Below are 97,123 nucleotides of genomic sequence, written 5' to 3'. Positions count from 1 at the left end.
CGCTGCCAGGCGCCCAGGGGGCAGCCCGCGCCGACAGCCGGTGCGGTGTCCGGCCCCCCAGCGGCCGGTTCCCCGGCGGCCGGCGCGGCACCCGGTCGACCCCGCGGGGTGGACGGGACGTCAGTAACCGCGCCACCACCGCAGGAGGCGCTGCCAGGCGCCCAGGGGGCAGCCCGCGCCGACAGCCGGTGCGGTGTCCGGCCCCCCAGCGGCCGGTTCCCCGGCGGCCGGCGCGGCACCCGGCTCCGCGGCGCCCGCCGGCTGCGACACTCCCGAGCGCGCGGGCGACGGCTCGGGTGACGGCGCCGGCCGCTGCCGCGCGGCCCCGATCTCCCAGGCCGGGCGGGACGGCGCGACCGGCTGCGGGGCGTGGCTCGGCTTGGACCGCTCGTCCTGCTGCGGCCGCGGTGTGAACCGCACCGGCAGCTCCAGCAGATGACGGGAGGCGATCGACTCCGTCCAGCGTAGTTCCGCCTCGTCGCAGTCGAGCCGGACGTCCGGCAGCCGGGTCAGCAGCATGTCGACGCCGACGTCGGCGATGGCGCGCCCGACGTCCTGCCCGGGGCACTCGTGCGGGCCGCCGCCGAAGGCGAGGTGGGAACGGTTGCCCTGCATGTCGGCCGTCGGCCCCGGCCGCACCCGGGGGTCGGCGTTGCCCGGCGCGATGCCCAGCAGCAGCCCGTCGCCCCGGCGGATGCGCCGGCCACCGAGTTCCGTCTCCTGCTTGGCGAAGTAGCCGAAGATGGTGCTGAACGGCGGCTCGTCCCACAGGGACTGCTCGACCGCCTCGGGCACCGTCATCTGACCGCCGTTGAGCTGAGCCCGGAATCCGGGCTCGGTCAGGACCCGGCGCACGGTGTTGGCCAGCAGGTTGGCGGTCGCCTCGTAGGTGCCGATGAGCACGACGCGCAGGTGCTGGCCGACCTCCTCGTCGGTCAGACCCGCCGGCTGGTCGATGAGGTGGCTGGTGAGGTCGTCCTCGGGCCGGGCCCGGCGGCGGACGGTGAGCCGCAGCAGGCAGTCCATGATGTATTCGTTGCTGGCGATCGCGGTCTCCGTGCCCTTGAGCATGTCGCGGGCGGCCTGCACGATCCGGTCGTTGTACTCCTCGGGCATGCCGAGGACCTGACACATCACCGCCATGGGCAGATGCTCGGTGAACTGGGCGACGAGGTCGGCGCGGCCCGTCTCGCAGAACCGGTTGACCAGACGCTGGGTGGCCCGGCCGATGTGGCGGCGCAGGGCACGGAAGTCGATGAACTCCAGGGCGCCCTGGACGGCGCCGCGCAGCCGCCTGAGTTCCTCGCCCTCGGCGTGCGCGCAGATCGGCTGCCAGGCGATGTGCGGCATGAGCGGGTGGTCGGGCTTGACCGTGCCGTCCCTGAGCGGCGTCCAGATGCGGCTGTCCTTGGTGAACTGCGAGGGAGTGCTCACCATGTGCAGGTTCTCGGCGTGGCCGAGGACCACCCACATCGGCACGTCGTCGTGGAGCAGTACGGGCGCCACCGGGCCGTACTGCTCCCGGAGTTGCTCGTAGAGCGCTCGCAGGTCCCGCGCCTCGTGGAGCCGGTGCAGTCCTCCGGGCCCGGTGCCGTGCGCGGGGCAGCCGGGAGGTGGGTCGAGGGCGAGGTCGTCCGGGCCGGTCGGGGAATGGGGTTCAGGCGTCACGGCGGTCGCTTTCGGAAAACGGAGGAGGTGTGGGTGCGGGGGCGGGCCGGCCGGCGCGGATCAGGTGAACGAGCCCGTCACGGCGAGGGAGTGCAGGAAGCGCGTCAGCGTCAGCAGCACGTCGCGGCTGGAGGAACGGTGCCGCGCGTCGCACTCGACGATCGGGATCTCCTCGGGCAGATCGAGCGCGGCACGCAGCTCCGGGATCGGGTGACGGGGTGCGCCCGGGAAGGAGTTGACGGCGACGACGAAGGGCACACCGCGCTCCTCCAGGCGGCCCATGACGTCGAAGCTGACCTCGAGACGGCGGGTGTCGGCCAGTACCACCGCGCCGAGCGCGCCCTCGAACAGCCCGTTCCACAGGAACCAGAAGCGCTGCTGTCCGGGGGTGCCGAAGAGGTAGAGCACCAGGTGGTCGCTGATGGTGATGCGGCCGAAGTCCATCGCCACGGTGGTGGCCGTCTTGGACTCGGAGCCGTAGTCGTCGTCGACGCCGATACCGGCCTGGGTCATCGTCTCCTCGGTGGTCAGCGGCCTGATCTCGCTGACCGAGCCCACCATGGTCGTCTTGCCGACCCCGAAACCGCCGACGATCACGATCTTCGCCGCGGTCCGGACCGTGTGCGGCAGATGGTCCTCGGTGCGCGGGCCGGGAATGGTGTCAGAGCCTTTGAAGTCCATGCATCACCGCTTCGAGGAGGTGTCGGTCGGGGACCGCCCGGCGGACGATCGGCGCGCGGGCCTGCACAAGACCGGCCGCGAGCAGCTCGGTGATGAGCGCCGTCGTCGCGCTGAACGGCAGGCCGAGGTAGGCCGACAGCTCGGCCACGGACAGCGGGGCGGCGCACATCCGCACCAGCGCCACCTGCTCCGGGGTGGCGGACGGCGGCGGCTCGGTGCGCGCCACGATCAGTGTCACCAGGTCGACGGCCGCGCGGGCGCCGTCCTCGCCGGCCCCGGCGACCACGTACAGCCGCTCGGGGTTCTTCTCCTCGCCCTGCCCGGCGGGTTCGGGGGGCGGCGGGGGCGGTTCGTGCCCGGGGGTACGCCTCTGGCGCCGCGGAGGGCTCATACGGTCTGCCCGCCCCGCCGCGGCGGACTGGTCAGATGGGCGCCGATGCGGACCACGAGGTCGCGCATGCGGGCGCTCATGAGGCCGGGTTCGGTGCGGATGTCGGCGAGCACCGCGAGATAGGCGTTGGCCCCGGCGGACATCAGGTAGAAGTAGCCGCCGTCGATCTCGATGACGACCAGCTTCATCCGGCCGTCGCTGCCCGGGATCTCCACGGCGACGGCGGACGCGAGGCTCTGGAGTCCGGCACAGGCCGCGGCGACCCGGTCGGCGGCGTCGCCGTCACCGCCGTAGCGGGCGATGCGCAGGCCGTCGGCCGAGAGCACCACGATCATCCCGATGCCCGGCACGCTGTCGTGGAGCTCCTTGAGCATCCAGTCGAAGTTGGCTCGCTGCTGGATCACTTGAGGTCCCCCTCGTCGTCGGCCCGGACGTCGGCCTCGGCACGGGCCGGCTCCTCGATCAGGTGGAGATACGCGGTCGGGTCCTGGGTGAACGCGGTCGGGTCCTGGCCCGGGTTGTCCTTCTTCAGCCCGTCCCAGAAGGCCTCGACCCACAGGCCCGGTTCGGGATCCCTGCTCGTGGGCGCGTTCCCGGGCCCGGACGCGGCCCGCACCGTCCCGCCCTCCCGCCCGGCGGCGGCCTGCTCGGCGACGCGCCGGCCCAGCGGGGCCCTGGCCCGGCTGCGGCGCTGCGGCAGGCCACCCGCCGTCCACTCGGTGACCTCGGGGACCTCGTCGTCCGCCGGGGGCACCGGGGCGGGGACGCGGGGGCTGGTGGGGCGGCGCCTCTTCGGGGCGCGCTCGGGGCCCGCCACCGCGTCCTCCCCCGGAGCCGGCACGGAGGTCGCGCCGATCCCGTGGGCGAGTCCCGGAGCGGGTTCGGTGGTCGTCATCCCGCCGGGCACCACGAGGACCGCGCGGACGCCGCCGTACGCGGAGGCGCGCAGGGAGACCTGCATCCCGTGCTTCGCGCACAGCCGTCCCACGACCGCGAGGCCCAGGCGGGGAGTGTCGCTGAGGTCCAGCGGGTCGACGCCGGCCCTGGCCGCGTCCAGCAGCCGCTCGATCCGGGCGCGTGTCTCCTCGTTCAGGCTGACGCCGCCGTCCTCGATCTCGATGGCGACGCCGGTCTGCACCTCCACGGCCGTGACGTGCACCTTCGTCTGCGGCGGCGAGTAGCGGGTGGCGTTGTCGAGGAGTTCGGCCGCGGCGTGGATGACGGGCTCGACGTCGACGCCCTTGATGTTGACCTTGGCGATGGAGTGCAGTTCGACCCGCCGGTACTCCAGGATCCGGGACATGGCGCCGCGCAGCACGCTGTAGAGCGTGACCGGGTTGGGCCACTGGCGGCCGGGGCGGCCGCCGCCGATGACGGAGACGGAGTCGGCCAGCCGGCCGATCAGCGCGGTGCCGTGGTCGATGCGCAGCAGGTCGTCGAAGACCTCGGGGCTGCGACCGTGGTCCTCCTCCATCTCCCTGAGTTCCCTGGCCTGTTGGTGCACGATCGCCTGGACGCGCCGGGCGATGCTGACGAAGGCGCGCTGGGTGGAGTCGCGGATGTTCTCCTCGTCGTCCACGATCTTGAGGATCATGCGCACCACCGCACGCTGCGACTCGGGAATCCCGCGCCACTCGGGGCGGCCGTCGACGATGTCGCGCATCACCTCGGCGGGTGTGTGGTTGCCGCGCAGGTGGTCGATGGCGGCGGGCAGGACGTCCGAGGCGAGACGGTGGATCTCCCGGTCGTGGGCGGCCAGGCGCCCCTCCAGGTCCGCGGTGCGCCGGGCGTGCTCCGCCCGCTGGTCCCGGACGGCGCGTCCGCGGCGCGCCGCCTCGGCGCCCGTGGCGAGCACCAGCAGGGTGGCGACCGCGCCGCAGCAGGCGACGGCGACGCGGGCCGGGTCCGGCACCAGGGCGACGGCGGCCCCGGTGGCCGCCGCCATCACCAGGGCGGGCAGCAACAGCACGCGCGCGTAGGGAAGTTCACGGCCACCGGGGGGCGATTGAACACTCACCATGTAAGCCCTCTGAGGAGAATCGGCTGGGTTCGGGCAGGTTCCAGTGGGGGTACGTCATGAAATCGACGTACATTCCGGCGCGTTCGAGGACGCTTGGGAGCAAGCTCGCGAACAACCTCAACTCGCTGCGCCGCGGGCGAGCATAATCCGGTCGGATCATCGCCATGTCATATTCAGCAAGGGCCTGAAACGGGGCGCACGGCAGGAGTACGCTCGGGACTTTTACACGCCCCGGCGTGATTCGAACACATACAGTGACGCAGTACGGACATGCGAAAACCGCATGGCCCCGGCGACACACTCACCGGGGCCATGCGATCGATGCGATCGTCCGACTCGGTCTACCCGACCGAGGAGTAGGCCACGACCCCCCGCAGCAGCCCGTCCACCGCCTTGCGCGCGTTCCTGGCCACCGAGGAGCCCTCCACCGGCGCCGCCGCCGAGATCTGGCCCAGCACGTCGATCACCTGCTTGCACCAGCGCACGAAGTCGCCCGCCGGCATCTCCGCCTCGCGCAGCACCTCGTCCAGACCCTTGCCGGAGGCCCACATGTACGCGGACCAGGCGAAGCCGAGGTCGGGCTCGCGCTGGCCGACCCCCTCGGTCTGGTTGATGCGGAAGTCCTCCTCCAGGGCGTCGAGCCGGCCCCAGATCCGCACCATCTCGCCGAGCGCCGCCTTCGCCTTCCCGGAGGGCAGCTTGGGCGCCATGGCGTCGTCACTGACCCGTGCCTCGTACACCAACGCCGAGACACAGGCGGCGAGTTCGGCCGGGCTCAGGCCATCCCAGACGCCCTCGCGCAGGCATTCGCTGGCCAGCAGGTCGAGTTCGCCGTACAGCCGGGCCAGCCGCTTGCCGTGCTCGGTGACCTCGTCGCCGCGCAGGTAGTCGAGCTCGGTCAGCAGCGCGACGATCCGGTCGAAGGTGCGCGCGATGGTGTTCGTACGGCCCTCGATGCGGTTCTCCAGGTGCCTGGTGTCACGCATCAGCCGGTGGTAGCGCTCGGCCCAACGGGCGTGGTCCTCGCGGTCGTCGCACCCGTGGCAGGGGTGGGCGCGGAGCGCGGCGCGCAGCCGGGCGATCTCCCGGTCGTCGGCCGCCTGGGAGCGCCGCTTGCGGTGCCGCTCCGCCGAAATGTGCCCGGCCTTGGTGCGCAGCGCGGAGGCGAGGTCCCGGCGGGACTGCGGGGAGCGCGGGTTGAACGACTTCGGGATCCGCATCCGCTCCAGCGGCTCCACGGGCACCGGGAAGTCGATGGCCGCCAGCCGCTTGACCTGACGCTCGGCGGTCAGCACCAGCGGGCGCGGGCCGTCGTGGTACTCGAGGCCCCGGTGGCCGTTGGAACGGCCCGCGGGCAGACCCGGGTCCAGCACCAGCGCCAGACCCGCGAACTTTCCGGTGGGGACGTGGATGACATCGCCCGGCTTGAGCTTCTCCAGGGCGACGGCGGCCTCGGCACGCCGCTGGGACGCGCCCTGCCGGGCCAGCTCGGTCTCACGGTCCTTCAGCTCCCGGCGCAGCCGCGCGTACTCCGTGAAGTCGCCGAGGTGGCAGGTCATCGAGGCCTTGTAGCCCTCGAGGCCCTCCTCGTTGCGCTGCACCTGCCGGGAGATCCCGACGACCGACCTGTCGGCCTGGAACTGCGCGAAGGAGGTCTCCAGCAGCTCCCGCGAGCGGTGCCGGCCGAACTGCTCGACCAGGTTGACCGCCATGTTGTACGACGGCCTGAAGCTGGAACGCAGCGGATAGGTGCGGGTGCCGGCCAGACCCGCCAGGTGCTCGGGGCTCATGCCGCGCTGCCACAGCACCACCGCGTGGCCCTCGACGTCGATGCCGCGGCGCCCGGCGCGGCCGGTGAGCTGGGTGTACTCGCCGGGGGTGATGTCGGCGTGCTGCTCGCCGTTCCACTTCACGAGCTTTTCGAGCACCACCGAGCGGGCCGGCATGTTGATGCCGAGGGCGAGGGTCTCGGTGGCGAAGACCGCCTTGACCAGGCCCTGCACGAACAGTTCCTCGACGACCTCCTTGAAGGTCGGCAGCATGCCCGCGTGGTGGGCGGCGATACCGCGCTCCAGGCCCTCCAGCCACTCGTAGTAGCCGAGGACGTGCAGGTCCTCGGCCGGGATGGCGGCGGTGCGCTCCTCGACGAGGGCGCGGACCCGGTCGCGCGCCGGCTCGTCGTTGAGTCTCAGGCCCGCGTACAGGCACTGCTGGACGGCGGCCTCGCAGGCGGCACGGCTGAAGATGAAGGTGATCGCGGGCAGCAGGCCCTCGGCGTCGAGGCGCTCGATGACCTCGGGACGGCTCGGGGTCCAGATCCGGGACCGCTGTCTGCGCTCCCGCTCACGGTCCGCCTCGCGCATCGCGCGGCCGCGCCGGCGGTCCTGGTAGGAGGGGCGGGCCGCCTCCATGCGGGCCATCCGCGTGAGGTCGGGGTTGACCGCCCTGCGGCTGCCCTCGCCCTCCTCGAACAGGTCGTACATCCGGCGCCCGGCCAGCACGTGCTGGAACAGCGGCACGGGCCGGTGCTCGGAGACGATCACCTCGGTGTCGCCGCGGACGGTGTCCAGCCAGTCGCCGAACTCCTCGGCGTTGGACACGGTCGCCGACAGGGACACCAGGGTCACCGACTCCGGCAGGTGGATGATCACTTCCTCCCACACGGCGCCGCGGAAGCGGTCGGAGAGGTAGTGCACCTCGTCCATGACCACGTAACCGAGGCCGAGCAGGGTCTGGGAGCCGGCGTACAGCATGTTCCGCAGCACCTCGGTGGTCATCACGACCACCGGGGCCTCGGAGTTGAGGCTGTTGTCGCCGGTCAGAAGGCCGACCTTGCCGCTGCCGTAGCGACGGCACAGGTCGGCGTACTTCTGGTTCGACAGCGCCTTGATCGGCGTCGTGTAGAAGCACTTCCGGCCCTGCTGGAGGGCGAGGTGGACGGCGAACTCGCCCACGATCGTCTTGCCGGAGCCCGTGGGCGCGGCGACCAGTACGCCCTTGCCCGCCTCGAGCGCCTGGCAGGCCTCGATCTGGAAGGGGTCGAGGCCGAAGTCGTACATCTCGCGGAAACCCGCGAGCGCGGTGGCCTGCTCGGCAGCTCGCCTGCGCGCTGCCGCGTACCGCTCGGCCGGTGAGAGGTCCTCTGTCATCGTGCTTTCGAGCGTACCGGGCCGCACCGACAACAGGACGATCATTATCCCGATCGTCCCTGACACGGAAAAGGCCGGCCGCTCGTGGTGCGAGCGGCCGGCCCGGGAATCCGCGGTGGTGATCAGGTCACGTCGTCGTACCCGTTGACCCGGTCCGTCTGCTCGGGCAGGGCGCGTCGGGTGGTGACGGGTTCGACCTCGCCGATGTCCTCGGGGGTGAGGTCGAGTTCGGAGGCCTCGTCGTCCGACGGTCCCAGGGCCGTGAGGCGGTCCTTCCGCCGGTCGTTGAACAGGGCGATGAACACCGCGATGAAGTACAGCGCCCAGATCGGCGCCGCCAGCGCCAGCATCGTCAGCGGGTCGGCGCTCGGCGTCGCCACCGCCGCGAACGCCGTGATGCCGACGACCATGCCGCGCCACCAGCCGAGCATGCGCTTGCCGGACAGGATGCCGGTCAGGTTGAGCATGACGAGCAGCAGCGGCATCTCGAAGGAGAGGCCGAAGACGACCACCATGCGCGAGACGAGGTCGAGCAGGTCGTCCAGCGGCAGCAGGTTGTCGACGTTCGAGGGGGTGAAGCCGATCAGCATCTTGGCCGTGGTGGGCAGCACGTTGTAGGCGAGGTAACCGCCCCCGAGGAACAGCGGAACACCCGCGCCGACGAAGACGTAGGCGTACTTCCGCTCGTGCTTGTGCAGGCCCGGGGCGACGAACGCCCACAACTGGTAGAGCCAGATCGGCGAGGCCAGCACCACACCGGCCATCAGCGACACCTTCAGCGCCAGGGTGAAGGGCGCCAGCAGACCGTTGATCGTCAGATGTGCGCAGGTGGTGCTGCTGCCCGACTTGGACAGTTCCTCGAAGGACTGCCCACACCCCACCGAGCTCAGCACCGGCCTGGTGATGAAGTTGACGATGTCCTTGTAGAAGAAGGCAGCGACGATCGTGACGACCAGGATCGCCAGGACACCCTTCCCGAGCCGGTTGCGCAGCTCACGGAGGTGCTCCGCGAGCGACATCCGCCCCTCGGGGTCCTTCTCCTTCTTGCGGGCAGACTTCAGCAACCCACATCCTCATCTCGTGCAGCGGACCGGAGGGCCTCCGGTCCTCACCTCAGCGCTGAGTCGTGTCCGTCGGCTCGTTGACCGGGCGGGAGCTGTTCACGTCGCCGGGCGCGGCCTGGATGGTGCGCTGCGCCGCGGACGGCTGCTCCTCACCGGCCGGAGCCGCCGAATTGGCCGCAGTGTTCGAGCTCGCCTCGTCCTTCATCGCCTTGGCCTCGCTCTTCAGGATGCGCGCGGACTTGCCGAGCGAGCGCGCCATGTCCGGAAGCTTCTTCGAGCCGAACACCAGGACGATCACCAGAACCAGGAGCACCAGATGCCACGGCTCGAGTGCGCCACGGAACATAATGTCTTCACCTTCTCACTGAGGCGGGGCGGCGGACAGGTCCGACCACTCGGACAGGTATCTGACCATCGTGCCGGCAGCGATCGTAACGCCCGGGGGTGAACACTGAGCAATCCCCTTGCGTACTCCTGCTGGGGCGGCCCGTGCCTCTTCGCGGGCCATGACCAGCAGCGTACCCGGCCACAGGGGCAGGATGGCAGGGCCTGTCGATCGAAAGCGCACGGCGCTCGGGACTTCCGGGACTTTCCCGGCAGGACTCACCGCGAATCCACCGACCGGGCGGCGCTCAGGCTCGCCCGCTCCAGGTCCTCGGCGGCCCGGTTGATGCGCTGCGCCGACTCCGTGACCTGACGGCCCAGGCGCTGCGCCTCGACGAAGACCCGGACGGCGAGCACGCCCAGGACGGCCATCCCCACGAACCCCACGGCCACCGCGGCCATCGCCCACACCATGACGCCGAGCCTAGAGGGCCGAGTGCAGGCGCAGGGTACTGACCCCGCCGCCGGTGAGCAGTTCCACGATCCGCTCGCCGGCCGGCTTGCGGACCGCGGTGCCGCAGTCGGGGCAGGTGAAGGAGTAGAAGGTGGTGCGGCTGCTGGCGCCGATGACCAGGCGCAACGCGCTCGCCGCGAGCTCGAACCTGCCCCGGCAGTCGGGACAGCCCGCCCGGAAGACCACCGGAGTCACGCTCCGCATTCCGGCGAAGGCCGCCGCCACCGACATCTCGTGCACCTCAGCCGTCGCCGACTCGCTCAAAGCCCCTGCTCCTGCCTGTCGTACCGACCGTCGTGAACCACGTCCGCACCCCGGGGCTCCCCGGCCGCCACGGCGTCCACGGGGGCCCCGGCCCCGCCGTACGGCGACTCGTAGGCCGCCAGGGCCTCACGGGCCGCCTGCCGGGCGCTGTCGGCCAGCTCCCGCGGGGCGACGATCCGGCCGTCGCGGCCCAGGCGCAGCGCCAGCCGTCGCAGCGACGCCGGATCCGGGGTGCGCAGAGTGATACGCAGCCCGCCGTCGGGAAGCTCATCGGCGCTGTCGTGCGGGTAGTACTCGGCGACCCAGCGGCCACCGGGACCGACCTCGACGACCACCTCCGGGTCCTCCGCGGCCGGCTGCACCAGGGCCTGCGACAGGTCGCGCAGCTCCATCTCGGGCGGCGCCGAGGGCTCGTCCAGGATCTTGATCTCGGCGACCCGGTCGAGCCGGAAGGTACGCCGCGCCTCGGAGCGGCGGCACCAGGCCTCCACATAGGTGTGCCCGACGCTGACCAGGCGGATGGGGTCGATCTCGCGCTCGGTGACCTCGTCCCGGGCGGGCGAGTAGTAGCGGATCCACAGCCGGCGGCGCTCGGAGATCGCCCGGTCCACGTCGGCGAAGACCCCGCCCTCGGACTCGAAGGTCACCGACAGCCGGGAGCTGGCCCCCGCGACCTCGCCGGCCGCGGTCTCCACCTTGGCCGTGGCGCGCAGCAGCGCCTGCCGGTCGCTCTCCCGCAGCCCGGGCAGGGTCGCCACCGCGCGGGCCGCCACCAGCAGCGCGGTCGCCTCGTCGGCGGCCAGCCGCAGCGGCTCGGCCGCTTCCGCGCCGAGCGCGGCCGGGTTGTGCCACCAGATGCGCTCGCCGTCGGTATCGATGTCGAGCAGGTCGCCGCCGCGGAAACTCGTACCGCACATGGGCAGTACGTCGAGGTCGGAGACCAGCTCGTCCTCGGTGATGCCGAAGGCGCGGGCGACGTCCTCGATCCGGGCGCCGGGGCGCTCCCTGAGGTACGTCACCAGGGAGAGCATCCGCCTGGTCTGGTCGATGGCGCTCGTGGGCCTGACCGGTTTGCCTGCCACAGTGTCGCTCCGCTCCCCCTCAGCCCCCGGCCACGGCACGCAGCCGGTCCAGCACGTCCGCCCGCAGCTCGGCCGGCTCCAGGACCACCACGTCCGGTCCGAACTCCACCAGCCAGGCGTCCAGCCCGTGTCCGTACGGGATGTCCAACTCGTCCCAGCCGTTTCCGAGTTCCCGCACGGCGGTGGCCTTCGCCCGAAGGGGGTAACCGGCGTCCGCGCGCAGCCGGATCCGCGCGGACCGGTCGGCGCTCTCGCCCGCCCAGCTCGCCACGGTCTCGCGGACCGTGACGACGTCCGGCACCGGCGCGGTGAAACCGCTGCCCCGGGAGCGGACCCGGCCGGTGATCCTGGAGAGCCGGAAGACCCGCTCGGCGCCGCGGTCGCGGTCGAAGCCGGCCAGGTACCAGTGGCCGCGCCAGCACTCCAGCGCCCACGGCTCGACGTGCCGGGTGCCGGGCTGGGCGGCGTTGGCCTTGCGGTAGTCGAAGACGACCGGCCTGCGGTCGCGGCAGGCCAGCATCAGCGGCTCGAAGGCGGCCTCGTGCACCGGGATACGGGGCTCCAGCGCGCCGTGCGCCTCGTAGGGGTCGACGTCCTCGGGCAGCCCGGCCGCGCGCAGCTTCTGCAGGGCGCCGCTGGCCGCCCCGGCCAGCCGGGCCTGCTGCCAGACCTTGGCGGCCAGACCGAGCGCGGCGGCCTCCTCGGCGTCCAGGGTGATGGGCGGCAGCCGGTTGCTGTCCCGACGGGCCAGGTAGCCGACCTCGCCGTCCAGGCCCTCGACGGTCTCGATGACCAGCCCAAGCTCCCGCAGGTCGTCCTTGTCCCGCTCGAACATGCGGTTGAAGGAGTCGTCGGACGCGGCGGCGCCCTTCTCCGCCCCGGAACCGGCCTCGACGTAGGCCTCGATGGACTCCCGCAGCTCGCGCTTGCTCAGCGGCCGCCGGGTCCCGAGCAGGCACAGCGCCAGGTTCATCAGCCGCTCGGCCTTGGCAATGGCCATCGACGCCCTTCACCTTCCCTATGGTCCTTACGACCGATGACCGTACCGCTCCGCGGCGTACGGACAAAAGCGGAGGCCCACGCCCGGACAGGCATGGGCCCCGGATGATCGGATCCCGCGCGGATCCGATGCGGGACGATCAGACCGCGACCAGGTCGCAAACGAAGATCAGCGTCTCGCCGGGCTTGATCCGGCCGCCCGCGCCGCGATCGCCGTAGGCCAGATGCGCCGGAATGGTCAGCTGGCGGCGCCCGCCGACCTTCATGCCCTGCACACCCTGGTCCCAGCCGGCGATGACCTGGCCGACACCCAGCTGGAAGCGGAGCGGCGTACCGCGGTTCCAGGAGGCGTCGAACTCCTCACCGGTGGAGAAGGCCACGCCGACGTAGTGGACGGAGACGGTGTCGCCCGCCTTGGCCACCGGTCCGTCGCCCTCCCAGATCTCCTTGATCTCGAGGTCCGCCGGGGGCTCGCCGCCCGGGAAGTCGATCTCGGGCTTCTCGATGCTCACGTGTCTCTCCTGCTCATCTACGACAAGGCAACCTGCACAGTTTTACATCCCCGCCAAAGGCGCGCCCGCGTCGGGAGACCACGGCGCGGCGCTACATCGCCGCCAGGATGTCCACCGTGAAGACCAGCACGGAGTCCTTCTTGATGCCGCTGTTCGGGGGCGGGTTGTCACCGTAGCCCAGGGCCGGCGGGACGACGATCAGGACCCGGCTGCCGACCTTCTTGCCGGCCAGTCCGTCGGCCCAGCCCTTGACGACCTGCTGGAGGGAGAACGAGGTCAGCGAGTCGCGCTTGTACGTCGAGTCGAACTCCTTGCCGTCCGCCCACAGCACGCCCTTGTACTGGACGAGCACGGTGTTCTCCGGCTTGACCACGGGGCCGTCGCCCTCGATCACGTAGTCGGCCACGAGCTTCGTGGGAGCGGCCTTCTTGGGCACGGTGATGGAGGGGGCGGCGCCGTCGGTGTTGGTGCCCACCTTGGGCAGGTCGGCGTTGTCCTGGGCGACCGTCTTCCCCTTGGCCGAGCTCTTGGAGTTGAAGGTGTCCTGGAGGTCGACGACGAACACCAGCGTGTCGGTGCCCTTGATCCCGGCCTGGGAGTTGCCCTGCGTGCCGTATCCCCAGGTGGGCGGCACGGAGAACAGGACGCGGCTGCCCACCTTCTTGCCGGCGAGGGCATAGCGCCAGCCGTCGATGATCGTGCCCTGGGCGAGCTGGATGACCAGGGGAGCCTTGCGGTCGTAGGAGTTGTCGAAGAGCTTGGCCGTGTCCCAGATCTGGCCCAGGTAGTGCGCCTGGACGTAGTCGTTCTCCGCGATGGTGCGGCCGCCGCCCGCGATCACCGTCTTGACGGCGATGTCCTTCGACGGGGCGCCGGTACCCTTGGCGACGGTCGGCTTCTCGCCGAATTTCGTGCCCGCGGTGATCTCCGGCAGCGGCCCGGAGACGATCTTCGGCGAGGGCGCGGCGGACGGCTGGGAGGGGGACGGCGTCGCGCTCTCGCTGGCCTTGCTCGAACCGGCCTTGTCGTTGCCGCAGGCGGCCAGGGTGACAAGTCCCGCGGGTACGGAAAGAAGAAGTGAGCGTCGGCGCACGATGGGGGCCTCGTAATCGGTCGATCGTCTGATGGCGTGCGCGCCACCTTACTGACGTTTCGGTGCCGATCGGGTCTCCGGCCCGCCCCGGTGTCGGCCGGGGGTCCGGGGGTTGTCCCCCGGAAGAGCACTGTCGTCGTGAGCGGGGCGCCGTACGGGGAACGTACGGCGCCCATGTGTCGTTCCGGGGCCCTCGACCCGGCATCCGCGTTTCGCCGGGCTCACATTCCGGCGATCAGCTTCTCCACCCGGTCGTCCACCGAACGGAACGGGTCCTTGCACAACACCGTCCGCTGTGCCTGGTCGTTGAGCTTCAGGTGCACCCAGTCGACGGTGAAGTCCCTGCGCTGCTCCTGCGCCCGCCGGATGAAGTCGCCGCGCAGCCGGGCCCGAGTGGTCTGCGGGGGCACCGACTTGCCCTCGAAGATCTTCAAGTCGTTGCAGATCCGGGTGGCTTGGCCCTTCTTCTCCAGCAGGTAGTACAGGCCACGACGGCGGTGGATGTCGTGGTAGGCGAGGTCTATCTGGGCGACCCGCGGATGCGACATGGTCATGTTGTGCTTGGCCCGGTACCGCTCGATGAGCTTGTACTTCATCACCCAGTCGATCTCGGTGCCGATGCGGTCGAGGTCCTCGCTCTCGATCGCGTCCAGCGTGCGGCCCCACAACTCCAGCACCTGCTCCACCGTGCCGGTGCGGATGCCGCGCCGCTCGCAGAAGTCCACGGCCTTCTCGTAGTACTCCCGCTGCACCTCGAGCGCCGAGGCCTCGCGGCCGCTGGCCAGGCGCACCTTGCGGCGGCCCGTGATGTCGTGGCTGACCTCGCGGATCGCCCGGATCGGGTTCTCCAGGGTCAGGTCGCGCATCACCGTGCCCGCCTCGATCATGCGCAGCACCAGGTCGGTCGCGCCCACCTTGAGCAGCATCGTCGTCTCGGACATGTTGGAGTCGCCGACGATGACGTGCAGTCGCCGGTAGCGCTCCGCGTCCGCGTGCGGCTCGTCGCGGGTGTTGATGATGGGACGCGAACGGGTGGTCGCCGAGGAGACGCCCTCCCAGATGTGCTCGGCCCGCTGGCTCACGCAGTACACCGCCCCGCGCGGGGTCTGCAGGACCTTGCCCGCCCCGCACAGGAGCTGCCTCGTGACCAGGAACGGGATGAGGATGTCCGCGAGGCGTGAGAACTCCCCGTGCCGTGCCACCAGATAGTTCTCGTGGCAGCCGTAGGAGTTGCCCGCCGAATCGGTGTTGTTCTTGAAGAGGTAGACGTCGCCCGCGATTCCCTCCTCGTGCAGGCGTCGTTCCGCGTCCACCAGGAGTCCTTCGAGAATGCGCTCGCCGGCCTTGTCGTGGGTGACCAGTTCGATCACATTGTCACACTCGGGTGTCGCGTATTCCGGGTGTGACCCCACGTCGAGATAGAGCCGGGCGCCGTTTCGCAGAAAGACATTGCTGCTGCGGCCCCATGACACGACACGGCGGAAGAGGTACCGCGCCACCTCGTCAGGCGACAGGCGGCGCTGTCCCCTGAACGTGCACGTGACGCCGTACTCGTTCTCCAGCCCGAAAATGCGGCGGTCCATGACTGAACATTACGCCCGATCCTCTGCGCTCAAACGAGGTTCGGCAGCACGATTCGGATCATTTTCCGATGAAGCGGCAACGACCGCCCGCCCAACGGGAGCTGTGAGGACCCGCCCGGTGAGCAGCAACACCAGCAACGACACGGCCCCGGCGGCCCCCGGCACCGCGAAACCCCACAGCGCGCCGCCCGCCTCGACCACCGGTCCTGCGACACCCGTTCCGACGGACGCGCCCACGGTGAACGTCGTCACCAGCCAGGAGAAGGCCTCCGTCACCGTGCCGGCCGGCGCGTGCCGGTCCACGATGATGAACGCGCAGGCGATGCACGGCGCCAGGAACACTCCCGACAGCACCGTCAGCGCCACCATGGGCACCGCTCCGGGCAACAGCATCAGCGGCAGGTAACACACCGCCAGCAGACCCACCAGCAGCCGCAGTCGCCGCTCCGGCGCGCCCGTCCACTGACGCGCGCCGTAGACGGCGCCACCGACCAGCGCGCCCAGGCCCAGAGCGGCCATCAGCCAGCCGTACACCGCGTCACCACCGTGGTCGTCGGCGTACGGCACCGCCGCCACCGTGATGGAACCCATGGCGACACCCACGAAGAGGAACGCGCCGAGCAGCGCCAGCAGACCGGGCGAGCGCAGCGCGCCCAGCCAGTGCGCCTCCCGCGGCGCCGAACGCCAGGCCCGCGAGGGCGGCGAGACGACCACGGACAGCGCGCCCAGCACCCCGATGCCGTTCAGCACCACCAGCGCCGCCTGCGCCGACCACAGCGAGACGCAGAGGGTCACGAGCAACGGGCCGACGGTGAACATCACTTCCTGCGCCACGGCGTCCATCGCGTACGCCGTGTGGACCTGCTCGTCCCTGCGCAGCACCGAGGGCCACAGCGCCCGCAGACCGCCCTCCAGCGGCGGGGTGAACAGCCCGGCCGCTGCCACGGAGGCGTACGCCAGGGCGGGCGGCTGCGTGCCGGTCAGGGCGAAGGCCGTCATCGCCAGCGCCGCGGCGAGCGCGGCGGGCAGCTGGACCCGGGGCTGTCCGTGCAGGTCCACCAGGCGTCCGAGCACGGGCTGGCCCACCGCGTTGGCCACGCCGTACACCGCCGCCAGCGCCCCCGCCAGGCTGTACGTGCCGCCCTCCGCGCGGACGAACAGCACGATGGCGATCGCCGCGGTGGCGTTGGGCAGCCGCCCCACGAGCGTGCCCGTCAGCAGCCGGGCGGCGTGCCTCGCCCTGAGGATCTCCAGGTATCCCCCGAATCCCACGGCCATCGCCCCGCCTTCCGCCGGTTCGCCCGAGGTGCTGGAGCAACCTCTGGTGTTACGTATAACTTCCTCGGTCATACGTACCATGTGCGCTGTTCACCAGTCCAGACGAAGGAGCGTCCCCGCGGTGGCCCGAAGCAGCACGCGCCCCACCAGCCGTGACGTCGCGCAGGCCGCCGGGGTGTCCCAGGCCGCCGTATCCCTGGTCCTCGGCGACAAATGGCGCGGGCGGGTGTCGCAGCCGACCGCCGAACGGGTGCGAAGGGCCGCCGAAGAACTCGGCTACCGGCCCAACCTCGCCGCCCGCAACCTGCGCCTGGGCCGCACCCGGACCGTGCTCCTGGTCGTCCCCGCGCTGACCACCGAGTTCTTCGCCGGCGTCTACACCGGCGCCGCCCGCGTCGCCGCCGAACGCGGCTTCGGCGTCGTGCTCTACCCCTCCCCCGAGGGCATCGGCCCGGCGCGCAACCCCTTCGCCTCCGCCCAGGCGGCGCTGGACGGCGTGATCGCCTCGTCCATGGCCGCCGGCGCGCTGACGGCGATCCGCGGCGACCAGCTCCCACTGGTCATGCTGGACAGCGACCCCGCGGGCAGCCTGGGCGCCGCGACGGTCAACCTGGACATCGCCGACGGCGTGCGCCAGGTCGCCGACCATCTGCTCGGACTCGGCCACCGGCGCTTCCTGCACCTCGCCGCGGACGTGGCCTCCTGGACCTTCGACGTGCGGGCGAGGGAGCTCGACGCCCGGGTGGGCGCGGTGCCCGGCACCACCGTGCGCACCGCCCGCGCCCCCATCTCCATCGAGGACGCCAGAGCCGCCACCGAGGCCGCCCTGAGCGCCCCCGGACCCCGGCCGACCGCGCTGGTCTGCGACGACGACAAGCTCGCCGCCGGCGCGTACAAGGCTCTGCGCCGCCTCGGCCTGCGCGTGCCGGACGACGTCTCCGTCACCGGCCTCGACGACCTCGCCCTGGCCACCGCCATCGACCCCGAGCTGACCACCGTCCGGCTGGACGCCGAGCTGTTCGGCGAACGGGGCATGCACGCCCTGCTGGCCGTCCTGGAGGGCCGCACTCCGACCGGCGGGGACATCCCCGTCGAACTCGTCGTGCGGGGCTCCACGGCGCCGCCCAGCCCCTCCTGATGTCCTCCGGCCCGAAAAACACCCGGGTGCCCCGGCCCTCAGCGGACCGGGGCACCCGGGAACGGGGCTACGGGATCGGGACTACTTCTCCTCGGAGCTGTCCTCGTCCGCGCTCTCCGCCTCGGTCGCCGCGCCGTCGGCCTCGAGCAGCCGGCCGAGCTGGCGTCCCACGATGCGCTTGAACTTGCGCTTCTGCGGACGCGTACGGTCCAGCACCGCCACCTCCAGGCGCTCGGCGGGGATCTCCCGCTCGCTGCCGTTGGTGTCGCGGGACAGGGCCTGCACGGCAAGCTTCAGCGCCTCGGCCAGCGACATGCCGTCCCGGTGACGCTGGTCCAGGTAGCCGCTGATCTGCTCGGCGTTGCCGCCGACCGCGACCGAGCCGTGCTCGTCCACGATCGAGCCGTCGTGCGGCAGCCGGTAGATCTGGTCGCCGTCCGGGGTCTCCCCCACCTCGGCGACCACCAACTCCACCTCGTAGGGCTTCTCCGCGGCGCTGGAGAAGATCGTGCCCAGCGTCTGGGCGTACACGTTCGCCAGGCCGCGCGCGGTCACGTCGTCCCGGTCGTAGGTGTAACCGCGCAGGTCGGCGTAGCGCACGCCGCCGATGCGCAGGTTCTCGTACTCGTTGTACTTGCCGGCCGCCGCGAATGCGATCCGGTCGTAGATCTCGCTGAACTTGTGCAGCGCGCGGGACGGATTCTCACCGACGAACACGATTCCGTCGGCGTACTGCAGCACGACCAGGCTGCGACCACGGGCGATGCCCTTGCGGGCGTACTCCGCCCGGTCGGCCATGGCCTGCTGAGGTGACACATAGAACGGCGTCGACACCGGTTATCCGTCCCTTTCTGTAGAAGTCACTGGATCACCCTGGACAAGAACGGCCACCGGCTACAGCAACGCGGCCCGCGGGCCGTCGGGCTGCTCCAGACGCCGCTGGAGCACCGAACGGGCGATCTCGGAGCACTCGTCCTCGGTGAGCCGGCGGAAGCCGTCCTCGGTGATCACGGTGACGATCGGATAGATCCGGCGGGCGACATCGGGACCACCGGTCGCCGAGTCGTCGTCTGCCGCGTCGTACAGGGCCTGCACCACGAGCGTCGTGGCCTCGGCCTCGGTCAGGTCCTCACGGAAGAGCTTCTTCATGGCGCCGCGCGCGAAGATCGAGCCTGAGCCGGTCGCCGCGAAGCCGTGCTCCTCGGAACGGCCGCCCGTCACGTCGTAGGAGAAGATCCGGCCCTTCTCGCGGTCCACGTCGTACCCCGCGAAGAGCGGGACCACGGCCAGCCCCTGCATGGCCATGCCCAGATTGGAGCGGATCATGGTCGACAGCCGGTTCGCCTTGCCCTCCAGCGAGAGCTGCGTCCCCTCGACCTTCTCGAAGTGCTCCAGCTCCAGCTGGAACAGCTTCACCATCTCCACCGCCAGACCCGCGGTGCCGGCGATGCCGACGGCCGAGTACTCATCGGCCGGGAACACCTTCTCGATGTCCCGCTGCGCGATCACGTTCCCCATCGTGGCCCGCCGGTCACCGGCCAGCACGACACCGCCCGGGAAGGCCACGGCCACGATGGTGGTCCCGTGCGGCGCCTCGATCACCCCCTGGGTGGGCGGCAGCCGCCGCTTGCCCGGAAGCATCTCCGGCTGGTGCTCGGCGAGAAAGTCCATGAACGAGGAGGACCCGGGCGTCAGGAAGGCAGCCGGTAGACGCCCGGTGCTACGAGTGTTGGCTTCCACGCGATTCCCTCCACGTAAGCAGCAGCCCGCCTTATGGCATCGGGCCGATCCTTGAACTGCCCCAGTGCAGCATTGCAGCTGAAGCACAGTACGCCACGGACCCTACCCGTCTCATGGCAGTGATCCACATGCTCTGGTGGAGCCGAGAGGCAAATACAGCAGACGCCTCCCTGAGAGGCGATCAACTCCTCACGCTCGGCTTCGGTGAGGCCGTACCGGCGCTTCAGGTGGTCCTGCCGCCCCCGGATGGCACGGCACGCCTTGCAGCGCGTCGACAGACCGTCCGACGCAGTCGCGTTGCGATGCCACTCACTGTGCGGCTTGACCTCACCACACGCCCGGCAGAGCTTGTGCCCGGCCGGGACCTCCACCTTCGCCCGAACCGACTTGCCCACGGCTTCCCGGCGGCGCCGGTAGTGCGCGGCGCTGTACTCCGCCACGCACTACCGGCAGTGCACCTGGAGGCCATCACGTCGATTCTTGTCCCGCGCGAATGCGGCAAGAGATAGCTCTCGCTTGCATTTCGTGCACTGTTTCGCGTTCGGCTCGCCGGCCACCCACACCCCCCGCGCCCACCTTCATTTCGAAAGGGGCCAGCCTAAACGACCTTCACTCTCCACCTTTTTGCACGAAGGAGCGCACGAAATCCTCGGCATTTTCCTCGAGTACGTCGTCGATCTCGTCCAGCACGGAGTCCACGTCGTCGCTCAGCTTCTCGTGGCGTTCCTTGAGGTCGTCCGCGGCCTGCGCGTCCTGGGACTGTTCCTCGACCTCCTCGGTGGAACGCGTGGCCTTCTGCTGTCCGCCGCCGGTGTCCTTCGTTGCCATAACCCTCACCCCGCTCAGTTCGCCCGACATGGTCGGCATTACGGCCGATCGGTGATGTTCCGACCCTACAAGCCGGGTCCGACATCGGCCCCGCACTTTCTCCAACGTACGAGGGCCACCTCGATGATTCCCTGCACCGGGGATTTCCACCCTGTACGGCCCGCTCGGTCCACGGTCCGCTCAGCCGCCGGAAAGCACCCTGACCAGGTCTTCGGCGGTACGGCAGCGGTCGAGGAGCTCCTTGACGTGATTACGCGTTCCGCGAAGTGGTTCCAGGGTTGGGACGCGCTGGAGCGAGTCCCGGCCCGGCAGATCGAAGATCACCGAGTCCCAGGAGGCCGCGGCGACGTCGTCCGCGTACTGTTCCAGGCAGCGGCCGCGGAAGTACGCACGTGTGTCCTCCGGCGGCTTCCTGCGGGCCCGGTCCACCTCGGCCTCGTCCAGCAGGCGCTTGATGCGTCCACGGGCCACCAGACGGTTGTACAGGCCCTTGTCGGGGCGTACGTCCGCGTACTGGAGGTCGACGAGGTGGAGGCGGGCGGCGTCCCAGTCGAGGCCGTCACGGCGCCGGTAGCCCTCCATGAGCTCACGCTTGGCGACCCAGTCCAGCTCGCCGGCCAGGCTCATCGGGTCGTTCTCCAGCCGGTTGAGGGTGTCCTCCCAGCGGGACAGCACGTCCTTGGTCTGCTCGTCGGCGTCCGCGCCGAACCGCTCCTCCACGTACTTGCGCGACAGCTCGTAGTACTCCATCTGGAGCTGCACCGCGGTGAGCGTCCGGCCGCTGCGCAGCGTGATCACACGCTTGAGACCCGGGTCGTGGGAGACTTGGTGGAGCGTGCGGACGGGCTGGTCGACGGCCAGGTCCACGGCGATGAAGCCGTCCTCGATCATGGACAGGACCAGCGCGGTCGTGCCCAGCTTGAGGTAGGTGGAGATCTCCGAGAGGTTGGCGTCGCCGATGATCACGTGCAGGCGCCGGTACTTCTCCGCGTCGGCGTGCGGCTCGTCGCGCGTGTTGATGATCGGCCGCTTGAGCGTGGTCTCCAGGCCGACCTCGACCTCGAAGTAGTCCGCGCGCTGGCTGAGCTGGAAGCCGTGCTCGTGGCCGTCCTGGCCGATGCCGACGCGTCCCGCGCCCGTGATGACCTGGCGGGAGACGAAGAAGGGCGTGAGGTGGCGCACGATGTCGGAGAACGCGGTCTCCCGCTTCATCAGGTAGTTCTCGTGCGTGCCGTAGGAGGCGCCCTTGTTGTCGGTGTTGTTCTTGTAGAGGTGGATCGGCTGGGCGCCGGGGAGCTGGGCCGCCCGCTCCGCCGCCTCGGCCATGATCCGTTCGCCGGCCTTGTCCCACAGGACGGCGTCGCGCGGGTTGGTGACCTCGGGCGCGCTGTACTCCGGGTGGGCATGGTCGACGTAGAGCCGTGCGCCATTGGTGAGGATGACGTTGGCCAGGCCGATGTCCTCGTCGGTGAGCTGGCTGGCGTCGGCCGCCTCACGGGCGAGGTCGAAGCCGCGGGCGTCCCGCAGCGGATTCTCCTCCTCGAAGTCCCAGCGGGCCCGGCGGGCCCGGTGCATGGCCGCCGCGTAGGCGTTGACGATCTGGGATGAGGTGAGCATGGCATTGGCATTGGGGTGGCCGGGGACGGAGATCCCGTACTCCGTCTCGATGCCCATTACTCGCCGTACGGTCATGCGGCCCTCCTTGCCCGGCGGCGCCCTCGGTCGTGGGCGTCGCTCAAGTACCGCTCGTGCCCGGGTGCCTGTGCGGTGCCCGTCCCCGCACTGCGCGACCCGGCGGTACGAAAGAGCCTAGAACGCCTTTGCGCTGGTGGGGAGATCATTTGCGTCATTGCCTGCTCCATGCGGTGTCCCCGGAAACAGCCGACTGCGGGTACCCCGTGGAGGGCACCCGCAGCCACCCTGCTTTTACAGGTACTGACCAGTATTGGCCACCGTGTCGATGGAGCGTCCGGTGTCCGCGCCCTGCTTTCCGGTGATGAGGGTGCGGATGTAGACGATCCGCTCGCCCTTCTTTCCGGAGATCCGGGCCCAGTCGTCCGGGTTGGTGGTGTTCGGCAGGTCCTCGTTCTCCTTGAACTCGTCCACGCACGCCTGGAGCAGGTGGGAGACGCGGAGGCCCTTCTGGTTCTTCTCGAGGAAGTCCTTGATCGCCATCTTCTTGGCGCGGCCCACGATGTTCTCGATCATGGCGCCGGAATTGAAGTCCTTGAAATACAGGACTTCCTTGTCGCCATTGGCGTAGGTGACCTCCAGGAAGCGGTTCTCCTCGGTTTCGGCGTACATGTGTTCCACCGCGGTCTGGATCATGCCCTGGACCGTGATGTCCTTGTCGCCGCCGTGTTCCGCGAGGTCGTCCGAGTGCAGCGGGAGGCGCTCGGTGAGGTACTTCCCGAAGATGTCCTTCGCCGCCTCGGCGTCCGGACGCTCGATCTTGATCTTCACATCGAGGCGGCCGGGCCGCAGGATGGCGGGGTCGATCATGTCCTCGCGGTTGGAGGCGCCGATCACGACCACGTTCTGCAGGCCCTCCACACCGTCGATCTCGGCGAGCAGCTGGGGGACGATGGTGTTCTCCACGTCCGAGCTGACGCCGGAGCCGCGGGTGCGGAAGAGGGACTCCATCTCGTCGAAGAAGACGATGACGGGAGTGCCCTCGCTCGCCTTCTCCCGGGCCCGCTGGAAGACCAAGCGAATCTGCCGCTCGGTCTCGCCGACGTACTTGTTCAGCAGCTCCGGGCCCTTGATGTTGAGGAAGAAGCTCTTGCCCGCCGCCTGCCCGGTGACCTCGGCGACCTTCTTGGCGAGCGAGTTCGCGACGGCCTTGGCGATGAGCGTCTTGCCGCATCCGGGGGGTCCGTAGAGCAGGACGCCCTTCGGCGGGCGCAGCTCGTGCTCCTTGAACAGGTCCGGGTAGAGGTAGGGCAGCTCGACGGCGTCGCGGATGGCCTCGATCTGGTTGCCCAGGCCGCCGATCTGCTCGTAGCCGATGTCGGGCACCTCTTCGAGGACGAGTTCCTCGACCTCGCTCTTGGGCACGACCTCGTAGACGTAGCCGGACCTGGGTTCGAGCAGGAGGGCGTCGCCGGGGCGGATGGTGACGTCCAGCAGCGGCTCGGCGAGCCGTACCACCCGCTCCTCGTCGGTGTGCCCGAGCACCAGGGCCCGCTCGCCGTCCTCGAGGATCTCCTTGAGGGTGACGATGTCGCCGACGCGCTCGAACTCCATGGCCTCGACCACGTTGAGCGCTTCGTTGAGCATCACTTCCTGGCCGCGCCTGAGCTCGTCGAGCTCGACGCTGGGGCTGACGTTCACCCGGAGCTTGCGGCCGCCGGTGAAGATGTCGGCGGTGCCGTCCTCGATGGCCTGCAGGAAGACTCCGAAGCCGGCCGGCGGCTGGGCGAGCCGGTCGACCTCTTCCTTGAGGGCCACGATCTGGTCGCGGGCCTCGCGGAGGGTGTTCGCGAGCCGTTCGTTCTGCGCGGAGACGCCGGCCAGGTTGGTCTGCAACTCGACGATCCGCTCTTCGAGAATCCTCGTGTGACGCGGAGAGTCGGCGAGCTTGCGGCGCAGGACGGCGATCTCCTGCTCAAGGTAGGCGATCTGCCCGGCCGGGTCTTCGGACCCGCGTCCCGGGCGGATGCCGCGGTTCATGTCGTCGTCGTGGGCTGCCACGGTCCTCACCTCCTCCAAGGGGAGCTGGACGCTTCCAGACCCTACCTGGGTGGGTGTCGATTGAAACCCCTAGATCACAAAGACTGTCGGGGTGTGTCCGATCTTCACCCTTGCGCTCTCCCTCACGCCAGGGGAATACCCACCGAACATGATTGGAAAGCGGGCAGGGGTAGGGTCGACATGTTCAACACCCGTCAGAGCTGGCCGGATTCCCGTACGGCTCGACGTGATACGGCAGGAGAGATGACCGTGCAGCAGCAGACCTCGGACGGCGGCGAGGCCCTGGAGGTCTGGATCGACCAGGACCTGTGTACCGGCGACGGCATCTGCGCGCAGTACGCACCCGAGGTGTTCGAGCTGGACATCGACGGTCTGGCCTATGTGAAGAGCCCGGAGGACGAGCTCCTTCAGGAGGCCGGAGCGGCAACGCCCGTGCCCCTTCCGCTCCTCACGGACGTGGTGGACTCGGCCAAGGAGTGTCCGGGCGAGTGCATCCATGTGCGCCGCGTCTCGGACCGGGTCGAGGTGTACGGACCTGACGCGGGGTGACAACCCCGGCGCAAGGCGTCACCATTGTCTGTTTTCTCACATTTTCCGGGAATGCGGCCGCGGTGCGCTCAGATGCCGCGCGCCCCGGCGTCCGTGGAGCGGACGAACGCGCCGTTCTGCCACCGCCACTTCACGCTGTCCTTGAGGTCGGGGCAGCAATTGGGCACGTCGGGCGAGGAGTAGCCGAGCAGGGTGGCGGTCACGGCGCCATCACGGACGGCGAAGTCCGTGACCGAGTACCGGTCCTTGGGCTCCACGAGGGTGGCGACCACGCGCGGCTCGGCGGCGTCGGCGGACCGGGTCAGGACGTAGACGGCGTCGGGCGGGGTGCCCATCGCGGCGTCGCAGTGCACCACGGCCACGGTCTCCGGCCGGCCGTCCCCGTCGAGGTCCCCGGAGGCCTTCTTCGCCACCACGGCCCGCACCGGGCCGCAGTCGATCGGGAAGGTCACGCCGGTGGTGCCCGGGGCCGCCGCGCCGGCGGGGGCCGAGTGCGTGCGGGCCCCCTGCGGCTGGGCGGCCGTGGCCGCGCCGGGCTGCACGAGCGAGGAGAGGGCCACCACGCCGGCGACCGCGGTCGCGGTGGCCATCCAGTGGATGGGGCGGGTGTGCGTGTGGGCCAGTTCCGGAACGGCGGACTGCTGCACTAGGAGCATCTCCTGCGAGGGCTGTGCCGGTGGGGGTGGCCAGCATCGTGCCACACGTCACAGTTCGTGGGAACGGCGGGGTGGGGGTCAACCCGAGGGCGCCGTGGTGGAGTTCCCCGCGGTCGTCGGGAACTCCACCACGGCGCCCTTGTGTTGCGCGTGGTGGCGGCCGTGTCAGCGGGTCGCGCCGCCGTCGGCGTTGGGGCCCTCGTAGTCCTCGCCGTAGGCGCCCTTGGCGGGCCGGCGGCGGCGCATGGGCGGCTCGACGCCGTCCGCGAGCCGGCGGGCGGTGAGCAGGAAGCCGGTGTGGCCGATCATGCGGTGGTCCGGGCGGACGGCCAGGCCCTCGATGTGCCAGTTGCGGATCATCGTCTCCCAGGCGGTCGGCTCGTTGAAGCAGCCGATCTCGCGGATGGACTCCACGGTCCGGGCGAGCTGGGTGGTGGTCGCGACGTAGCAGCACAGGATGCCGCCCGGGACGAGCGCCTTGGAGACGGCCTCCAGGCACTCCCAGGGGGCGAGCATGTCGAGGATGACGCGGTCGACGTCGGTGTCGGACAGGTTGTCCTGGAGGTCTCCGACGGTGAGCTGCCAGGCGGGGTGCGGGCCGCCGAAGTAGCGCTCCACGTTCGCCTGGGCGATCTCGGCGAAGTCGGCGCGGCGCTCGTAGCTGTGCAGCATGCCCTGGTCGCCGATGGCCCGCAGCAGGAAGCTGCTGAGCGAGCCGGAGCCGACGCCGGCCTCCACGACGCGCGCGCCGGGGAAGATGTCGGCGAAGGCGAGGATCTGCCCCGCGTCCTTGGGGTATACGACGGCTGCCCCGCGGGGCATGGACAGGACGTAGTCGGGGAGCAGGGGGCGCAGCGCGAGGTAGGCGACGTTGCCGGTGGTGCGGACAACGCTGCCCTCGGGTGCGCCGATCAGTTCGTCGTGCGGGAAGGAACCTTTGTGGGTGTGGAAGTTCTTCCCGGCCTCGAGCGTGAACGTGTAGTGGCGGCCCTTGGGGTCGGTCAGCTGTACCTGGTCCCCGACCTTGAAGGGCCCGCGGCGGCGGGCGGCACCGGTCGGTTCGGACATGTGACCAGCCTACCGGTCCCCGGCGGGCCCTCCGACCACGCGCAGGGGCGTGCGCGGAGGCCTACGCGGAGGCCGACGGGCGGGCCATGGCCCTCACGAAGGCGCGCTCCACGTCGGCCGCGGACAGCACGCCGTAGATCTCGCCGCTCGCCTCGACCACGAGGTACTCGGTCGCCGGGGTGGCGCGCAGCACGTCCAGGAGGTCCTCGCCGGCGAGTTCGGCGGGGACGCGCATGCCGTCGGTGAGCTCCTGGGCGAGTTCGCTGGCGTAGACCCAGGGGCGGCGGTGCTCGGGTACGCCGACGATGGCGGACTCGCGGACGAGGGAGAGCGGCTCGCCGTGGCCGTCGACGACGACCAGGGCGCGGGCGCCGGCGGCGTTGGCGCGGCGCAGGGCCTCGGCCAGGGAGGTGTTGGTCTCGATCGGGACGGCACGGCGGGTGAGGGCGCGGGCGCGCAGCTCGGGGAGGTGTTCGCGCAGCCGGGCCATGCGCAGGCTGTTGCCTGCGCCGGTCCAGATGATCGCGGCCAGGATGGCCGCGAGCAGGGCGTTGGTGACGGTGCCCACGCCGACGCTGTCCTCGGCGGTGCCGCCGAGGGCGCCGGACTGGGTGAACAGCGGCAGTCCGATCAGCACGGCGACGGCGAGCGCGCGGCCCACCCAGGCGGCGGCGACGGTGCCGCTCATCGGTCTGCCGGTGATCTTCCAGACGACGGCGCGCAGCATGCGGCCGCCGTCCAGCGGCAGGCCGGGCAGCAGGTTGAAGGCGGCGACGATGAGGTTGGAGATCATCAGGCCGGCCAGCAGGACGCCGACGACGGTGCCGCGTTCGAAGGGCCGAAGGGCGACGTAGAAGACGCCGGCGAGGATCAGTGAGAGCAGCGGGCCGACGAAGGCGAGCACGAACTCGCGGCCGGGGGTCTCGGCCTCCTTCTCGATCTCGGAGACGCCGCCGAAGAACTGGAGCTGGATGCGGCGGACCGGGAGCTTGAAGCGGAGGGCGGCGATGGTGTGGGCGAGTTCGTGGACGAGGACGGAGCCGTAGAAGGCGACCGCGAAGAAGAGGGCGACGAGGTAGCGGGCGGCGCCGAGCTCGGGCAGCACCCGGTCGAGCTGGCCGCCGAACACCCAGGTGATCAGCGCGGCGACGAGGAACCAGCTCGGAGCCACGTAGACGGGCACGCCGAAGGGCCGCCCCATGAGGAGCCCGCCCCCGGGCTCGTTCGGGCGCCGCGGCGGCTCCTGCCCGGTCCGTGAACGGGCCGGTGTGCGATCGGGGTGGGGCTCGGGGGGCTTGCGGTCGCCGGGCACGCGTGGGCGGTCGCCGGGCACGGGGGCCGGGTTCGCGGCCCGGGCTCCGGTGTCGCTCCCGGCGGCCGGGTCGCCGCCGTGGGCGTAGCCGCGCTCGGGGTGGGCGCCGCGGCGGGCGTCGTCGATGCCGGACGGCTCCTGCGGGGCGCCTCCGGAGGCGGACGGCTCTGGGGCGTCGCCGGCGGCGGGTGGGTCCTGCGGGGCGTCGCCGGAGCGTTCCGGCTCCTCAGTCCCCTTTGCCTGCTGCGCCTCCCGGCCCTCCTGCGTCGGCTCTTCCGGCCCGGCCTCCGCTCCGGTGGCGGGGGCGCCGGTCCGCGGGGACGACTCGGTCGGGGCCGCGTCGGCCGGCTCGGCGCCCGGGCCCACGGAGTCGGGGGCGGGGCCCACAGGGCCCGTGCGGCGATCTGCCGACTCGTCCTTGCCGGAACGCGGCTGTCCGCTCCCGCCGCTCACGTCCACGGTGTCCCCTCGTTCGAAGCAGTCTCCCGTACCTGACGGCCGGAAGGTCTCGGGTCGATGGTATGCGGCCGTGACGACCGCTCACGCCCGGCACCCATGTGTTTTCCCCTCTTCGCCCACAACATGACCGTCCCCGGGTCACTGTCAGTGGCGGGCCGTAGGGTCTGGGGCATGGAGACGAGCACGGAGGGCGAGCCCGGCACCCCGCACAACGCCGTCGGGCCGGGACCCTCACCCCACAACGCACCGGGGACCGCCGGGTCGCGCCCGCCCGCACCGGCCCCGACGCCGGACGCGGGCCGGACAACGGTCCCGGCGCAGACGGGCGGCGGCGAGGCAGGCGGGGAAGAGGGCTCGGGTGGGCGCGCCGGGCGGGTCGTCGTGCCGCCCAGTTCCCTGTCTCCCTCACGGGCCGGGGACTTCATGCAGTGTCCGCTGCTGTACCGGTTCCGGGTGATCGACCGGTTGCCGGAGAAGCCGAGCGAGGCGGCGACCAGGGGCACGCTGGTGCACGCCGTGCTGGAGCGACTGTTCGACGCGCCCGCCGCGGAGCGGACCGCGCCGCGGGCCAGGGCGCTGGTTCCGGGCCAGTGGCAGCGGCTGCGCGAGGCGCGGCCCGAGCTGGTGGAGCTGTTCGCCGACGACACCGGCGGCGAGCGGCTGGCGGGCTGGCTGGCGGAGGCGGAGCGGCTGGTGGAGCGCTGGTTCACGCTGGAGGACCCGACCCGTCTCGAACCGGCCGAGCGGGAGCTGTTCGTCGAGGCCGAGCTGGACTCCGGGCTGACGCTGCGCGGCATCATCGACCGGGTGGACGTGGCGCCCACGGGCGAGGTGCGGATCGTCGACTACAAGACGGGCAAGGCGCCCCGCCCCGAGTACGCCGAGGGCGCGCTGTTCCAGATGAAGTTCTACGCCCTGGTGGTGTGGCGGCTGAAGAAGGTCCTGCCGCGGCGGCTGCAACTGGTGTACCTGGGCAGCGGTGACGTACTGACCTACGACCCGGTCCCCGCCGACCTGGAGCGGGTGGAGCGCAAGCTGCTGGCGCTGTGGGAGGCGATCCGGCTGGCCACCGAGACCGGTGACTGGCGGCCGCGCCCCACCAAGCTGTGCGGCTGGTGCGACCACCGGGCCCACTGCCCGGAGTTCGGCGGCACTCCCCCGCCCTATCCGCTGCCGGTGAGGGCGGAGGAGTCCGGCAGCGAGGCGCAGGGCAGAATGGGGCCGGGCTAGCGAAGGAGACTCACGTGGCCATCCGCGTCCTACTGGTCGACGACCAGCCGCTGCTGCGCACCGGGTTCCGGATGATCCTGGAGGCGGAGCAGGACATCGCGGTCGTGGGCGAGGCCGGAGACGGTCTGCAGGCCCTGGACCAGGTGCGGGCCCTTCAGCCCGACGTGGTGCTGATGGACATCCGCATGCCGCGGATGGACGGCGTGGAGGCGACCCGGCAGATCACCGGCCCGGAGCGGAACGGTCCGGCGAAGGTGCTGGTACTGACCACCTTCGACCTCGACGAGTACGTGGTGGAGGCGCTGCGCGCCGGCGCCAGCGGCTTCCTGCTCAAGGACGCGCCGGCCAACGAGCTGGTGCAGGCGATCCGGGTGGTCGCGGCCGGCGAGGCAATGCTGGCGCCGAGCATCACACGCCGGCTGCTGGACAAGTACGCCACGCACCTGCCCTCCGGCGAGGAGCCGGTGCCGGACACGCTGCACACCCTCACCGACCGTGAGGTGGAGGTGCTGAAGCTGGTGGCGCGCGGGTTGTCCAACGCGGAGATCGCCGCGGATCTGTTCGTCAGCGAGACGACGGTCAAGACCCATGTCGGGCATGTGCTGACGAAGCTGGGGCTGCGCGACCGCGTGCAGGCCGCGGTGTACGCGTACGAGAGCGGGCTGGTGCGCCCCGGCGCGCAGTAGCGGGCGGCCCCGCCACCCGGCACGACGACGAAGGGCGCCCCTCCCGGAGGACCGGGAGGGGCGCCCTTGCGTCGCGGCTCTGCTCGCGGGTCAGCCGCTCACACCGCGGCCGAGCTCCCAGAGCTGGAGCGTCGCCGAGGAGTTGATGGCGTACGCGGTGCCCGTGATGTTGTCGCGGGCGGCGACGTACTGCTTGCCCTGCCACAGCGGGATCAGCGGGACCTCGCTGGCCACGATGTCCTGAATCTTCGTCAGGCTGGTGGACGCGGAGAGCCGGTCGGCCTGTCGACGGGACTGCGGGATCAGGGTGTTGCGGACCACGTTGTTGGTGTACGGCGAGTTGAGGATGTTGTCCTTGTCGAGGAACGGCGCCAGGTAGTTGTCGGCGTCCGGGAAGTCCGGGAACCAGCCCATGCCGTAGACGTCGTACTTGCCCTTCTTCTCCGCCGGGCGGAAGACGTCCCAGGGGGTGCCCTGGATGTCGACGTCGAACAGGCCGCTGTCGTTGAGCTGCTGGCGAAGGACCTCGAATTCCTTCTTGGTGGCCGGGCCGTAGTGGTCCGTCGTGTAGTGCATCGTCAGCTTCACCGGGGTGGTGACTCCGGCCTTCTCCAGCGCCGAGCGGGCCTTGGTCACGTCCGGGTCGCCGTACCGGTTGAAGAAGGCGTTGGAGTGACCGGTGATGGTGGCCGGGACCAGCGAGTACAGCGGCTCGGCCTGAGTGCCGTAGACCTCGGAGACGAGTTCGCTGCGGTTGATGACCTGGGCCATGGCCTCACGCACGGCCTCGGTCTTCACCGTCGGCGCGTCGGTGTTGAAGGCCAGATAGCGGATCTCCAGGCCGGCCGTCTCGACGAGGCCGACCTTGCTGTCCTTGCTGGCGGTCGACAGCTTCTGGATCTGCTCGGGCGCCATGGTGCGGGTCATGACGTCGATGTCGCCCTTGTCCAGCGCGGCACCCATGGCGTCGGTGTCCGGGAAGGAGCGGAGCTCCGCCTTGTCGTTGTTGAGCTTGAACGTCCCCTGGTAGTTGGGGTTCTTGGTGAAGACCGCGTCGACCATCTCGCCGTTCTTGACGTTGGCCTTCATGGTGTACGGACCGGAGCCGTCCACGGCGAAGCCGTCGCGGAGCTTGTCCTTGTCGTAGTCCTTGGGGTTGACGATGCCCGCGACGGGCGTCGACAACTTGTACGGGAAGATGGCGTCGGCCGTGTTGAGGTGGAAGATGACCTCACGGTCGCCCTGGGTCTCCACGGTGTCCACGGTGGAGAGAAGGCTGCCCGGACCGCCCTCGACCTTGATGGTGAGGGCGCGGTCGATGGAGAACTTCACGTCGGCCGCGGTGATGGGCTCGCCGCTCGCGAACTTGAGGCCCTCGCGCAGGGTGCAGGCGTAGCGCTCGTTGCCACTGTCCGTGAAGCCGCACTTCTCGGCCGCCTCGGGGACGGGGTCACCGTCGCCCTTGGGCTGGACCATCAGAGTCTGCACGGTCTGGCGCAGGATGTTCCAGGTGCCGACGTCGTAGGCGTACACCGGATCGATGGGCGCCGGGGCCTCCTCGTCAGCGATGAACCGGTCCGTGGTGCCGACGACGATCGCGTTGCCGCTCTCGCTGCCGCTGTCGGCACCACCGCACGCGGCGAGAACCGGCGCGAGCAGACCGACCACGGCCGGCAGCACCAAAGTCTTGCGGTTCATGCTCGAGTTTCTCCAGAGCTGTCATGTCTGTGTATCCGGCGTGCAGGGTGTCGCGACGGATCACAGGGGCAAGGTCGATGTTCTCGCGACGAGATTAGTCCCCCGTCGCAGGACCGTTAGCGTTGAACGGAGTTGAGTTCCCATCACGCTGCGGAACCGGGTGTGGACGGACCGGAAACCCGTCACCGGAAGGATTCGTGCAGCGTCCCACCAAACGGGACACAAGGACGCGCGTACGGCATCCGAGAGGCGGCGGAAGGCACGCTCCAGGCCTCTTGTCGACCCCCCAGGGAGTGGGGAACGTCACACGCACATGTAGGGAGACGAGTACCGGAATTCGGCCATACGGCGAGCTGTGAATTCGTTCGGACAGCCGGTAAGGGGGCTTTTCCCGTGCGGCTTGGCACGCTGGGTGAACGGTTAGCGCATTTCCGTCATCAGGCCGCGCAGAAATGACAGGTTCACGTCCTCGAGGCTGGGGACGACGGTCCGCCGGAAGGCCGGGGGGATGGGGGCGACCGAGGGAACGGCGACGACCCGGCAGCCCGCGGCCTCGGCGGCGGCGACTCCGGTGGCGGTGTCCTCGATCACTGCGCACCGGGTCGGGTCGGCGCCGAGGCCGGCGGCGGCCAGCAGGTAGGGGTCGGGGTGCGGCTTGGTGCGCGAGACCTCGTCGCCCGCCACGGACAGGGCGAAGTGCTGGGGGCCGAGCGAGGTCAGTACCCGGTCGATGATGCGGCGGTGGGAGGCGGAGACCAGGGCGGTGGGGATCCCCTGCTCGGACAGCTCGGCCAGCAGCCGGGCGGCGCCCGGCATCAGGGGCAGTGCGCCGTCGATGCGGGCCTCGAAGCCCTGGTTGAGCAGGGTGGTGATCTCGGCGATGGTGACCGCGGCGCCGGTGGCCTCGATGAGGAAGCCCGCGCTGCGGGTCATGGGGCCGCCGACGACGACGTGTCTCCAGGACTCGTCGAGCGTGTGTCCGAGGGCGGCGAAGACCTCCACCTCGACGTCCCACCAGAAGCCCTCGGTGTCCACCAGGGTTCCGTCCATGTCCAGGAGCACGGCCTGAAGGGCCGATCCTTCGGCCATACGGGTTCCGAGCGCTGGTACCGTGCTGGTCATCCGCGCATACCTCCTCGAGGGACGATCAGGCCGGTTCCCATACGGGGAACCGGCCTGCGATGGACCGATAATTGTACGACGCCCACAACCGAAACGCGCGCACGAACCGCCGCGCCGGCCCCGGCCCACGAAGGCGGGGGCCGCACCCGCGCAGACGGCCGGCGCGGGGCCCGCTGACCGCCGCACTGGTCCCCGGGGCGGCCCTGCCGCCGCGGGGACCAGGGGAAACCCGGGTCAGCGTGCGTTGAAGTACTTGGCTTCCGGGTGATGGATAACGATGGCGTCGGTGGACTGCTCGGGGTGGAGCTGGAACTCCTCGGAGAGGTGGACGCCGATGCGCTCGGGGCTCAGGAGATCGGCGATCTTGGCGCGGTCCTCCAGATCGGGGCAGGCGCCGTAGCCGAGGGAGAAGCGGGCGCCCCGGTACTTCAGGGCGAACATGTCCTCCATGTCGGCCGGGTCCTCACCGGCGAAGCCCAGCTCGGCGCGCACGCGGGCGTGCCAGTACTCGGCGAGCGCCTCGGCCAGTTGCACGGACAGCCCGTGCAGCTCCAGGTAGTCACGGTAGGAGTCGGCGGCGAACAGCCGCGCGGTCTCCTCGCCGATCCTGGAGCCGACGGTGACCACCTGGAAGCCGACCACGTCCTGCTCCCCCGACTCCTCCGGGCGGAAGAAGTCCGCCAGGCACAGCCGGCGGCCGCGGCGCTGGCGGGGGAAGGTGAAGCGGGTGCGCTCGTTGCCCCGCTCGTCCAGGATGATCAGGTCGTCGTCCTTGGACACACAGGGGAAGTAGCCGTAGACCACCGCGGCCTCCAGCAGGTTGTCCGTCTGGAGCCGCTCCAGCAGTCCGCGCAGCCGGGGCCTGCCCTCGGTCTCGACGAGCTCCTCGTAGGTGGGCCCGGCGCCGGTGCGGGCCTGCTTCAGCCCCCACTGGCCCTTGAACAGGGCGCCCTCGTCCAGCCAGGACGCGTACTCCTTGAGCTGGATGCCCTTGATCACCCGGGTGCCCCGGAACGGCGGCTCCGGGACCGGGTTGTCGGTGGCCACGTCGGAGCGTACGTGGCCCTCCTCCGGCCGCTGCTCCTCGACGACCTGGGCGGTGGCGGTCCGCACCCGGCGCTGCCTGAGTTCGGGCAGCTTCGCGCCGGGCACGCCCCGCTTGACCCCGATCAGGGCGTCCATCAGGCGCAGCCCCTCGAACGCGTCACGGGCGTAGCGGACCTCCCCGTCGTACAGCTCGTGCAGGTCCTGCTCGACGTAGGCGCGGGTCAGGGCGGCGCCGCCGAGGATGACCGGGTAACCGGTCGCCAGGCCGCGGGCGTTGAGCTCCTCCAGGTTCTCCTTCATGATCACCGTGGACTTCACCAGCAGCCCGGACATGCCGATCACGTCGGCCCTGTGCTCCTCGGCGGCCTCCAGGATGGCCGAAACGGGCTGCTTGATACCGAGGTTGACCACGTTGTAGCCGTTGTTGGACAGGATGATGTCGACGAGGTTCTTGCCGATGTCGTGCACATCGCCGCGGACGGTCGCCAGCACGATCGTGCCCTTGCCCGCCTCGTCGGTCTTCTCCATGTGCGGCTCCAGGTGGGCGACCGCGGTCTTCATCACCTCGGCCGACTGGAGCACGAACGGCAGTTGCATCTGGCCGGAGCCGAACAGCTCACCGACCACCTTCATGCCGTCCAGCAGGGTGTCGTTGACGATGTCCAGGGCCTTGCGCGTGCGCAGGGCGTCGTCCAGGTCCCGCTCCAGGCCGTTCTTCTCGCCGTCGATGATCCGCCGCTTGAGCCGCTCCTCCAGCGGCAGCGCGGCCAGTTCCTCGGCCTTGCCGGCCTTCAGCGACTTCGCCGTGGCGCCCTCGAAGAGCTGCATGAGCTTCTGCAGCGGGTCGTAGCCCTCGCGGCGGCGGTCGTGGATCAGGTCGAGCGCGGTGGTGACCTGCTCCTCGTCGAAGCGGGCGATCGGCAGGATCTTGCTCGCGTGCACGATCGCCGAGTCCAGGCCGGCCTTGACGCACTCGTCCAGGAACACGCTGTTCAGCAGGATCCGGGCGGCCGGGTTCAGACCGAAGGAGATGTTCGAAAGGCCCAGCGTGGTCTGCACCAGCGGGTGGCGGCGCTTCAGCTCCCTGATGCCCTCGATGGTGGCCACACCGTCGCCACGGGACTCCTCCTGGCCGGTGCAGATGGTGAAGGTCAGGCAGTCGACGAGGATGTCCTCCTCGCGGATGCCCCAGTTGCCGGTCAGGTCCGCGATCAGCCGCTCGGCGATCTCCACCTTCTTCTCGGCGGTACGGGCCTGGCCCTCCTCGTCGATGGTCAGCGCGATCAGCGCCGCCCCGTGCTCCCGCGCCAGGGCCGTCACCCGGGCGAACCGCGACTCGGGCCCGTCGCCGTCCTCGTAGTTCACCGAGTTGATCACCGCGCGGCCGCCGAGCTGCTCGAGGCCCGCCCGGATCACGTCGACCTCGGTGGAGTCCAGCACGATCGGCAGTGTCGAGGCCGTGGCGAAGCGGCCCGCCAGCTCCCGCATGTCCGCGACCCCGTCCCGGCCGACGTAGTCCACGCACAGGTCCAGCATGTGCGCGCCCTCGCGGATCTGCTCGCGTGCCAGTTCCACGCAGTCGTCCCAGCGGCCCTCGAGCATGGACTCTCGGAACTTCTTCGAGCCGTTGGCGTTCGTCCGCTCGCCGATCGCCAGGTAGGCGGTGTCCTGGCGGAAGGGCACGGTCTGGTACAGGGAGGCCGCGCCCGGTTCCGGGCGGGGGCTGCGCTCCACCGGGGACAGGTCCCGCACCCGCTCGACCACCTGGCGCAGGTGCTCCGGCGTGGTGCCGCAGCAGCCGCCCACGAGGGACAGTCCGTAGTCGCGGACGAAGTGCCCCTGGGCGTCGGCCAGCTCCGGGGCCGTCAGCGGGTAGTGCGCGCCGTCCTTGGTGAGCACGGGGAGGCCGGCGTTCGGCATGCACGACAGCGGGATGCGCGCGTGCCGGGACAGGTAGCGCAGGTGCTCGCTCATCTCGGCGGGGCCGGTCGCGCAGTTCAGGCCGATCATGTCGACGCCGAGCGGCTCCAGTGCGGTCAGGGCGGCGCCGATCTCCGAGCCCAGCAGCATGGTGCCGGTCGTCTCCACCGTCACCGACACGATCAGCGGGACCTCGTACCCGGCGGTCTCCATCGCGCGGCGGGCCGCGATGACGGACGCCTTGGTCTGGAGCAGGTCCTGGGTGGTCTCCACCAGCAGCGCGTCCGCGCCCCCGGCGAGCAGGCCCTCGGCGTTCTGCCGGTAGGCGTCGCGGATGGCGGCGAAGGTGGTGTGGCCGAGCGTCGGCAGCTTCGTGCCCGGGCCCATGGAGCCCAGCACCCAGCGCGGGCGGCCGTCACCGGCGGTGAACGCGTCCGCCGTCTCGCGGGCGATGCGGGCGCCCGCCTCGGACAGCTCGGCGACCCGCTCGGCGATGTCGTACTCGCCCAGGGCGGTCAGGTTGGCCCCGAACGTGTTGGTCTCCACGCAGTCCACTCCGACCTCGAAGTAGGCCGAGTGGACCGAACGGACGATGTCGGGGCGGGTCGCGTTCAGGACCTCGTTGCAGCCCTCCAGCTGCTGGAAGTCGTCCAGCGAGGGCTCCTGGGCCTGGAGCATGGTGCCCATCGCTCCGTCGGCGACCACCACACGGGTGGCGAGTGCCTCACGCAGGGCGGACGCGCGGGTCCGGCTGTCGGCGGAAGGGGTCGGCGGCAACGAGGCCATGAAAGGGCTCCCTTGGGGTGCGACGGCTGTCGGCTTTGCGCCTTCCCGGGACGCGAGCAGGGCTCTGCCCGGGCCGGGGCGCACGTCGCCAGGGTAGCCGGGACCGGCCGCTGACGGACGCGGCGTCCACCAAGCGGACGAGGATGATGGCCGGAACACCCCGGGTGGCGGGTCGGGCACCAGGTCCCGGCCGGCCATTGGCGGGGGATCGGCAGGGACCGGTAGTGTTCGGCATTGCCGAACGGGCGCCACGACGGGAGTCGGGGCGCCGGCGGTCGAAGGGGACGGAGGCAGGACGGCGATGGCACGGAACATCCAGTCGCTCGAACGGGCGGCCGCGATGCTGCGGTTGCTGGCGGGCGGTGAGCGGCGGCTGGGCCTGTCGGACATCGCCTCCTCACTGGGCCTCGCCAAAGGCACCGCCCACGGCATCCTGCGCACCCTCCAGCACGAGGGCTTCGTCGAACAGGACGAGGCCTCCGGGCGGTACCAGCTCGGCGCGGAGCTGCTGCGCCTGGGCACGACCTACCTCGACGTGCACGAGCTGCGGGCGCGGGCCCTGGTCTGGACGGACGACCTGGCCCGGTCCAGCGGGGAGAGCGTCTACCTGGGCGTGCTCCACCAGCACGGCGTGCTGATCGTGCACCACGTCTTCCGCCCGGACGACAGCCGGCAGGTGCTGGAGATCGGGGCGATGCAGCCGCTGCACTGCACGGCTCTGGGCAAGGTGCTCGCGGCGTACGACCCGGTGGCGCACAGCGAGGCGGTCGAGGCCGACCGCAAGGCGTTCACGGACCGGACGGTGTGCGGGATCGACGACTTCGAGCACATCCTCGACGTCACGCGCGCGCGTGGCTACGCCGCCGACGTGGAGGAGACCTGGGAGGGCGTCGCCTCCGTCGCCGCCCCCATCCACGACCGGCGGCGCATGCCGGTCGGCGCGGTCGGCATCACCGGTGCCGTGGAGCGCGTCTGCAGCGACGGCGAACTCCGCCACGACCTGGTGGCAGCGGTACGCGACTGCGCCCGAGCGGTCTCCCGGGACCTGGGCGCGGGCCGCTTCTGACCCAGCCGCACAGGACCGCGGGCCCCTTGCCCGCGACGAGCACGTCCAGCCTGCAGGCCACGCGGAACACCACCGCGCGCGGCCCGTACGACCAGCCGGGACGCCGGGGCGCCCTCACGACGAGCCGGGCATCACCCCAGGCGTCCTGCAGGCCACGCGGGACACCACCGCGCGCGGCTCGTACCACCAGGCCGGCAGGCGCGGCCCGGACGACCAACCGAGGACCACCTCACGCGCTGGTAGGCCACACGGGACACCACCGCGCACAGTCCTACCCACCAGGCCGGCCCGCCGGCAGGCGCGGCCCCTATGACCAGCCGGGGCGCCGACGCGCCCGCGCAACCAGCCGGGGAGGACCACCCCACGCGCCCGTAGGCCACGCAGGACACCACCGCATGCGGGCCCTGAGCCACGCGTACACACCGCGCGCGACCCGTACCGCCAGAGCAGCACGCCGGCAGGCGCGGCCCCTGCGACCGATCGGGCGCACACCGCCCGCAGGCCGACGCGGGCACCACCGCACGCAGCCCCTGGACCGCGTGCGCAGCCCATACGAACCGGACACCACCCCACGCGGCCGGTGCGGCCTGGCGGGCCATTCCGCTGGGCGCGTCCGGCCAGGACCGGGCGCTGCGCGCCTCCCGCCGGGCGTACCGGGCCTCGGCATCCCCACCCGGCGAACCCACGCGGCCCCGCGGTGCCGTGCAGCCCGCCGCCGTACGCCCATCGCAAAGGGTGCTGCGCCCCAACTCCGCGTGGCCGAAGCCGTGTTCAGCCCCTCGCCGTGCCCTCGCCGTGCCCGCCCGAGGGGGCGGGGCCGGCGGTGATGGTCGTGGTTTCCGTGGTGGGGGCTCTTGACGGTTGGGGAACGTGGGGCGAGACTCCCGTCCAACGGTCGGCATTGTCGAACAGCTTGCGGTAATACGCGCTAGAGTGTGACAACGCCAAGGGCCGGCATCGCCCTCACCCACGAGGGCGCGAGCCCCCGGCAGGAGGTACCCGGGGTTTCGGCCACCTCTGGACGAAGGACAAAGGAGTCGCGGGTGTCCAGCTCCGACATCTTCATCGGCGAGACCATCGGTACCGCCGTACTCATCCTGCTCGGCGGCGGCGTCTGCGCCGCGGTGACGCTGAGGGGCTCCAAGGCCCGCAACACCGGCTGGCTCGCCATCGCCTTCGGGTGGGGGTTCGCAGTGATGACGGCCGTGTACATCTCGGGCCCGCTCTCCGGCGCCCACCTCAACCCGGCCGTGACCGTCGCCCTGGCGATCAAGAACAGCGACTGGACGGACGTGCCGACCTACCTCGGCGGCCAGATGCTCGGCGCCATGATCGGCGCGACCCTGGTCTGGGTCGCCTACTACGGTCAGTTCCACGCCCACCTCACCGACCGGGAGATCGTCGGCGGCCCCGGGGCCCAGACCACCGCGGCCAAGGCGGTCGAGGCCCAGGAGAAGGGCGCGGGACCCGTCCTCGGCATCTTCTCCACCGGCCCCGAGATCCGGCACGCGGTGCAGAACCTCGCCACGGAGATCGTCGGCACCGTCGTGCTGATCCTCGCGGTCCTCACCCAGGGCCTCAACGACCAGGGCAACGGCCTCGGCGTGCTCGGCGGTCTGATCACCGCCCTCGTCGTCGTCTCCATCGGCCTCTCCCTCGGCGGACCCACGGGCTACGCCATCAACCCGGCCCGTGACCTCGGCCCCCGCATCGTCCACGCCCTGCTGCCCCTGCCCAACAAGGGCGGCTCCGACTGGAGCTACGCCTGGGTCCCGGTGGTCGGCCCGCTGATCGGCGGCGCCGTCGGCGCGGGCATCTACAACGCCGCCTTCGCCTGACGGCACCGCGCCGCACCACAACGCCGTATCCCCGCCCCATCGACCACGGACCACAGGAGCAGACAAGTGACCGACGCCCACACCGCCGGCCTCGCATCCCACGGCCAAGGGCCCTTCATCGCCGCCATCGACCAGGGCACCACCTCGAGCCGCTGCATCGTCTTCGACCGGGACGGCCGGATCGTCTCCGTCGACCAGAAGGAACACGAACAGATCTTCCCCAAGCCGGGCTGGGTCGAACACGACGCCATCGAGATCTGGACCAATGTCCAGGAGGTCGTCGCCGGAGCCATCGCGAAGGCCGGCATCACCCGCGACGACATCAAGGCCATCGGCATCACCAACCAGCGCGAGACCACCGTGCTGTGGGACCGGCACACCGGCGAGCCCGTCCACAACGCCATCGTCTGGCAGGACACCCGCACCGACGCCCTGTGCAAGGAGCTCGGCCGCAACGTCGGCCAGGACCGCTTCCGCCGCGAGACCGGCCTCCCCCTCGCCTCCTACTTCGCCGGCCCCAAGGCCCGCTGGCTGCTCGACAACGTCGAGGGCCTGCGCGAGCGCGCCGAAGCGGGCGACGTGCTCTTCGGCACCATGGACACCTGGGTCATCTGGAACCTCACCGGCGGCACGGACGGCGGCAGGCACGTCACCGACGTCACCAACGCCTCCCGGACCCTCCTGATGAACCTGCACACCATGGAGTGGGACCAGAGGATCGCGGAGTCGATCGGCGTACCGACGCGGATCCTGCCCGAGATCCGCTCCTCCGCCGAGGTCTACGGCGAGATCAGGGGCGGCAGGCTGGGCGACCTGCTCGGCGGCATCCCCGTCGCCTCCGCGCTCGGCGACCAGCAGGCGGCCCTGTTCGGCCAGACCTGCTTCGCCGAGGGCGAGACCAAGTCGACGTACGGCACCGGCACCTTCATGGTGATGAACACCGGCGACAAGATCATCAACTCCTACAGCGGACTGCTGACCACCGTCGGCTACCGGATCGGCGACGACAAGCCGGTCTACGCCCTGGAGGGCTCGATCGCCGTCACCGGCTCCCTGGTGCAGTGGATGCGCGACCAGATGGGCCTGATCTCGACCGCCGCCGAGATCGAGACGCTCGCGCTCTCGGTCGAGGACAACGGCGGCGCCTACTTCGTCCCGGCCTTCTCCGGGCTGTTCGCCCCGTACTGGCGTTCCGACGCGCGCGGTGTGATCGCCGGCCTGACCCGGTACGTGACCAAGGCGCACCTCGCGCGCGCCGTCCTGGAGGCCACCGCCTGGCAGACGCGGGAGATCGCGGACGCCATGACCAAGGACTCCGGGGTCGAGCTGACGGCGCTGAAGGTCGACGGCGGCATGACCTCCAACAACCTGCTGATGCAGACGCTCTCGGACTTCCTCGACGCGCCCGTGGTGCGCCCGATGGTCGCCGAGACCACCTGCCTCGGCGCCGCCTACGCCGCCGGACTCGCCGTCGGCTTCTGGAGCAGCACCGAGGACCTGCGCGCCAACTGGCGCCGGGCCGCCGAGTGGACCCCCCGCATGGACGCGGACACCCGCGACCGCGAGTACAAGAACTGGCTCAAGGCCGTCGAGCGGACCATGGGCTGGCTCGACGACGAGAGCTGACGAGAGCCGACGAGGAGCAAGAACAAGCGATGACCGTTCAGTCCACCCTGCAGTCCGTGCCCGCCCTGGGGACGGTCCCGTCCTCGGGCCCGAACCCGAGCCGTGCCGAGACCCGTGAGCAGCTCTCGAAGGCCGCCTACGACATCCTCGTGATCGGCGGCGGCATCCTGGGCATCTCCACCGCCTGGCACGCCGCGCAGTCCGGTCTCAGGGTGGCCCTGGTCGACTCCGGCGACTTCGCCGGAGCCACCTCCTCCGCGTCGTCCAAACTGCTCCACGGGGGCCTGCGCTACCTGCAGACCGGCGCGGTGCGGCTGGTGGCGGAGAACCACTTCGAGCGCCGTGCGGTCTCCCGCCAGGTGGCCCCCCACCTGGCGAACCCGCTCACCTTCTACCTCCCCGTGTACAAGGGCGGGCCGCACGGTGCGGCGAAGCTCGGGGCGGGCGTCTTCGCCTACTCCGCGCTGTCCGCCTTCGGTGACGGCGTGGGCCACCTGCTCAGCCCGGCGAAGGCCGCGCGGGACGTCCCGGAGCTGCGCACCGAGAACCTCAGGGCCGTGGCCGTCTACGGCGACGACCAGATGAACGACGCGCGCATGGCCCTGATGACGGTCCGCGCCGCCGTGGAGTCGGGCGCGGTCGTCCTCAACCACGCCGAGGTGACCGGCCTGCGCCTCACCCGGGGCCGGGTCACCGGCGCCGAGCTGAAAGACCGGCTGTCGGGCGAGGAGTTCGGGGTGAGCGCCCGTCTGGTGCTGAACGCGACCGGACCATGGGTGGACCACCTGCGCCGTATGGAGGACCCGAACGCGGCCCCGTCCATCCGCCTGTCCAAGGGGGCGCACCTGGTGCTGAGGCGCACCTCCCCGTGGAAGGCCGCGCTGGCCACCCCGATCGACAAGTACCGGATCACCTTCGCCCTCCCCTGGGAGGACATGCTGCTGCTCGGCACGACCGACGAGGAGTACGAGGGCGACCCGGCCGACGTCGCGGTCGACGACAAGGACATCGCCCAGATACTCGACGAGGCCGCGTTCTCCGTCCGCGACCAGCAGCTCGACCGCGACCTGATCACGTACGCCTTCGCCGGGCTGCGGGTGCTGCCGGGCGGCCCCGGGGCCACCGCCAAGGCCAGGCGCGAGACGGTGGTGACCGAGGGCCGGGGCGGCATGTTGTCCGTGGCGGGCGGCAAGTGGACGACCTTCCGGCACATCGGCCGCACGGTGATGAGGAAGCTGGAGTCGCTGCCGGGCGCCCCGCTGGGCGAGGACATCGAACCGGTCTCCTCGCTGCCCAGGAAGCTGCCGCTGCCTGGCATCGCCAACCCGCGCGCGGTCGCCCACCGGCTCCTCGTTGACCGTCCGGCGCCCGGCCCGCGCATGGCCGCCGACACCGCGAGGCACCTGGCCACGCACTACGGTTCGCTGGCCTTCGACATCGCCCGGCTGGCCAACGAGCGGCCGGAGCTGGGCGAGCGGATCCACCCCGACGCCCCGGAGATCTGGGCGCAGGTCGTCTGGGCCCGGGACCACGAGTGGGCCCGGACGCCTGACGACGTGCTGCGCCGGCGTACGACACTGACGATCCGCGGCCTGGCCACGGACGAGATCCGGGCGAAGGTGCGGGGCCTGCTCGACGGGCGGTGACCCGGTCGCCGGGGCGGCAGCCTTGGGTGTTCGAAGGACTCGGACGGGGCAGTGATCCGTTCACTCCCCCGTGCAAGGGGGCTGCGGAGGCCCCCGCCGAACGCCGTAAGGTTGGTGGGTCAGGCGAGGGCACGTCGGAAGGAGGCACTGGGTGATCGAGCTCGAGGGGGTTCCCGAGCTGATCGACCCGGTCATGGTGGCCGCGTTCGAGGGCTGGAACGATGCCGGCGACGCCGCCTCCACCGCGGTCGCGCATCTGGAGAGGGAGTGGAAGGGCGAGGTGTTCGCGGCGCTGGACGCCGAGGACTACTACGACTTCCAGGTCAACCGCCCCACCGTGTTCATGGACGGCGGCGTGCGCAAGATCACCTGGCCGACGACCAGGTTGTCGGTGGTGCGCGTCGGCGGGGAGAAGCCGCGCGACCTGGTGCTGGTCCGCGGTATCGAACCGTCCATGCGCTGGCGCTCGTTCTGCAACGAGCTGCTCGGCTTCGCGCACGAGCTGGGCGTGGAGCTGGTCGTCATCCTGGGCGCGCTGCTCGGCGACACCCCGCACACGCGTCCGGTCCCGATCAGCGGGACCACGTCGGACCCGGATCTGGCCCGCCGCATGGACCTGGAGGAGACCAAGTACGAGGGGCCGACCGGCATCGTCGGGATCCTCCAGGAGGCCTGCACGCACGCGGGTGTCCCGGCCGTGTCGCTGTGGGCGGCGGTCCCGCACTACGTGTCGCAGCCGCCGAACCCGAAGGCCACGCTGGCCCTCCTCAACCGCCTCGAGGACCTGGTCGACCTGCGCATTCCGCTGGGTGAGCTGCCGGAGGACGCGCGGGCCTGGCAGGTGGGCGTGGACCAGCTGGCCGCCGAGGACAGCGAGGTCGCGGAGTACGTCCAGACACTGGAGGAGGCCCGGGACACCGCCGAGCTGCCGGAGGCGTCGGGCGAGGCGATCGCCCGCGAGTTCGAGCGGTATCTGCGGCGCCGGGACGGCGGCGGCCCGTCGCCGGGCGGCCACGCCACGGCGGACGGCGGCGACGGCGGCTCGTATCTGCGGGACGGCCCCGGCGGCCGGGCCCGGCCGCCCCGGCCGCCGAAGGCGGAGTCGGACGACGGGGACGCCGGGAGCGAATCGTCGGAGGAGTGAACGGATCAGGGGCGGTGCGCGTCGTGCGCACCGCCCCTGATGCCGTGTCCGGCCGGTCGGGTCAGAGAGCCACGCCCAGCAGGGCGTCCACGGCGCGCGAGACGAGGCCGGGGGCGCCGGTGTCCTCTCCGCCGCGCTCCTGCTGGAGGGCCGCCCAGCGGTCGACCGCGGCGAGGGCCGCCGGGGCGTTCAGGTCGTCGGCGAGGGCGTCGCGGATCTCCTCGACCAGCGCGTCCGCGGACGGGCCGTCGGGCCGGGAGACGGCCGAACGCCAGCGGTCCAGACGCTCGACGGCGTCCTGGAGCACCTGGTCGGTCCACTCCCAGTCGGAGCGGTAGTGGTGGGAGAGGAGCGCGAGACGGATCGCGGCGGGGTCGACGCCGTCGCGCCTGAGCTGCGACACGAAGACCAGGTTGCCCTTGGACTTGGACATCTTCTCGCCGTCGAGCGCGACCATGCCGGCGTGGACGTACGCCTTGGCCATGGGGAACTCGCCGGTGAGCACCTGGGCGTGCGAGGCGCCCATCTCGTGGTGCGGGAAGGCGAGGTCGGAGCCGCCGCCCTGCACCTCGAAGCCCATGCCGAGGTGGTCGAGGGCGATGGCGACGCACTCGATGTGCCAGCCGGGGCGGCCGCGGCCGAGGGAGCCGCCGTCCCAGCTCGGCTCGCCGTCCCGGGCCGCCATCCACAGCATCGGGTCGAGCGGGTTCTTCTTGCCGGGGCGGTCCGGGTCGCCGCCGCGCTCGGCGGACAGCAGCCGCATGGCCGCCGCATCGAGGCGGGAGACCTCACCGAAGTGGGGGTCGGACTCGACGGAGAAGTAGACGTCGCCTTCGAGTTCGTAGGCCGCGCCCAGGTCGCGCAGTCTCTCCACCAGCGGGACGATGCCGGGTATGGCCTCCACGGCGCCGATGTAGTGCCGGGGTGGCAGCATCCGCAGGGCCGTCATGTCCTCGCGGAACAGCGCGGTCTCCTGCTCGGCCAGCTCCACCCAGTCGACGTCGTCGCGCTGCGCCCGCTCCAGCAGGGGATCGTCGACGTCGGTCACGTTCTGGACGTAGTGCACCTGCCGCTTGGTGTCGAGCCACACGCGCTGCACGAGGTCGAACGCGTTGTAGGTCGCCGCGTGCCCCATGTGGGTGGCGTCGTACGGCGTGATGCCGCAGACATAGATACGGGCGACGGGGCCGGGGTCGAGAGTGACCGGGCCGCCGGTCGCGGTGTCGTGGATCCTGAGGTCGCGGCCCTCACCAGGCAGGGCGGGGACGTCGGAAGCGGGCCAGGCATGCATGTCATGAGCGTAACCGGACCGCGGTCCCATCTTCGAACCGGACCACCCCGTACGGCGGGTTGCCCGTCTGCTCTCGGACAGGCCCGTCCGCTCTCAGACAGGCGGCCACGGGATCGCCGGCCAGTCGCCGGCCGGCTCGGGGTGGGTGCCGGAGGCCAGCAGCGTGGTGACCCGTGCCCGGGTGGCGTCGAGCTCGGCCGGGGTGATCAGGGCGGCCAGCCGGGTCGCGAGCGGGGCGCCGTCGCCCAGGGCGCCCCTCAGTGCATCGAGGACGGCCAGGATCTCCGGCGGGAGGGGTTCGCCCGCCCAGCCCCACAGCAGCGTGCGCAGCTTGTTCTCGACGTTGAAGGTGACGCCGTGGTCGATGCCGTAGAGGTGCCCTTCGGTGGTCGGCAGCAGATGGCCGCCCTTGCGGTCGGCGTTGTTGATCACCGCGTCCAGCACGGCGAGACGGCGCAGCCGCTCGTCGTCGGCGTGCACCAGCAGCGCCGTGCGCCCCTCGCCGACCTCGGCGAAGCCGATCGCCTTCCACCCCGCGCCGGGTTCCTCGGCATCCAGCAGCGCGAGCAGCTCGGCCTCGGGGGTCGCCTCGATCCACAGCTGGACCATGCCCTCGCCGTACGGGCCGTCGCGCAGCACGGTGGGCGGCACCAGGGACCAGCCGGTCGCCTCGGAGACCTCGTACGCCGCCACCTCGCGGGCGGCGAGGGTGCCGTCGGGGAAGTCCCACAGCGGCCGCTCACCGGCGACCGGCTTGTACACGCAGGACGCCTCGCTGCCGTCCAGGGCGATCGTGCAGAACAGCGCCGCGTTGGAGGCCTCGCGGATGCGGCCGCGCACGGTCAGCTCACCGTTTGCGAGCAGTTCGGCGGCCTCGGCGCCGGGCGTCACGCGCCGCGGCGGTATCCGTTCTGGCGCGGACATACGTGTCCTTCCGGGTCGAGCGGGAGACTGCACAGCGGGCACGGCGGCCGCCCGGCGTTGACGACGTCGAGGGCGCGTTTGGCGAAGGCCCTCGCCTGCGCGCCGGTGAGCCGGACCCGCAGCATCGGGGGGCCGTTCTCCTCGTCCTGGAGCAGCCGCTCCTCGGCCTCGGCGAGGTCCTCCTCGGACTCCGCGTCCAGCTCGACGAGGGCCTGCGCCTCGACGATCATGCGCTGTTCCTCGCCGTCCCAGGCGAGCGCCATGGTCCCCACCCGGAACTCCTCCTCGATGGGGGTGTCCAGCGGGCCGCTGTCTGCGATCTCGGTGGGCGCCACGGCGGGCACGGAGGCGCTGCCGCCGCTGCGGCGCAGCACCTCGTCCAGCAGCTCGTCCATGCGCTCGGCGAGCGCGGCGACCTGGGTCTTCTCCAGGGCCACGCTGGTCACCCGGGGGCCTGCTGTGGCCTGGAGGAAGAACGTACGGCGCCCGGGCAGTCCGACCGTGCCGGCCACGAAGCGGTCCGGGGGGTCGTAGAGGAACACCTGACGGGACACGTCCTGTCTCCATGGGAATCGTGAGAGCGTCTGAATCGGGAAGTCATCGGGAAGTCGCGGGCGACCGCTTCACCCTACTGCGGCCGACGATCACGGTGCGCCCGCGCCGCCCCCGACCGGTGCGTCGCCGCCTTCCTGCTCCTCGCGCGGTGCCAGGGACGCGAAGTCCCCGGTGTCGCCGAGCCGGACCAGGAAGGGCCGCAACCGGGTGTAGCGGATCGCGGTGACGGAACAGGGTTCGACGGAGATCCTCTGGAAGAGGTCCAGATGAAGTCCGAGCGCCTCCGCGACGAGGGACTTGATGATGTCACCGTGCGAGCACATGAGGTAGACGGCGTCGGCGCCGTGGTCGCGCTCCACGCGCGCGTTCCACTCGCGCACCGCCTCGGCGGCGCGGGTCTGCATCGCGCGCATCGACTCGCCACCGGGGAACGCGGCGGCCGAGGGGTGCGCCTGCACCACCTCCATCAGCGGCTCGTCCTTCAGCTCGGCGAGCTTGCGGCCGGACCAGTCGCCGTAGTGGCACTCGCCGACCCGCTCGTCCGTGTGCGCGGTCAGTTCCGGCCGGGAGTCCAGCAGCGGTCCTACGGTCTCCCGGCAGCGCTGGAGCGGGCTGGTGACGACTTCGGCGATCGGCAGTCCGTCGAGCCGCCCCGGCAGCGCGGCCGCCTGCGCGGTGCCGCGTTCGTCCAGGGCGACTCCGGGGGTCCAGCCGGCGAGCAGCCCGGCGGTGTTGGCGGTGGAACGTCCGTGCCTGACGAGGATCAGCGTGGGCATGCGGCCAGGGTAGGCGTACGGGCGCTCGGGGTGGCGACCGGATGAAGGGAGAACACGCTCTGTGATCGTCGACTGCGCCGTCTATCGCGACGGCCACCGCACTTCTGGCTCCGACGACCTCTCCGGGGCCCTGGCCGCGGCACGGGCCGACGGGGGTTTCGTGTGGGTGGGGCTGCACAAGCCGAGCGAGGAGGAGTTCGGCCTGGTCACCGAGGAGTTCTCGCTGCATCCCCTGGCGGTGGAGGACGCCCTGAAGGCGCATCAGCGGCCCAAGCTGGAGGTCTACGACGACTCGCTGTTCGTGGTGCTCAAGCCCGTGGTGTACGAGCCGCGCAGCGACGCCGTCTCCACCGGCGAGATCATGATCTTCCTGGGCGACTCGTTCGTGGTGACGGTCCGCCACGGCGAGGGCGACGGGCTGGCGGCCGTACGGCGCCGTCTCGAGCAGGAGCCCCAGATGCTCGGCCACGGCCCGACCGCCGTGCTGTACGCGATCGCGGACACCACCGTCGACCACTACCTGGACGTGGCCGCCGAGCTCCAGACGGACCTGGAGGAGCTGGAGGCGGAGGTCTTCTCGCCGGACGGGGGCGGCTCGCGGAACTCGGCCTCACGCATCTACGGCTTCAAACGCCAGGTGACGGAGTTCCGGCGGGCGACCGGCCCGCTGGCGCTGCCGATGTCCCGCCTGGGCGGCACCGGCACGGGCCTGTTCACCCCGGCCGTGCCGTTCGTGGACGACCGGGCGCGGCCCTTCTTCCGGGACGTCAGCGACCATCTGACCCGGGTCAACGACTCGGTGGAGAGCCTGGACCGGCTGGTCTCGGACGTCCTGTCGGCGCACCTGGCGCAGACGGGCGTCCAGCAGAACGACGACATGCGGAAGATCTCCGCGTGGGCGGCCATGGCCGCGGTGCCCACGATGATCGCCGGCATTTACGGCATGAACTTCACGCACATGCCCGAGCTGCACTGGCTCTGGTCGTACCCGGCGGTGATCCTGCTGATGGTCCTTCTGGAGATGGTGCTCCACCGGCTGTTCAAGCGGCGGGGCTGGCTGTAGGTCCCGCGTCGTGTGTCAGGCGTACTCGGGTGCCGGGGCGGCGGGGCCGCCGAGGGCGTCCCGGCGCTCGGGCATGCGCAGGGTGACCATCCGGCGGCGGCCCACCAGCCGCTCGTAGACGTACACGGCGTGGATCCCGGCCGCGAGGAGCGCCGACCTGGCCGCGGACCAGCCGAGGATGCGGCCCATACGGGCCATGACGGCGAGGCTGACGTCGCGGTGGACGCGGATCTCGGCGAGGGCGCACGCGTGCAGCGTGCGCCGGATGGTGCGGCCGTGTCCCGCGGCGGCGAGGCGCAGCAGTTCCTCGTGGCAGTAGGCGAGGTGGTTGTCCTCGTCGTCCGCGATCATCCGTACCGCCCGGCCGATGCCGGGGTGGTCGCCGAAGTGCCCGCACAGCAGTCTCATCTGCTCGCAGGCGCGCTGTTCGGTGACCCGGCTGTGGGCCAGGTAGACGACCAGGTCCTCCACGGTGAGCGGCACGTCGGTGCGGAGCCGGTCGTGCGCCAGTCCGATCCCCCGCCGCTCCAGGAGCATCGTGTAGTCCGTCTCCGGGGGCACCGGCACGGGTTCGAGACCGCGCTTCCTCAGCAGGGCGCGGAAGATCCGGGCGTGCTTGTCCTCGTCCGCACCGTGGCGGGCGATCTTCGGGGCGAGGCCGCGCTCGGCGGGCGGTACGAGCGCCGCGATCCGTCCGTTCTCCCAGCCGCCCTGGGCCTCCCCGCCGGCCGCGATCGAGCAGAACAGCCGGAAGGACTCGTCGTCGTCGAGGATCTCCTGGAACAGGCTCCTGGGCGAAAGCACCGAGGACCACCTCCCTGCCGTACCGTCGCGCAGCACGAGTCAAGTGCGACCGCGCGGGTGCCGCAACAGGGGTGCGGACGCACTGCTCCGAACGGAGGAACGCGCGGTGGCCGAAACGGGGCCGGGGACGGGCGTAACCGCGCGGCGGCGGGCGCGTTGTTCTCCGTGAACGGCCGTGGCGGGGAAGACCCCCGAGCCCCCACCACGGCCGCGAAAAGCCTTGCACGTACGACTCCTTGCCCCGTCGCGGCGGGCGGTCACGCCAGCCCGGCGCGCTCCAGGGCCTCGGTGCCGGCGCGGAGCGAGGCGAGCCGCTCCTCCCGCGTGAAGCCCGCCGGGGCGAGGGTCAGCGTGGTGACCCCGGCCGCCGCGTAGGCCTTCATGCGGTCCGCGATCCGGTCGACGGAGCCGAGCAGCGTGGTCTGGTCGATGAGCTGCTGCGGTACGGCGGCCGCCGCGCCCTGCTTGTCGCCGGACAGGTACTTGTCCTGGATCTCGGCGGCCTCCTTCTCGTAGCCCATGCGGCGGGCGAGCTGGTTGTAGAAGTTCTGCTTGCGGCTGCCCATGCCGCCCACGTACAGGGCGGTGTAGGGGCGGAAGGTGTCGGCGAGGCGGGACACGTCCTTGTCGTCCCCGACGGCCAGCGGCAGGGTCGGGCAGACGTCGAAGCCGTCCAGGGTCAGGCCGGCCTTCTCGCGGCCCGCGCGCAGGTGCTTGACGGCGGTCTCCTCCAGGTGGTCGGCGGAGGGGAAGATGAGCAGCGCGCCGTCGGCGATCTCACCGGTCTGCTCCAGGTTCTTCGGGCCGATGGCGGCGATGTAGAGCGGGATGTGCTCGCGCTGCGGGTGCACGGTCAGCTTGATCGGCTTGCCAGGGCCGCCCGGCAGCGGCAGCGTCCAGTGCTCTCCGTCGTACGTCAGCCGCTCCCGCGTCATCGCCCTGCGGACGATCTCGACGTACTCGCGGGTGCGGGCCAGTGGCTTGTCGAACTTCACGCCGTACCAGCCCTCGGACACCTGCGGTCCCGAGACGCCGAGGCCGAGCCGGAAGCGGCCGCCGGACAGCGAGTCCAGCGTGGCCGCCGTCATCGCCGTCATCGCAGGCTGCCGGGCGGGGATCTGGAAGATGGCCGAGCCGACGTCGATGCGCTCGGTCTGCGCGGCGACCCAGGTGAGCACGGTGGCCGCGTCCGAGCCGTAGGCCTCGGCGGCCCAGCACACGGCGTATCCGAGCCGGTCCGCCTCCTGCGCGACGGCCAGGTTGTCCGCGTCCATGCCGGCACCCCAGTAGCCGAGGTTGATCCCGAGCTGCATGCCGTTCCCCTTACCGATCAGTAACGTCCGTTGTTCGGGGAACACTAGCGCGGCCTCGCGGCCCACGGCAGTGCGCGACCTGCGGTACGGCCGGTTCACGGCGCCGGCCCGGAGGGCGGAGACCGGGTTGTCCACAGGTCACCCACGGGTCGGCCGTGGCCAGTAATCTCGCGACCATGGAGCAGAGGCATCTCGGCCGTACGGGCCTGCGCGTGTCCCGCATCGGCCTCGGCACCCTCACCTGGGGCCGGGACACCGACGAGCACGACGCCGCAGACATGCTGAAGGTGTTCTGGGAGGCGGGCGGCACCCTCGTCGACACGGCGGACGTCTACGGCGACGGACAGGCCGAGTATCTGCTCGGGCGGCTCATGGACGGCCTCGTGCCCCGCCGTGACCTGGTCCTCTCGACCAAGGCGGGCAGCGTGCCGGACCCGGACCGGCGCTTCGACGGCTCCCGCGGCCATCTGCTCGCGGCACTGGACGCCTCCCTCGCCCGCCTCGGCACGGACTACGTCGACGTGTGGCACGTCCACGCCTTCGACCCGCACACGCCGCTGGAGGAGACCCTGCACGCGGTCGACCTCGCCGTCGGCAGCGGCCGGGTGCGTTACGCGGGGGTCTCGAACTTCTGCGGCTGGCAGCTCGCCAAGGCGGCGACCTGGCAGCTCGCGGCGCCCGGCGCCCGGACGCGGCTGGCGAGCACGCAGATGGAGTACTCGCTGCTGCAACGCGGCGTGGAGCGCGAGGTGCTGCCCGCCGCGCTGGACCTGGGCGTCGGTCTGCTGCCGTCCTCGCCGCTGGGCCGGGGCGTGCTGACCGGCAAGTACCGCAACGCGACACCGGCGGACTCGCGGGGCGCCTCGGAGCACCTGGCGCCGTTCGTCGAGCCGTATCTGGACGACACGGCGGGCCGCATCGTGGACGCGGTGTCCACGGCGGCGGACGGGCTGGCGGTGACCCCGCTCGAGGTGGCCCTCGCCTGGGTCCGTGACCGGCCCGGCGTGGCCGCGCCGATCGTCGGCACCCGCAACGCGCAGCAGCTCACGGCGGTGTTGTCAGTGGAGGCGCTTAGTCTTCCTGACGAGATCTGCCGGGCGCTCGACGACGTGTCGGAGCCCGTGCACCGCTATCCCGATCACGACTGGAGCACGCTGTGAGCACGGAGCCGGAGACCACGGAACAGACGGGGCCTGGCACCCCGGACCCCGGGGCGGACGACGGCCTGCGCCACGACGGCCCGGCCGTGGAGGCCGATGCCTCGGTGGCCGGGACGGCCACGGACGACGGCGCCGCCGAGGCCGGGGCGGACTCGGGGACGGGCACCGGTCCGGAGGCGGACGGCGGCCCGGGGGACGACGCCGGCGCGGGCGGCGGCTCGGTGGACGGCGGGCCGGCCGACACGGAAGCGGACAGCGCGGGCGAGGCGAGCGGTGGGGACTCGGGCGCGGCCGACAGGTCCGAGGCCGAGGCCGAGTTGGCGGCTCAGCAGGCCGAGCGGGCGCGGATCGAGCGGCGGAAGGCCGAGCGGAAGGGGCCGATCGAGAGCGGCGGCAAGCTCAGCGGCACCGCGGCCGATCTGCTGGCGGCGGTGCGGGCCGTGGAGAGCGGCGAGAAGCCGACGGCCACGGTGTTCGCCGAGCCCGAGCCCGCACCTCGCCGCCCGGCCCCCGAACCGGCACGGCGGCCGATGACCGAAGCGCCCGAGGCCGCCACCGCGCCCTCCGCGCCCGCGCCGGAGACCGTCCAGGCGGTGCGCCGGGTGCTGGCCCGGGGCGGCGCCCCGGAGACGCTCGCCCCGCAGGTCGTCGCGGTCCTCGGCGAGGGCGAGGAGGAGCGGCTGCACGCCGACCCCTGGCAGCTGCTGCACATCACCGGCGTGCGACCGGAGCAGGCCGACGGATTCGCGCGCGCCCTGCTCGGCGCGGAGTGCGGCCCGGACGACGAGCGCCGCGGCCGGGCCCTCACTGTGTGGCTGCTGGAGCAGGCCGCCCTCGCCGGGCACACGGCCCTGGAGGCCCCGGCCCTGACCGCCGCCCTGGCCCAGCGGGCGGTGCCCGACCCCGAGGCGGCCCTGAACGCCACGCTGGCGGAGGGCGAGGCCCTGGTGTTCCAGGACGCCCTGGAGGACGCCCCGGCCACCGAGGAGGCGGACGAGGACGGCGGGCGCCCAGTGCGCGTCCTCGTCGGCCTCGAGCGGTACGCGCTCGCCGAGGAGAGCCTGGCCGACGGACTCGCCCGCCTGATCAACTCTACGCCGAAGGAAGGCGGTTCGGCTCCGGGCTGGGAGGGGGCCGCCGCCTCCGCGCAGGGCTCGGCCGCCGAGCTGCTCCGCGCCGTCGCCGGGCACGCCCTGGTGCTGCACACCGGCGGGGAGGCGTCCCGCGTGGAGCCCGCGCGGCTGCTGGGCGAGGCGGGGCGTCTCGGGCTGCGCGCCTGGGCCGCCGCCCACAGCCCGCTCGGCCGGGACGGCTTCGGGGAGCTCCTCCGGCGGCTCCCGCAGGCGCAGGAGCCCGCGCAGGAGCCCGCGGCGGCGCCCGCGCCCCCCGTCGCCACGGTGGCCGGACTGCTGTCGGGCGCCGAGGGTCCCGGGCGGGACAAGGAGGGTTCCCTCGCCCTCGACCTCCTCGTCGTGCTCGACGCGCCCCAGCTCGACGTCGAGACGGCGGCCCTGCTGGCCGAGTCGCTGCCGGACGGGGCGCGGCTGGTGCTCGCCGGGGATCCGGCGGTGCTGTGGTCCGTGGGACCGGGACGGGTGTTCGCGGATCTGCTGGCGGCCCGGGTGTGCCCGCAGATCGCCTCGCGCGTGCCGGACCCGGGCCCGCTGGGCGAGCTGGTCTCCGGCGTCGGCGTGGGCGAGCTGAACCAGGTCGCGGCGCCCGGCAAGGAGGTCGTGATCGTCCCCGTGCGGGACGCGGGCGAGGCCGTGCACCGGACCGTGCAGCTCGTCGCCGACTCCGTGCCGCGGGCGATCGGCGTCCCGGCCGAGCAGACCGTGGTGATCACTCCCGGTCACGGCGGCGCGGCCGGCACGCGCGCGCTGAACGCGGCGCTGAAGGAGCGGCTCAACCCGGGTCCCGGCCGCTTCGGCGGTTTCGACCCGGGCGACCGGATCGCCTATTCCCCCGTCCCGGGCCGCACGCTGCCCGGTCATGTGGTGAAGGCCGACGCCGAGGGCCTGCACCTGTCCTGTTCCGGCGCCCGTGTGGTGGTCCCGAAGGAGCGGGTGGAGGCGCTTCTGCGGCACGGGTGGGCGCTGACCGCGCACCAGGCCGTGGGCGCCCGGTGGCCCGCGGTGGTCGTGGTGCTGCCCGGCGACGCGGCACAGGCACTCAGCCGTCCGTGGGTCTACACGGCGTTCAGCAGGGCCGCCCGGCATCTGTCCGTGGTGCACGGCGTGGAGCAGGCGCTCCCCCGGGCCGTCGCCGAGGTCCCGGCCAAGCCTCGTACGACCCGGCTGCCCGCACTGCTCCAGCCTCCGGCGCAGGACCCCCGGACACCGGAGGGGACGGCCGGCTGACCTCCCGGAAGACACGCCTCGGCCGCCGCGGACCCGCCCGGCGCGCGGCCGGGCGGGTCGGCGGCCGCCGGTCCGCCCGCGGCCTCAGCGGTCGTTCGCGTCCAGCGGTTCCAGGTCCTCGTCGTCGAGGGGCGCGTCGAAGTCGTCCTCGTCGAGATCGTCGTCGTCCGGCTCCTCGTCGTCCTCGTCGTCCTCGTCGAAGACCGCGCTGACGTCGAAGCGGCACACGACCCGCTCCGGGTCGACGTGCTCGAAGGGGGCGTCCAGCCAGTCGCCCGGGTCGGCGGGCTGGTCCGCGGCGGTGACCCACAAAGTGGAGTCGCCCTCCTCCAGGCCGAACTCCTTGTGCCGGGAGGCGATCTCGTCGGGTTCGAACTCGCCGAACAGGATGCCGATCGCCCCGTGCACCGTGCCGGAGGCGCCCTCGGCGGTGCCCAGGACGGCGTCGGAGTCCGCGGCCTCCACCCGCTGGGCCTGCGCCAGGAGCCGCTGCGGCTCGGCCACGGCGTAGTCGCGGCGGATCAGCACGCTGATCGCGTTCGGTTCCTCGGGACCCGTGTACGGCGGCAGCGAGTCGTCACCGGGGATCTCGAAGGGCGTGACCTCGTCGTAGCGGTCGTACAGCAGCTCGTCGTACACCTCCGCGGCCGCGGCCAGCTGGTTGAACGCCTCGTAGACGGCCGGGTCTTCGTCCCCCGACCGGCGTTCGACCGCGGCCAGGTGGCGGTCGAGCGCGACCTTGACCGCCTCGGCGGCGGCGCGTACCTCGGCAGCGGTGGGCTGCGCAGCATCAGACATAGTGCAGACGCTATCCGTACCGGGCCCCAGCCCGCACAATAGATGCGATGCCGGAATACGAATTTGTCGACGTGTACGTCCCGCGCGGGGTGTCCCGCAAGGAGACGGCACGTCTGCTGACGGACCACGCCGAGTACGGACACTGGGAGTTGTACCGTCTGAGCCTGCTGCGCGACGGCAGCCGCAGGGTGCGGTTGCGCCGGCGGATCATCCGCCAGGTGCGCGCCACGTGGTGAGCTGAGGCGGCCCGAACGACGGCGGGCCCCGCTCGACGCGAGGCCCGCCTTGTCATGCGCATAGCCGTCGGGCCACCCGGCACTCAGCCGGTGTCGGGCTACCTGGCCGAGGCCCGTGCCCTGCGGTACAGCACGGCACCCGCGAGCAGCGCGCCCGCCCCCACCGGCAGGACGGTGCCCATCGGCAGCTCGCTGCCGGTCTGGGCGAGTTGCGCCCGGCTGTCGGCCACGGCGACGGAGTGCGCGGCCGGCTGGTGCACTCGCGTCGAGCCACCGGGGGTACCGCTGCCGCCACCCGCGGAGGGAGGCGTGGCCGGGGTACTGGGGGTCTCCGGAGTGCCAGGGGTGCCGGGGGTTCCGGGCGTTCCCGGAGTGCCAGGAGTTCCGGGCGTGCCCGGGTGACCCGGGTGACCGGGGTGGCCAGGATGCCCCGGGTGCCCCGGGTGCCTCGGTGTGGGCGGGACCTCCCGGTCGCCGCCCGGAGGCGTGGTGCGGCTCCCGCCGCCGTTGGCGCAGTGGTTGCCCAGCGCCGGGTTGGCCACACCGATCACGTCGACGCTGTTGCCGCAGACGTTGACGGGCACGTCGACCGGCACTTGCACCGTGTTGCCGGAGCCGACACCCGGCGAGCCGCTGGTGCGCCCCTCGGCGTGGGCGCCGCCGTTGTTCCCGCCCGCGCGGCTGCCGCCCTGCTGGACGCAGGTGTTGCCCGCCGCCGGGTTGAGCAGCCCGACGACGTTGATCGTGTTGCCGCAGACGTTCACCGGCACGTGCACCGGAACCTGCACCGTGTTGCCGGACAGCACGCCCGGTGAGCCGGACGCGGCGCCGGACGCGCCCGCGTCGGCGTGGGCGTAGCCGCTCGCCGCGGCGATCACGCCGGTGGCCGCTGCCACCGTCATCAGGCCCTTGCGGGTGACCTGTCGCATGTTGCTGAATCCTTGCCTTCGACCTTCTCGGACCTTCCGGAACGCGCGCTCGCGGCCGTCGGAATTCCGACGTCGCGACCGCGCCGACAAACCGGTCGGCCCCGGAGCGCATGGCGTGCGCTCCGGGGCCGACGGGTTCAGACCCCCCACGGAGTCGATGGAGTCAGACCCTCACGGGGCGGGGCACAACGTCAGTGGTTGGCGCAGGTGTTGCCGAAGGCGGGGTTCAGCAGCCCGATCACCGAGATCGTGTTGCCGCACACGTTCACCGGCACGTGAATGGGCGCCTGAATGACGTTGCCGGAAAGGACGCCCGGGGACTGCACGGCAGCACCCTGGGCGCCCGAGTCGGCGGCGGCCATCCCGGCGCCCGCGAGAACCAGTCCACCGGTGGCGACCGCGGCAGCGACGACCTTCTTGATCATTATTCCTCCTCGTTGACAAAAGCGATCTCATGTTGCTGATCGCATCACCTGTAACGAGGAGGAAGTAATCGGGATACGAGCTTATGGTCGCATTCACTCGTCCCGGTCATTCCCGCACGCGCGGCCGAATACCGGGGTCAAGGCGGTGCTGACGGATCTCAGGACGCGTCGATGAACCGGTCGAGCACGCGCACCCCGAACTTCAGGCCCTCCACCGGCACCCGCTCGTCCACGCCGTGGAACATGCCCGCGAAGTCCAGCTCCGGCGGCAGCTTCAGCGGCGCGAAGCCGAAGCCCCGGATGCCCAGGTCGTCGAAGGACTTGGCGTCGGTGCCGCCGGAGAGCATGTACGGGATGGCCTTCGCGGCCGGGTCCTCGGCCAGCAGCGCGGACTGCATCGCCTCGACCAGGGCCCCGTCGAAGGTGGTCTCGACGGCCTTGTCGCTGTGCACGTCCTCGCGCTTGACCTTCGGCCCCAGGATCCGGTCCAGGTCGGCGAGGAACTCCTCCTCCAATCCGGGCAGGAACCGCCCGTCGACGTGGGCGGTGGCCTCGCCCGGGATGACGTTGACCTTGTAACCGGCGCCGAGCTGCGTGGGGTTGGCGGTGTTGCTCAGGGTCGCGCCGATGAGCTTGGCGATGCCGCCGAGCCTGGCGATCGTGCCGTCCATGTCCTCCGGGTCGAGCTTGGTGCCGAGCGCGTCGCCCAGTTCGTCCAGGAAGGCGCGGGTGGTCTTGGTCACCCGCACCGGGAACCTGTGCCGGCCGAGCCGTGCGACGGCCTCCGACAGCTCGGTGATCGCGTTGTCCCGGTGGATCATCGAGCCGTGCCCCGCGGTGCCGGCCACGGTCAGCTTCATCCAGTGCATGCCCTTCTCGGCCGTCTGGATCAGGTAGAGCCGCCGCTGTTCGCTGACGGTGAAGGAGAACCCGCCGACCTCGCTGATCCCCTCGGTGACCCCCTCGAAGAGGTCCGGGTGCTTGTCCACCAGGTGCCGGGCGCCGTACGTGCCGCCCGCCTCCTCGTCGGCGAGGAAGGCGAGCACGATGTCCCGCGGGGGCCTGCGCCCGCTGCGCAGCCGGTCGCGCACGACCGCCAGCGTCATCGCGTCCATGTCCTTCATGTCGACCGCGCCGCGGCCCCACACGCACCCGTCCGCGACCTCGCCGGAGAAGGGGTGGTGGGTCCAGTCGTCGGCGTTGGCCGGTACGACGTCGGTGTGGCCGTGGATCAGCAGCGCGGGCCGGGAGGGATCCTCGCCCTCGATGCGGGCCACCGTGGAGGCCCGGCCCGGATGCGACTCGAAGATCTTCGGCTCCAGCCCCACCTCGGCGAGCTTCTCGGCGACGTACTCGGCCGCCTTGCGCTCGCCCGGTCCCGAGTGGTCGCCGTAGTTGCTGGTGTCGATCCGGATCAGCTCGCGGCAGAGGTCCACGACCTCGTCCTCGCCGGTGACGCCCCTGGCCGTGCCCGTCTCGCTCACGCTGCTTCCTCCCGCTGTGTGCTGGTGGCCACCCGGTGTGCCGGTGGTCCACTCATCCTCCCCCTCCCCCGCGCCAACCCCAAGAGAGCCTCCCGCCCGGCCCGCCCTCGCGCGAGCCCGCAGGGCAGGCCGGGTGATCGGGCCTGGCCGAAAGCCTGGTAATGTTTCCTTCGTCGCCGCGGGAAGACCCGCACGACAGACACCTCGTCCGGGTGGCGGAATGGCAGACGCGCTAGCTTGAGGTGCTAGTGCCCTTTATCGGGCGTGGGGGTTCAAGTCCCCCCTCGGACACCAGCTGAGACCCCTGTTCATCAGGGGTTTTCTGCTTTCCAGGACTGTGGCGTGACCAACCACGTGACCAACAGCCTGGAGACTCCCCAGGTCAGACCAGGGATGACAGGCCGAGTCGGCCAGCACCGGAGGCGGCCAGTCGGCGCGCTCCGTCCTTACGAGAGTGGCCGTACCGGGCCATGGTGTAGCCCGGCGAGTGGTGCCGGACGTTGGCGGATACCTCTACGGGGTTCTCTCCGGCCTCCAGATCGTTCGTGACCTTGCTGTGCCTCCAGTCGTGAATCCGGAAGTCGTCGGGCAGGTGTAGGCGGTTGCGCAGGGTGCGCCACCGTGCCGAGACCTTCTCAGGGTCCTGCGGGCCGCCAGCCTCGCCCCGGTACAACTTGAAGCCATCACGGGCGAACACAAGGTCATGGTCGACCCAGGCGGAGCCGAGACGTGCACGCTCGGCGTCCTGCCGCTCCTTCTGCCACTTCAGGACGTTCATGACGCTCTGGTCCACGTAGATCAGCGCGTTGTCGTCACCGTCCTTGGTCAGCTTCCGGAGGCGGTAGGTGTTGCCCTCTTCGACCACGACCCAGCCCAGTTCGATGGCTCCCTCTTCCCAGTGGACGAGAGACCACTTCATCCCCAGAGCCTCACTGCGCCGGACGCCGGTAGCGGCGTAGACGGTCCACAGCGGAGCGTCCCGAAGACAGTGATGGGTCAGGCCACCGTCACAGGCCCGGTTCCCGCAGGGCTCCCATACGGTTGCCAGGAAGCGGGCTGTCTGGCCGTCGTCCACGGTGGGGTACTTCTGTTCCTGTGCCCGTATCTCCCGCGCCGTGGGCGGGTGAGCCGTTGCCGCCGGGTTGGCGGGGATCAGCTTGGGCACTGCGGCCCCGAGAGCGCCAGACAGGATGTTGTGGACGTGCCGGATGCTCTTGGCCCCGAGCGGCTTGCCCTTGTTGGTCGGACACGGAGCGGTCTCCAAGAGCCGGTACAGATCATCAAGTGTCTCGTCGGTGACCTCGCACAGCTTCACGCTGCCGATGTGCGGCTTGATGTGTAGACGGATCTTCGTCTCGTACCCAGCCACGGTCGTTCCCTCCTTCCTCAGATTCGACAGCCACTTGTCGAGCCAGTCACCCAGCTTCATGTCCGAGCGGGCCGCGATCTTGCCCGCGTCGTAGTTGCTGTGCCACTCCCGCAGCGCCTTCTCTGCTGCGGTCTTGGTCGGGTACTCCCGACCGATCCAGTAGCGCTCCTTCTTTCCTGTCGCCTTGTTGAAGTGAAGGGGCGTGCGCACACCCCAGGTGTTCGGTCTCCCCTTGCGCGGGATCTCCACCGGAGTCCCCCCGAGACCGTTACCGCGCTTTGCCACGTGAGTGCGATTCCTTCCAGTCGTTGCCCATGAGGTGATCGGTGATCTTGTCGAGGTATTCGCCTGTCGTGATCTCCCTTGCCTTGGCGGTGAGCTGCCCCCCGGCCTTGCCGGGCACGGTGGTCAGCAGGTCCCGCTTCCGGGCCTCTTTCAGGTGGCCTCGGATCGTCTCGGGACGCTTGTGGGTTAGTTCGGCCAGGTGCGCCGTGACGTTGGGCACGGCCCGTGCAACGGCCCGGACGTAGGACTCGGCGAGGAACGCCAGGTAGGCATCCGAGATGCCTTCAGTACCGAGCAGCCACCGCAGCGCCTCTGCCTCGGTGTCCTGTGTGACCTGCTGCTCAGGGTCGGCCGGCCGGGCGGCGCGGAACTGGTCTCCTGCCTTCTTGAAGTCGATCTGTCGCAGCACCGTGGAGGCGACGCCGCCCTGTGTGGTGGCGGGGTCGGCGTTCGGGTGGGGGGTGATCAGTACGCGCATGGGACCGCTGGCCGGGTCGGCGTTGGCGGCCCAGCGCATGAGCACGCGCCACGGCCCTACGTCCTGCGTGATCTCGATGTGTTCAGTCACACCCACACCGTATACCACCCCGGGTTGTCATACCTAGGTTTGACAGCGAGGGTTGGCGAGCGTACTTCTGGAAGTGGGCCGGACAGCAAACGGGCGGAAGCGCAGCCCACCCGCCCGAGAAGGAGCACGCACAATGAAGGTCGATTTCCGCAAGCTCAACGAGGATCTTCCGAAGGAGGTTCAGCGGTTCTACATCGACGGCATCCGCACGGCCGTCCAGGCGGGACAACTCACCCCCGAGGGCGTTGACATCATTTGCGACACGTTTGAAGCGCATCTCAATGCTCTCCAGAAGCGCGCAGGGGTGGTGACTGATTGATCACGTCCAAGCTCATGACCGTTGACGATGTGGCCGACTACCTGAACAAGCCCCGGTCGTGGGTGTACGGGAACTGGAAGGCCGAACGGATCCCGTTCCGGAAAGTGGGGCAGTCCCTCCGATGCCGTCCCACCGACCTTGACCGCTGGCTGGACGAGCAGGGGGCAAACTGATGAAGTTGGCAGCACTTAGCCCCGCAGAGATCGCCCGAGGGGACGCAGACGCCGACGCAGGCCGAGGCGCGTTCCATCACTCCGTACCGGGCTGCAATCCGGCGTTCTGCAACAAGGACCATCAGCGGAATCTCGTTGCGCTCGAAGTGACTTTGGCTGCGGCCGTTCAGAGGGGGTCGGGTGACTGAGGACCCCTTCGACCCTTTCGGCTGGGAGCCTCCCTGGGAGGTGGAGAGATGCAGAGAGGCGGAGGAGCGTTCGTAGGCTGTCACGGCCCCACCACTTCCGCCGGAGCTATGCCAGCCGCCCGAACTGAAGAACTGTGAGAGTCAAAGCCCCCGAGGCCATTCGGGGGCTTTTTGTTTACCGAGAGGACTGCATGACGAGGACGATCCCGCCCACTAGCCAAAAGCGACGGGCCAAGCTGGAGGCGCGAGCGGACGAAATCCTGAATGCGGCGGGAGAGGAGCAGCATGAGGAGTGGCCTCAGCCTTGGCGCAGCAGCGGTGAAACGGAGCACGAGCGTATTGCAGCCGCCCATACGGGAATATTCCCCCTGCATGTCGCAGTCCTTCTCTGCTCCGCACCTTCCTACGAGCCGAAGACTCAAACTCAGGTTTTCTCGGAACTGATGGAAGACGTGCCGGGGGCCGACACGGCGGATGAGGGCATAGACCTCGTAGCCGGGGGCGGCTTCCAACTGTGTGGTAAGGAGCAGCCCAAACGGGAGGTCTGGGAACGATGCCGCTGGCTCGGTTGTGGAGATCCCCTGTACAGCCCTGAGAGGCCCCGAAAGAAGGGAAACCCACGGAAGTATTGCGATGCCCACAAGAAGGCCGCCAGAGCGCGCACAGAGCGCCTGAGAACCAGAGGGATATGGGTGGGCAAGCATCGAAATCTCTCCTACATCGAGGACCATCCGACATCCATCGATTCATGGTGGCGAGGACAACTGGAAGACTCCTACCAGGCGAGCCGGGATCACTGGCTCCCGCTCAACGTGCCGGGCCGGATGTGAGCCTGGCATTTATTCCCTATAGGTGGAGGAGCGATCCTCTGGGGCCATGCACACTCGGCGGTGTGCCTCTGGCACGGCCTAGCGGCCGGGCAGTTCCCAAGTCGTTACGGGGCTCTGCGGATACCTCCCTGTGAGAGGGACAACGTAGAGAAACACTCCTCCCTTGCTTCCTGCTGGTCTCGTTCACAGTGGGGGGTAAGGGGGGCAGTGTCTTCTCTTACGTTGTCCTCTTGTGAGGTTTAAGGGCCGCCCCAAAGCGGCCCTCTTCACTGAAGAATTCTCAGTCAGTAAGTAGAGTTTCAGACCCAGTAGAGGGATAGTCGTTGATCTGACTGACAAGTATTCCTCTGCCATGTACCGGCTTTCTTCACCTCCCAGCCGGCCAGGGCCCCTCTTTTTGCTCTTCTTGTTACTCACTCGAATGCTTGGAGGAATCATGTATGACCCTGAGAAGGGAAAATCTCGACGTCTGATTCTGGGAATCACCGTCAAGGAGCTGGCCGATCGAATCGGGTGCAGCACCCAGGCCGTCTACCAGTGGGAACGTGGCGAGCGTAAGCCGAGCCTGACTACGTTCGTCGTCATCGCTCATCACCTCCGGATTCCGATCGCTTCCCTAGTGGAACAGGCCGGAGGAGACGAGAACGCTGCGCGAGCGATTCAGCTTGCCGAGATTCACCGAATATCCAAGGAGAAGAACGATGAACGATGACCCGATGCGGGCAATGATCCGAGACGAAATCCTGAAGGCGATGCAGGAGGCCAGGCCCGCGCAGTACACCAGAGCTGATCTCGCCCGCATGTCGCCGGAGCAGATTACCGAGGCCCGACGTGCGGGCCATCTTAATGACCTGATGTTCGGCCGTAACTGATATCTGAGGAGTCCCGCATGACCATTACTTACAAGGGATTTGACCTGTCAGCATTCCAGCTCTCAGACGAGACTCTGGAACTGATTCGTAAGCATGACGAGCTGGAGGAACGTCACCGCAAGTACAGACGGGAGAATGCGGACTGTGCTCGCCAGTACATCGATGACCTCCACGGCCGCACTACGCGTGACTACTACGTTCCCGCGTTGCGCAAGGCGGATAGGGAACTCAGGGAGCAGGAGATGCAGGCGGTAGCCGACGGCAGATCGCTTCCCGATCGGGATGAGTATCTGGCCGAGGTCCGTTCCAGGGTCAAGGAGTATGAGCGGGTAGAGCCTGCCCTGGCCCGTGCTGCGGAGCAGGCCGAATCCGCAGTAACAGCGGCCATCGTGAAGGAACTGCCGGAGCTGGCCCGCCAGGGGTTCGAGCAGTCTGAGCGTGCCCTGAAGCAGTACCGGGCCGCGATCGCCAAGGCGGAAACGGCACGCGCCCAGTTGGCGGGCAGTGTCAGCCGCTTTCTGTGGGCCACAACTGCGGGTGAGCTGACGCGGCCGAAGTGGCGCGGCTTCTCTGGGGCGCTCGGGGAAGAGGTGAATTCCTGGCGGACCACATCAGATGGCCGCCTCACCTTCGAGAGCGCGAAGGACCTGGGGCTCATCGATCCGTATCGAGGCAATCTGGCTGAGTGCGACGGCTTCATTGCACCACCCGAGGAAGATGCCGCTTAACAGTGCGCGGTCACATAACAGCCGTTTGACTGTTCCTGATTCTGGATTGGTTCGGGCCCCCGCTGATGGGCGGCGGGGGCCCGGTTTTCCTCACCGCCTGTCGATCACACGGCTCAGCCGGCCGTGACTGTCCGTTTTTCCGGAGGAAGCATGCCGAAAATGCGTAACCCGAACTCACCGCACTCTCGATACAAGGGCCTGGATGTGCTGCCGAACGATCACGGCCTTCCTGTTCCTGACCTACCCTCAGCGCGGGAATGGTCTGAGGCCGAACGCGAGCAATGGCAGCAATGGTGGAGCTGTCCGCAGTCCGCGCGCTGGGATGAGTCCTACGTCCCGACTGTGGCGGTCATGCTGACCTATTACGGCAAGATCCTCGATGGCACTGCCACCCGTGACCACCTGACGGAATACCGGCAGTTGGCTACGTCCCTTGGTCTGACCGCTGACGGCATGAAGCGGCTGGGCTGGGCCTTTGAGGGGGACGAGTGAGCAGACGAGCGGCCAAGGCGGGAGCGGCTGGAGCCCACGACGGTATACACCGGCCCGGTTATGAGTGCCCATGGTCTGAGCCGCAGTGCTCGGCCTGCGCCGAGGAGTTCGCTATTCACATCGGTTGGCAGGCGACCGGAAAGGTGAAGCCCTGGGGCGACGAACTGACGCACCAGCCGAAGAAGTGTTATATGTGCCGCCAGAAGTGAACTGCGGACCCTTCGGGGATTTGATTGGCAAACGCGATCGAAGGACAGCACCCCCGGTGGGTCCTATTCCTTTTCAAATAGGTATTACCCCTGGGGTTATAAACATTTGAGTAATGCGTCAGTTATGTGTCAGTTATCGTTCCGTGATAGGGGTGGGGGAGAATAGAAGCAAGCGGGGAGGCCGTTAGAGAAACGCTCCGGACACCCGCTGAGACTTCCGCCCTACCGAAGGAATGCAGAGCTATGCGTAAAACGGTTCTTGTCCCCGTTACCAAGATGTTCTGTGACGCCCATATCGCTCGCGACGGGTCAGAGGTTGAGGCCACGTCATCGCTGACGCTGGGCAAGGACACGTGGCATCTCTGCCTTGAACATGATGTCTCGTTCGGCAGGTACCTCTGTGACGCGCTGGGCGCTCCTGAGAATGAGGTCACGCCGACTGAGCCTGAGCCCGTGCCGGTTGAGCCTGTGTCGGAGCCGGAGCCGGAAGCGGTTGCCGTGGCGGAGTCTGCTGCCGAGCCTGTTCGGTCCGTAATGATCTGCGGAACGGTGCCCGGTTACGACTGGGAAGACGCGCGGGAAGCGGTTCGTCGCATGGGCTACGAGGTAGTGGGACGGGCGGATGAGAGCACGGTCCTGCTGATCCTGGGCGAGGGTGGCGACCGGAACGCCACCAAGTTGCGCGATGCCGCAGAGCGCGCGATCCCTGTAATGGATGTGCGGAAGCCCGGCCGTTTCCGTGACGCGATTCGAGCCGGTGAACTGATCGGAAACGATCCGCTTCCTGAGCCTGCCAAGGTGGACCGCTCCGGGATGAGTGAGCGGGAGCGGAACCGTGCCGTACGAGCGTGGGCACGGGAGAACGGGTTCACGGTGCCCACGAAGGGACGAATTCCGGCGAACGTGAGGCACGCGTACGAACTGACGCACAAGGAAGCGTCGGAGGGAAAAGGGATAGCGGCCTGAGCGCCGCGCCCACTGTGACGGCCGCTGACTGCGGCCGTCACCCCCGGCCCACTGACCTGAGCGTGTGGAAGAGCGCCAAGGCCTACGGGGCCGAATCCAAGCCTTCCAAGGGCGACTGCACGCCCGGTTCCTGGGTCACCTGGGCCACGCCCAAGGGCAAGCGCCGTACCGGAGTCGTGAGCAACGACCCCCTATCGGTGGCCGGTGTTCGCCGACACGTCCCGATGGACAAGGTGTCCCGCTGTACCACTGTGATCGTTCCGGCGGACGGGGGAGACGCACTTCCCCTGCTGCGGAAGTCAGCCAAGGAACCGAACTTTCAGACCAAGGACGGGGGCCGGTGGCGACCCGTCGTCTCGCTCCGCAACCAAACCAACTCCCAGAAAGCGAAGGCAGCATGAGCACCCCCGATTTCCGCGCGATGAGCGCCGGTCGACTGAGGGAAATGGTGGCCTCCCTTGCTCCCCATGTGGAGTGGTCCCCGGTTGGTTTGCTCGGTGGCCTGCTGTGCGTGTTCTCCGCCATGTTGCCGGAGACCCGAGTTCAGCGCGGTTCCGGTTCCATGCCGCTCATGCTTCACGTCCTGCTGTGCGGCGGCACCGGTGAGGGCAAGGGGCAGTCGTGGGGTGTCGCTGAGTCCATTGCCCGGGACGCCAACCGAACCTTCATGACTGGCAATGTGATTCACGGTGTGGTGGGCGGTGCGGGACTTATTCAGGCCGTGGCTGACTGCGGAGAACACGCCCTGATCATTGATACCGAGTACGCCCGTGTCCTGCGGGCCGGACGCAGACAGGCCAACCTCTCTCAGGTTCTCCGTGATCTGTGGGACGGTGCGCCCGTGGCCACGTCCAGGGCCAAGGATCCCGTCCAGGTGGACGCTCCCCGAGTCGCGATCATGGGGCACATCACGCCGGAGGAGTTTTCGGCAAACCTCTCAGGGACGGACCGAGACGGCGGATCGTACAACAGACTGTTGACCCTGCCCGTCTCTCAGGTCCGCTGGCTGAGCGAGCGGGAGCGCATGCCCACGCACCTGATCCCGGAGGCAGGTGAACTCTTCGCGAGGGCTGTCCGGTTCGGACAACGCGTTGGCACGGTCACCCTGGCCGATGACGCCTACGACGTAGCCGACACGATCCGACAGGACCTGTTGAGCAAGGCCCGTGAGTCGGAAGATCTGAAACCGTTCGCCGCACGATGCAATGAGCAAGTGCGGCGGACCGCCGCTCTGTTCGCGCTCTTTGACCTGCGCCCTGAGATCACCTCTGATGACCTGCACGCAGCGGCATCCCTGGTCACTTACGCCATGAACACCGTGGAGGCCATTGCCACCGGAAGCGGGAGCAAGACCAGGAAGTGTCAGCCTCTCAGCCTTGCGGAGAAGGTCCGGTCCAGGATCGAACTTCATGGCGGATCGGCCACGTCCTCGCAGATACTCCCGTACGTGGGAGCGACGGCCGCTGAGGTCCGAGCACTTCCGGAAGTTGTGGTGACCGTAGAACGGTCAGGCAAGATGGGTCGGCCGGCCACCGTTTTCACACTCCGCGGTGACGATTCCGAGTCCGAGCCAGAACCGGCCTCCCGTTCTTCCGCCCCCATGCCGGCCGCAGCAGAACGGGAAGCGCGGCGGCCCACTGTCGTCCGCCTGGACGCCTACCGTCCGGAACCGAAGCAAGATCCAGAACTGACGACCCGACAAGAGCACTCGGAACCGCTGGATGAGAACCCGTTCCGCGCTCTGCTCTAGCCAACCAGTCAACCCCAAGCGCCCCACTGGGCTTCCTGCAAGACGTGGCACCTCTCCACCCGCCGCACAAGCGCCCCTCACCTCACCTGGTGTAGCAGTGTTTGTCCGCCTTCGCCGCAAAGTAGCCAGACAGAAGGCCTGACCTGCAGGGCCCACACGCATTAGACTTCCCATTCACCACAGTTTGCGCAGGGGGGAGGCGGCATGCCTGACTGGGCGGCGCTTATTGGGACGGCGGCGTCAGGCTTTATTGTCGGGATGACAGCGGCTTGGCGTATCGCTTCAGTAGAAGCCACGAAGATCTGGGTGGAGGATCTTCGTCACCGGTTCCAGGTAAAAAAGGAGGACCGCGAAAAACAAAAGGAAATTAGACACAATCAGCTCGACGAGGAGCATGCGCGAGAACGTGCGCGGAACGAGGAAAAGCGTAAGCGGCGAGGTACGGTACTAAAGGAACTGCAAGCTTCCCTTACTACCGCGAGACAAGCCAGCAACGTATATGTCCATCGTCTCGACATAGACGTGGCAAGGATGATGGGAGACGCGGCCGCCCACGCGCAACTTCAGCGACAATGGCAGGAGTATCTTCAGGTTTTGGCCACCCTAAGGGGGCACCTTACGAAGCTTGCCGTACTTGGCGTTCCTGTCAAATCCGATGCGGACTGGAATGAGCCCACTGAGCACCAAATTAAACAGCTTATTGATCATCTGAGTCAGCAAGCGGAAACATATGCTAGCGGCGGGTAGGCGTCGGCACCATTTCCGTATAGCGGAGTGGCTCTCTGTCGCAGCCGGCCAGCGCGGAGCGTGAACGGGGGCGCGAAACTGTCGTCCGTCTGGACGCTTACCGCCCGGCACCCAAGCAGGCGCGCCCGCGCCCGTGCCGGAGCCGAAGCGGTGGGAACCGTTGGGCGACACGAATCCCTTCCTAGCGCTGCTCTAGCCATAGCAATGGACGCCCCGTCCGGATGGACGGGGCGTTCATTGTTTTGACTACGCGACTTGGCAAGGAGTGAATTCCTGTGGACGAGCTTGACGACCCTGGCGGCGACGATGGCATGACAGCGGAGCTTCAAGATGTACACCCGAAGCCCGCTGCTCATCATGGCTGGGACGTGGTCCCGCTCACGAACGCATGAGGCAGAACTCGTTGCCATCGGGATCCTGCATCGTGATCCAGTCCTCACGCTCGGCCTGAACCGTTGCTCCCAGCGCACGCAGTCGCTTCACCTCTGTGGCCGCATCGGTCGCGCCCAGGTCGAGGTGAACCCGGTTCTTGACCCGTTTGCTCTCCGGCACCAGTTGGAAGAAGATGCGGGGCAGCCTGCCGTCGGTGTGAACGAGCAGGACCGTGGGGTCGTCCTCCGGATCGTTGATGCCCATGGAGCGCAGCCGGGCCAACTCCTCCTCGTCATACGGCGCAATCTCGTAGTCGTCCAGGGCCTGCGCCCAGAACCGGGCGGCCGAAGCCGGATGAGGGCTGTCGAAGACGATGTCCTTGATGGATGCCACAGGACTCCCTTCAGGAACGGATGAACGTCGGAGATGGTGAGCCGTACTGGTGGAGCAACATCCAGGAATCGTAGATCAATTGAGGAAGCTCAGGCGGCGCTGAGTTCGGGGGTGTTCGACGAGGTGACCGCGATCGAAAGGGACACCGGCGCGGACGGGGGCGACGAGGTGGGATGCGTTCACGGCCCGCCACCGTTGCTGCGCGGACCGGGGAAACCTGTGCGATCGTCGACCGCAGAGCCGATCAATCGGACGGCGTGAACGAAGACCACACGCCGAACCACTGCTCGGCGCCCCACGCCTGGAACCGTTCCACCTCGGTGAACCCCAGCTTCGCCGCTAGGCGCATCGAGCTGGCGTTGGCGGTCTGGGTGTAGAGGACCACCGGCTCACCGGGTCGCGCGTCGGCAAACCAGTCGAGTGCCGCTGTGCACGCTTCGGTGGCGTACCCGCGGCCCCACGCCTCCGGCAGGAACAAGTAGCCGAGTTCCGTCTTCCCGGCCTCCAGACGGCGGTTACTCGGACTCTCGGGGGCGTGTGGTTTGAGCTGGACCGTGCCGATCATTGCTCCGTCGAGCTCGACCACGAACCAGCCACGGCGCTGCCCGGGTACCTCGGGCACCGTGCGTTCAAGCTCGGCGCGCGGTTGAGGGCCACCAAGGTAGGCGTTCACCTCTGGCGAGGCGTTCAGCTCGATGACCGCCGCGCGGTCCCGGGCCTCGGACTCGCGGAGTACGAGCCGCGGGGTCTTGATCGGGGCAGGTGGCCAGGCGAGGGGTCTAGGGTCAGCCATGCCAGCCAACCTAGCCAGCAAGCTCGGAAGCGATCAAGACGAGCGGACCGATCAAGCCACCGGCCCGGGCCTCGCCCTCACCTACTTGCCGGGCTCTGCAGGCCACGTCTGTCAGGGACCCGAAGGACCCGCTGGTGTCGAGCGCGTTCAGATCACTTCCGTTCAGTATCACTGCACCTTCCTGCTCAACTAATCTCGGCCGTCGCTGACCGCCGCCGCCTGTACCGGGCGGGAGTCCAGGTCTCCCACAACTGCGGCAGGGCTCTACTCGGCGCGAACGACCATGGCGAACGAGGTCCTGATACGTCGGAAACCGGCGTGACCGGAGCGGCCCGTGTGGCTCATGCACTCCACATCGACGGACGCCGACTCGGTGGAAGGTGTCGCCTTCCACTTGCAGTGCAGGCACTCAGCCTCGAAGGTCACGTCCGTATCCGGGTGCTCGGTGATCCTATGCATCACGTACCGCATGGCCGTTCTGATGCTCACAGCCCACCCCTACGGCTCCGCGCGTTGACCTCAGCGACTCTGCTGCTCAGTCCCTCTGCCCTACTGGTCGGGGCCTTGTAGTCAGGACACTTCAGACTCCCGCACTCGCACCGGGGCCAGCGCAAAGCCGAACTGGGCGCCATGTCGGCACCCTCGGGGCCAGGGTCGCTCTTCTGCACCATGAGCACGCCGTTTACGCCGAATGCACCGGAGAGGCGGGAGAGGAACTGCCGAGCCTCACTGCTGCCCAGACGATCAGCCGCTTCGGTGTCCCACGCCTTGCTCTCGCCCATCGCACCGCACCCTCCCGATCGATCCCGCGTCGATGTGCAGACCGTAGGAAGCAGCCAGTGCCGGGCTCTACAAACTTGCACGAGCTTGCACGCCAATTGGCGTGACCGGTAGCAGTATTGACGCTGTCTCCGCAGTTCAACGAAGCTGATGCAAGTCTGAGCAAGGGCCTAGACCAGGGAGTCAGCCATGGCCGTAGAGTTCGTTGGGATCGACCCCGACACAGACCGGGACCACTGCCCCACCGTATGGGCGGATGCGGAAGCTCAGGAGATCTTGTTGCAGGGATGGAAGCCGAGCCCCGAGACTCAGGCGGAGTGCGAGGCAAGTAGCCCCGCGAACGGCTCGGTGCCCGACAGTGAAGCCATCGTCAGGATTCCGGCCCGGATGATCCCCATGATCAGGGAGGCGTGTGATGCCGTCGAGCGTGCCCAGCTTCGCTGAGCTGCTTGGCCGGTGCGAGCGGTCCGCCGTCCACCTGGAGCTACGTGACTCCTATGCCTCAACGGATCGGTTCGAGGCATGGAAGCAGGGTGAGCGGATCAACTGGGAGGACCGCGAATCCTGGTGGCACCCCTACGATCAGTTGATCACGGATACCGTGGCCCGGGGTGTGTTGATCCGCCGTGCCCGGGTGATCTCCGAGCCGGTATCGGACTACATCCGGTGGGAGCACTACGTCACCCGTGCCAACGTCACGGCGGGTGAGGAAGTGCGGTGGCTGCCACGGCGGCAGGCCACGAGTATCCCTTTGCCGGGGAATGACTTCTGGCTGTTCGATGGTGCGCTGCTCCGGGTGCACCACTTCTCAGGTGACGGCGTGGTGGTGGAGGACGAGCTTACGGCGGACCCGGAAGCCGTGAAGCTGTGCTCCGCCGCCTTCGATGCGGTCTGGGAGCGAGCGATCCCGCACCACCTGTACAAGATCTGACGAAAGCCAGCTCCGTGCCCACACACCCGTCCTCACGCGTTCAGCAGGCCCGCGAAGAGCTGGCCGGCCGTCTGCGCGAGATCCGGAAGGATGCGGGGATCAGCGGGCGGGAGCTGGCCGTCAGGTGCGGCTGGTCAGAGTCGAAGTCGTCCCGTATTGAGAATGCCAAGACCCCTCCCTCTGACGCGGACATTAAGGCGTGGTGCCGGGCCTGTGCCGCTGAGAATCAGGCCGCCGACTTGATCGCGGCTAACAGACAGTCCGCCGATGCTCATGTGCAGTGGAGACGACTCCAGCGGACCGGTCTCCGTCGGTTGCAAGAGTCCACCGGGGATCTGTATCAACAAACAAAGATGTTCCGGGTCTACGTCTCCGACGTGGTCCCCGGATTTCTCCAGACGCCCGGCTACGCCGCTGCCCTGCTGTCGTCCATCGCAGGCTTCCGAGGAACCCCGGACGACGTGAGTGATGCTGTCGCGGCCCGCATGAGGCGTAATGCGGTGCTGAGCAACGGCGCACGCCGGTTCTCGTTCGTACTGGAGGAGTCGGTGTTGCGCTATCGGCTGTGCAGCATCGAGACGATGGCAGCGCAGCTCGGCCATCTGCTCGGAGTTATGGATCTCCAGAACGTCGCCGTAGGAATCGTCCCCTTCTCGGCGCAACGGACCATGTGGCCCATGCCCACCTTCACGATCTTCGACGACGCCAGGGTGCACGCGGACACGCTGGACGCTGCCGCCACCCTCACCCAGCCCAGCCAGGTCGAGCTGTACGCCCGAGCCTTTGAGCAGCTTTCGCGGGGGGCCGTGAGGGGAGCTGCGGCACGTTCCCTGATAGCGGGTGCGCTGGCATTCCTGGACTGAGGCAGCCTGGTTCTCGAACGATTGGCCACGTGACCAACGCATGACCAACAGCGGCCAGGAACGGGCAGAAACAGCAGGTGAGCATGACCAACCCTCGCAGCCTCGAAGGGCGCTGAGAGGGTGTGTTTTCGCAGGTCAGCTAGCTAATGGGCTGGTGCCCGAGTGGAGAGTTCAAGTCCCCCCTCGGACACCATCGGAAACGGTGTCGACCGCTGGTCGGTCGACACCGTTTTCGCGTTCCCACCGCACGCCGCACACCGCGGCTCGCACCGCACAGCGGCCCCGGGCTACACGTGCGCCGCCGCCATGTGGTCCGTGAACCAGTCCCTGGCCAGTTCGGTCACCGTCTCCAGGGCGCCGGGCTCCTCGAAGAGATGGGTGGCGCCGGGGACGACGCTGAGGCGGCTCTCGCAGCGCAGGAGGGACTGCGCCTCGCGATTGAGGTCGAGGACCATGTCGTCGGCGCCGCCGACGATCAGCAGGGTGGGGGCGGTCACCTCCGGCAGGCGCGGCCCGGCCAGGTCGGGACGGCCGCCCCGGGAGACCACGGCGGCGATGCCGGCGCCGGGTTCCGCGGCGGCCCTGAGCGCCGCTGCCGCTCCGGTGCTGGCGCCGAAGTAGCCGACTGCCTGGCGTTCGGTGCCGGGCCGGCCGCGCAGCCAGTCGGTGGCGGCGGTGAGCCGGGCGGCCAGCAGCGTGGTGTCGAACACGTTGGCCCGTTCCCGCGCCTCCTCCTCGGTGAGCAGGTCGAACAGCAGGGTCCCGAGGCCGGCCCGGTTCAGGCCTTCGGCGACGAACCGGTTCCGCGGGCTGTGCCGTCCGCTGCCGCTGCCGTGGGCGAAGACCACGATGCCCAGGGCGCCGGGGGGCAGGGTCAGGTGGCCGCCGAGCCGCACGGCGCCGGCCGCCACCTCGACCTCGCGGTCGACGGGGACACCGTGGGCGGGGCCCGCCGCCCGGCGGAGGCAGGCGACCACGTCCTCGTCGTCGAGCTGGGCGAAGTCGGCGTAGAACTGGCCGACCGCGAAGAAGTCCGGCGGGGTGTCCAGGCACACCAGCTCGTCCGCCTCGCCGCGGAGCCGGTGCGTCCAGTCCGGCGGTGCGACGGGGACGGCCAGCACGGTCCGCGCGGCCCCGCGGGCGCGTACCGTCCGGCAGGCCGCGCGTGCGGTCGAGCCGGTGGCCACGCCGTCGTCGACGACCACGACGGTCCGGCCCGCGACGGCGACCGGTGGCCGTTCGCCCCGGTAGCGCGCGGCACGCCGGTCCAGCTCGCGGCGTTCGCGCTCCTCGACGCGCGCGAGGTCCCCGGGCGCGACGCGCACCTCGCGCAGCACGTCCTCGCCGAGGACGCGTACGCCGTCCTCGCCGATCGCCCCCATGGCCAGCTCCGGGTGGGAGGGGACGCCCAGTTTCCGTACCAGGCACACGTCCAGCGGGGCGCCGAGGGCGTTCGCGACGGTCTCGGCCACGGGGACGCCGCCCCTGGGCAGGCCGAGGACGACGACGTCCTGGCCGGCGAGGTGGTGCAGGCGGGCGGCCAGTCGCCGTCCCGCGTCGAGACGGTCTGTGAAGAGCACCGTGCCGCTCCTTCACTCCCTGGAGGTCCACAGAGGGGCGGGAGGCGTCGCCTCGGGCGCTCCCACCGCGTCGATGTCGCCCGCGGCGGCGCGCAGCAGCTCCCGGCCGAGCGCGATCAGCGCGCGGCCCGCCGCGAGTTCGTCGCCGATCTCGGGCACCGCCCTGTCGTACGGATTGCGGCGGGCCTCCGCCCGGGTCTCCAGGACGTTGTCGCCGGTGTCCAGGACGATCCGGGCGGTGGTGTCCGGGTCGTGTTCGGACAGGTACAGACTGAGCCGCCACTCCTTGACGGACGGAGGCCGGCTGCCGACGGGTCTGGTCATCGTCCGTGTCTCCTCAACTCCGGTGGGAGGCAAGGCCACGGCGTCGAGGCGACGAGTGACCCGGCGTGGCCTCCGTCTTCCACTGTGCCTCCGTCGCGCGTGCGCCGCACGGGCGCGACGACGGCAGGGCCCGTACCGGGGGCGGGCGGGTGCGCCGCCGCGGGCAGAATGGGGGCCATGACCACGCGTTCCTGCCCGTGCGGGCTGCCCGAGCCGTACGAGAGCTGCTGCGGCCGCTATCACGGCGGCGGCGCGGCCGCGCCCACCGCCGAGGCGCTGATGCGCTCGAGGTACTGCGCCTTCGTGCGGCGGGACGCGGGGTATCTGCTGCGGACCTGGCACCCGCGGACCCGGCCGGCGCGGCTCGACCTCGATCCCGGGATGCGCTGGACGGGCCTGGAGATCCTCGGCGCGACGGACGGTTCGGCGTTCCACGCCACCGGGACGGTGACGTTCCGGGCGTCCTACCGCGGTGGCTCGCTGCTCGAGCGCAGCCGGTTCGAGCGGGTCGGCGGGGCGTGGGCGTACGTGGACGGGGACTTCCCCGAGCAGTGAGGCGGGCGCGCGCCGGAACTACGGCGCCAGGACGTCCAGTTCCTGGAGGGCTCCCGTGGTGATCTCGCGGGTCAGCCGCTCGGCGAGGTCCTCGTCGCGGGCCCGGACCGCCTCGGCGAGCTGGACGTGGAGGGTGACGGCGGCGGGGTCGGGCTCCTCGAACATGACCTCGTGGTGGGTGCGGCCCGCCAGGACCTCGGCGACGACGTCGCCGAGGCGGGCGAACATCTCGTTCCCCGAGGCGCTGAGGATCACGCGGTGGAAGGCGATGTCGTGGACCAGGTACGCCTGGAGCCGGTGGTGGCCGCGTGAGTTGGCCACCATGCCGAGGGCGCACTCGGTGAGTTCGGCGCACTGCTCGGGGGTGGCGAGCCGGGCGGCCAGGCCCGCGGCGACCGGTTCGACGGCGGAGCGCAGCACGGTCAGCGACCGCAGTTGCCGGGGGCGGTCGGCGCCGGCCAGGCGCCAGCGGATGACCTGCGGGTCGTAGACGTTCCACTCGGTCTGGGGGAGCACGGTCACGCCGACGCGGCGGCGCGAGGCGACCAGGTGCATGGACTCCAGGACGCGGACCGCCTCCCGCATCACGGAGCGTGACACGTCGAAGCTCTGTGCGAGTTCGTCGGTACGCAGCACGCTGCCCGGCGGGTACTCGCCCGCGGTGATGGCGGGGCCGAGGGTGTCCAGTACGCGGCCGTGCAGCCCTCGGCCCGGTGTGCTCATGCACTCAGCGTACGGGGCGGATCACGCTCTCAAAAAGTCAGACTTATATGTCACACACTCTTGAATTAGTCGTACCTATAGGTTTCAGTGTGGCGGACGCCGGATGTCGGCGTCCCATGTCGAGGAAGACAGCGAGGCAGTGATGCGCACCCCCCACGTCGTCGTGGTGATGGGCGTCGCCGGCACGGGCAAGACCACGATCGGTCCCCTGCTCGCCGCCCGGCTCGGCGTTCCGTACGCCGAGGGCGACGACTTCCACCCGCAGGCCAACATCGACAGGATGACGGCCGGGATCCCGCTCGGCGACGCGGACCGGTGGCCGTGGCTGGATGCCATCGGCGCCTGGGCGCACGGGCGGGCGGGGCTCGGCGGGGTGGTGAGCAGCTCGGCGCTGAAGCGGTCGTACCGCGACCGGCTGCGGGCCGCGGCTCCCGGCGTCGTCTTCGTGCACCTGACGGGCGACCGGAAGCTGATCGAGGACCGGATGAGGCACCGCCAGGGGCACTTCATGCCGACGGCGCTGCTGGACTCCCAGTTCGCCACGCTGGAGCCGCTCCAGCAGGACGAGCGGGGCGTCGCCGTCGACGTCTCCGGGTCGCCCGAGGAGATCACCGCGCGCGCGGCGGCCGCGCTGGACGGACTCGACAGCTCCCCGCAGTCCCCCGAGGCGCCGCGGCCCTGAGCCCCGGCGCCTCTCCCCCACGCTCGCCGACTGCGGCACACCTCTCCCCACCGTCCCTCTTCACCAGCAAGGGAAAACCGTGACCAGACTCAGCGTCGAGATGCTGGCAGCGGACGCGCCCCCGCCGATCACCTCGGCCGGCCATGCCCAGCTCGGCATCGCCGCCCTCGCGGGCATCGCCGTCATCGTCCTGCTCATCACCCGGTTCAAGCTGCACGCCTTCCTGTCCCTGACCATCGGAACACTGGTGCTCGGCGCGGTCGCCGGGGCACCGCTCGACAAGGCGATCGCCAGCTTCACCACCGGCCTGGGCTCCACCGTCGCCGGCGTGGGCGTGCTGATCGCGCTCGGCGCGATCCTCGGCAAGCTGCTCGCCGACTCCGGCGGCGCCGACCAGGTCGTCGACACGATCCTGGCGAAGGCCAAGGGCCGGGCGATGCCGTGGGCGATGGTGCTGATCGCGTCCGTGATCGGTCTGCCGCTGTTCTTCGAGGTCGGCATCGTGCTGCTGATCCCGGTCGTGCTGATGGTGGCCAAGCGCGGCAACTACTCCCTGATGCGCATCGGTGTGCCGGCGCTGGCCGGCCTGTCCGTGATGCACGGCCTGATCCCGCCGCACCCCGGCCCGCTGGTCGCCATCGACGCGGTCAAGGCCAACCTGGGCGTGACGCTGGCGCTCGGCATCCTCGTCGCCATACCGACGGTGATCATCGCCGGTCCGCTGTTCTCCAAGGTCGCGGCCCGCTGGGTGGACGTCCCCGTCCCGGACCGGATGCTGCCCCAGCGCCCGTCGGAGGAGCTTCAGCGGCGTCCGGGCTTCGGCGCCACGCTGGCCACGGTGCTGCTCCCGGTGGTGCTGATGCTGGCCAAGGCCCTGGTCGACATCGTCGTGGACGACCCGGCGAACATGACCCAGCGCGTCTTCGACGTCATCGGCTCCCCGTTGATCGCGCTGCTCGCCGCCGTGCTCGTCGGCGTCTTCACGCTGGGGATGCCGGCCGGGTTCAGCAAGGAGCGGATCTCCTCGACCGTCGAGAAGGGCCTCATGCCCATCGCCGGCATCCTGCTGATCGTGGGCGCGGGCGGCGGCTTCAAGCAGACGCTGATCGACGCCGGGGTGGGCCAGATGGTCCTGGACGTCTCCAAGGACTGGTCGATCCCGGCGCTGCTCCTCGGCTGGCTGATCGCGGTGGCGATCCGGCTCGCGACCGGTTCGGCGACCGTGGCGACCATCTCGGCGGCCGGTCTGGTCGCCCCACTCGCGGCCGACATGTCGACCACCCACGCGGCCCTGCTGGTGCTGGCCATCGGCGCCGGCTCGCTGTTCTTCAGCCATGTCAACGACGCCGGGTTCTGGCTGGTGAAGGAGTACTTCGGGCTGAGCGTCGGCCAGACGATCAAGAGCTGGTCGGTCATGGAGACGATCATCTCGGTGGTGGCGGGCGCCCTGGTGCTGCTGCTGTCCCTGGTGGTCTAGGGCCTGTTGCGTACGCGTTCCGCGGCGGCCGTGGCCGGGCACCACCCGGTCACGGCCGCCGCGTTCGTACGGTGTCCGTGCCGCCGGCCCTACGGACGCCACAGCGGGTGATGCTCGGCCGCCCATGCGCGGCTCACCAGGCCGGTGCGCAGGCCGCGGCGGGCCTCCGGGTCGCCGAGGGCCATGCCGATGTGGCCGGCCAGGACGACGCCGATGGTCAGGGCGAGCCAGTCGTGGACGAAGGTCGCGCTGGTGCGCCAGGCCACCGGGGTGAGATGCGTGAACCACATCATCAGGCCCGTGCCGAGCATGACCAGGCCGGCGCCGGCGATCCAGGCGGCGTAGATCTTCTGGCCGGCGTTGAACTTTCCGGCCGGCCGGGACGCGGCCCGGGCGTCCCGGCGCAGGGCGGCGCGCAGCCAGACCCGGTCGTGCCGGCCGAAGCGGTCGAGGACGCGAAGGTCGGCGCGGAAGGCGCGGGAGGCCAGGCCCAGCAGGACCGGTACGGGCAGGGCGAGGCCCGCGCACTCGTGGACGCGGACGACCAGTTCGCGCCTGCCGACCAGTTCGGCGAGCTGGGGGATGTAGAGGCAGGCCGCCGTCACCACGCACACGCCCATGAGCGCTGCCGTGGTCCGGTGCACCCACCGCTCGGCCCGGGTGAACCGGCGGACGCGGGTGCCGGGCGGGGCCGGGGCGTCAGCTCGTAGGGACATCGGTGCGTCCGTTCGAACGGCCGACCCAGGCGTCGACGTCGTAGCCGAGGTTCTCCCAGTAGCCGGGCTCGACGCGGTCGGTGACGGTGATGCCGGAGAGCCACTTGGCCGACTTGTAGAAGTACATGGGGGCCACGTACAGGCGGACCGGCCCGCCGTGCGCGTGGGGCAGGTCCTTGCCCTGCATGCGCAGCGCGACCAGCACGTCGGGGCGGCGGGCCTGGGCGAGGGTGAGGCTCTCGGTGTAGGTGCCGTCGAAGCAGGTGAAGCGGACGGCTCGGGCGCCCGCGCGCACTCCGGCCGCGTCGAGCAGCCGGGAGAGCCGCACGCCCTCGAAGGGGGTGCCGGGCACCCGCCAGCCGGTGACGCACTGGACGTCGCGGACCATCCGGGTCCGGGGCAGGGCCCTGAGGTCGTCCAGCGTGTAGGTGGCGGGGTGGTCGACGAGGCCGTCGACGGTGAGGCGGTAGTTGGCGGCGTCCTTGTGCGGGACCGAGGCCGCGACCGAGTAGTAGCGGAAGCCGCCGGCGTTCGGGAGCAGGCCGGTCAGACCGGTGGGGTCCTTGCCGGAGACCGCGCCGAGCAGGCCCTCCACGCCGCGTTGCAGCGTGGGCGCGGTGGCGACGCCGAGGGCGCCGAGGCCGAGGGTGGCGAGGAAGACGCGGCGGCCGACGGGGCGGCCTTCCTCCTCGGGCCGTCCCTCCTCCTGGGGGAGTCCGGGGTTCACCTCTTCATTCGAGCACCCGCACCCCCGGCCGGGCCAGGGATCGCGGGTGCTCGTCAGACTTCCGTCACTATTTCTCGTACCGGACTTCTCGTACCGGGCCCAGGACGCCTTCCCGTACCCGGGCCTAGGACGCCGTCTCCGCCTCCGCCGCCTCCGCGTTCTGAGCCGCCTCCGCGGCCTTGTCGAGCTGGAAGGCCTCGTTGCCGAGGCCGATGCGGGCGTGCGCCTCCGGCCGGCGGGAGCGCAGTACGGCGCCCTGGACCAGGCCGACGACGAGGGCGAGGCCGACGATGCCGGGCAGCACACGGCTCAGGAGCGAGCCGGGGCCGGCGTCGACCAGGACGTCGAAGTCCTTGACCGTGTAGGTGGCGATGACCAGCAGGGCCACGCCGGCCACGGCGGAGGTGACCAGCCGCCATGCCTGCGCGGCCGCCGCGCCCCGCCGTACGAAGAAGACGATCACCGACACGCTGGCCGCCGCCATCAGCAAGATGACACCGAGCGCGCCGAGGTTGCCGAACCAGGTGAACAGGTGCAGCACGGGCGCGGTCGGGTCGCCGGCCGGCTTGTCGTCGGTGACGGCGAAGGCGATCACGATGACCAGCGAGACGACGGTCTGCGAGAGGGATCCGGTCGCGGGCGCGCCGCTGGAGCTGGAGGTGCGTCCGAAGGCGGCCGGGAGCAGTCCCTCGCGGCCCATGGCGAAGGCGTACCGGGCGACGACGTTGTGGAAGCTCAGCATGGCCGCGAACATGCCGGTGACGAACAGGACGTGCAGGACGTCGGTGAAGGTGCCGCCGAGCCGCGACTCGGTCAGGGTGAACAGCAGCCCGGCGCTCTCCTTCTCGGCCGTGCCGATGATCGCCGAGGGGCCGGTGGCGACGGTGAGGGCCCAGCTGCTGATCGCGAAGAAGCCGGCGACACCGGCGACGGCGAGGAACATCACGCGCGGGACCAGGACGTGCGGGCGGCTGGTCTCCTCGGCGTACACCGGGGCCTGTTCGAAGCCGAGGAAGGCGGCGATGCAGAAGCACAGCGCGGTGCCGATGCCGGCGCCGGCGAGCGTGTCCGGGTTGAAGGCGTGCAGGGACAGGCCCTCCTTGGCCGGGTCGCCGATCGCGGCCACGTCGAAGATCACGACGAGCACGACCTCGATGACCAGCAGCACGCCGAGCACGCGCGCGTTGACGTCGATCTTCAGCCAGCCGAGCGCCCCGACGACGGCCGCGGCCACGAGCGCGGGTATCCACCAGGCGACGGTGAGGTCGGCGTAGGTGGCGAACAGGTTGGAGACCTCGAAGCCGAAGATCCCGTAGATGCCGGCCTGGAGCGCGTTGTAGGCGACGAGGGCGACGAGCGCCGCGCCGGCGCCCGCGGTGCCGCCGAGGCCCCGGGAGATGTAGGCGTAGAAGGCGCCGGCGTTGTGGACGTGGCGGCTCATCTCGGCGTACCCGAAGCTGAAGAGGATCAGCACGGTGCCGAGGAGCACGAACAGGAGCGGCTGTCCGACGATTCCCATCACCGCGAATGTGGTGGGCATGACACCCGCGACCACCATGAGGGGGGCGGTCGCGGCGAGCACGGAGAGCAGCAGACCCCCCGTGCCGAGGCGGTCGGCGCGCAGGGCGCGCTCCTGCCCCTTGAAGGTGCTGATGCCGCCACCGTCGGCGGTGGCTCTGCTCGTGCTCGAACTGCCCGTCGTCATCGGGGATTCGTCCTTTCGGGCGTCGGGGTCGTGGTGCGTACGGGGTTGCGCGGCACTACACCGCACCGAGCGCGGCGGCGCGCGCGATGCGGAAGGCGGTGTACGGATCTCGGTCGGGGTACGCCCACGGCGCCTGGGTGGGGTGGTCGCCGATGCGGTGGAACAGGGCGGCGGCCTCGGCGCCCCGGCCCTCGCAGTGCTTGGCGTGGGCGAGGAAGTTCAGATCGACCAGACGGCGGGGATGGCCCTCCTGCTCCCACTCCAGCCACCAGTCGAAGGCCACCTTCATCACCTGCCGTGCCCGGCGGCCCGACCAGTGCCCGGAGGCGGCCGGATCGGCCTGAGCGTGTCCCGCGCCGGCCAGGACGCGGTAGCGCTCGGCGTGCGCGACCACCGGGAGCATGGCCAGGGGTGAGTCGGCGGGCGCCTGCTCGGCGGCCCAGTTGGCGAAGTCGTAGACCTCGTGCAGCGGGTCGGGGCCGGCGTCGGCGTGCCGCTCGGCCAGCTGGGCCACCATCAGGTGGTGGGCGTGGTGGTGGTCGGGATGGCGGTGGCGGACCTTGTCGAAGAGGCGGACGACCTCCTCCTCGTCGCCCAGGCCCCGCTCCAGCAGGAGCAGGCCGAGCCAGGGCGTGGGGTCGGCGGGCGCCAGCTCGGCCGCCGCCCGGCAGGCCTCGCGGGCCGGGTCGGGCTTCTCCCTCCCGCGCAGGGCGCCCTGCACCAGGGACATGCCGAGCAGGACGGAGGCGTCGGCGGACTCGGGCTCGGCGAGCAGCCAGTCACGGGTCCAGGCCGCGGTGTGGGACTCCTCCGCGAGGACGGTGACGCGGTGGCCGCGGCGGTCCCAGTCGCCCTTGGTGCGCACGAGCAGCGAGCGCACCGCCTGCCACCTTCCCTGTGCCAACGCCGCGCGCGCCTCGCGGAGTTCGGTGTCGTCGAGAGCGGTGTCGAAGACCTGGGCGGCGCGCTTGCGGCCGCGTCCGAGGGGAGGCGGGGGTGGGGACACCGCGGAACTTCCTCACGCGCTCTTTGTTCGTGGCCCGGCGCGCGCCCGGGGAGCGGCCCCCCGTTCGGCTCACCGGCCTCGGCTTGCTCGTCGGTCATCGGCTTGCCATCGGCTGATCACGGACAGCAAACCCCCAGCCAACGCGCTCCGTCAAGGGTCGGCCGTGCGTTACACGCGTCAACTGCCCTTGCGTGTCCAACACTTGTGAAGAGGCTCGGTCACGGGGCCGTGGCGGCGGTCCGTCCCCCGGGAGGTCACTCCTGTGGCCTACGCCATGGCGCGGTGGTTGCCGCGGGTTCCACCATGGTCAAGGGCCGTGCCGGCGCCCCCGACGGCGGGGCGTGGTGACCGTGCGGCCCGGCCATTTCGGGGCCGTCCCGGCGGCGGACCGGGTCGCGGGACGCTACAGTCGGCCATTACGCACCCCGTGGCCCGGCCGGATGATCGAGGTACGCAGCGTGTCGGTTCTGGTTGTGATTCTCGCCGTGAGCGCCGCCTGCTGCCTGGGCTTCGGTTTCGTGCTCCAGCAGAACGCGGCCCAGCGGGCACCGCTCAGCGACTTCCTCTCGCCCCGGCTGCTGCTCGACCTGATGAGGGTGCCGCGCTGGCTGGGCGGTCTGGGGCTGATGATCGGCGGCATGGTGCTGGGCGCCTTCGCGCTGGGCCGGGGCGAGATCTCGCTGGTGGAGCCGCTGCTGGCCACGAACCTGCTGTTCGCCCTCGCCCTGTCCCGGCGGCAGACCCGACAGCCCCTGGGCCGCCAGGGCTGGGCGGGGCTGGCCCTGCTGGCCGGAGGCGTGACCGCGTTCATCGTGGCGGGGCGTCCGCGCGCCGGCAGCGCCGTCACCGACCCGCTGCGGCACTGGCTGATCATCGGCGTGATGGTGGGCGTGGCCCTGCTGCTGACGGCCTACGCCAAGCGCTCCCGGCTGAGCTGGGGGCCGGTCCTGCTGGCGGTGGCCGCCGGGCTGCTCTACGGCGTGCAGGACGCGCTGACCCGGGTGAGCGGGCAGCGGTTCTCGGCGGGCGGCTGGACTGAGCTGTTCACCGGCTGGCAGCCGTACGCTCTGCTGGTGATCGGCGTCACCGGGCTGCTCCTGGTGCAGAGCGCGTTCGAGACGGCGCCGCTGCGCATGTCCCTGCCGGCGCTGACCGCGGCCGAGCCGCTGGCCGGGATCGCCTGCGGGGTGGGCTTCCTCGGCGACCGGCTGCACACCGACACCGGCGCGCTGGCCTGGGAGGCCTCGGGCCTCGCGGCGATCGTGACGGGCATTGTCCTGCTCGGCATGCACCCGGCGATGCCGTGCGGACCGGTACCCGAGCAGAAACGCGACCTGCAACCCCGCTGACCCGGCCCGGCCGGGCGCCTTGCCCTCGCCACGGGCCACGCGGGCGATGGCGGCACCCACCCGAACGGGCCGGCGCGCGGCTCTCCGGGACCACCGCACGCTCGGACCCGGAACAGAAACGCGACCCGGAACCAGGCTGATTCGGCCGGGGCTGCCCGCCCGCGGCCTCGTGCCACCAGCCACGCGGACGGTGGCGGCGCTCACCCGGGCGGCGGCCCGCGCAACCGCAAGTTCCCGCCCGCAGCAGAAACACCGCCTGCAACCACGCGGACCCAGCCCGCACCACCCCCGCGGCCGCCTCGTGCCACGAACCACGCGAACCGCGGCGACGCCCGCCCGGACGGCAGCCCGCGCACGGCCCTCCCGGACCACCACACGCTCGGACCCGCAGCAGAAACGCGACCCGCAAGCACACGGACCCAGCCGGCACCACACCCTCGACCTACGCGCCACGCGCCACGCGCCACGCGGGCGGTGGCGGCGCCCCCGAACCGCGCTTGCCCGCGCAGCCTGCCCGGACCACCGCACGCTCGGACCCGCAGAAGAAGCGGACCCGCGACGACGCTGATCCATCCCGAGCCGCACCCTCGACCCCGTGCCACGCCCCACCTGAACCGCAGCCCGCGCACACACTGCCCGGACCACCGCACGCTCGGACCCGCGACAGAAACGCGCCCCGCAAGCACACGGACCCCGCCCGAACCACACCCTCGACCCCGTGCCACGCCCCACGCGGGCGGTGGCGGCGCCCGCCCTGACGGTGGTACGCGCGCCGCCGGTTCGGAGCGTGGGCTGATTGGATGGCGGTATGAGCGCTGCGGACGAGATCCTCGACATCGTCGACGAGCACGACCGGGTCGTCGGGCAGGGCCCGCGCGGCCAGGTGTACGCGGAGGGGCTGCGACACCGCTGTGTCTTCGTCCAGGCCCGGGACGCGGAGGGCCGCCTCTTCGTCCACCGGCGCACGTCCACCAAGCTGGTCTTCCCCTCCCTCCACGACATGTTCGTCGGTGGGGTGGTCGGCGCGGGCGAGGCCTACGACGACGCGGCTCTGCGCGAGGCCGAGGAGGAGCTGGGGGTGACGGGGCTGACCCGTCCGGAGTACCTCTTCAAGTTCCTGTACGACGACGGCGCGGGCCGCAGCTGGTGGTCGGCGGTCTACCAGGTGCGCTGCGAGCTGCCGGTGCGGCCGCAGGCCGAGGAGGTCGCCTGGTACGACTTCCTGCCCGAGGACGAGGTGGAACGCCGCCTGGCCGAGTGGCAGTGGGTACCGGACGGGCTCGCCGCCTACGAGCGCCTGAAGGCGCACCGGTCACCGGGGTGAACCGGTGGCGCCGCGCCCGGCTACGGACGCAGTGCCCGCAGCAGCAGGTCGGCCAGGTGGTCGGCGAGCTGCTGGGGGCCGAGCGGACCGTCGGGGCGGTACCAGGTCGACAGGTGGTGGACGGAGCCGAAGTGGTAGTCGACCACCAGGTCGGCCGGTGTCGCGGTGGAGAAGACGCCGGACCGCTGCCCCTCCTCGATGAGCGCGCGGAAGCGTTCGTGGTAGCGCCGGCGCTCGGCCCGCACCTGCTTGTTCTTCTCCGGGCTGAGATGGTGCATCGAGCGGAAGAAGATCATGGCGTCGTCGAGGTTCTCGATGGTGGTCACCACCACGTCCGCCGCCGCGTCCCGCAGCCGCTTCTCGACCGGTTCGTCGGCGTCCGCGAAGGCGTCCAGGCGCTCCTGCTGGACGCGCAGCACCCGCGCGTACACCTCGTGCAGGAGATCGTCCTTGGAGCCGAAGTAGTGGTAGAGCGCCCCCTTGGTGACGCCGGCCGCCTCGACGATCTCCTGCACCGAGGTGCGGTCGTAGCCCTGCTCGGCGAAGAGCCGGGTGGCGGCGGCCAGGAGCCGCTGCGGCACCGGAGTGCCGCCTGAGTCCGTCGTCCTGGGCACCTGCCGCCACCTGCCTTCCGTGTTCCTGCTCGCTGCCTTGTCTACGGGAACGCGGTCCCCGACGGAGGATCTTCCCATTTGCCGTCCCCGGCGCGTCCGGCAGGACCTCGGTCGGCTCCGGTCGCCCCCGGTGTCACCCGGTCTCCTCCCAGGTCCGCTGGATGTGGTTCATGCTGGTCAGCCAGCGGTCGGGGTCGGCGGCCCGGGCCCGGTAGAACCCGCCGACCTCGGGGTGCGGCAGGATCAGGAAGCGGTCCTCGGCGATGCCCTCCAGCAGGGCGTCTGCCACGTCCTCCGGTTCGATCGCGGTGGGCCGGAGCACCAGGTCGCCCGCGCTGCCGGTGGCGGCCAGCATGTCGGTGCGCACGCCCTGCGGGCAGATCGCGTGCACCTTGATCCCGCGGTGGCGGTACGTCAGCGACAGCCACTCGGCGAAGGCGTAGGCGCCGTGCTTGGTGACGCTGTAGGGGGCCGCGCCGATCATGGTGAGCAGCCCGGCCGCGGACACGGTGGAGACGAACCGGCCGCTGCCGCGTTCCAGCCAGCCGGGGAGCAGCGTCTCGGCGGCGCGGACGTGGGCCATGACGTTGACGTCCCAGGCGTGGGCCCACACCTCCTCGCCGGCCGCCTCCGAACCGCCCGCGCCGAGGCCCGCGTTGGCGCAGTAGACGTCGACCGTGCCGCCGAGCGCGTCGCGGGCCGCGGCGACGACCTCGGACGCGTCGCCCGGGAGGGCGGTGCCGCCGATCTCCGCGGCGACGGCCGCGGCCCGGTCGGCGTCGAGGTCGTTGACGACGACCCGGGCGCCCTCGGCGGCGAACCGGCGGGCCAGCGCGGCGCCGATGCCGCCCCCGGCTCCGGTGACCACCACTCCCGCACCCTGCACGGCTTGCACCATCGGTCTCCTTCGGCCTGGCTGCCACATGACGCGGAAGGGCTCCGCCGCATCAGACTAACCAGTCGGTATGTAGCGCCGGAAGGCGTGATGCCGGAAGGCATGTTCCGCAGGAGGCCCCGTCCGCTTCGTTCCCTGGAGGACGGACGCACGCTAGCGTGCGTGAACATGACACCCGCAGAGATCACGGAGGTCACTGTATGAAGCTGTCCAGACGGAGCCTGCTCGCCACCACCGCCGCCGCGGCGGCCTCCGGAGCCGTGGCGGCCCCGGCCCAGGCCGCCCCCGGGGGCAACCGCCCGCTGCGCACCGGTTTCGAGCGCCTCGATGCCGAGGGCTACGCCTCGCTGCGCGGGCAGCGGGTCGGGATCGTCACCAACCCGACCGGCGTCACCCGGGACGTGCGGCACATCGTGGACGTGATGCACGCCGACCGCCGGGTGAACCTGGTGGCCGTCTTCGGCCCCGAGCACGGCTTCCGCGGCACCGCGCAGGCGGGCGGCTCGGAGGGCCGCTACGACGACCCGGCCACCGGGCTGCCGGTGTACGACACGTACCTCAAGAGCGGGCAGCCGCTCGCCGACGTCTTCACGGCCTCCGGCGTGGACACGGTGGTCTTCGACATCCAGGACGCGGGCGCCCGCTTCTACACCTACATCTGGACGCTGTACGACTGCATGGAGGCCGCGGCCCTCGCCGGCAAGCGGTTCGTGGTGCTCGACCGGCCCAACCCGGTGACCGGCCGGGAGGCGCTCGGTCCGGTGCTGCACCCGGAGTTCGCCACCTTCGTCGGACGGCAGCCGATCGCGCAGGCGCACGGCATGACCGTCGCCGAGCTGGCCCGGCTGTTCAACGGCGAGTTCCTGACCACGCCGGTCCCGCTCGAGACCGTCCTGATGACCGGCTGGCGCCGGTCGGACTTCTACGACGCCTCCGCGCTGCCCTGGGTGCCGCCGAGCCCGAACATGCCGACCCCCGACACCGCCCTGGTCTACTCCGGAACGTGTCTGTTCGAGGGCACCAACCTGTCGGAGGGCCGGGGCACCACCCGCCCCTTCGAACTGCTCGGCGCGCAGGGCGTCGACGGGCGCTGGGCGGCCGCGGCCAACGCGCTGCGCCTGCCGGGCGTGCACTTCCGGGAGGCGTACTTCGCGCCCACCTTCTCGAAGTTCCAGGACACGACCGTCGGCGGGGTGCAGATCCATGTGCACAACCGGGACGCGTTCGATCCTGTACGGACCGGGATCGCGCTGCTCGTGACCGCCAAGCGGGTCTGGAGCGGCTTCGCCTGGCGCTCGGACAACTGGATCGACAAGCTCACCGGCTCCACCCGGGTGCGCACGATGATCGACGCCGGGGCGGACACCGACGAGGTGGTGGCGGGCTGGCGGCAGGAGCTGGCCGACTTCCGGAGGATACGGAAGCAATACCTCCTCTACTGAGCTGCCGTGACCCCTGGCCCTCCGCCCCCGTTGGCAGGACGATGCGCGACACATCGCTCCGCTTGTGGGGACGAGGGGGTCGGTCATGGCGGATCCGGACATCGGCGTGGCGCCCTACTGGGAGCTGACCTTCGACGCCGACGGTGACGTGGACGGCGCCGAGCGGGACCGGCTGCTCGCCGGAGCCGGACGGCGGGCGGTGCGCGACCTGATCGTCTTCGCGCACGGCTGGAACAACGACCGTTCCGGCGCGACCCGGCTCTACGGCCGCTTCTTCGCGCCGGTGCCGCGGCTCGCCCCGGCGGCCGGGACCGGGTACGTCGGGGTGATGTGGCCGTCGATGCGGTTCTGCGACGAGCCCATCCCCGACTTCCCCCGCTCCACCGCCGCCGGGCCGGTGCCGTCGACGGTGCTCGACCAGGACACCCGCAAGGCGCTGCGGGGCACCTTCCCCGGGCGGGCCGCGGTGGTCGACGCGCTCGCGCGGATGCTGGACGGCCCCGTGCGGGAGCCGGCCGCGCTGGAGGAGTTCGGACGGCTGGTGCGGCGGCTGACCGACGATGCGACGCCGGGGCCGGGTGCCCGGTTCGCGGCGGACACCGTGACGGAGGGCCTGCCGCAGCGCGGGCCCGCGATGTTCGCACGGCCCGCGGCAGAGGTCTGCGCCGAGTTCGCCGGCGCCCTCGCCGGGCTCCAGGACCCGGACGGGCAGCGGTCGTTCACGCTGCCGAACCCGTGGGACGGCGCGAAGGAGCTGCTGCGGCAGGCGACGTACTACAGGATGAAGCGGCGTGCGGGCGTCGTCGGCGAGCGGGGGCTCGGCCCGGTGCTCGGACGGCTCGCGCAGACGGCGCCCGGGGTGCGGGTCCATCTGGTGGGGCACAGCTTCGGCGGGCGGCTGGTGTCGTTCGCGTTGAGCGGGCTGCCCGAGGGGGTGCGGACGGTCAAGTCCGTGACGCTGCTCCAAGCCGCCTTCTCCCACTACGCGTTCGCGCCCCGGCTGCCCGGCGACCCGCGCGCGTGCGGGGTGCTGCGGGGCCGGGAGAGCCGAGTCGACGGCCCCCTGGTGTGCTGCCACTCCCGCTTCGACACGGCCCTCGGCACGCTGTATCCGCTGGCCTCGCGGATGGCGGACGACGACCGGTCGGTGCTCGGCCTCGACGTGGGCGCCCTGCTCGGGCCCGCCTGGGGCGCGCTGGGGCACGACGGCGTGCAGGCGGTGCCCGGCACCCGCGTGTGCACCCTCGCCGCGGCCCTGGCCGGGCCGTTTCCGGCGTCGGGCTGCGTGAACGTGGACGCGGCCGAGGTGGTCAGGCGCGGCGGCCCGCCGTCCGGCGCGCACGGCGACATCCTGCACCCCGAGCTGGCGCGGGTGGTGCTGGCGGCGGGCCGTGTCCGCTGACACCGGCCCGCCGCCCGGTCGAACCGCCCGGTCGAACCACCCGGTCGAACCGGCTGTCCGGAAGACCTATCGGTGGCCGGTGTACTCCACGACCTGCTGGAAGGTCGGACGGTTCTGCCAGCCGATCTTCCCGTGCTTGATGCCGCCCAGGGCGCGCTGGACGATCGCGTCGGCACACCACTGGTCGCCCGCGGAGCACTCGTCGTCGCCGGGGTAGACCTGGGCCGCCTTCGCTCCCGCCGCCTGCTTCAGGGTGCCGATCAGGGTGTCGCGGCAGGCGCTCAGGCTGCCGCCGCCGCAGAACGTCCGGCCCAGCGGGCCTTGCACCGACTCGCCGAGCACCGCCCGGATGTCCTTGTCGACATAGCTCCACCAGCCGTACTGGAAGGCGCTTCCGGCGTGCGAGCCGGTCGGGCCGTGCCCGGCCGACGGGGACTCGTCGACCGGCAGATTGGCGGTGAAGGCGCCGTAGAGGTCGCTGCCGAGCCCCGGTTCGAACTCGGCCCTCACCAGCAGCGGCCACCAGGCGTCCAGGATCCGGATGGCCTCGGCGTCGGCGTACGTCTTGGAGCCGGCCGAGGTCGCGGTGCGCCTGGCGCCCGCGGACAGCCATGCCTGGAGCTTGCCCACCGCCGCCGCGGCCGTGGAGTCGGTCACCGGCGAACTGTTGATCACCTTCAGCAGGTTCGGCAGCACGTCCTCGGCCCTGAGGTCGGCCAGGGCCGCGTCCGCCATCGCCTTCACCAGCGAGGCGCGGGTCACCCCGCCGGCCGCGACCAGCTTGCTCACCCGGTCCTCCAGCAGGTCGCCGCGGTGCACCGAGCCGTTGCCCCAGGAGGCCGCGGAGTAGTCCAGGGCCTGCCTGTTGTTCCAGGAGACGTAGTAGTCCTGGTCGACGGAGGCGGGGTGGGCGGAGGGCGGGGTGTGGTCAGCGGTGTTGGCCGCCGGGTCCCAGCCGCGCCACTCGTACGCCGGCTGCGCCCACACCGGGAACTCGGCGTCGACGCCGTTCGCCCGCACCGGGTTGTCGCCGCTGTTGTAGTACGCGGTGTGCCGGGAGTCGGCGTAGAACCAGTTGAACGTGTAGTTGATGTGCTGCGCGGCCTGCCGGAAGTCCTCCGGGCCCTTCACGAAGTCGGGGTCGTTGAGCATCTGGAAGCCGATGATCGAGTCGGCCTCGTGCAGGTAGGAGGAGCGCAGGGTGGTGTAGGCGACCTTCTTGCCGCCGACGGTGGCGCGGTACTCGACCGGGCCGTACTTCGTGCGCCACACGCGCATGGTGTAGGAACCGGCCGCCGTTCCGTCGGCGACGGTGGGCTTCCAGGAGTTGGTCTGCTCGACCTTGTCCATGGCCGTGCAGGTGCCGCGGTACAGGTAGTGGTGGTCGTCCTGGCACAGTTCGACGGCGTACGTGTCGATGATGTCCTGGCCGGAGGTCGTGGCGCTCCACGAGTAGTCCTGGCCGCGGCCGAGTTCGACGTACATGCTCAGTCCGGCGAAGGAGGCGCCGCGGGCGCTGATGCCCGGGCCCTGGATCTCCTGGAGCATCAGCAACTGGGGTGCGAAGTAGCCGGTCTGCGGGCCGAAGACGGCGACCGGGTGGCCGCTCGCGGTGTGCTCGCCGCCGACCACGAGGGCGTTGGACATGCCGCGCCGGGCGGAGGACAGGGCGCTCTTCGCGGCCGATGAGGTGGCGCCCGTCGCGGTCCTGGCCGTCGCGCTGCCGGTGCGGTCGTACACCAGCGGTTCCTGGGCCACCGAGCCGGCGTCGGGCAGCGCCCGGCCCTTCGGGTCGTCCGGCTTCGTCGCGTACGGGTAGCTCCTGCCGTCGTGGACGGTCAGAACGGCCTCGGGGTCGTTGCGCTCCCGGAAGGACTCCCAGATCCTGGTGCCCTCCCCGACGCCGAACTTGGCCTGGGCGGCCAGCAGGGACAGCGCGTTGTTCACCTCGCCGCCGCCGCCCGAGCCGAACAGGGCGCCGACCACGGAGCCCAGCGCGACCAGGTCGGTGACCTTGAAGTGGGCGATGGTGCCGGCGTTGGTGATCGAGTCCTTGTGGCCGGTCAGGACGTACTCGCCGGGGAAGTAGCGGCCGGAGTCGGAGACGTCGATGTAGGCGTTGATGCCGTCCAGGTAGGCGTTCACGTCGGCGAGCACCTGCTGCCCACGGGCGCCGTTCCCGGCCACGGCTCGGTCGATCTGCGCCTGGAGGTCGGCCTCGGTGTACGGGGCGTTGCGCCAGAACCCCTGCTCCAGGCCCTGGTTGGCGGCCGCGCCGCCGGCGAAGGAGGTGAGCTGCCCGCGGCCGACGTGCCGGAAGACGTCCATGAGCCACAGCCGGTCCTGGGCGGCGGCGTACCCGGCGCCGAACTCGGTGCCGTAGCGGGTGGTGCCCGTGATGTGGGGTACACCGGTCTTCTTGTCGCGGACGATCGTCACGTCGGCGCGGCCCGCGGGTTTCTCGGTGGACGCGATCTGTCCGGAGGGGACACCGAACGAGGCGTCGTTGAAGAAGGAGTTGATCTTCGCGTCGGTGAGCGACGGGTAGCCCGTGGCCAGGTTCGCGTACGGGCCGAGCTGGTCCTCGGCGTGGTCGGGCTGGATGCCGAAGGCCTGGTTGAGGAGGACCTGGGCGAGGGTGGCGTTGCCGTTCTCGCCGGGCGGCAGGATGTCGGAGCACCGGCCGCCGCAGTAGTCGTTCGGGGCCGCGGCGGTCGTCGTGGCGGTGCCGGCGGGCGTCGCGGCGGCCGCCGCTTGAGAAAGGGGTGACAAAAGACCGGCAATGAGAACGCATACCGAGGCGGTCTTCAGGAACCCGGGGAATCTGCGGGGAGTTCTCAGTCTGTCGAGCGCGTTGTGTGGGGTGCGCCGTGGCATGGCAACTCCTCCCGAGGGGGTGGTGGCCGGACGTTACCGCCGGTATCCCCTCAGGGGAAGATGAACGTGCGTCACTTTTTGGCGCCACCCCGTGAAGGTCAACCAGGGCGGCGTTATGGCGGGCATCGGAAAACGGATGGAGCCGGATCGGACGTCGGCACGTCTATCCGGCGGAGCCGTCGTGACGGCTCCGTACGACGACGCCGCAGTGACCGAAGTGCGGATGCAGGTGTGACGGAGGTGCAGGGCGATGGCCGGTTTCCGGAGTCTGGCGAGACAGGTGAGGGACCCGCGGTGCGATCTGGCGCTGCGGCGTTACTCGCTCCGCAAGTGCCTCGAGCGGTTCGCTCCCTATGGGCACAGGGCGACCTGGGACCATCTCTGCTCGCGGGCCGGGTTCGGTCCCGAGGACAGGTCCCCCGATCCAGTGCGGCTCGTGGCCGCACTGGACGAACTGGAAGAAGCGCGTTCGGTGTGGCTCGACTACGAGGCCGGGTTCGCCAGGCGCCGTAAGCAGGAGAAGCACGACGGGCTGCGCAGGCCGGGCAGCGTGGACGACTGGCACCGGATGACCTGGGGCGGTTTCGGGGTCGCCTGGTGCGACGACCCGCGGGTGCACCCGCGCGAACCGCTGGCCGAGGTGCTGCGCCGGCTGATCGCCGCACTGGAGCGCGAACCGGGCGCGTCGTGCCCGGTGTGCGGCGGGGAGCGCCTCGCCTGGTCGTACGACCTGGACCACGATCCGTCGTCCGGGCCGGTCTGCACGGAGTGCGGGATCCTGGTCCCGCTGCCCGTCCTCACCCCCGAGGCCCTGGCGTACGCCAGGCGGGGGCGGCTGCTGATGTCCGCCTGACCACGACGGCAGGCCCTCGGGGCGAGGTGCACCGGTCCCGCCGGCCGGCCGACGGGGCCGCCTCGAAGCCCGCCCGGCGGCCGGGGGACCGCCGGCCGGCAAGGGCACACCGGCGCGCCGCAAAGGACGGCGGACCGGCGCACCTCACGGGGGCGGACCGGCGCGCCGCGTGAGGCGGCGGATCGACGCGCTGTGTGGGACGGCGGACCTAGGCGCCGCACGGGCCAGCGGACCGACGCGCCACGCGGGCAGCCGACCGACCCGCCATGTGGGACCGCGAACCACCGCGCGCGCAGGACCGCGGACCAGTACACCGCACCCGACGACGGACCGGCGCACCTCACGGAGGCCGGCGCGCCGCGTGAGGCGACGGATCGACGCGCTGTGTGAGACGGCGCACACGGGCCAGCGGACGGACGCGCCACACGGGCCAACGGACCGACGCTCCGTGGGGGACCGCGAACCGGCGCGCCGCGCAGGACGCGCGGACCAACCCGCCGCGCGGAGGGACGGACCGGCCCGCCGCCGGGCGACAGACCGACACACCGCACGGGACGACCGGCCCGACCACCGCACGGGACGCCCAACCGACGCGCCACGCGGGCCGGCGGGCCGACGCGCCACACGGGACCGCGGACCAGAGCATCGCGCGGAGCGACGGACCGGTCCGCCGCCGGGACGACAGGACCACGCACCGCACCGCACGGGACGCCGGACCGGCCCGTCGCGTGGCGGTCTCGGTGGGGTGGTCGGCCGGGCTGCGCGAGGGACTACGCGTGGCCGGGGCCGCTGCCCCGTTCCGCCATCAGGCGGGAGCCTGTCAGGCGTTCGCCGAAGACGTCGTCCGGGTTGGACAGCACACAGGAGTCCAGGGACAGGCAGCCGCAGCCGATGCAGTCGGTGAGGTGGTCGCGCAGCCGGTTGAGCTGCCGGATGCGCTCGTCGAGCTCGGAGCGCCAGGCCTCGGAGAGGCGGGCCCAGTCCTCCCGTGTGGGGGTGCGCTCCTCGGGGAGCCGGGCGAGCGCCTCACGGATCGTGGCGAGCGGGATGCCCACGCGCTGCGCCGCCCTGACGAAGGCGACCCGGCGCAGCGTGTCGCGGGAGTAACGACGCTGGTTGCCCGATGTGCGGCGGCTGCTGATCAGACCCTTGGACTCGTAGAAGTGCAGGGCGGACACGGCGGCGCCGCTGCGCGCCGCCAACTGGCCGACGGTCAGCTCGTGGATCTTCTCGGGGATCTGGGGCACCTCTCAGAGCCTACCCACCGCGCCACCCGCCCGGTCCGTTGACAGGGGCCTCGCGCGCGACCATGCTAAGCAGTTGCTTAGACTTCATCCGCGAGGCGGGAGGCCGACACATGGCAGAGCCCAGGATCTTCACGTCCCCCGACGAACTCAGGGCCGCGGTGGGCGAGCGGCTGGGGTACACCGACTGGCTGGAGATCGACCAGAAGCGGATCGACCTCTTCGCCGACGCCACCGGCGACCACCAGTGGATCCACGTGGACCCGGACAGGGCCGCCGCGGGACCCTTCGGCACCACCATCGCCCACGGCTATCTGACCCTGTCGCTGCTCCCCGTCTTCGGGCCGCAGCTGATCGAGGTGCGGGGCGTGCGGATGGGCGTCAACTACGGCACCAACAAGGTCCGTTTCCCCGCCCCCGTCCCGGTCGGCTCACGGCTGCGGGCCACCGCCGTGGTCACCGGCGCGGACGAGGTGCCGGGCGGGGTGCAGGTGACCGTCGCCTTCACCGTGGAGCGCGAGGGCGGCGACAAGCCGGTGTGCGTGGCGGAGTCGGTGGTGCGGTACTACCTCTAGACCGACCCCCGCGGGAGGTGCCGGCCCGCCCCGACCATCCGCAGCACGAGGTCGGCGTACAGCGCGCCGACCTCGTCGGGGGTGCGGGGGCCGTCGACGTTGAACCAGCGGGCGACGTCGATGCACAGGGACAGCACGGCCAGCGTGGTGCCCCGCACGTCCAGCACGTCGAACTCGCCCGACGCGACACCGTCCTCGATGATCCCGCGCACCTCGGCGTCGACCTGGCGGCGCAGGGCGAGGATCTCCGCACGGGCGTCCGGGCCGAGCGAGTCCAGCTCGTACTGCACGACCCGGGCGGTGGTGCGCCCGCCCGCGTGCCAGCGCACGAAGGAGCTCACGGCGTCGGCGAGCCGCTCGGTCGCGCCGCCCTCGCGGCGGGCGGCGGTGCGCAGGATCTCCAGCGCCTTCTCGTGGCCGATCCGGCTGATGCGGTGGAGCAGTTCTTCCTTCGTCCGGTAGTGGATGTAGAGGGCGGCGGGGCTCATTCCGGCCCGGCCCGCGATGTCCCGGGTGGTCGTCGCGTGGTAGCCCCGTTCGGCGAAGGCCTCCACGGCGGCCACGAGCAGCCGCCGGGCCGCGTCCGGGGTGACCTCGCCCCACGGCTGCGGGTCGCCGCCGGTCGTCTCCTCCGCCGTAGTCATCGCTCGCTCGCCCTCTTTCGCGTCAGGGGGTCCACCATACCGCCGGGGCTGAGCGCTCGCTTAGCCTGCTGGGTCGGCGGGCTGGGCGGCCCGTGGCGTCACAGCTTCTCGAACGGATCGTGTTCGGAGAGCAGCTTTTCCAGCCGTGCCTGGTCGACCCGGCTGACGATCCGCCCGGCCTCCTGGCGGTCCCTGATCACCTTGGCCAGGGTGAAGGCGGAGGTGACAAGGTACAGGACGGCGATGGCGAGGAAGGCGCGTACCCAGGCGTCGGCGTGCAGCCTGAAGATGCCGATGGCGGTGGCCGCCATGGCGATGCCGAAGGAGGCGACCGACTGGCCGTAGAAGGCCGCGGTGTTCTGCTGCTTGACCGGTGCGTCACTCATGGCGACCAGCGTCGGCCCACGGGGGCGCGGCCACATCCGCCGGGATACTCAGCTCACGTACTCAGAACCGCGGGTACCGGCGCCGGGCCCGGCCCACGCGAGCGCGCCTGCCCACGCGAGCGCGCCTGCCCGTTCGGTCCCGCCGCCCGTTCGGTCCCGCCGCTCTACGATGTGCGCCATGGCCCGGCCCCGCACCCCGCTCCTGAGCGCCGACCGCATCGTCGCGGCGGCGCGGGAGCTCGTGGACGCGGAGGGCCTGGCGGCCGTCTCCACCCGCCGGCTGGCCGCCGAACTCGGCGTGAGCGGGCCCTCGCTCTACAACCACTTCAGGACGAAGGACGAGATCCTGGAGGCGGTCGCGGACTCGGTGAGCGCCCAGGTCGATCTGTCGATGTTCGAGGACGGCCGGGACTGGCGCACCGCGCTGCGCGACTGGGCGCTGTCCTACCGGGCCGCCCTGCGCGACCATCCGAACATCGTCCCGGTCCTCGCCCGTGGCCCCGGCCGCCGCCCCGCCGCGCTGCGGCTGGCCGACGCGGTCTACGGCGCGATGGTCGACGCCGGCTGGCCGCCCGCGCAGGCGACCTCGATCGGCGCGCTGATGCGGTACTTCGTCATGGGCTCCGCGCTCGGCTCCTTCGCCGGGGGCTTCGTGGACGACGCCGGCGCCTACGACCCGTCCGACTATCCGCGCCTCGGGCAGGCCCATCTGCTGGCCGAGCAACAGGAGAAGATCGACGAACGGGCCTTCGAGACCGGGCTCACGGCCCTGCTGGACGGGCTGGCACGGCAGTACGAGCAGGTGGGGCGGAGCGGGTGAGCACACTTCGGCGGCCGCCGAAGCATCCGTGTTCCATGCTGGCCTCATGAGTACCGGAGAACGGACACGGTCCGGGCGCGCGGACCCCGTGGCATCGCCGCTGGCCGCGCTCGCCGGGCTGATCGCCGACGAGACACGGGCCGCGTGCCTGCTGGCGCTGCTGGACGGGCGGGCATGGACGGCGGGCGAGCTGGCCCGGCGCGCGGGCGTCGCCGCGTCCACGCTCAGCGAGCACCTGGGCAAGCTCGTCGCGGGCGGGCTGCTCACCGAGGAGCGGCAGGGGCGGCACCGGTACGTGCGCCTGGCCGACGCGCGGGTCGCCCAGCTCGTGGAGGACCTGGCCGCCCAGGCCGCCCCGCGGGCCACGCGCCGGCCGCGCACGCTGCGGGAGTCCAGCGCCGGGTCGGCGATGGCCCGCGGGCGCACCTGCTACGACCATCTCGCCGGGCGGCTCGGCATCGCGCTCACCGACGCGCTCACCGCGCGTGGACTGCTGGGCCAGGACCTCGGCTTCGCGCTCACGGACGCCGGGCTGACCTGGTTCGGCACGGTGGGCATCGGTCTGGACCGCACGGGGCGGCGCCCGCTGGCCCGGGCCTGCCTCGACTGGACGGAACGGCGCCCCCATCTCGCGGGGGCCGCCGGCGCGGCCCTGTGCCGGCACGCGTTCGACGCGGGCTGGTGCGTGCGCATCGGCTCCGAGCGCGCCGTCGGGGTCACCCCGGCCGGCGAACGCGCCCTGTCCGACCTGCTGGGGATCGAGACGGCCGCGCTGCGCTGAGCGCGCAGCCGGCCGGTCCTGGCCGTCCGAAATCCGCGAGCCCCGCCCACCCCTGCCCGCCTAGCCTCAGGAAGCATGATGAACGTCTCCCCGTCCCGTCCGGCCGCCGCGGCCGCCACCGTCACCGTGGTGCTGTGGGCCTCCGCCTTCGTCTCGATCCGAGTCGCGGGTGCCGCGTACTCGCCCGGCGCGCTGGCCCTCGGGCGGCTGCTGGCCGGGGCCCTGACGCTGGGCGCGATCTGTCTGGTGCGGCGGGAGGGGTGGCCGCCGCGCGCGGCCTGGCGCGGGATCGCGATATCCGGGCTGCTCTGGTTCGGCTTCTACATGGTGGCCCTGAACTGGGGCGAGCAGCGGGTCGACGCCGGTACCGCGGCCCTGGTGGTCAATGTCGGCCCGCTGCTGATCGCGCTGCTCGGGGCGCGGCTGCTGGGTGATCCGATGCCGCCGCGGCTGCTGGCGGGCATGGCGGTGTCGTTCGCGGGCGCGGTGACCGTGGGCCTGTCGATGTCGGGCGGGGGCGGCTCCTCGGTGCTCGGCGTGGTGCTGTGCCTGCTGGCGGCGGTCGCGTACGCCTCCGGCGTCGTCGCCCAGAAGCCGGCGCTGGGCCGGGCGAGCGCGTTGCAGGTGACGACGTTCGGCTGCCTGGTCGGCGCGGTCGCCTGTCTCCCCTTCACCGGCCGGCTGCTGCACGAGGCCGCCCGCGCCCCGCTGCCGGCCACACTCAACATGGTCTACCTCGGCGTGTTCCCGACCGCGCTCGCCTTCACGACCTGGGCCTACGCGCTGTCCCGCACGACCGCGA

93 protein-coding genes, 1 tRNA gene and 1 pseudogene (1 of these 95 cut by a window edge) are annotated in these 97,123 nt (G+C 70.8%); 40 read left to right on the top strand and 55 right to left on the bottom strand.

Translation table 11 applies throughout. The features are described from left to right. Window positions 1-120: 120 nt before the first annotated feature. The 16 genes from ACF09J_RS15870 to ACF09J_RS15795 all read right to left on the bottom strand — a co-directional run bounded on the left by ACF09J_RS15870 (window position 121) and on the right by ACF09J_RS15795 (window position 16,622). The gene (locus tag ACF09J_RS15870) at window positions 121-1,668 is read right to left on the bottom strand and encodes a cytochrome P450 (protein WP_392306002.1); all 1,548 of its coding nucleotides are present in this window, start codon (window positions 1,666-1,668) and stop codon (window positions 121-123) included. Window positions 1,669-1,728: 60 nt separating this feature from the next. Then, window positions 1,729-2,349 (bottom strand): ATP/GTP-binding protein, encoded by a 621-nt coding sequence (locus tag ACF09J_RS15865; protein ID WP_392306001.1) that lies wholly within the window; start codon window positions 2,347-2,349, stop codon window positions 1,729-1,731. Then, window positions 2,330-2,740, bottom strand: a complete 411-nt coding sequence (locus ACF09J_RS15860) for a DUF742 domain-containing protein (RefSeq protein WP_392306000.1) — start codon at window positions 2,738-2,740, stop codon at window positions 2,330-2,332. The genes ACF09J_RS15865 and ACF09J_RS15860 overlap by 20 nt, the downstream gene beginning before the upstream one ends. Next, window positions 2,737-3,144 carry a roadblock/LC7 domain-containing protein gene (locus ACF09J_RS15855; protein ID WP_100567769.1) on the bottom strand — a complete coding sequence of 136 codons (408 nt, stop codon included), beginning with the start codon at window positions 3,142-3,144 and terminating at the stop codon, window positions 2,737-2,739. Before ACF09J_RS15855 ends, ACF09J_RS15860 begins: the two co-directional genes overlap by 4 nt. After that, on the bottom strand, window positions 3,141-4,760 hold the full coding sequence (locus tag ACF09J_RS15850; RefSeq protein ID WP_392305999.1) for an ATP-binding protein: 1,620 nt from the start codon (window positions 4,758-4,760) through the stop codon (window positions 3,141-3,143). Before ACF09J_RS15850 ends, ACF09J_RS15855 begins: the two co-directional genes overlap by 4 nt. Window positions 4,761-5,101: 341 nt before the next feature. Next, the gene (locus ACF09J_RS15845) at window positions 5,102-7,954 is read right to left on the bottom strand and encodes a DEAD/DEAH box helicase (RefSeq protein ID WP_392305998.1); all 2,853 of its coding nucleotides are present in this window, start codon (window positions 7,952-7,954) and stop codon (window positions 5,102-5,104) included. Window positions 7,955-8,031: 77 nt separating this feature from the next. Then, on the bottom strand, window positions 8,032-8,973 hold the full coding sequence (gene tatC, locus ACF09J_RS15840) for a twin-arginine translocase subunit TatC (RefSeq protein WP_392305997.1): 942 nt from the start codon (window positions 8,971-8,973) through the stop codon (window positions 8,032-8,034). A gap of 49 nt (window positions 8,974-9,022) precedes the next feature. Continuing rightward, on the bottom strand, window positions 9,023-9,319 hold the full coding sequence (tatA, locus tag ACF09J_RS15835; RefSeq protein WP_392305996.1) for a Sec-independent protein translocase subunit TatA: 297 nt from the start codon (window positions 9,317-9,319) through the stop codon (window positions 9,023-9,025). Between the two features lie 257 nt (window positions 9,320-9,576). Further along, complete coding sequence (locus ACF09J_RS15830) at window positions 9,577-9,771, bottom strand: hypothetical protein (RefSeq protein WP_392305995.1); 195 nt, start codon at window positions 9,769-9,771, stop codon at window positions 9,577-9,579. A gap of 10 nt (window positions 9,772-9,781) precedes the next feature. After that, window positions 9,782-10,042: a hypothetical protein gene (locus tag ACF09J_RS15825; protein WP_392306198.1), complete on the bottom strand. Its 261-nt coding sequence runs from the start codon at window positions 10,040-10,042 to the stop codon at window positions 9,782-9,784. A 29-nt stretch (window positions 10,043-10,071) separates the two neighbouring features. Beyond that, on the bottom strand, window positions 10,072-11,157 hold the full coding sequence (locus ACF09J_RS15820) for a helix-turn-helix transcriptional regulator (protein WP_392305994.1): 1,086 nt from the start codon (window positions 11,155-11,157) through the stop codon (window positions 10,072-10,074). A gap of 19 nt (window positions 11,158-11,176) precedes the next feature. Further along, window positions 11,177-12,157, bottom strand: a complete 981-nt coding sequence (locus tag ACF09J_RS15815) for a helix-turn-helix transcriptional regulator (protein WP_392305993.1) — start codon at window positions 12,155-12,157, stop codon at window positions 11,177-11,179. A gap of 139 nt (window positions 12,158-12,296) precedes the next feature. Further along, window positions 12,297-12,668: an FKBP-type peptidyl-prolyl cis-trans isomerase gene (locus ACF09J_RS15810; protein WP_100567760.1), complete on the bottom strand. Its 372-nt coding sequence runs from the start codon at window positions 12,666-12,668 to the stop codon at window positions 12,297-12,299. Between the two features lie 91 nt (window positions 12,669-12,759). Continuing rightward, window positions 12,760-13,761, bottom strand: a complete 1,002-nt coding sequence (locus tag ACF09J_RS15805) for an FKBP-type peptidyl-prolyl cis-trans isomerase (protein ID WP_392305992.1) — start codon at window positions 13,759-13,761, stop codon at window positions 12,760-12,762. A gap of 221 nt (window positions 13,762-13,982) precedes the next feature. Then, a complete protein-coding gene (pafA, locus tag ACF09J_RS15800; RefSeq protein ID WP_059125684.1) occupies window positions 13,983-15,344 on the bottom strand; it encodes a Pup--protein ligase in 1,362 nt (453 codons plus the stop codon). 9 nt (window positions 15,345-15,353) lie between these two features. Continuing rightward, on the bottom strand, window positions 15,354-16,622 hold the full coding sequence (locus ACF09J_RS15795) for an MFS transporter (RefSeq protein WP_392305991.1): 1,269 nt from the start codon (window positions 16,620-16,622) through the stop codon (window positions 15,354-15,356). A 121-nt stretch (window positions 16,623-16,743) separates the two neighbouring features. Between ACF09J_RS15795 and ACF09J_RS15790 the strand changes: the two genes are divergently transcribed. Beyond that, window positions 16,744-17,760, top strand: coding sequence for a LacI family DNA-binding transcriptional regulator (locus ACF09J_RS15790; protein ID WP_392305990.1), 1,017 nt, complete (start codon window positions 16,744-16,746; stop codon window positions 17,758-17,760). Between the two features lie 81 nt (window positions 17,761-17,841). Here ACF09J_RS15790 and prcA read toward each other — a convergent pair whose 3' ends face one another. The 6 genes and pseudogenes from prcA to arc all read right to left on the bottom strand — a co-directional run bounded on the left by prcA (window position 17,842) and on the right by arc (window position 24,021). Beyond that, the gene (gene prcA, locus ACF09J_RS15785) at window positions 17,842-18,594 is read right to left on the bottom strand and encodes a proteasome subunit alpha (protein ID WP_392305989.1); all 753 of its coding nucleotides are present in this window, start codon (window positions 18,592-18,594) and stop codon (window positions 17,842-17,844) included. A 60-nt stretch (window positions 18,595-18,654) separates the two neighbouring features. Beyond that, window positions 18,655-19,500 carry a proteasome subunit beta gene (gene prcB / locus ACF09J_RS15780; protein ID WP_392305988.1) on the bottom strand — a complete coding sequence of 282 codons (846 nt, stop codon included), beginning with the start codon at window positions 19,498-19,500 and terminating at the stop codon, window positions 18,655-18,657. Further along, window positions 19,452-20,057 (bottom strand): annotated as a pseudogene (locus tag ACF09J_RS15775) (endonuclease VII domain-containing protein). Before ACF09J_RS15775 ends, prcB begins: the two are co-directional and overlap by 49 nt. Before the next feature lie 52 nt (window positions 20,058-20,109). Next, window positions 20,110-20,328, bottom strand: coding sequence for a ubiquitin-like protein Pup (locus ACF09J_RS15770; protein WP_141362521.1), 219 nt, complete (start codon window positions 20,326-20,328; stop codon window positions 20,110-20,112). 180 nt (window positions 20,329-20,508) lie between these two features. Continuing rightward, complete coding sequence (gene dop, locus ACF09J_RS15765; protein ID WP_392305987.1) at window positions 20,509-22,020, bottom strand: depupylase/deamidase Dop; 1,512 nt, start codon at window positions 22,018-22,020, stop codon at window positions 20,509-20,511. Between the two features lie 234 nt (window positions 22,021-22,254). Then, window positions 22,255-24,021 (bottom strand): proteasome ATPase, encoded by a 1,767-nt coding sequence (gene arc, locus ACF09J_RS15760; RefSeq protein ID WP_392305986.1) that lies wholly within the window; start codon window positions 24,019-24,021, stop codon window positions 22,255-22,257. A gap of 243 nt (window positions 24,022-24,264) precedes the next feature. Between arc and ACF09J_RS15755 the strand changes: the two genes are divergently transcribed. Continuing rightward, window positions 24,265-24,570 carry a ferredoxin gene (locus ACF09J_RS15755; protein WP_392305985.1) on the top strand — a complete coding sequence of 102 codons (306 nt, stop codon included), beginning with the start codon at window positions 24,265-24,267 and terminating at the stop codon, window positions 24,568-24,570. A gap of 68 nt (window positions 24,571-24,638) precedes the next feature. Here ACF09J_RS15755 and ACF09J_RS15750 read toward each other — a convergent pair whose 3' ends face one another. The 3 genes from ACF09J_RS15750 to ACF09J_RS15740 all read right to left on the bottom strand — a co-directional run bounded on the left by ACF09J_RS15750 (window position 24,639) and on the right by ACF09J_RS15740 (window position 28,065). Next, window positions 24,639-25,217: a hypothetical protein gene (locus tag ACF09J_RS15750; protein WP_392305984.1), complete on the bottom strand. Its 579-nt coding sequence runs from the start codon at window positions 25,215-25,217 to the stop codon at window positions 24,639-24,641. A gap of 174 nt (window positions 25,218-25,391) precedes the next feature. Further along, on the bottom strand, window positions 25,392-26,294 hold the full coding sequence (locus ACF09J_RS15745) for a tRNA (adenine-N1)-methyltransferase (RefSeq protein ID WP_392305983.1): 903 nt from the start codon (window positions 26,292-26,294) through the stop codon (window positions 25,392-25,394). 61 nt (window positions 26,295-26,355) lie between these two features. Next, window positions 26,356-28,065 carry a site-2 protease family protein gene (locus ACF09J_RS15740; protein WP_392305982.1) on the bottom strand — a complete coding sequence of 570 codons (1,710 nt, stop codon included), beginning with the start codon at window positions 28,063-28,065 and terminating at the stop codon, window positions 26,356-26,358. 171 nt (window positions 28,066-28,236) lie between these two features. Between ACF09J_RS15740 and ACF09J_RS15735 the strand changes: the two genes are divergently transcribed. Both ACF09J_RS15735 and ACF09J_RS15730 read left to right on the top strand, forming a co-directional pair. Then, the gene (locus ACF09J_RS15735; protein ID WP_392305981.1) at window positions 28,237-29,295 is read left to right on the top strand and encodes a RecB family exonuclease; all 1,059 of its coding nucleotides are present in this window, start codon (window positions 28,237-28,239) and stop codon (window positions 29,293-29,295) included. A gap of 14 nt (window positions 29,296-29,309) precedes the next feature. After that, entirely contained in the window at window positions 29,310-29,981 is a 672-nt protein-coding gene (locus ACF09J_RS15730; protein ID WP_225076125.1) for a response regulator transcription factor, read from the top strand. A 90-nt stretch (window positions 29,982-30,071) separates the two neighbouring features. Here ACF09J_RS15730 and ACF09J_RS15725 read toward each other — a convergent pair whose 3' ends face one another. From ACF09J_RS15725 to metH, 3 genes are all read right to left on the bottom strand, one after another. After that, window positions 30,072-31,679, bottom strand: coding sequence for an ABC transporter substrate-binding protein (locus ACF09J_RS15725; protein ID WP_392305980.1), 1,608 nt, complete (start codon window positions 31,677-31,679; stop codon window positions 30,072-30,074). Between the two features lie 420 nt (window positions 31,680-32,099). Continuing rightward, on the bottom strand, window positions 32,100-32,801 hold the full coding sequence (locus ACF09J_RS15720) for an HAD family hydrolase (protein WP_392305979.1): 702 nt from the start codon (window positions 32,799-32,801) through the stop codon (window positions 32,100-32,102). Between the two features lie 234 nt (window positions 32,802-33,035). Further along, the gene (metH, locus tag ACF09J_RS15715; protein WP_392305978.1) at window positions 33,036-36,554 is read right to left on the bottom strand and encodes a methionine synthase; all 3,519 of its coding nucleotides are present in this window, start codon (window positions 36,552-36,554) and stop codon (window positions 33,036-33,038) included. 301 nt (window positions 36,555-36,855) lie between these two features. On the opposite strand from metH, the gene ACF09J_RS15710 reads away from it, so the two are divergent. The 5 genes from ACF09J_RS15710 to ACF09J_RS15690 all read left to right on the top strand — a co-directional run bounded on the left by ACF09J_RS15710 (window position 36,856) and on the right by ACF09J_RS15690 (window position 43,874). After that, complete coding sequence (locus tag ACF09J_RS15710) at window positions 36,856-37,620, top strand: IclR family transcriptional regulator (RefSeq protein WP_392305977.1); 765 nt, start codon at window positions 36,856-36,858, stop codon at window positions 37,618-37,620. Window positions 37,621-38,663: 1,043 nt separating this feature from the next. Continuing rightward, entirely contained in the window at window positions 38,664-39,458 is a 795-nt protein-coding gene (locus ACF09J_RS15705; RefSeq protein WP_392305976.1) for an MIP/aquaporin family protein, read from the top strand. Window positions 39,459-39,524: 66 nt separating this feature from the next. After that, entirely contained in the window at window positions 39,525-41,084 is a 1,560-nt protein-coding gene (gene glpK, locus ACF09J_RS15700; RefSeq protein WP_392305975.1) for a glycerol kinase GlpK, read from the top strand. Between the two features lie 29 nt (window positions 41,085-41,113). Continuing rightward, window positions 41,114-42,730, top strand: a complete 1,617-nt coding sequence (locus ACF09J_RS15695; protein ID WP_392305974.1) for an FAD-dependent oxidoreductase — start codon at window positions 41,114-41,116, stop codon at window positions 42,728-42,730. A gap of 151 nt (window positions 42,731-42,881) precedes the next feature. Then, on the top strand, window positions 42,882-43,874 hold the full coding sequence (locus ACF09J_RS15690; RefSeq protein WP_392305973.1) for a PAC2 family protein: 993 nt from the start codon (window positions 42,882-42,884) through the stop codon (window positions 43,872-43,874). Between the two features lie 61 nt (window positions 43,875-43,935). On the opposite strand, the gene mshC is transcribed toward ACF09J_RS15690, so the two are convergent. From mshC to ACF09J_RS15670, 4 genes are all read right to left on the bottom strand, one after another. Next, window positions 43,936-45,165, bottom strand: coding sequence for a cysteine--1-D-myo-inosityl 2-amino-2-deoxy-alpha-D-glucopyranoside ligase (gene mshC, locus ACF09J_RS15685; RefSeq protein WP_392305972.1), 1,230 nt, complete (start codon window positions 45,163-45,165; stop codon window positions 43,936-43,938). A gap of 93 nt (window positions 45,166-45,258) precedes the next feature. Then, entirely contained in the window at window positions 45,259-46,089 is an 831-nt protein-coding gene (locus ACF09J_RS15680) for an SCO1664 family protein (RefSeq protein ID WP_392305971.1), read from the bottom strand. Next, window positions 46,053-46,643 (bottom strand): DUF3090 domain-containing protein, encoded by a 591-nt coding sequence (locus tag ACF09J_RS15675; RefSeq protein ID WP_392305970.1) that lies wholly within the window; start codon window positions 46,641-46,643, stop codon window positions 46,053-46,055. Before ACF09J_RS15675 ends, ACF09J_RS15680 begins: the two co-directional genes overlap by 37 nt. Window positions 46,644-46,733: 90 nt before the next feature. Beyond that, window positions 46,734-47,420 carry a histidine phosphatase family protein gene (locus ACF09J_RS15670; protein ID WP_392305969.1) on the bottom strand — a complete coding sequence of 229 codons (687 nt, stop codon included), beginning with the start codon at window positions 47,418-47,420 and terminating at the stop codon, window positions 46,734-46,736. Window positions 47,421-47,481: 61 nt separating this feature from the next. On the opposite strand from ACF09J_RS15670, the gene ACF09J_RS15665 reads away from it, so the two are divergent. Continuing rightward, window positions 47,482-48,483 carry a magnesium and cobalt transport protein CorA gene (locus ACF09J_RS15665; RefSeq protein WP_392305968.1) on the top strand — a complete coding sequence of 334 codons (1,002 nt, stop codon included), beginning with the start codon at window positions 47,482-47,484 and terminating at the stop codon, window positions 48,481-48,483. Between the two features lie 15 nt (window positions 48,484-48,498). On the opposite strand, the gene ACF09J_RS15660 is transcribed toward ACF09J_RS15665, so the two are convergent. Both ACF09J_RS15660 and ACF09J_RS15655 read right to left on the bottom strand, forming a co-directional pair. Then, on the bottom strand, window positions 48,499-49,287 hold the full coding sequence (locus ACF09J_RS15660) for a ferritin-like domain-containing protein (RefSeq protein WP_392305967.1): 789 nt from the start codon (window positions 49,285-49,287) through the stop codon (window positions 48,499-48,501). 257 nt (window positions 49,288-49,544) lie between these two features. Then, the gene (locus ACF09J_RS15655) at window positions 49,545-50,600 is read right to left on the bottom strand and encodes an LLM class F420-dependent oxidoreductase (protein ID WP_392305966.1); all 1,056 of its coding nucleotides are present in this window, start codon (window positions 50,598-50,600) and stop codon (window positions 49,545-49,547) included. A 176-nt stretch (window positions 50,601-50,776) separates the two neighbouring features. Between ACF09J_RS15655 and ACF09J_RS15650 the strand changes: the two genes are divergently transcribed. Both ACF09J_RS15650 and ACF09J_RS15645 read left to right on the top strand, forming a co-directional pair. Beyond that, on the top strand, window positions 50,777-51,760 hold the full coding sequence (locus ACF09J_RS15650; RefSeq protein ID WP_392305965.1) for an aldo/keto reductase: 984 nt from the start codon (window positions 50,777-50,779) through the stop codon (window positions 51,758-51,760). Continuing rightward, complete coding sequence (locus ACF09J_RS15645) at window positions 51,757-54,120, top strand: helix-hairpin-helix domain-containing protein (protein ID WP_392305964.1); 2,364 nt, start codon at window positions 51,757-51,759, stop codon at window positions 54,118-54,120. The genes ACF09J_RS15650 and ACF09J_RS15645 overlap by 4 nt, the downstream gene beginning before the upstream one ends. An 84-nt stretch (window positions 54,121-54,204) precedes the next feature. Here ACF09J_RS15645 and ACF09J_RS15640 read toward each other — a convergent pair whose 3' ends face one another. Next, window positions 54,205-54,918 (bottom strand): hypothetical protein, encoded by a 714-nt coding sequence (locus ACF09J_RS15640; RefSeq protein ID WP_392305963.1) that lies wholly within the window; start codon window positions 54,916-54,918, stop codon window positions 54,205-54,207. 47 nt (window positions 54,919-54,965) lie between these two features. Between ACF09J_RS15640 and ACF09J_RS15635 the strand changes: the two genes are divergently transcribed. Then, window positions 54,966-55,154 (top strand): DUF5703 family protein, encoded by a 189-nt coding sequence (locus ACF09J_RS15635; RefSeq protein WP_030244084.1) that lies wholly within the window; start codon window positions 54,966-54,968, stop codon window positions 55,152-55,154. Between the two features lie 98 nt (window positions 55,155-55,252). Here ACF09J_RS15635 and ACF09J_RS15630 read toward each other — a convergent pair whose 3' ends face one another. The 3 genes from ACF09J_RS15630 to ACF09J_RS15620 form a co-directional block, all read right to left on the bottom strand. Then, the gene (locus tag ACF09J_RS15630; protein ID WP_392305962.1) at window positions 55,253-56,083 is read right to left on the bottom strand and encodes a chaplin; all 831 of its coding nucleotides are present in this window, start codon (window positions 56,081-56,083) and stop codon (window positions 55,253-55,255) included. Window positions 56,084-56,274: 191 nt separating this feature from the next. Next, entirely contained in the window at window positions 56,275-56,508 is a 234-nt protein-coding gene (gene chpH / locus ACF09J_RS15625) for a chaplin ChpH (protein WP_392305961.1), read from the bottom strand. Between the two features lie 158 nt (window positions 56,509-56,666). After that, on the bottom strand, window positions 56,667-57,992 hold the full coding sequence (locus tag ACF09J_RS15620) for a M20/M25/M40 family metallo-hydrolase (protein ID WP_392305960.1): 1,326 nt from the start codon (window positions 57,990-57,992) through the stop codon (window positions 56,667-56,669). 206 nt (window positions 57,993-58,198) lie between these two features. Here ACF09J_RS15620 and ACF09J_RS15615 point away from each other — a divergent pair. Continuing rightward, window positions 58,199-58,286: transfer RNA gene (locus tag ACF09J_RS15615), tRNA-Leu, on the top strand. An 88-nt stretch (window positions 58,287-58,374) separates the two neighbouring features. On the opposite strand, the gene ACF09J_RS15610 is transcribed toward ACF09J_RS15615, so the two are convergent. Both ACF09J_RS15610 and ACF09J_RS15605 read right to left on the bottom strand, forming a co-directional pair. Further along, window positions 58,375-59,646 carry a tyrosine-type recombinase/integrase gene (locus ACF09J_RS15610; protein WP_392305959.1) on the bottom strand — a complete coding sequence of 424 codons (1,272 nt, stop codon included), beginning with the start codon at window positions 59,644-59,646 and terminating at the stop codon, window positions 58,375-58,377. Further along, a complete protein-coding gene (locus tag ACF09J_RS15605; RefSeq protein ID WP_392305958.1) occupies window positions 59,630-60,214 on the bottom strand; it encodes a hypothetical protein in 585 nt (194 codons plus the stop codon). Before ACF09J_RS15605 ends, ACF09J_RS15610 begins: the two co-directional genes overlap by 17 nt. A 133-nt stretch (window positions 60,215-60,347) precedes the next feature. Here ACF09J_RS15605 and ACF09J_RS15600 point away from each other — a divergent pair, with 133 nt between their 5' ends. The 10 genes from ACF09J_RS15600 (at window position 60,348) to ACF09J_RS15555 (ending at window position 67,488) form a co-directional block, all read left to right on the top strand. Continuing rightward, the gene (locus ACF09J_RS15600) at window positions 60,348-60,533 is read left to right on the top strand and encodes a hypothetical protein (RefSeq protein WP_392305957.1); all 186 of its coding nucleotides are present in this window, start codon (window positions 60,348-60,350) and stop codon (window positions 60,531-60,533) included. A 14-nt stretch (window positions 60,534-60,547) separates the two neighbouring features. Then, the gene (locus tag ACF09J_RS15595; protein ID WP_392305956.1) at window positions 60,548-60,706 is read left to right on the top strand and encodes a helix-turn-helix domain-containing protein; all 159 of its coding nucleotides are present in this window, start codon (window positions 60,548-60,550) and stop codon (window positions 60,704-60,706) included. A gap of 379 nt (window positions 60,707-61,085) precedes the next feature. After that, complete coding sequence (locus ACF09J_RS15590; RefSeq protein WP_392305955.1) at window positions 61,086-61,724, top strand: hypothetical protein; 639 nt, start codon at window positions 61,086-61,088, stop codon at window positions 61,722-61,724. A 436-nt stretch (window positions 61,725-62,160) separates the two neighbouring features. Next, on the top strand, window positions 62,161-62,436 hold the full coding sequence (locus tag ACF09J_RS15585; protein WP_392305954.1) for a helix-turn-helix domain-containing protein: 276 nt from the start codon (window positions 62,161-62,163) through the stop codon (window positions 62,434-62,436). Beyond that, window positions 62,426-62,596, top strand: a complete 171-nt coding sequence (locus ACF09J_RS15580) for a hypothetical protein (RefSeq protein ID WP_392305953.1) — start codon at window positions 62,426-62,428, stop codon at window positions 62,594-62,596. The genes ACF09J_RS15585 and ACF09J_RS15580 overlap by 11 nt, the downstream gene beginning before the upstream one ends. A gap of 17 nt (window positions 62,597-62,613) precedes the next feature. Further along, entirely contained in the window at window positions 62,614-63,324 is a 711-nt protein-coding gene (locus ACF09J_RS15575; RefSeq protein WP_392305952.1) for a hypothetical protein, read from the top strand. Window positions 63,325-63,474: 150 nt separating this feature from the next. Next, window positions 63,475-63,816, top strand: coding sequence for a hypothetical protein (locus ACF09J_RS15570; RefSeq protein ID WP_392305951.1), 342 nt, complete (start codon window positions 63,475-63,477; stop codon window positions 63,814-63,816). A 452-nt stretch (window positions 63,817-64,268) separates the two neighbouring features. Further along, window positions 64,269-64,991 (top strand): histone-like nucleoid-structuring protein Lsr2, encoded by a 723-nt coding sequence (locus ACF09J_RS15565; RefSeq protein WP_392305950.1) that lies wholly within the window; start codon window positions 64,269-64,271, stop codon window positions 64,989-64,991. A 397-nt stretch (window positions 64,992-65,388) separates the two neighbouring features. Then, complete coding sequence (locus ACF09J_RS15560) at window positions 65,389-66,741, top strand: DUF3987 domain-containing protein (RefSeq protein WP_392305949.1); 1,353 nt, start codon at window positions 65,389-65,391, stop codon at window positions 66,739-66,741. 204 nt (window positions 66,742-66,945) lie between these two features. After that, window positions 66,946-67,488 carry a hypothetical protein gene (locus tag ACF09J_RS15555; protein ID WP_392305948.1) on the top strand — a complete coding sequence of 181 codons (543 nt, stop codon included), beginning with the start codon at window positions 66,946-66,948 and terminating at the stop codon, window positions 67,486-67,488. A 378-nt stretch (window positions 67,489-67,866) separates the two neighbouring features. Here ACF09J_RS15555 and ACF09J_RS15550 read toward each other — a convergent pair whose 3' ends face one another. Together ACF09J_RS15550 and ACF09J_RS15545 are read right to left on the bottom strand one after the other, a co-directional pair. Continuing rightward, window positions 67,867-68,253, bottom strand: a complete 387-nt coding sequence (locus ACF09J_RS15550) for a VOC family protein (RefSeq protein WP_392305947.1) — start codon at window positions 68,251-68,253, stop codon at window positions 67,867-67,869. A gap of 244 nt (window positions 68,254-68,497) precedes the next feature. Further along, window positions 68,498-69,046, bottom strand: coding sequence for a GNAT family N-acetyltransferase (locus tag ACF09J_RS15545; protein WP_392305946.1), 549 nt, complete (start codon window positions 69,044-69,046; stop codon window positions 68,498-68,500). A gap of 969 nt (window positions 69,047-70,015) precedes the next feature. Between ACF09J_RS15545 and ACF09J_RS15540 the strand changes: the two genes are divergently transcribed. The 3 genes from ACF09J_RS15540 to ACF09J_RS15530 are packed head-to-tail and all read left to right on the top strand — an operon-like array spanning window position 70,016 to window position 71,620. Next, entirely contained in the window at window positions 70,016-70,270 is a 255-nt protein-coding gene (locus ACF09J_RS15540) for a hypothetical protein (RefSeq protein WP_161249543.1), read from the top strand. After that, window positions 70,242-70,757 (top strand): DUF6879 family protein, encoded by a 516-nt coding sequence (locus ACF09J_RS15535; RefSeq protein WP_392305945.1) that lies wholly within the window; start codon window positions 70,242-70,244, stop codon window positions 70,755-70,757. The genes ACF09J_RS15540 and ACF09J_RS15535 overlap by 29 nt, the downstream gene beginning before the upstream one ends. Window positions 70,758-70,771: 14 nt before the next feature. Beyond that, window positions 70,772-71,620: a helix-turn-helix domain-containing protein gene (locus ACF09J_RS15530; protein WP_392305944.1), complete on the top strand. Its 849-nt coding sequence runs from the start codon at window positions 70,772-70,774 to the stop codon at window positions 71,618-71,620. 287 nt (window positions 71,621-71,907) lie between these two features. Here the strand turns inward: ACF09J_RS15530 and ACF09J_RS15525 are convergent, their stop codons facing one another. Continuing rightward, complete coding sequence (locus ACF09J_RS15525) at window positions 71,908-73,200, bottom strand: phosphoribosyltransferase family protein (RefSeq protein WP_392305943.1); 1,293 nt, start codon at window positions 73,198-73,200, stop codon at window positions 71,908-71,910. A 12-nt stretch (window positions 73,201-73,212) separates the two neighbouring features. Then, a complete protein-coding gene (locus ACF09J_RS15520; protein WP_392305942.1) occupies window positions 73,213-73,524 on the bottom strand; it encodes a dsRBD fold-containing protein in 312 nt (103 codons plus the stop codon). Window positions 73,525-73,701: 177 nt separating this feature from the next. On the opposite strand from ACF09J_RS15520, the gene ACF09J_RS15515 reads away from it, so the two are divergent. Then, entirely contained in the window at window positions 73,702-74,079 is a 378-nt protein-coding gene (locus ACF09J_RS15515; protein ID WP_392305941.1) for a YchJ family protein, read from the top strand. 18 nt (window positions 74,080-74,097) lie between these two features. On the opposite strand, the gene ACF09J_RS15510 is transcribed toward ACF09J_RS15515, so the two are convergent. Continuing rightward, a complete protein-coding gene (locus tag ACF09J_RS15510; RefSeq protein WP_392305940.1) occupies window positions 74,098-74,802 on the bottom strand; it encodes a FadR/GntR family transcriptional regulator in 705 nt (234 codons plus the stop codon). A gap of 142 nt (window positions 74,803-74,944) precedes the next feature. On the opposite strand from ACF09J_RS15510, the gene ACF09J_RS15505 reads away from it, so the two are divergent. Further along, complete coding sequence (locus tag ACF09J_RS15505) at window positions 74,945-75,484, top strand: gluconokinase (RefSeq protein ID WP_392306197.1); 540 nt, start codon at window positions 74,945-74,947, stop codon at window positions 75,482-75,484. Window positions 75,485-75,563: 79 nt separating this feature from the next. After that, window positions 75,564-76,961, top strand: a complete 1,398-nt coding sequence (locus ACF09J_RS15500) for a GntP family permease (protein ID WP_392305939.1) — start codon at window positions 75,564-75,566, stop codon at window positions 76,959-76,961. Between the two features lie 89 nt (window positions 76,962-77,050). Here the strand turns inward: ACF09J_RS15500 and ACF09J_RS15495 are convergent, their stop codons facing one another. The 4 genes from ACF09J_RS15495 to ACF09J_RS15480 all read right to left on the bottom strand — a co-directional run bounded on the left by ACF09J_RS15495 (window position 77,051) and on the right by ACF09J_RS15480 (window position 81,115). Next, window positions 77,051-77,677 (bottom strand): cytochrome b/b6 domain-containing protein, encoded by a 627-nt coding sequence (locus tag ACF09J_RS15495; RefSeq protein ID WP_392305938.1) that lies wholly within the window; start codon window positions 77,675-77,677, stop codon window positions 77,051-77,053. Next, window positions 77,661-78,404, bottom strand: coding sequence for a molybdopterin-dependent oxidoreductase (locus ACF09J_RS15490; RefSeq protein WP_392305937.1), 744 nt, complete (start codon window positions 78,402-78,404; stop codon window positions 77,661-77,663). Before ACF09J_RS15490 ends, ACF09J_RS15495 begins: the two co-directional genes overlap by 17 nt. A 124-nt stretch (window positions 78,405-78,528) precedes the next feature. After that, a complete protein-coding gene (locus ACF09J_RS15485) occupies window positions 78,529-80,109 on the bottom strand; it encodes an APC family permease (protein ID WP_392305936.1) in 1,581 nt (526 codons plus the stop codon). A 55-nt stretch (window positions 80,110-80,164) separates the two neighbouring features. Next, entirely contained in the window at window positions 80,165-81,115 is a 951-nt protein-coding gene (locus ACF09J_RS15480) for a hypothetical protein (RefSeq protein ID WP_392305935.1), read from the bottom strand. 440 nt (window positions 81,116-81,555) lie between these two features. Here ACF09J_RS15480 and ACF09J_RS15475 point away from each other — a divergent pair, with 440 nt between their 5' ends. Both ACF09J_RS15475 and ACF09J_RS15470 read left to right on the top strand, forming a co-directional pair. Beyond that, window positions 81,556-82,464, top strand: coding sequence for a DMT family transporter (locus ACF09J_RS15475; RefSeq protein WP_392305934.1), 909 nt, complete (start codon window positions 81,556-81,558; stop codon window positions 82,462-82,464). Window positions 82,465-83,272: 808 nt separating this feature from the next. After that, on the top strand, window positions 83,273-83,788 hold the full coding sequence (locus tag ACF09J_RS15470; protein WP_392305933.1) for an NUDIX hydrolase: 516 nt from the start codon (window positions 83,273-83,275) through the stop codon (window positions 83,786-83,788). A 20-nt stretch (window positions 83,789-83,808) separates the two neighbouring features. Here ACF09J_RS15470 and ACF09J_RS15465 read toward each other — a convergent pair whose 3' ends face one another. Next, a complete protein-coding gene (locus ACF09J_RS15465) occupies window positions 83,809-84,402 on the bottom strand; it encodes a TetR/AcrR family transcriptional regulator (protein ID WP_392305932.1) in 594 nt (197 codons plus the stop codon). 133 nt (window positions 84,403-84,535) lie between these two features. Next, on the bottom strand, window positions 84,536-85,300 hold the full coding sequence (locus ACF09J_RS15460; RefSeq protein ID WP_392305931.1) for an SDR family oxidoreductase: 765 nt from the start codon (window positions 85,298-85,300) through the stop codon (window positions 84,536-84,538). 197 nt (window positions 85,301-85,497) lie between these two features. On the opposite strand from ACF09J_RS15460, the gene ACF09J_RS15455 reads away from it, so the two are divergent. Both ACF09J_RS15455 and ACF09J_RS15450 read left to right on the top strand, forming a co-directional pair. Further along, window positions 85,498-86,739 (top strand): exo-beta-N-acetylmuramidase NamZ domain-containing protein, encoded by a 1,242-nt coding sequence (locus ACF09J_RS15455; protein ID WP_392305930.1) that lies wholly within the window; start codon window positions 85,498-85,500, stop codon window positions 86,737-86,739. A gap of 85 nt (window positions 86,740-86,824) precedes the next feature. Further along, a complete protein-coding gene (locus tag ACF09J_RS15450) occupies window positions 86,825-88,141 on the top strand; it encodes a serine-threonine protein kinase (protein ID WP_392305929.1) in 1,317 nt (438 codons plus the stop codon). A gap of 66 nt (window positions 88,142-88,207) precedes the next feature. Here ACF09J_RS15450 and ACF09J_RS15445 read toward each other — a convergent pair whose 3' ends face one another. Next, a complete protein-coding gene (locus ACF09J_RS15445; protein WP_392305928.1) occupies window positions 88,208-91,018 on the bottom strand; it encodes a penicillin acylase family protein in 2,811 nt (936 codons plus the stop codon). 91 nt (window positions 91,019-91,109) lie between these two features. Here ACF09J_RS15445 and ACF09J_RS15440 point away from each other — a divergent pair, with 91 nt between their 5' ends. Then, window positions 91,110-91,253 (top strand): hypothetical protein, encoded by a 144-nt coding sequence (locus ACF09J_RS15440; protein WP_392305927.1) that lies wholly within the window; start codon window positions 91,110-91,112, stop codon window positions 91,251-91,253. A 15-nt stretch (window positions 91,254-91,268) separates the two neighbouring features. Beyond that, window positions 91,269-91,871 (top strand): hypothetical protein, encoded by a 603-nt coding sequence (locus ACF09J_RS15435; protein WP_392305926.1) that lies wholly within the window; start codon window positions 91,269-91,271, stop codon window positions 91,869-91,871. A 770-nt stretch (window positions 91,872-92,641) separates the two neighbouring features. Here the strand turns inward: ACF09J_RS15435 and soxR are convergent. Next, the gene (gene soxR, locus ACF09J_RS15430) at window positions 92,642-93,118 is read right to left on the bottom strand and encodes a redox-sensitive transcriptional activator SoxR (protein ID WP_392305925.1); all 477 of its coding nucleotides are present in this window, start codon (window positions 93,116-93,118) and stop codon (window positions 92,642-92,644) included. Between the two features lie 110 nt (window positions 93,119-93,228). On the opposite strand from soxR, the gene ACF09J_RS15425 reads away from it, so the two are divergent. Continuing rightward, on the top strand, window positions 93,229-93,690 hold the full coding sequence (locus tag ACF09J_RS15425) for a MaoC family dehydratase (protein WP_392305924.1): 462 nt from the start codon (window positions 93,229-93,231) through the stop codon (window positions 93,688-93,690). On the opposite strand, the gene ACF09J_RS15420 is transcribed toward ACF09J_RS15425, so the two are convergent. Both ACF09J_RS15420 and ACF09J_RS15415 read right to left on the bottom strand, forming a co-directional pair. Then, window positions 93,687-94,334: a TetR/AcrR family transcriptional regulator gene (locus ACF09J_RS15420; protein WP_392305923.1), complete on the bottom strand. Its 648-nt coding sequence runs from the start codon at window positions 94,332-94,334 to the stop codon at window positions 93,687-93,689. The genes ACF09J_RS15425 and ACF09J_RS15420 overlap by 4 nt on opposite strands. Window positions 94,335-94,432: 98 nt before the next feature. After that, a complete protein-coding gene (locus tag ACF09J_RS15415; protein WP_392305922.1) occupies window positions 94,433-94,720 on the bottom strand; it encodes a YiaA/YiaB family inner membrane protein in 288 nt (95 codons plus the stop codon). 178 nt (window positions 94,721-94,898) lie between these two features. On the opposite strand from ACF09J_RS15415, the gene ACF09J_RS15410 reads away from it, so the two are divergent. The 3 genes from ACF09J_RS15410 to ACF09J_RS15400 all read left to right on the top strand — a co-directional run. After that, the gene (locus ACF09J_RS15410; protein ID WP_392305921.1) at window positions 94,899-95,540 is read left to right on the top strand and encodes a TetR/AcrR family transcriptional regulator; all 642 of its coding nucleotides are present in this window, start codon (window positions 94,899-94,901) and stop codon (window positions 95,538-95,540) included. Between the two features lie 46 nt (window positions 95,541-95,586). Further along, a complete protein-coding gene (locus ACF09J_RS15405) occupies window positions 95,587-96,321 on the top strand; it encodes an ArsR/SmtB family transcription factor (RefSeq protein WP_392305920.1) in 735 nt (244 codons plus the stop codon). Window positions 96,322-96,399: 78 nt separating this feature from the next. Beyond that, window positions 96,400-97,123, top strand: the 5' portion of a protein-coding gene (locus ACF09J_RS15400; RefSeq protein WP_392306196.1) for a DMT family transporter. It continues 200 nt past the right edge of the window; the window shows 724 of its 924 coding nt (coding positions 1-724); the start codon lies at window positions 96,400-96,402; the stop codon falls past the right edge of the window.

It is taken from the genome of Streptomyces sp. NPDC014889, from assembly GCF_043081205.1.
Lineage (GTDB): Bacteria > Actinomycetota > Actinomycetes > Streptomycetales > Streptomycetaceae > Streptomyces.
The sequence above is the reverse complement of the archived record's forward strand: the minus strand, read 5'-3'. Positions and strand labels throughout refer to the sequence as shown.

Coding starts and splice junctions, on each gene's coding strand:
- ACF09J_RS15735 (WP_392305981.1), top strand. CDS start 28,237: ATGGAGACGAGCACGGAGGGCGAGCCCGGCACCCCGCACAACGCCGTC.
- ACF09J_RS15560 (WP_392305949.1), top strand. CDS start 65,389: ATGAGCACCCCCGATTTCCGCGCGATGAGCGCCGGTCGACTGAGGGAA.
- ACF09J_RS15415 (WP_392305922.1), bottom strand. CDS start 94,720: ATGAGTGACGCACCGGTCAAGCAGCAGAACACCGCGGCCTTCTACGGC.
- ACF09J_RS15595 (WP_392305956.1), top strand. CDS start 60,548: ATGACCGTTGACGATGTGGCCGACTACCTGAACAAGCCCCGGTCGTGG.
- ACF09J_RS15510 (WP_392305940.1), bottom strand. CDS start 74,802: ATGAGCACACCGGGCCGAGGGCTGCACGGCCGCGTACTGGACACCCTC.
- ACF09J_RS15635 (WP_030244084.1), top strand. CDS start 54,966: ATGCCGGAATACGAATTTGTCGACGTGTACGTCCCGCGCGGGGTGTCC.
- ACF09J_RS15725 (WP_392305980.1), bottom strand. CDS start 31,679: ATGAACCGCAAGACTTTGGTGCTGCCGGCCGTGGTCGGTCTGCTCGCG.
- ACF09J_RS15520 (WP_392305942.1), bottom strand. CDS start 73,524: ATGACCAGACCCGTCGGCAGCCGGCCTCCGTCCGTCAAGGAGTGGCGG.
- ACF09J_RS15600 (WP_392305957.1), top strand. CDS start 60,348: ATGAAGGTCGATTTCCGCAAGCTCAACGAGGATCTTCCGAAGGAGGTT.
- ACF09J_RS15505 (WP_392306197.1), top strand. CDS start 74,945: ATGCGCACCCCCCACGTCGTCGTGGTGATGGGCGTCGCCGGCACGGGC.
- ACF09J_RS15755 (WP_392305985.1), top strand. CDS start 24,265: ATGACCGTGCAGCAGCAGACCTCGGACGGCGGCGAGGCCCTGGAGGTC.
- ACF09J_RS15435 (WP_392305926.1), top strand. CDS start 91,269: ATGGCCGGTTTCCGGAGTCTGGCGAGACAGGTGAGGGACCCGCGGTGC.
- ACF09J_RS15565 (WP_392305950.1), top strand. CDS start 64,269: ATGCGTAAAACGGTTCTTGTCCCCGTTACCAAGATGTTCTGTGACGCC.
- tatA (WP_392305996.1), bottom strand. CDS start 9,319: ATGTTCCGTGGCGCACTCGAGCCGTGGCATCTGGTGCTCCTGGTTCTG.
- ACF09J_RS15815 (WP_392305993.1), bottom strand. CDS start 12,157: ATGGCCATTGCCAAGGCCGAGCGGCTGATGAACCTGGCGCTGTGCCTG.
- ACF09J_RS15450 (WP_392305929.1), top strand. CDS start 86,825: ATGGCGGATCCGGACATCGGCGTGGCGCCCTACTGGGAGCTGACCTTC.
- ACF09J_RS15445 (WP_392305928.1), bottom strand. CDS start 91,018: ATGCCACGGCGCACCCCACACAACGCGCTCGACAGACTGAGAACTCCC.
- ACF09J_RS15460 (WP_392305931.1), bottom strand. CDS start 85,300: ATGGTGCAAGCCGTGCAGGGTGCGGGAGTGGTGGTCACCGGAGCCGGG.
- ACF09J_RS15540 (WP_161249543.1), top strand. CDS start 70,016: ATGGCCGTAGAGTTCGTTGGGATCGACCCCGACACAGACCGGGACCAC.
- ACF09J_RS15410 (WP_392305921.1), top strand. CDS start 94,899: ATGGCCCGGCCCCGCACCCCGCTCCTGAGCGCCGACCGCATCGTCGCG.
- dop (WP_392305987.1), bottom strand. CDS start 22,020: ATGACCGTACGGCGAGTAATGGGCATCGAGACGGAGTACGGGATCTCC.
- ACF09J_RS15655 (WP_392305966.1), bottom strand. CDS start 50,600: ATGCAGCTCGGGATCAACCTCGGCTACTGGGGTGCCGGCATGGACGCG.
- ACF09J_RS15650 (WP_392305965.1), top strand. CDS start 50,777: ATGGAGCAGAGGCATCTCGGCCGTACGGGCCTGCGCGTGTCCCGCATC.
- ACF09J_RS15425 (WP_392305924.1), top strand. CDS start 93,229: ATGGCAGAGCCCAGGATCTTCACGTCCCCCGACGAACTCAGGGCCGCG.
- ACF09J_RS15845 (WP_392305998.1), bottom strand. CDS start 7,954: ATGATCGTCCTGTTGTCGGTGCGGCCCGGTACGCTCGAAAGCACGATG.
- ACF09J_RS15695 (WP_392305974.1), top strand. CDS start 41,114: ATGACCGTTCAGTCCACCCTGCAGTCCGTGCCCGCCCTGGGGACGGTC.
- ACF09J_RS15405 (WP_392305920.1), top strand. CDS start 95,587: ATGAGTACCGGAGAACGGACACGGTCCGGGCGCGCGGACCCCGTGGCA.
- ACF09J_RS15670 (WP_392305969.1), bottom strand. CDS start 47,420: ATGCCCACGCTGATCCTCGTCAGGCACGGACGTTCCACCGCCAACACC.
- ACF09J_RS15580 (WP_392305953.1), top strand. CDS start 62,426: ATGAACGATGACCCGATGCGGGCAATGATCCGAGACGAAATCCTGAAG.
- ACF09J_RS15470 (WP_392305933.1), top strand. CDS start 83,273: ATGAGCGCTGCGGACGAGATCCTCGACATCGTCGACGAGCACGACCGG.
- pafA (WP_059125684.1), bottom strand. CDS start 15,344: ATGGACCGCCGCATTTTCGGGCTGGAGAACGAGTACGGCGTCACGTGC.
- ACF09J_RS15640 (WP_392305963.1), bottom strand. CDS start 54,918: ATGTCTGATGCTGCGCAGCCCACCGCTGCCGAGGTACGCGCCGCCGCC.
- ACF09J_RS15850 (WP_392305999.1), bottom strand. CDS start 4,760: ATGGTGAGTGTTCAATCGCCCCCCGGTGGCCGTGAACTTCCCTACGCG.
- ACF09J_RS15680 (WP_392305971.1), bottom strand. CDS start 46,089: ATGTCCGCGCCAGAACGGATACCGCCGCGGCGCGTGACGCCCGGCGCC.
- ACF09J_RS15455 (WP_392305930.1), top strand. CDS start 85,498: ATGAAGCTGTCCAGACGGAGCCTGCTCGCCACCACCGCCGCCGCGGCG.
- ACF09J_RS15825 (WP_392306198.1), bottom strand. CDS start 10,042: ATGTCGGTGGCGGCGGCCTTCGCCGGAATGCGGAGCGTGACTCCGGTG.
- ACF09J_RS15745 (WP_392305983.1), bottom strand. CDS start 26,294: ATGTCCGAACCGACCGGTGCCGCCCGCCGCCGCGGGCCCTTCAAGGTC.
- ACF09J_RS15515 (WP_392305941.1), top strand. CDS start 73,702: ATGACCACGCGTTCCTGCCCGTGCGGGCTGCCCGAGCCGTACGAGAGC.
- mshC (WP_392305972.1), bottom strand. CDS start 45,165: ATGCATGCCTGGCCCGCTTCCGACGTCCCCGCCCTGCCTGGTGAGGGC.
- chpH (WP_392305961.1), bottom strand. CDS start 56,508: ATGATCAAGAAGGTCGTCGCTGCCGCGGTCGCCACCGGTGGACTGGTT.
- ACF09J_RS15585 (WP_392305954.1), top strand. CDS start 62,161: ATGTATGACCCTGAGAAGGGAAAATCTCGACGTCTGATTCTGGGAATC.
- ACF09J_RS15830 (WP_392305995.1), bottom strand. CDS start 9,771: ATGGTGTGGGCGATGGCCGCGGTGGCCGTGGGGTTCGTGGGGATGGCC.
- ACF09J_RS15420 (WP_392305923.1), bottom strand. CDS start 94,334: ATGACTACGGCGGAGGAGACGACCGGCGGCGACCCGCAGCCGTGGGGC.
- ACF09J_RS15495 (WP_392305938.1), bottom strand. CDS start 77,677: ATGTCCCTACGAGCTGACGCCCCGGCCCCGCCCGGCACCCGCGTCCGC.
- ACF09J_RS15485 (WP_392305936.1), bottom strand. CDS start 80,109: ATGACGACGGGCAGTTCGAGCACGAGCAGAGCCACCGCCGACGGTGGC.
- ACF09J_RS15535 (WP_392305945.1), top strand. CDS start 70,242: ATGCCGTCGAGCGTGCCCAGCTTCGCTGAGCTGCTTGGCCGGTGCGAG.
- ACF09J_RS15770 (WP_141362521.1), bottom strand. CDS start 20,328: ATGGCAACGAAGGACACCGGCGGCGGACAGCAGAAGGCCACGCGTTCC.
- ACF09J_RS15720 (WP_392305979.1), bottom strand. CDS start 32,801: ATGACCAGCACGGTACCAGCGCTCGGAACCCGTATGGCCGAAGGATCG.
- ACF09J_RS15710 (WP_392305977.1), top strand. CDS start 36,856: ATGGCACGGAACATCCAGTCGCTCGAACGGGCGGCCGCGATGCTGCGG.
- ACF09J_RS15590 (WP_392305955.1), top strand. CDS start 61,086: ATGACGAGGACGATCCCGCCCACTAGCCAAAAGCGACGGGCCAAGCTG.
- metH (WP_392305978.1), bottom strand. CDS start 36,554: ATGGCCTCGTTGCCGCCGACCCCTTCCGCCGACAGCCGGACCCGCGCG.
- ACF09J_RS15860 (WP_392306000.1), bottom strand. CDS start 2,740: ATGAGCCCTCCGCGGCGCCAGAGGCGTACCCCCGGGCACGAACCGCCC.
- ACF09J_RS15575 (WP_392305952.1), top strand. CDS start 62,614: ATGACCATTACTTACAAGGGATTTGACCTGTCAGCATTCCAGCTCTCA.
- ACF09J_RS15555 (WP_392305948.1), top strand. CDS start 66,946: ATGCCTGACTGGGCGGCGCTTATTGGGACGGCGGCGTCAGGCTTTATT.
- ACF09J_RS15570 (WP_392305951.1), top strand. CDS start 63,475: ATGCCGAAAATGCGTAACCCGAACTCACCGCACTCTCGATACAAGGGC.
- ACF09J_RS15795 (WP_392305991.1), bottom strand. CDS start 16,622: ATGGCCGTGGGATTCGGGGGATACCTGGAGATCCTCAGGGCGAGGCAC.
- ACF09J_RS15630 (WP_392305962.1), bottom strand. CDS start 56,083: ATGCGACAGGTCACCCGCAAGGGCCTGATGACGGTGGCAGCGGCCACC.
- ACF09J_RS15475 (WP_392305934.1), top strand. CDS start 81,556: ATGATCGAGGTACGCAGCGTGTCGGTTCTGGTTGTGATTCTCGCCGTG.
- ACF09J_RS15865 (WP_392306001.1), bottom strand. CDS start 2,349: ATGGACTTCAAAGGCTCTGACACCATTCCCGGCCCGCGCACCGAGGAC.
- ACF09J_RS15545 (WP_392305946.1), bottom strand. CDS start 69,046: ATGGCTGACCCTAGACCCCTCGCCTGGCCACCTGCCCCGATCAAGACC.